Here is an 83,324-nt window from a genome sequence, read left to right on the forward strand (position 1 = left end):
CTGTTGAGCGAATGGCCTGCTGCTCACGCCGCCTCCTCGGAAGCGGACCGCAGGTCGGCGACGTACACGGCGAGGTCGACGAGCCGGCACCGCTGGCCGTCGCCGTACGCGATCGCCCAGACAGCGTCCGCCGGAGAGAGTCCCGACGCTGCGGCATGATCGCGGGCACCGGTGGCGACCGGCACCCGCGGGGGCGCCTCGGCGATCAGGCGCCGCAGGTTGCGTTCCCGGGCAGCGGAAGGCAGCCAGAGCAGCACCGGCCACATCCGCCCGATCGTGGCGAACAGCTCCTGGTACCCGGCCAGCTTGCCGAGCAGGACCGACAGCTGCTCGCCACCCGAGTCGTACTCCACGAACACCGGCACCACGACGCCGTCGTCGGCCCACACGCCGTAACCGTCCGGCCGTATCCGGGGTTGGTAGGCGCGTACCAGCGCCGGATCCTCGGGGCTCGTGAAGGCTCCCGCTCGGCCGCAGGCCGACTCCGACAGCCACCGGCGGAGCTCGGCGCCGGAATGGGTGCGGGCGTGGCCGGCAAGGTCGGTGAAAAAGCCGTTGATCCCGAGCCGGTGCGCCAGGCTGCGGCTGGAGGTCCACCGCCGCCGCTCGGTACGGGCATGGTCCCGGCGCGGTGGCCGCTCGTCCCGCCCGGCGGCGACGACCTCGGCGCCGAGCTGGTCGAGGACGTAGTGGTACGGGTATGAGCCGCCGTCGGCGCGCTGTGGCCGGAACCGGGCCACCAGGCCCAGCTGGTGCAGCGTGCGCAGGCGGCGCTGACAAAAATCCACTGACGGAAACAGGGCGTGGGCGATCTGGAACGAGGTCAGCACCCCGTGGTCGTACAACCAGCCCAGCAGCACCCGATCTCGGTGGGTGAGCTGGGACTGCACTCGAAGGACCGGGTCATCCATCGGATCTCACCTCCTCCTCGGTTCTCGTGATGCGAGCCCCTGGGGAGAGACCCGAGACCATGCAGGGTCTCTCGCAGGACACTCGACAGGTGCTGACAGACGTCGTGACCTGCGGTGTGAGCGACAGCCAGGGGTCAGTTCGGGGGTCAGCTTGAAGAGTGACCCCAACCCGGACGTCAACACGGACGCCCGAACGGAGGTCAAGTCGGGATCTGTCACGCCGCCCGCCAGGAGCCGAAGCGGCGAAGTGAAGCAGTCGGGGAACAACACAACTCCCTGGTTGAAGGTCTGGACGGCGCCGACCGTCACGACGCCGTGGTGAAGTCGCCGGCCATACCCGCCGCACCCGGACCTGGGGTACGGAGGGCAGGCGGCACCCTGCCGGGTCACGCCCGGCCGGGCGGACCGCGCGAGCGCGGCCGAGGGACGTGCCACTGTGGACGGATCAACAAACGCATCGGCCCGATACCGGCCGGTATGTAGCGGATCAGGGCAGCAGCAGTCGACACGACCGCGACCAGCACGGTCGTGCAGACGGAAACGGACAACAACGGACCGCCGGCTGGGTGTCCGCAGCGGCACCGCCCAGGTTGGTCACAACCCGTGACAGGGCACTCCCACGGCCGCTCGACATCGCGGTGGCCGGATAGGGCGTCGGCTCAACCCGCCGGAAGAAGATCCTTCATCTCGGCCCTCCTGTAGCTCGCACGGGCCCCGTCGACCGGCCCGCTCACACGGGCCCGGAACGAAGCAAGCGCCCCCACGGAGCGCCCACGCATCGACCTATATGGCCCGGCGAACAAGACCGCCGCACGGGGAACGTCATCCAGTACCTCTCGGCCGGGCTGCCTTGTCAAGGCCATTCAGCTGCTGCGACCCAGCTCACGAGGCCGACCCACAAGGTCGATCATGCTGGGATGGATCGATCCGTCCAGCCGGGTACGTGGTGGTCCGACGGCGGTACCCAACGTCCGGGAAACACAAATGTGCCAACCTTTTCTGCACAAGCTCCGCCCGCCTGACCCGGCGGTCAGGAGCCGGGAGTACCGGCCCCCGGCCACCCGTCCACGACCGACAGCTCCAAGCGCACAGGCCCCGTATAGATCACTCTGCGTGCAGGTGGGCACAATCAAGAGGTGATCGCGAGCGTGTTCTTCGACGTGAGTGAGACGATCGTCGACGAGTCCCGGGAGTACGGGACCTGGGCCGACTGGCTCGGCGTACCGCGGCACACGTTCTCGGCCGTCTTCGGCGCGGTGATCGCTCGCGGCCTCGACTACCGGGAGACGTTCCAGATGTTCCGGCCTGGGTTCGACCTGGCCGAGGAGCGGGAGCGCCGGGCCGCCGCCGGCCAGCCGGAGCACTTCTCCGAGGAGAACCTGTACCCGGACGCCCGACCGTGCCTAGCCGCACTGCGCGAGTCGGGGCTGCGGGTCGGTCTGGCCGGTAACCAGACGGCACGCGCCGAAACGATCCTGCGCGCCCTGGACCTGCCGGTGGACGTGATCGGCACATCGGACGGCTGGGGCGTGGAGAAGCCGTCCACGGCGTTCTTCGAGCGGGTCGTCGCCGAGGCGGACTGCCCGGCAGACCAGGTGCTCTACGTCGGCGACCGTTTGGACAACGACATCCGGCCGGCGCAGGAGGCCGGGCTCACGACCGCCCTCGTGAGGCGCGGCCCGTGGGGATACCTCCTCGCTGACAGCTCCGTCAGCGAACGCTGTTTGTTCCAGCTCGACTCGCTGGCGGAGCTACCCGAGTTGGTACGCAAGCACAACGAGTCGGCGGATTAGGCTCCGAAGAGGGCGGCTCGGCAGGCCACAAGGGCGGCGACCGGTGCCTATGCTGCGATGGATACCGCTGCCCTCCGTCGAGGCTGAGCGTGTGCAGTTTGCGCGGTCACCGATTCCCTACCAGTGATCGTCGAGCGCGATCGGCCGAACCAGCCCACAAAAGTGACCGGGTTGCCAGAGGGTGGCGCGGAATAGCGGTAGGAAGGGCCTGGAGAACTCCGTGCGGAAGCGAGCGGAGTGCGGGCAAGGGTCATCGCGCGGCGCGCCCTCCGGGCCGCAATGCAAATGCCGATCTGACCGGCGCACTGCAGGTTACGGCAGTTACCGTTCTCGTCAGGTTGATGCGCGGCAGCCACATCGAGTGCGAGTCGCCACAGCAATGGGTCGGTCACGTCGTCGGGGACGACAGCGAGCATGCTGAGGCGTTCACGGGAATTGCCAGACACGACAAGCACCTTTCATCGGCGTGATGAAACCACCGTCGGCTACCCAAGATAGGAGATTCCGGATATCCGTTCGGCGACGGGAACCATGAACGCTCACCTTTGCTCAAAGGTCAAGTCGTCGCCCGATTGCCGGTCGTGGAGGCCACAACTGCTGGCGTTGCCGCGGCAGTGCAATGACCTTTGGAAAAACGGTGCACGAACCGGGTGGGCGACAGCTGGTCGCGGCTTGGCTCCAGCCTTCTCCAGCGGGTCAGCCCTGCCACCGTATGACGATTGCCATTGCTTGCTGCACGGCGACCTTTCGGGGAAAATCAGCCACCGTGAAGTTCCTCGAACGCTACCTGCGTGGTGAACATGAGCAGGTTTGGGCCGACCTGCGCGGACTGGGACCAGATGTCCGCGACGAGACCTACCTCGCCGACGGCCGGAGCGTAGCCGAGGAGACGATGCGCCGAGTGCGCAACAACGTCGAGGTGCTCCGCACACGTCTTGACAATGCCGGCTACCGCTTCAAGGAGCCGGACCGAGCCCACCTGCCGCCCCCGCCGGACATCGCCGTCCAGCTCGACAAGTTCGAGAGACAACACGGGCCCCTACCGTTATCTCTGCGCGCCTTTTACCAGATAGTCGGCACCGTCACCTTCATCCAATCCTCGGAGCAGTTCGCCAACTGGTACGACCGAGACCAGCGGCCCGAGCCGGTAACGCCCGTGGCCTATCTGGGCGAGTACGATCCCTTGGTCGTCGAGCCGCTTGCCTGCGCCCAGGCGGAGTGGAACACCGAGCACGGCAAGCGGTCCTGGTTTCTGGCCCCGGATGAATGCCACAAGGCCAACTACAGCGGCGGCATGAACTACAACGTCCTGCTCCCCGAGGCTGGGGCCGACTTCCGTATCTACGGGATGATCATCAACGAAGAGAGCCACTTCGGCGACTGGTTTGTCGGCTACCTGCGAGAGACATTCCGAGGTGGAGGCTTCCGCGGGAAGGTCGACGTGCGCGACGACAGCGTGGTCGGCCGCCTAATTCCTGATCTGGAAATCACCCACCGTCTCGCCGAAGGGCTTCAACCCATCGGCGACCCCAACGAGCAAACGCGGCTCCTCGAACGCTGATCGCTGCACGGCGGTCATCGCGGCGCACGCATCTATCGCTGGCGGCAGCGCCACGAAGATAAGGTGCCGCTGCGGCCCCGGGGGTCCGTGTACTCGGTCGGATCCGTCTGGACCGGATCAGCGAACCCGTACCGGTTGATCTGCGCTTCATGGAAAGGCCGCCAACAGCCGCGCCGCGTCCGGATGGTCGTAGGCGCGCTCGATCACCTCGACAATGCTGACTTCGTGGATCGACGACGTGGGAGCTGGGGATGCATCGTCGTGTACGCATACGACCCCGGCCAGCAAACGCCGGTTGCCCTGTCTCTGCTCTGACACTCCGCCGGCCAGGACCGCGATCAGCTGGAAAGGATCTCGTCGTACTCGTCGTCGTACCACTCGGTCAGGTTGTGCTTGCGGAGCACACCGTCGAACCTGGTCAGCAGTAGCCAGTTGCCGTTCATCGCCAGGGCGGCGTCTTCGTGCGACCGGCCAGTACCCGGGCCACCGCGGCCAGCATGTTGGGGATGCCCTTCTCGGCCAGGGTGTCCTTGCGCATGCGGAAGTCGACGTCGACATAGGCGTCCGGCTCCCACACCCATTGCGAGCCGTCGTCCTCGGCGTCGTAGTAGCCGTTGCTGCCAGAGGTGATATCGACGACGTAGCCGCGCTCGTCGTCGAGGTCGGCGGTGAGCATCCGCTTGCCGGTGTGCGTCAGCCGCTCGGTGGCCTCCGGAGCGGCCAGCCGCGCCACGTCCTCCAGCGGGACGTCGCTCGCCAGGGTCAGTCGGTACTCGATAGCCACGCGTCGCCGTCCCGCAGGCTCGCTTGCGCTCCGGTCCGGGGTCAATCGGGAAGGATATCGTCGTAGGTCTGGTCGTACCAGTCGGTCGTATTGTGCTTGCGCATTTTTCCCTTGCTGCGCGTAAGTAGCAGCCAGTTGTCGTTGAGGATTAGGGCGGCGTCTTCGGTCGTGTTGGTGAGGATTTTTGCGACGGTTCTGAGCATGTGGGGTCTACCCTTGTCGCTAAGGGTGTCCTTATTCATGTGGAATGTGATGTCGACGTAGGTGGCCGGCTCCCACTGCCAGACGGCGCCGTCGGCTTCTGCTTCGTAATAGCCGTGCATGCCGGAAGTCAGGCTGATGACATAGCCGCTCTCGTTGTCGAGGTCGGCGCTGAGTACGCGATTGCCGCCGGGTGCGAGGGTTTCGGCGGCTCCGGGAGCGACCAGGTCGGCCAGCTCTTCCAGCAGGACGTCGCCGGAGAGCGTCAGGCGGTAATCGATGGACATATTGAACCTCTTCCTCAGTCCTGCCGGACGATCTGTACGATTTTGCCAGACGGTGTGACTGCTGCCAGCTCCTTGAGCCCTGGTACCGGCCAGGTGTCGAACTGCCGCTGAAGAGCAGCGAGGTCGCCGCGCCAGTCGTGGAGGTTGAGCACCACCCGCTGGGTTTGGGCGGTGGTGACCTTCTTCGAGACCGCACTCCAGACGGCACGGGTGGATACCTGTGGTGTGGGCGAATAGCAGTCGAAGACGTGGTCCTCGATCAGATAGTCGGGTGCTCGTAGTGGGTCACCGACATCGCCGGTGGCGCGACGGGCCTCGGCGATCTCATGTCGAGTTGGGTTCTGGTGAACCCGGTAGCCCCGATCAGCGACTGTGTCAGCGCACTGGTTCTCCAACTCCAGTGACCGGCGCTCGTTGGGTTGCTCGTTACGCGCGATCCGAGTACGCCTTCCGGTCGGGGTACCGCCCGGAACGCCCGTGGGACGCCGAGTCCACGGCGCACCCTCGCCCCGGGAAGCGGCCGGGTCCGGACCTTCGGGCGTCAACTGCTGGCCGGGGTTGAGATCTGGTGCGGGGCTGGTCGGTACCGGACCGCCAGCCCCGCTCAGTTTCCCAGCTGTCGCGCCTCGCCGATCGCCACGTCAACCAGCTGCCCGGCGTTGCCGGTCCGCTGGACCAGCAGGACGAGAACCTGCTTGATACTCGCCAACGTCGCCAGCAGCGGCCCAGGCTGCCCACCCTGCAGAAGCATGCCGACGAGCCGCTGCGCCTCATCAACCTGGCCCGCGACCCCGGACGCGGCCTCGCGAGCAGCGGTGACAGCGCTCTGCACGGGCGCCAGTCCCGCGATCGCCGCCTCGGGCGACGCCTCCCGCGGAACGGCCGCGGCCACCTTCGTCGCCTCACCGATCGCACCGGCAAGTCCACCCAGACCACCCTGGATCTCGCCGATCGCCTGCCGAACCCGCGCCATGCCCGCCGCCACGGCGGCGAAACCAGCGCCAGCAGCCCGCCGGCCGATCTCCTGCGCCTGCCCGTCAGCCGCAGCAGCGTGAGCCCGCGCCTGCTCGACACCAGCCATCAGCGCCTGCAACTCACCAGTGATTTCTTCGATGCGCGACACGCGGCTTCCCCATCGCAAGGTAGTGAAGGTCATGGGTGGTTAGAGCCTACTGGGACGACCATCGAGCGATCTGGGCCCGGCACGCGGCCCGTACGATGTCGTATTCACGAGACAGCCCAAGGGCTCACCGGCTACCGGGTCCGTCGCTGTACGGGTGCTCCGGCCCGGCTCCAGCCCGGTCCGCCAAGTCGGCGCTTGCCGGATTGTGGCGTGACGGTCGAGTGCGGTGTAAGGCTTGCTGGCCACCTACCGCTGGTAGCGCCACCGCGACGGAGACGGGTAGGTGGTCGGAGGTGTCGCGGGCGGTCGGAGTGTCGTGGACCCGGTAGTCGCGCAGCCGGTCGGTCACGCGACACCGCCCGGGGCCGCCGCCGCAGGTCGGTACAGAATGCGGTCGATCCGTCGGGGTCCGTTGCGGTCGTTGGGGCCGTGTCCCGTGGTAGGTGCCCAGGGGGCGCCGTACTCGACGGCAGCATCGCGGAATCCCGCGTCGGCCATGATCATGTCGGGGGTACGGTCGGTGCGATATCCGATCTCGGGCAGGTCATCGCCCCAGCGCTGCCGATCGGCGGAGGTAACCATCTCCGTTGGGTCGGGGTCGTAGTAGAGGCCGTCGGTCGTGCGGGAGCTGGGGCTGTTCCAGTCCGCGCCGAGCCAAATCTCACCCCCGTCGCCGGCATGGCTGCGCAGCGTGGTGGCGACCAGGCCCGCTTCGGCGGTACGGCGGTCGCGGCCGGCCTTGGGCGGCGCGTGGTACGACGCGGCGCTGATCCGGTGTCCGCCGACGTTGAGGTCGACCATGACCAGCGCGTGCCACAGCGGCCCACCGCTGATGTAGCGCAGCGTATCGGCGATCGGGTCGACCTCGGCAGACCAGAGGAGTCCGAGACCGAGGCAGTCGTGGCCTCCGGGCACGGCAGCGGCCGAGCGCGTCCCGTCGGTGAACGCCTGGCAGTGCAGACCGGTTGCGGACGCGAGGTGGCCGAGCCCGTGGGCCGCGCTCGTCCAGTCGTCGCCCGGCAACTCCTGAACCGCACCTACCGTCGGGGTGCCGGGTCGCACCAGTTCGCGAATCACCTCTTCGACGCGCGCGTAGCGCGCCTCATCGCTTCGGCCCGTGCGGCGGTAATCGCACAGGTTGTAGGTGAAGAAGGCGAAATCATCGGTGATCGATGTTAGGCCGCCAACCGCTAGGCGGAGCGGCCCCGATGGCTGAGGCAGCACATTTCCCTCCTGACGTGGAGCGCACGACTAGATGACCGTGATTGGGTTAGGGCGGCGTTTGACGATCCGGTCCGTCAGAACGAAGACAATGAGTCGGCCGAAACCCGGCCAATGTTGTCGGCATCGCTGCACGGTCTGCGCCGGTTGCCCGTGGTGGCGTATCTATCCAGCGCCCAGCGTTTGAATCTGAACGGGCGGGGATCGTCTCGGCCGGAGCGGTCTGGTTGTCACGTCGGCCAGCCGAGGAAAGCGACTGTCTCTCTGCTGGGCACGCGGCTTTCGACGGCCGCTGCCCACCGCACTCCGCTGCACGGATAAGGCGTCAGCAGGCCAAAGTGCTGAAGGCATCCGGCGCACATGCCCCGCGGATCGGGCTGGTGCACGGCCAGGATCTCGTGAGCCGTTGGGAGGAGCTGCGCCGCCGGCGTGGCAAGAGCGTAGAGGTGGGTGTCCTCGGAGGAGGCGCCCGCGGCAGGTGGACGGCTGGTTGCCCCGACAGCGGTCAGTGTGGTCATGAACGGCTACTCCTTTCCCCGGCGCGAATAGACAGCAGCGAAAAGTGAGGGTCAGATCAGCCCGTTGCGCAGCGCGTAGGCGACGGCATGCGCGCGGTTACGCAGGTGGAACCGGCTCCTGATGTCGTAGAAGACGTTCTTGATGGTTCGATCGGAGTAGTTCAGCTTGTGGGCGATCTCCACCGTGTCGTAGCCGTCGGCGGCCAACCGCAGCACTTCGAGCTCCCGCTCGGTAAAGCCGTTCAGCGACAGCCGCTGTGGACCGAGCAGGGTGCGATGCAGCGCCCCGAGCTGCTGCAGGAGAGGCCCGAGCAGGTCAGTGGGCAGGGATCCTTCACCGGCAGCCGCCGCTGAGATCGCGGGGATCAGCCGCTCGGCGGACGCGTCGCCCCTCCGTAGCAGAGCGATGATCCCGGCCTCCACGGCCGCCACCAGACCCGTCATCTCGACGACGGCGACAACGAGCACGACCGGCAGGCCCGAAACCTGGTGGGTACGCAAGCATCGGCGCACGGGCTCGTCCACAGCGTCGGCCACCACGACAGCAACCTGTGCCCGGTCCCGCTCCTCCTCCGGAAGGACGAGGACCTCCGGATGCGGCCGCAGCTGAGCGGCCACGCCGTCACGGCTGATTGGGTCCGGAGAGTCGATGTAGGTCGCCACCCGCACCAACCGCTGCTGAAAGTCCACGCTGTTCCCTGTCTGGGGTACAGCCGGGGCGGACGGAACGAGTACAGGGCTGAGCCCGCGGCCATCCATCCTGCTCATCGACCCGTTGCGCGGCGGGGAGACTCCGCCGGATGGGCCCGCATGCTCTTCGCGCGCTCCGTAAACGCAGATATCCCGCCGATCTCGTACCGTGCCATCCCAGTCCCAGCTCACTTCCGATCCGCCCGGAGAGCGACCCGGCCACCGACGAATCTGTGAGGCCGGCCGCTTCCCCAGCAACGCTGCATGACGGGCACGCGTTGACACGACCATTGCAGTTTCAAATGCCCCGGCGAGGCCACCAACGTATGCCTGGACCGACAATGGCGGTCACCGGCGGATTGCCGCTACCCCCACGATGATGGGCCATGCTGGGCCCCACCATGGCCCCGGTCCGCGCCAATTCTTCGCCACAAGGTGACGCGCGGTTCCCGTCGTTGTTGTCAGCGAGAAGTCAGAGTATCTGCCACGATTGTAGATCTTGACCCTCTTCGTGAAGGCCAGCGATCCGCCGGTGGACTTCAGCAGCGGCGCGGGTTCCCTGGCGAGATTTACGAGCGTTGGTCGCGATCATTTGAAGCTCGCGAAGCTTGCATAGATCTTCGAATTCGACCCACGTTGCCGGGTCCCAGCCGTATGCGCTGGTGAAGTCGGCGAAGCTCGTGGAGCCCGGGCGGGCGAACCGGCGGCAATGAACAGCAACCGTGGCGATGTCCCACTCTCTCGGGCCGAGCGCGGCGCCGTCCCAGTCCGAGAGGACAGGCGCACCGTCGAAGCGACGTAACGCGTTGCGCGTCTGGGGGTCCGACTGGATCAGACTCTGGCCGAGGGGAAAGGTCATCATCGACCAGGCCGCATGGAGCGACTCGAGCCGCTTCAGCAGGAAGTCTCGGTCAGCGTCGTCCAATATCGACGATCGCGCAACCGACCGTTGCACGCTCTCGAACGGCTGCAGCGCCGGCAGGTCGACGGGCGGAGCGGGGAGCGAGTGCATCTCACGGAGCAGTACGCCCAGCTCCGCGGTGGTAATCGGCTTGTCCAGCGCAGGGTCCAGGCGTTGCCACACCGTGACGGCGTGCTCGCCGATCGCGAGCGGCTGCTGAGGGAGGCGTGGACTGAGGTGCACGGTGGGGAATTGCCGGGCGGCCAACCACTGCGCGACGGTAACGACCGTCCGCGCGCGGTCCAGCCCGAACTCCGGCGGCGCGATCTTGACCACGACATCGCTGACTGCGTACACGGCGTTCGTGTGATGCCGCAGCAGCACGGCCTCGGCCTCAGGAAGATCCAGTTGCCGGCACACCTCGGCGAGCACCGGACGTGTTCGCGCCTCGACGAACATGCGGCTCCTAAGGATCAAGCGCGGCGGGTCCACGGGTAAGCGTACGGGCGTGCTCCCGGCAGGCCTGCACGTAGTCGGTCAACTCGGCCACCTCGGCACCACGGTGCTCGCCCGGTAGGGCCGACACCACGTCGGATGCCCTGGTCAAAATGATCTCGGTCCGCTGGGCCGCGGGCAGGATCGCGATCGCCTCGCGCGCCGTCGCGGCCGCTTCCGCAGCCCGCTTGTCATGGACCAAGCAGATTGACCGATCCAGGGCGATAAGCGCGGGATCGATGGCAACGGTGGAGCTCTGCCCGTACAGCGTGAGTGCCTCCTCCTGGATGCGATAAGCGTCCCTCGTGTCACGCAGCCACGTCGTCGCGCCAGACAGGTAGAACAAAAGCCGCTTCGCCGGGAAGTGGAACGCGGTGTCGCAGTCCTCGTCGCCGGCTTCGTCGAACAGCTGCCTCGCGTGGTCTATTGCCATTCGCGCCTGCTCGGCGGCCCCGAGCCGGGCCAGCGCGCGGGCTCGTCCAGCTGCCGCTAGCGCGGTCGACGACGACGCGGGCGCCTTCACCGCCAGGGCAGCCTCCGCGAGCGCAACCGTCTGCCGGAGGTCTCCGAAGTAGTAGGGCAACATGGCCGCTTGAGCACGGACAAGGACCCGTAGCCGGGCTTCTGAGCTGTCGTCCGCCGCCTGCATCGCGGTCCGGTACCACAACCGCGCCTCGCCCACATCACCAAGGCGCATCAAGGCGTCCGCGCACATGGTCGCCAGGAGGGCGGCCGTGCCGGAGAGCCTGGCCTGCACCGCCGCCGGCTGTCTACGGCGGGACAGGACCTTGACTTCCGCACACTCGGTAGCGAGGAGCGAGAGCATGGCCGCCGGTGAAGCTGCCGGATAGACCCGCATGTGCTCGCGGGCGGACTCTTCGAGCAGGTCAAGCTGTCGTGGTGTCACGCTCGACGACGCCAGCGCCTCGTCAAGCTCGGCACGGACATGGGCCAGGGTTCCGGCCTGCTCACCGACCCCATCTACACCCACCGCCGTGGTCGGGCCGGCGTTGGGTCCTTCGCCGCTCGACGTCGCCGCCAAGGTTCGCGCGGCAGAGGCCAGGTCCTTCGCACGGCCCAGGCCCATCGCGGCACGAGGGATGTTCAGTCCCTCGGCTATCCGCTCCAGCACCTCGTAGGCCGTGACCTGCCGTACGCCTTTTGCGATCTCCGCGGCTCGGTTGGCGGAGATGCCAACAAGAGCGGCCATCGCGCCATACGAGACGCCCCGAGCGTGCAGGAAGCGGAAGACCGCGGTGATGTCGCGACGCTCCAGGTATTCGTGGATGGGACGCCCCTCCCACGTGCCGGAGACCCACCAGCTGGCATTGATCTGGACGCCCACGATCAGCTCCTTCGGCCACCGCGATCCGCGCTCGATAGCCCAATGTATGCAGTGGATATCGGCGGGTCGAGGCATTGGTTGCATCGACAGCCACTGGTGCCGGGAATGCCCGCGCGCGGCCGCACCAGCCCTCGGGCGTAGCGGCGCCTGGCTTGCGGCCCGCGCCCCGGCGCCTCACATGATCCGGAGCCACAGTGATTCCCTTCAACCCCACCGTGCCCCCTCACCGTGGGTATCGCCTTACAACGCTCTGTGCATCAGGCTGACACGCTACACGGCCACGGCAGCGGCCAGATCGTCTCGATTCATGGACCGGGCGAGGACGGAGGGCAGCGATGACCAGCTCGAATGTCCGCTCCCTCCTCCGCCAGGTCGGGCATCCCAGGGTGTCTCCTTCGAACCCTCGGTTCTCTATGTCGATGTGGATCAGCAGGACCAGTCGACCGCAACGGGCCTTTGCGCTTCTACGCCGACGCCGGCGGAACCCCTCGGCTGCGGTCACATCACGAAGATCGCCAAAAGGAGGCGCAGGAACGCGCTCAGTTCCATGGGTTCATCCCGGGCAAGGCTATGCCGGTCAGCGATCGCGGAATCTCAAGAAGAACGCGGAAGCGAGCAGACGAGGCTTTCCAAGCACCGACATAAGCGGCCCCTGTAGGAGGGGACGATATCGCATGCGACTTGCTGACGACTTCTGGCTTCTCGCCCACCACGACGTGTCTGGAGCTCCTCGGCTAAACGGTCGCGCCGCCGGTCTCGGTCTGGCGGCGGCCCTGCTGGCCGAGCTGATGTGGATGGGGAAGATCAGCGCGGGCGACGGACGGCTCTGGGTGGTGGACAACAGCCCGCCCGCGGACGTCCTGGCGCACACCGTTCTGGAGCACCTCATCGCCCAGCCGCAGCACGCCACCCTTCGCATTTGGCTCGGCTTCCTGTCGCACAGCGCCACGGAGCAGGTGGCGCAGCGATTGTGGCGTGCGGGGCACGTCCGGCGGGAGGAGTCGCGGCGGCTGCTTCGTCCGAACGGCGTGCGGTGGGTGCCGGTCGACTGGAACTACGCGCACTGGCCCGCTGCTCGGCTGTCACTTCAACTGCGGGACCAGGCGCCGATGAGCCAGGTAGACGCGTTCCTCGCCGGCCTGGCCGCCGCGACAGGTCTGGAGGACGACTTGCTGCGGGATGCACCGGCCTCCAGCCGTCACTACCTGCGGCGCCTCACCGACGTCCTGCCCCCGCCGCTGCGTGAGCTGCTCACCCACGCACATGCCGCGGTAGGCGAGGCAGTCCTCTTCTACCGCACCTGACCATCCCCGCGCCGTCCCGCTCGCCCCTGAATCGGAGGCTTCGCGATGTCCTTGTCCGCCCCGCCGGGTCGTACCAGTCCGGTGACGGCCACCCTGGCCGCTGACCGCCTCGGTGTGCCCGCCGTGGTCTTCTTCGTCATGTCCGCGGCGACGCCGCTTACCGTGGTCGCCGGGGTCATCACCACCGGCTACGCCACCACCGGCCTGACCGGGATCCCCCTCGCCTTCCTCATCGTCGGGCTCGTTCTCGGCCTGTTCTCGGTCGGCTACGTCACGATGGCCCGACACGTGGCCAACGCGGGCGCCTTCTACTCCTACGTTGCCCAAGGGCTCGGCCGCCCGATTGGGGTCGGCGCCGCCTGGGTCGCGCTGCTGGCCTACAACGCGCTGCAGGTCGGCCTGTACGGGGCCATCGGCGCGGCCACCCAACCCCTGCTCGACCAATGGTTCGGCATCACGCCGCCCTGGTGGGTCATTGCCCTGGCCGCCTGGGCGATCACCGCCGCCCTCGGCGTACGGCGCATCGACCTCAACGGCCACGTCCTCGCCGTGCTCTTGCTCGCCGAGGTCGCCATCATCATGATCTACAACATCGGCAGCCTCGCCCACCCCGCCGACGGCCAGCTGAGCATGGAGACCCTCTCGTTGGGGAGCCTGTTCGCCCCTGGCGTCGGCGCGATCCTCGCCCTCGCCGTGCTTGGGTTCATCGGCTTCGAAGCCGCGGTCGTCTTCTCCGAGGAGTCCCGCGACCCGCACCGCACCGTACGGACCGCCACCTATCTGTCCGTCGCCGCGATCGCCGTCCTCTACGCCCTGTCCGCCTGGGCGATGACCGTCGCCACCGGCCCCGACCGCATAGTCGACGTGGCCCGCGCCGAAGGCACCGAACTCATATTCCACCAGGCCCGCGCCCACGTCGGCCCCACCCTGGTGGACATCGGACACGCCCTGTTCGCCACCAGCATCGCCGCCGCGATGATCTCGTTCCACAACACCACCGCCCGCTACATGTTCGCCCTCGGCCGCGAACGGGTCCTGCCCACCGCGCTCGGCCGCGTCTCCCGACGCAGCGGCGCGCCCCGCACCGCCTCCCTGTGGCAGAGCGCCATCGGCATCACCGTCATCGCCATCTACGCGATCACCGGCGCCGATCCGCTCATCCACCTCTTCTTCTGGGCCGGCACCTCCGGCGGACTCGGCGTGCTGCTGCTCATCACCGCCACCAGCATCGCCGTGGTCGCCTTCTTCGCCCGCCACCCGCACGACGAACCCGTCTGCCGGCGCCTCATCGCCCCCACCGCCGCCACCCTCACCCTGACCGCAGTCGTCGTACTGGCCATCGGCAACTTCCCGATCCTGCTCGGGGTACCCGACGGGCACATCCTCGCCTGGGCCGTCCCGACCGGCTACCTCACCGCCGCCGTCCTCGGCACCGCCTGGGGACTCGTCCTCCAGCGCACCCGCCCCTACGTGTACGCCACCATCGGCCTCGGCGCCCGCGCCGCCACCGCCCCGACCACGACCGGCCGGCACCTCGCCCTCTCCGGCCAGGAGGTCACCCGGTGACCACCCTCCCGCCGATCAGGCGCGCCACCTACCGCGAAGGCGACGCCGTCGCCACCCTCATCGCCCAGGCGTTCCACCACCTCGACCCCGTCGCCTGGCTCATCCCCGACCCCGAACAGCGACACACCATCCTCACCGCGAACTTCCGCATCCTCGTCGAACACGCCTTCTTCTACGGCGAGGTCCACGTCCTCGACGACCTCAGCGCCGCCGCCGTGTGGTTCGACCGCTCCGCCCCGATCCCCGCACCCGCCGAGTACGCCCGCCGCCTCGCCGCGGCCTGCGGCCCCTACACCGAACGATTCACCACCCTCGACAAGCTGCTCGACGCCCACCACCCCACCGAACCGCACCACCACCTGGCGTTCCTGGCCGTCACACCCGACAAGCAGTGCACCGGCCGTGGAACCGCACTCCTGCGCCACCACCACGTCCGGCTCGACCGCATCGGCATGCCCGCCTACCTCGAAGCCAGCAGCACCAGCAGCCGCGACCTCTACGCCCGAAACGGCTACCTCGAACGTGAGCGCTTCCTGCTCCCCAACTACAGCGCCTTCTACCCGATGTGGCGACCAGCCCACCACGAACCCAGCCGGCCCGAGCCCGAGGGCGTGGCCTCGTAATGCCACGTCGCCCCGACCTGCTTCGTCACTTTGGCTATCGGCTTTCCACCCATCCCACAAGCGAGGCTCTTGGAGGCTCCGACATGCCCCTCGACGCGGCGGTCGCGTTGACCGACGAGCGGGACCAGCACGGCAGGCAGCACATTTTCCCAGCCGCAATGTTGATCATCGGCTCGTTCGACAGCAGTGCTGCGTGCCTGGCGCCGGCGTGGCGCGTACCGCTGCGCGCGGCCCGCAAACTCGCCGGTCACCACGATGAGCAGTGGTCGGCCGAGATGATTTCTCGTGATCCGACCGCGGACGACCATGCGGTCGCAGCCGCGAAGCGGCGCATCGATCTGCTGAACCGCATCCGGGTGGATCTGGTCGCGGAGATCGACACGTGGGTCGACGGGGCGATCGGCGATACCGAGGCGGGGCCGCTGCACACGGAGACAATCGGCTCGGTTGTCGACCGGCTGGCCATCGCCTGGGTGCGCCGTCACCGACTGACCGGCGGGGACCGACAGCGGTGCAACGGTGGTCAGGCCGCTTTGGCGTCACGGCAGTTCCGGGAGCTGGCCCGCGCCTACGATGATCTTGTTTTGGACGTGGCCCAGGGCCGCCGACGGGTTCCTCGTTGGCGGGCCCTCAAGAGCTACGGCGACCGCCCATGAGTTTCGCGGTGACCCTGAACGGGTCAGACAACGTCGGGAAATCCACGAACGCACGGTGGCTGGCGGCTGGGATGCCAAACGCCGTGTTGACCGGGACTATCGATCGGTGGGACCGGCGGTGGGCGGATGTGTCCAAGGACGACTTCAGCCAGTGGTGGTTCGTTGACAGCTCTACGGCCGAGCACGTGGAACTCGTCTTCACCTCCCACGCCGCTCGGCGTCTGGCCGGCGGCGGCCTAGCGATTGAGGATCGGGGTTGGCCGATGCTCATCGCCACGTGTGCGGCGACAGCTGCGGTGAAGGACGGAACTCCGATCGACGAGGCCGTTGTCGAGGTGGAAGACCGGGCGCACCGTTACCTCACTGCCGGCCGGCGCGAACTCCACATCCTGCTGCGCCATGCCGTCGAGCCTTCGGCCGAGGCAAGTCGGGCATTGGCGCGTGACCGAATGCCCGTCTCGGGTCAGTACGCCGTATACCAACGGCAGCTGGCCGAGGCAATCGAGCTTCAGGTACGGCGTGGGGACTACCACAAGGTGGTCGTGCGCGGGGATAGGCCGCTACTCGACGTCCAGCGAGACGTCCGCGAGACCATCGCCGAACTCGGGGTGCCTGTCAACCTCTTGCCTCCGGACCACGTCGAACGGCTCTGGGTCCTCGGCGGCATGTCCGAGAGCGGGAAGAGCACCGTCGGCGAGTTGCTTCGCACCGAACACGGTGTGAGCCGATTGAAGATCGGATACCTGCTGCGTCTCGCGGCCGACCGGATGGGCGTGGCGGACCCGTACCAGGCGTGGGACGAGTCGACCGAGGCACAGATGTTGTCCGAGGAGATCCTCCGCTTCGCCGCGCTCAACCCCGGCTCGCGGCGGATCAGCATCGAAAGCGCGCACCGGTTCGAGGCGACGGCACATCTGCGGCAGATCTGGGGCGGTCGCTGCGACGTCGTCTATCTGGATGCACCAGCAGCTGTACGGACCGCCCGTGCCGCCGAATCGGCCGAGTCCATCGCAGCTCGGGACATCACTAAACAAAGCCGAGGCGCCGAACGTATCGCAGCAATCGCGGACACGGTCATCGACAACACCGGCAGCCTCCTCGCGTTGAAACGCGCCGTCGCCGAGCTGATTCATCGCACCGCCGGAGACTGGTACCCGCCGCACCACGACACCCGAATACCAGCGGCCCTGCAACCCGTCCTCGCCGACTACACCGCCAAGCTGGTCGACAAGGAGACGGCCCTGGTCGCGGTAACCGGGAGCCTGGCCTACGGGAACTGGCAAGCCGGGTGGAGCGACCTGGACCTCCTCGTCGTACGTGACTCGCTCCCCCTACGCTGGCTCACCGAGCTAGGCATCCCGACCAGCGGCCCGGGTGGGGAGAAGATCGCGCTATCCGCGTTCACCACCAACGAGGCGCGAACTGGCCGGCTGCCGCCGCGGCTGCTCTACGCGCTGCGGCAGATCGCCCACCACGGCCGAGGCCTGCTCTACCGCCGAGCCGGTCTCGTACTCCAGGTTCTTGACCAGGACGCCGTCGACCGAGCCTCCCGCGCCGAGCTGCCGCTCGTCCTCATGACACTGCGGCGTTTGGCCGCCGACCAGATTGCCGACGTCAGGGCGATCTACAAGCACGTCGTCCTGGTTATGAAAATCATGCTTCGGTCGGACGGAATCAACGTGGACGCCAGTGACGATGTCCACCAGATCTTCGGCAGTCGACATCCCGCCGCCGGCGTCGACCTGCCCATCCTCGCCGAGGTAAGCCACCACAGCTGGCGGTCGGACATCCAACTCGCACGGCGGATCCGCCTCGCCGCGGGAGTCCTGCTGGCCTACGACGAGGCGCTCAGCCACAGCGCCGTCCTCCCAACATCAACCCGATCATGAAAGGGCCACCAACGCCAATGCCGACCACGTCAACTGAGATGCTCAGCGCCGATCGAGTAGCCCGGCTCGGAGTCGGAGACACGATCCGACCGGTCAGGATCGTCCACGAACTCGACGGCGTCCGTGCCGATACGGCACCGAAACAGGTCCTGGCTGCCGGTCACCACCTCTGGCAACGCTGGCGCGCGCATCCGGCCTACCGGCCCCACGACCTCCTGCTGGGACTGGACGCGGGCGGCATCATCCCTACTCTCGCGGTGGCCTGGGCGAGCGAGAGCCGCTACCGCATTGCCTGGAAGGTCAACCTCGACCTGCCCGAAAAGCTGGTCTTCCATGAACCCCACGCCCGGCGATTGGAGGTATTCGCCTACGGCCGCTTCACCGGACAGCGCATCCTCATCGTCGACGACGAAATCACAACCGGGCTCACCCTCATCAACCTCGTCACCGCGCTCCGCGACGCCGGAGCCGAGATCACCGGCGTGCTCTGCCTCGTCGAGGACACCGTGGGAGGCGGGCGCGAGCTGCTCGAACAGTACGAGGTGCCACTGTGCGTACTGACCACGCTCTGATCCCCACCGACCGCCCGATCTGCAGGCACGGCGGGCAGACGTTCGTCCGGCGCGAGCAGGCACCGCTTGGTCGGCTCCTGCCCTACCGGCGATCAAACGGAGAGCGGCCGCCGCCGCAAAGGGCGCTCGGCACTGTGCGTGAGAACGGCTGGCAAATCGACCTCGGCACTCGCGGGCTCGGCGATGTGCTGCTGGGGCTCGCCATGGCCCAAGCGCTCCACGAGGCAAGCCGCGACCAGTTCTCTCACCTCGCCTACGTCGGCCCCCGCGCGGACCTGCTCGTCCGCTGCACCCTGCCGCTCGACGCCACGCCCGCAAACGGCCCACACTCGATCACCACCGACGGCCCGGCCCTCATCAGGTTCGACGCCATCCCGGAGAACCCCCCGGCGAGGCTCGACCTCGTCGACGCCGAAGTGGTCCAGGTCCACGCCTCACTGCCGATGCGCTACTACCTCGACGTCGAACAGTCCCTCGGAGTACGGCTACCCGCCGATACCGACCCCTGCCCGCGATTCCGCTCCACCGTGACCACACCGGCGCCGTACCACGTGTTGTTCGTGTCCACGACGAGCCGGCCGGACCGCAAGGACTACGGCATCGACAAGTTCGATGCCGTCGCGGCCCGCCTCGCCGTCCGCCAGCCCGACGCCCCGTGGCGCTTCAGCTTGATCACCGCACCAGACCAGCCGGCACCGGCATCGATCTCACAGATTGAGGTGATCCAGGGGCCACCGGCCGTGGACTGCCTCGACCTGTTCGCCCGCGCCGAACTGGTCGTCGGCAACGACACCGGGCTGACCCACCTCGCCGCCCTGACCACACGACCGGACAGCACCGGACCTACCGTGGTTGGCCTGTACGGACGGCACGGCCACGCCAAGTGGATCACTGGCTCCCCACGCCATCATGCGGTAGCGACGCCGTTCTCGCAGCTCATGTCGGTCGCGGACGCATGCCCGGTTCGCGACGGCTACGACGACACCGTCTGGTCCACCGCCAGCGACCTGCGCACGATACCGGCCGAGCTGGTCGCCGACTTCGCTGGCCGGTGCGCAGGCTGGTGGGACTCATGATCCGTGTCAGCCGCTATCGGCGGTTCACCGCCAACCACACCCTCCACCTCGACGTCCGCGCACGGCGCCTGTTCGTCAAGATCAACCCAGACCGCGAAGAGGCCGCTGCCGAGGTCGCCGGATACCGGCGAATACACGACCACTACCCCCTGCCGGCCCTGCACGCATACCGCCACGTCGGTCGTTGGGCAGTAACCGTGTACGAACGGCACGGCCCTGACCAGCCCGACAGCGGCCTGCTCCTCGATGCCATCACGACCGCCGAGGGCGGCGCGCTCGCCAGCCTCGACCACGGACTCGACCGCATCCTTGAGCGCTACCGGCACGTCATCGGCTCGACGGTGCGCCACCTGCCCGCCTCGCAAACGGTCGGAAAGCTCTATCGAGACCGGCTCCGACCGGGCGGTCGGCTCGACCAGTACTACGGCGGCAACCCCGTCCTGCTGAAAACACCCGACGGCGCCGAGATGCGGTGCAGCGACCTGCGCGAGACGACGCTCGTCGTCAACGGTCACCCTCGACGGCTCGACTTCCACGCGCTCACCGCCGGCCTCCGCACCGCCCTACACCCGGACCAACGGGTCTGGGCAGCAACGACACAGGGCGATCCCACCGACTTCAACATCGGGCTCGACCAGGATCAGCAGCCAATCTGGTTCGACTACGACACCGGCGGACTCAACGCCCTACCCGGCGAAATCGCCTGCTTCCTCTGGTACCAACGACTGCACGGCGCATGGCTCGTACCGCGCTACAACCCCAACGCCTTCACCGACCACCGAACGGCACTGGCCGAAGCCGTCAAACCGCGGGTCCGCCTGGCAACCCTGTCGGCCCGAACGATCGCGATCGACTACCAGCATCGGCCGTCGGCGGCCCGCCGGCACACAATCGCCCGGTACCTCGATCAACTCGCCCGACCACTCGCGGCCACCGCCGGCACCGACCTGCTCACGTGGCTGCGGCCGTACCTCGCCATGCGCCTGCTGGCCGTCTACCCACTGCACCAGATGGATCCCGCAGACGCCGCGCTGTCGCTCGGCCTGCTCGCCGAACTCTACTCACCCGAAGTCGAACTGGATCATCTTCTGGGCCTCACCAGCCCCGCACCATCGGAGCAGACCCATGAACCGTGACGTCGCGATCGTGACCGGCGCTGGCAGCGGCATCGGAGCCGACATCGCGGCCCGCCTCGCCCCCGACTTCGACCTCATCCTGACCCACCGGCAGAACGACGACGACCTTGCCACCGTCATCGAGTCGGCCCATCGCAGCGGCGCACGTACCAGCACGATCACAGGCGACCTGACACTGCCCGAGACGCAGAAAGCGTTCCAATCCACGGTCGACGCCAACGCCGGCCGAGTCGCGGCCCTGGTCAGCAATGCCGGTGCGTACCCGCGGATCCCGTGGCGCCAACTGGACCTCGACGCGCTGCGCGACCAGCTCGAACTCAACCTGGTCACCCACGCCGCGTGCATCCGGGCTGTCACGCCCGCCCTGGTCGCGAAGGGCCGTGGTCGGATCGTCGCGGTCTCCTCTATCCTGACCCAGCTCGGTCGCGTCGATCTCGCCGGTTACATCGCGGCCAAGAACGGCCTGGAGGGGCTCGTCCGCGCCCTCGCCCGCGAACTCGGGCCGCACAACATCACCGTCAACACCGTACGCCCAGGCTCCATCGAGGTTCCCGCCGAGCACGCGGTCGTGGAGCACCACGCCAGCATGGTGCAGCGGCAACTCGACCGGCAGTGCGTCAAGCGGCGTGGCCAACCGGCAGACGTGGCCGCTGCTGTCGCGTTCCTGCTCTCGTCTGCGGCCGGTTTCATCACCGGGCAAGCGCTCAACGTCGACGGCGGCTGGCACCTGACATGAACCGCGTCCTCTGGATCCGCCACGGCACCAGCCTCGACGGCCTCTGTCGGCCGCACGCCCACGCCCGGCCGGAGACGCCCTTGACGCTGCGCGGAGTCGCCGAGATCGCCACCGCAGCCCGCGACCTGCGCGACCGGAACATCAGGCCGGACCTGATCCTGACCAGCCCTCTCCCCCGCGCCACCACCAGCGCCGCGATCCTCGCCGAGATCCTCGGCGCAACGCTCGCGCCACCGGATCCGCTCTACGCCGAATGGCGTGCGCCCGACTGCGTACTCGGCATCGGCCAGGACGACTATCCGAGGGAGTACCAGGCATGGCGCGACGAGCGCTTCCGCCACCCAGAGTCAGCTCTACCGGGCGGAGAGAGCCTGGCCGCACTCCAACGGCGCGCAAGATCAGCAGCATCGCTCAGCCAGGACCAGACCGGCCCGCACAGCCTGACGCTCATCGTGTCTCATCGCGTCTTCATCGGTGCGGTGGCTGCGAGCGCCACCGACGCCCGCAGCCCTCAAGGAACATTTCGAACAGCAAGAAATTTCAGCCTTGGCCCAGCTGCGATCTGGCCCTTATAACTCACGCCGAAAGCAGAGCCTCTTCGTTGCGGGTGATGAACTCCTTAAGCACATCTGGCCTGAGATCCACAGCGGGCAGCTTGTCGATCGCTACCCGGTCGATCTCGTAGCCTCCACGAGACGGATCAGTAAACTCCTGCCCGGTACGCGCGTCTTCCCTCAGTCGAGTTAGCCGACACGCGAAGAAATGCTGTACGGAAACTCCCTCACCATCTGGCGCGGTGATCAGGAATACCTGAGCAAATCGGTCGGCTTCCGCGCCCAACTCCTCGTGCAACTCGCGGCGCAACCCTGCCTCCAATGAGGCATCCGTTGACTCCAGACCCCCACCCGGCGTGGTCCAATATGGCACCTGACCAGGCTTGGTTCGCTTGATCAATACTAGGCGATCATCATCGTCCAGAAGGATCGCCCGCACTGATCTACGTACGATTCGACGCACCATTTGCCCCTATCCGCGTACAGCAGGACTCGTACTGAACCTACCCGGTCGCAGCACCTGCACACAACGACAAACTACATTGGCCGCCACGATGCCCGCGTGTCGCGTTACCTGCCGTGTAGATGCCAACTTGTAGGGGCGAAGCACGACCCCGCAGAAAAGAACTCCTGACCACCGCTCGCTTATAGGCTTGCATTACAAGGTCCCGTCACTGTCCCGGTCTTCGTTTCTCACCCATTGCGTCGTCACCGAAGTAGCATCCATCTGTTGGTAAGTTGTGGTCCTATGCCTGCCCCGGTCACCAAGGTTCCCGTCGAGCTACTGGCCGCGCTCCGCCGCGCCCATAGCGGCCCTTCTGCCGGCCTCGACGGTGCGCTGCTCACACTATCCCTACGCCCGCTCTCCGGTGGACGACAGAACCACGTCTATCTATGGACACCGCATGGCGGCCCCGAAGTGGTCGTGAAGCTCTATCACAAAGCCGATGACCGCCGCCGCGTCGACCGGGAGTGGGCGGCCCTGTCTCTGCTCGCCACCCACCGGGTCCGCGACGTGCCCGTCCCGCTGTGGATTGATCCGGACCCGAACCTGCCAGCCCTCGGGATGACCCCGCTGCACGGCGAGCCCCTCTGCGATGCCGCTGACCGACGAACCGCGCTTCAGGGCCTGGCCTACACCACCGCCCGAATTCAAGCCGTCCCACTGGCTGGCCTGCTCGCCGACCTGCCGCGCATCGACTCCGCCGATCACTACATCCATCGTTTGAGGGGCCCCTGGCCCGAACTACTCGCCGCCCACGGCAACGACCGGCTGACCCCCATCATGCAGCACCTACTCACCGCCTGGCGGAGAAGCGGCGACGGCGATCTTCTGTCCGAGCCTGCCGCACCGGTCTTCTCCCGCGGCGACTCCAATCTCCTCAACTGGTTACGTACCGACGGCGGGGCCAGCGCATGCGTCGACTTCGAGTTTTCGGGATACAGCGACGTCGCCTTCGACGCCGCTGACCTCATCGAACACATCAGCAGCCGAAGCATCCCGGACACCATCTGGACGGGCCTGCTCCCCGAACTCGGTGTCGACCACACCAATCATCCCCGGTTCACCGCAGCGCAGCGCACGTGCGCCCTGCGATGGCTCGCCATCCTGTGGAAGCAGCGTGAACGCCGCGTCGAAGAGTTCACCGCCCAACACGAACGCGTCGAGCTCCTCTTCAGCACCGCCAACCCCTATATCCAGCTCCGATAGCAAGATCCGCTCTGGGACCATCCGCAGCCGGGCCGCAACCCTGGCCTTCGCCAACTCCACGAGGTACGGCATGGGAGGGGCATCCGGGTACCTACTGACCCGTGCCCTACGACGACAGCATGGTGGGCATCGCCGACGACCGGACCCTCGGCGAGCGCCTCCAGGATCAGAAACTCACCACACGCCGGCAACGGGAGCACACCGTTCGCCGCCGGGGCTGACCCGAGGCCGGGGCATCTGACAACGACGGAAGGACGTCATGCCCGAGAAAACCATCAAGGACAAAGCGCTCTGCTACATCGTGCGGGACGGGCGCCTGCTCGTCTTCCGGCACGTCGACTACAGCTACGAAGAAGTGGGCATCCAGGTGCCGGCGGGCAGCGTCCGCGTTGGCGAAACCCCGGAAGACGCGGCGCTGCGCGAGGCCCGCGAGGAAACCGGGCTCAAACACTTCAAGCTCGTCCGCAAGCTGGGCGAGGTCGAGTACGACATCAGCCCGCACCGGTTCGAGATCCAAAGACGTCACGTCTTCCACCTCGAACCCACCGAGCCGACCCCTGAACGGTGGCCGAGCCAGGAAGATCACGATGGCGAGCAGGAGCCTACCCGCTTCGAGTGCTTCTGGGTGCCGCTGGAAGCGGCACATATCCTGCAGTCCGGTCAGGGTGCACTGCTGGGCCGACTCTTCGACTAACCAGATCCGGCTCCGGTCCACGGGGACGGCTGCCTGTCCCCAGGGCGGGCAAGCGGTCCAACCGCTCCCGAGCACCCGGCGAGCACCCGGCCCGGCCGTGAACACGAGAATGGCTCCGACTCCGGGGTGCAGCCCCAGGCCAGAGCCGTGATCATCGGTGGGCCGCCTGGGACTCGAACCCAGAACCCGCGGATTAAAAGTCCGCTGCTCTGCCCATTGAGCTAACAGCCCCGCTAGTCGTACAGGCTACCGGACCGTGGGCGGTTCCAGCGCCGGGTTAAGTCCGGTAACTTAGCGAGTCGATCACTTTACGGACAGCGACGATGAGGCAAGCTGCAAGCGTCGCCCATCGACCAGCATGGTCACAAGCGGTGAGTCATACATTGGCCAACCCGATTACGGAGAGAGATCAATAAGTAACACTCTGAATACAGCTCGGGTATCGAGACCCTTGCATGTATTCCAGGAGGTCAACTTGACCCGGTCAACCCTGCCCACTGTTCGACGGAGGATCGCCCGTCGGGCGTTCGTCGCCGTGGCCGCCGTCGCCCTGCTCGTCGCCGGCACGACCGCGGCGTCCGCCAAGCCGATCTCACCGGCGACGGAACCGGCCGGAGCGGTGCCCGGTGACTATCGCACCTGGACCGACCTGTTCGCCGCCCAGGAGAGGCTGAACGCCGCAGCGGAGAAGATCTCGGCGAACGCCGGTGCCGGCCTGGCCGGCATCGTCGCCGCTCCGGAGAACCGCGAGCTTCGGGTCTACTGGAAGGGAGCCGTTCCCGCCGTGCTGACCGGTCTCGCCGCCACCACCGGCGTACCGGTCACGTTCAAGCCGGCGAAGTTCAGCATGCGCGAGATGGGCGCGGAGGCCGCCCGGCTCGCCGCGCTGCCCGGCGTCGCCTCGGCCGGCCCGAAGGCGGACGGTAGCGGCGTCAGCGTGACGCTCGTTCGCGGTTCGGAGTCGAGCGCCCGCGCCACGGTGGCCGGCGGCGCGAGACTGCCGGTCGACTACACGGTCGGTGACCGGGTCGAGCTGATGCTCGGCCGGCAGGCCGACACCACGCCCTTCTGGGGCGGGGCCCGCTACAACACCCCCGTCGGTGGCTGCAGCACCGGCTTCGCCGTCTCCTGGGCCGGCGCGAACAGGATCATCAGCGCGGGTCACTGCGGCTCCAACGGCCAGAACGCCACGGTACCGGGCTGGGGCACGGCGGGCCCGATCATCAACGACAACGACTCCCGCGACACCCTGATGATCAACGCCTCCACCTCGGGTCGGATCTACACCGGGGCGTACAACGCCTCGACCAGCGTCGGGGTCGGCGGAGCCGTCTCCGACTTCGTCGGCAACATCATCTGCACCGGTGGGGCCTCCAGCGGTGAGCACTGCAACATCCAGGTCCAGGCCGTCAACCAGTACGTCAACGTCGGCTACGTCATCGGCCCGATGACGTACGGCGTCCAGCTCAACGGCACCTGCGCCGTCGCGCCCGGCGACAGCGGCGGTCCGGTCTACTCGTACCGGGCCGACGGGCGGGTCGACGCGCGCGGCACCGTCTCCGCCGGTACCTCCAACGTCTCCTGCCCCGGCGTCTCGCCGGTCGGCTCCACCATCGTCTTCTACGCACCGCTGCTCGGCGGCTCCGGCTACGTCGGATCGCTGAACTTCTACGGCGCGGCCATCGTCACCGGCTGAGCCGGCTCCGGTACCGCACGGCGGGGGTGGGTCGGTGCGCCGGCCCACCCCCGCTCGGCGTGCGCACGGCCGTCACCGAGACCGGAGTACGACGTCCTTGCTGAGGTCGCCCCAGCCCGCCTCGCGGGCCTCGGCGATGATGTCGCGCAGTTGCGGGGTGTCGACCCGGTGCTCCCGTCCGGCACGCAGGACCGAGACCGCGAACCCGGCACCGAGGTACTTGAGCAGCTCGTCGTCGGCGTGCATCACCTCGCAGATGCCGGCCGTCCGGCGGCCGTGCAGCAGGCCGGCCATCCCCTCCAGGGCCGCCCGCTCGTGCCCCTCCACGTCGATTTTGAACAGCAGCGATTCGCCGTCGTGGAGTCGTATCCGCTCGTCGAGCCGGAAGCACTCCACGGCCACCCCGTGCTCGCCCGGTACCCGCAGCGAGGCGGTGCCGGAGTGTTCGTGGAAGTTGAGCCGGGCCGTACCCGGCGCGTCGCTGGCGGCACCGGCGTGCAGCACGATCCGCGGGTAGTCGGCCGCCGCCCGTTCGACCGTGGCCCGCAACCTGACCAGCACCGCCGGGTTCGGCTCGACCAGGTGCAGCTCGCGCAGCCCGTCGTACCGGGTGGAGAACGCCACCTCGCCGTAGTTGGCACCCACGTCGAGCGCGACCGTGGGCCGCAGCTCGCCGACCAGCCGGCGCCAGGTCGCCACCGCGCTGCGGTCGAGGTTGCCGCGGTAGACCGCGAGCAGCACCCCGCGCGAGTCGGCCGGGTCGGCGTGCATCAACACCCCGATCTCGTTGCGGAACGCCCCGGCCCGGGCCCGCAGCGCGGTACGCCGGGCCGCGATGCGGACGCGCTGTCCGCCGGACTTGTGGAACGCACGCCGCAGTACGGAGCGGAGCTTCGCCATGCCGGTCTTCCCTTCGCCTGCTTCGCCGCACCATCTCTCGGAACGAGTCAGGCGGGCGGAAGCGACGACCGTTTCGGCGATATCTCACTTTCCAGCATGGAAATAGGTAATTGCACCGAGGCGCGCTCCCCCGGGACGGCGACGGCAGGCGCGGGCCCGGGACGAAACGGCCGGGGCGGGTAACCGACGGCAGAGGCGGGATACGACGGCGGGGCGCCCCACCCGCAGGTGGAGCGCCCCGCCGTCGGTGCCGCGATCGGGCCGCCGCGATCAGGCCGCCGCGAGCGTGGTGCCGTGCTCCGCGCCCAGCCCGCCGAGGTCGTCGGCGGGGCGCAGCGCCAGCGCCAGCACGTCCGCCACGTCGGCGAGCGTGTGTACGGTCAGCTCCTCGCGTACCTCGGCCGGCAGGTCGTCCAGGTCCGGCTCGTTGCGCGCCGGGATGATGACCTCGGTGAGGCCGGCCCGGTGCGCGGCGAGCAGCTTCTGCTTCACCCCGCCGATCGGCAGGACCCGACCGGAGAGGGTCACCTCGCCGGTCATGCCGAACTCGGGGCGTACCGGTCGGCCGGAGGCGAGCGACGCCAGCGCGGTGACCATCGTGATGCCCGCGCTGGGGCCGTCCTTCGGCACCGCCCCGGCCGGCACGTGCAGGTGGATCCGGCGCCCGGCGAGGGCGTTCGGGTCCAGACCGAGGGCCCGGCCGTGCGAGCGCAGGTACGAGAGCGCGATCTGCGCGGACTCCTTCATCACGTCGCCGAGCTGTCCGGTGAGCGTCAGGCCGGGCTCACCCTCCATGCTCGTCGCCTCGATGAAGAGCACGTCACCGCCGGCACCCGTGACGGCCAGTCCGGTCGCCACCCCCGGTACGGCGGTACGCTCCGCCGACTCGGGCGTGAACCGGGGCCGACCCAGGTACGTCTTCAGGTTCTCGGCGTCGACGCGTACCGGTCCCTCGCTGGTGGCGAGCGCGACCGCGACCTTGCGCAGGATCCGCGCCAGGGCGCGCTCCAGCTGGCGTACCCCCGCCTCGCGGGTGTGCTCGGCGGCGATCTTGGCCAGCGCCTCGTCGGCGATCGAGACCTCCTCGGCGGTCAGGCCGGCCCGCTCCAGCTGCCGGGGCAGCAGGTGGTCGCGGGCGATGGCGACCTTCTCCTCCTCGGTGTAGCCGTCGAGCGTGACCAGCTCCATCCGGTCCAGCAGCGGCCCGGGGATGGTGTCGACCACGTTGGCGGTGGCGAGGAAGAGCACGTCGGAGAGGTCCAGGTCGACCTCCAGGTAGTGGTCCCGGAACGTGTGGTTCTGCGCCGGGTCGAGGACCTCCAGCAGGGCGGCGGCCGGGTCACCGGCGTAGCCCGCCGAGATCTTGTCGACCTCGTCGAGGAGCACCACGGGGTTCATCGAGCCGGCCTCGCGCAGGGCGCGCACGATCCGGCCGGGCAGCGCGCCGACGTAGGTACGCCGGTGGCCGCGGATCTCGGCCTCGTCGCGTACGCCGCCGAGCGAGACCCGGACGAACTTGCGGCCGAGCGCCCGCGCCACGGACTCGCCGAGGCTGGTCTTGCCGACTCCGGGCGGGCCGGCCAGCGCCAGTACGGCACCGGAGCCGCGACCGCCCACGACCTGGAGGTTGCGCGCCGCGCGCCGGTTGCGCACGGCGAGGTACTCCAGGATGCGCTCCTTCACGTCGTCCAGGCCGGCGTGGTCGGCGTCGAGCACCGCACGCGCCGCGGCCAGGTCGGTGTTGTCCTCGGTACGCGTGGTCCACGGCATCTCCAGCACCGTGTCCAGCCAGGTACGGATCCAGCCCGCCTCCGGGGAGGCGTCGCTGGCCCGTTCGAGCCGGCCCACCTCGCGCATGGCCGCCTCGCGGACCTTCTCGGGAAGGTCGGCGGCCTCGACCCGGGAACGGTAGTCGGCCGAGCCGTCGGGCTCGTCCTCGCCCAGCTCCTTGCGGATCGCGGCGAGCTGCTGGCGGAGCAGGAACTCGCGCTGGGACTTCTCCAGCCCCTCGCGTACGTCGGTGTTGATCCGCTCGGTGACCTCCTGCTCGGCCAGGTAGTCCTTGACCCAGCCGACCAGCAGTTCGAGCCGGGCGGTCACGTCCGGCGCGGCGAGCAGTTCGATCTTCTGTTCCAGGGTGAGCCAGGGCGCGTAGCCGGCCGAGTCGGCCAGCTCGGAGAGGTCGGTCATCCGCTCGACGGCGTCGATGACCTGCCAGGCGCCGCGCTGCTGGAGCAGGGAGGTGACCAGGGCCCGGTACTCGCGGGCCAGTTCCTTGGCCTTGCCGGCGGGCGCCGGCTCGGTGATCTCGTTGGCCTCGACCCAGAGGGCGGCGCCGGGGCCGGGTACGCCCGAGCCGATCCGGGCGCGGGCGAGGCCACGCACCACGGCGGCGGGTTCCCCGTCGGGCAGCCGGCCGACCTTCTCGATCGTGGCGATGGTGCCCACGGAGCCGTACTCCCCGTCTACGCGGGGCACGGCGAGGAGCTTCTTGTCGCCGCTCGCGCGGGCGGCGTCGACGGCCGCCTGGGTCGTCGGGTCCAGGGTCACCGGAATGACCATGCCCGGCAGCAGGACGGCGTCGGTAAGCGGAAGAACCGGAAGAGTTGCCATCGAACACCTGCTATCGGATTGAGGTTGAGCCTGTACGACTCAAGTCCGTACCGGTGCCCGGTGTTCCGCCCTGTGATCCAGACCACCTCAAGATCCGGACCCGCCCCCGCGATCTAGGGCAAATCCTCGTGATTAGAGATCAACTCACGGAGATTTGCCCTAGATCGACGGGTCTTGGCGGCTAGCGCAGGTCCGGCACCTGGCGCGGGTCGCGCGGGGCGGTACGGGCCTCGGCCCGCTCGCTCGGCGCGGTCGTGACGTGCGGCGCCACCGTCGGGGCGGGCAGCCCGACCGGCCCGGCGACCGGCAGGGTCAGCCGGCTACGCCCGAGGTCGACCTGGACCGTGGCGTCCTGGTCGTCGACGTTGGTGTACTCCGGGTCGCTCTGGCTGAGCACCAGCCCGAGCGTGTGCCCGGCCGGCACGACCGCCTCGTACGCGTCGAGCGGGACGTCGACCGTGTACCACCGGTCCGGCCGCAGCGGGGTGGTGAAGCGCAGCGAGGTGTGGTGCGCGGCGTCCAGCCAGCCCCGGGTCAGTACGGCGTGGTCGGCGGTGACCGTGTTCTCCGCGGTGTCCCGGTAGCAGCCGTCGTCGGTGGCGCTCGACTGCCCCCAGCACGACTCGGTGGTCAGCGTCCGTACGCCCTCGGAGGCGAAGTAGTTGATCCGGGTGGCCGTACCGTAGTCGACCAGGCGGGCGGTCAGCTCGGTGGTCGGCCGGTCGACCCGGATCCGCAGCCGCACCGACGGGCTGCCGGAGATCCGCAGCGGGGCGGTCAGCGGCCCGGAGAGGAAGGCGAGTCGCCCGGCGCGGGCGGTGTTCGGGTCGGTGACCTGCTCGTCCTCGCTCAGCGACTCGTCGGTGTAGGCGCGTACGGTGCCGGGGCTGGCGCCCCGTCCGCCGAGCGTGCCGGTGGTGCCGTCGCCGCCACCGAGCGCCACCTGCACCGGCCGGGCGCCCTTCGCCGGCCAGTCGGCCTCGTCGGTCCAGACGCCGGGGCTGGTCTCGATGCTGGCCTTCGGCTCCCGGTCCACGCCGTTGCGCAGGCCCTGCAACCAGTAGTCGAACCAGCGGTGCAGGGTCCGCACCCACTCGGCGCGCCGTACGTCGAAGGGGTCCTCGTGCCCGGTCTGGTGGATCCAAATCTTGCGCGGTACGCCCCGCTCGGCGAGCGCGTCCCACCAGGGGGCGAACTGCGAGGTCGGCACGTTCAGGTCGTTGATACCGTGCACCACGAAGACGCTCGCCCGCACCTTGCCGGCGTCCTTGCGGTAGTCCCGCTCGGCCCAGTAGGCGTTGTAGTCCCCGGTGGACTCGCCGCTGTCGGCGCGCAGCCGGGCCAGGGTCGCCGCGCACGCCTCGTCCGGGCGCCCGTTGACGTACGAGTGCAGGTAGGCGGGGTAGTCGCTGGCCCGGAGCACGCCGTTGAAGCGCTGGTAGCCGTACCAGCTGGAGATCGCCGAGATCGGGACGATGGTGGCCAGCCCCGGTACGCCCGTGGCGGCGACGCCGTTGGCGATCGAGCCGTCCCAGGACTTGCCGATCATCCCGACCTTGCCCGTCGTCCAAGCGCTCGCGCTGACCGGGCGGCCGTCGGCGGTGAAGCCCTTGGCCCGGCCGTTCAGCCAGTCGATGACCGCCTTGGCGCCGGTCACCTCGGCCCGGCCGCCCACGTCCTCGCAGCCGGTGGAGCGGCTGGTGCCGCTGAGGTCGACGGCGGCGAAGGCGTAGCCACGCGGTACGAAGTAGTTGTCGTAGAAGAGCGGGAACTTGGTGATCAGCCCGTCGGCGTCGTACTGCTTCAGCTCGCTCTCGTTGCCCCTACCGCAGCACTGGTAGTACGGCGAGGCGTCCATGACGACCGGCACCTTCACCCCGGCCGCGGCGGCCTCGCGGGGCCGCACCAGGTCCACGGCGATCCGGTCGCGGACCCCGTCACCGTCGGAGTCCATCGGCGCCTCGACCCAGACGCTCTCCCGGATCGCCTGCTCGTACGAGTAGACCGGAACGGTCTCGTCGCCGACGACGTGCGGCGGGCGCTTACCGTGCGCGGCGGCGGGTGCGGGCGCGGCGACGCCGGCGACGAGCGCCGCGGCGGCGACCATCGCGGCGCCGGCCGCGCCGACCCGTTTCGATCTGGACGATGGCACGAGCTTCATGGACAGTCCTCCTCGTCCCTGCGGCGGGACCGCCACCCGTCCGGCGGGGACTTTCGGATCGGACCGGCCGGCAACGCCTCGCGCGTCCGGCGGCCCCGGCGTACGTGCGGCGGCCGATCGCCCTATTTCACCGCACCGATGTTCCGGCGTACAGCAATACCGTCGGCTAGATGATGTTGACGAGATGATCACCAGCGGGCTACGGCGCTGGTGTCGACCGACAGATCGGCGCGGATCGGCGGCGGGGTGGCGGCGGGCTACGGCGCTGGTGACGGCCGACAGATCGGCGCGGATCGGCGGCGGGGTGGCGGCGGGCTACGGCGCTGGTGACGGCCGACACCGGAGCGGGCCGACACATGGTCCGCGCATGGATACCCGTCGCTCGGCCCCGCCGCTAGCGTCGACCCACGCCGCGCCACCACCCCCGACCCGCGCCGCCGCGTATCCCCCGCCGGCGCGCGCCGCGCCACCACCCCCAGCCCGGCCGGCGTGAAGGAGTTCCGTGATGAGGTTCCCGACCCGTACCGCCACCGCCCTGGCGGCGGCGCTGCTGATCGCCGCGCCGGCCACCGCCGCCCCCGCCGGCGCCGCCCCGTCGTCCCCCGGCGCCCCGTCGACCGCCGGCACCCCGTCGACCGCCGGCGCCGTGGGCGGCACGGGCACCGACGCCGGCGTCCTGGCCACCAACCCGTACACGAAGGCCCCGGTCGCCGGGTCGCTGGGCAGCTACAACATCTCCGGCGTCTACGTGGCCGGCGTCTCGGCCGGGGCGTACCTGGCCACCCAGTTGCAGGTGGCGTACTCCGGGCAGATCCGGGGCGCCGCGCTCTTCTCGGCCGGGCCGTACTACTGCGCCCAGAACAACGTGGCCCAGTCGCTCTACGGCTGCATGGACAACGCCTGGCCGACGTACCTGGCGAACCTTGAGGCGTACACCCGGACCTGGGCCGGGTACGGCTGGGTCGACCCGGTACGCAACCTGAGCGGCCGGCCGGTCTACGTCTTCCACGGCAACAGCGACACCACGATCAAGAGGTCGGTCAACGACGACCTGGTCCGCTACTTCCAGGACTTCGGCGCCAGCGTGCAGTACGACAGCGGCTCCTCGGCCGGGCACGCCTGGGTCACCCCGTACGGCACCGGCGGCTGCTCGGTCACCGCCTCGCCGTACCTCAACAACTGCGGGACCGATCCGCAGAACGCCTTCCTGCGCAAGCTCCTCGGCTCGGTCAACCCGGCCAACACCGGCCCGCTCGGCGGCACCCTGGTCAGCTTCGGCCAGAGCACCTTCGCCACCACCGGCAACGCCGCCACCGTGAGCATGGGCGGGACGGGCTTCGCCTACGTACCGTCGGCCTGCGCGGCCGGCCAGTCGTGCCGCCTGCTGGTCGCCCTGCACGGCTGCCAGCAGGGCTACTCGGCCGTCGGCACCGCCTTCGTCGACCGGGCCAACCTCAACCAGTACGCGGACACCAACAACATCGTGGTGCTCTACCCGCAGGCCACCGCCTCGGCCACCAACCCGAACGGCTGCTGGGACTGGTGGGGCTACCTGGGCGCCACCAGCTACCCGATCAAGGGCGGCCCGCAGTTGGAGACCGTGATGAACATGATCCGCCGCGCCGACGGCTGAGCCGGCCGACGAGGGGCCGCCGTCAGCCGCGCTTCATCAGGCGGCCGATGGCGGCCATCATCTCGGTGGCCATCTCGTCGGCCCGCCCCTCGGCGGCGCCCTCGTGCATGCAGTGCCGGGCGTGCCCGTCCAGCAACCCGAGGGCGACCTTGTCCAGGGCGGCCTGGATCGCCGAGATCTGGGTGAGCACGTCGATGCAGTAACGGTCGTCCTCGACCATCCGCTCGATGCCGCGTACCTGGCCCTCGACCCGGCGCAGCCGGGCCAGCAACTGGTCCTTGGTCGCGGTGTATCCGCGGGTCGGCGGGTCGGTCGGCGGCGTCATGCGGCAATCATAGCTAACCCCCCTGGGGTATCCGGCCGGCCCGTCCGCCGTCCGTCCGCCGTCCGTCCGCCGTCCGTCCGCCGCCCGTCCGCCCGCCGTCGGCCCGCCGGGCGGCTCGCCAGCGTACCGGTCGGGGCGGCGGCGTACCGGCTCTGGCGGGCTGCGCCATGATGCTCGGGTGAGCCGTACCGGATCTCCAGCGACCGGGGCCGACCGGGCACCCGGGCCCACCCCCGCCCCGCTGCGCGACGGCGGCCCGACCGCGACCGGCCGGCCACCGGGGGCCGTGCTGGAGGCGGTGCTGGAGCGGATCACGTACGCCAACGAGGAGACCGGCTACACGATCGCCCGGGTGGCGACCGAGCGGAGCGGAAGCGACCTGCTCACGGTGGTCGGCTCGCTGCTCGGGGTGCAGCCCGGCGAGAGCGTACGGCTGGTCGGGCGCTGGGGTTCGCATCCGAAGTACGGGCGGCAGTTCGAGGTGCACTCGTACACCACCGTGCTGCCGGCCACGATCCAGGGGATCGAGCGCTACCTCGGATCCGGGCTGATCAAGGGCATCGGCCCGAAGATGGCGGCCCGGATCGTCGGGCACTTCGGCGCCGACACGCTGACCGTGATCGAGCGGGAGCCGGGCCGGCTGGTCGAGGTGCCGGGCCTGGGGCCCAAGCGGACCAAGATGATCGGTACCGCCTGGGAGGAGCAGAAGGCGATCAAGGAGGTGATGGTCTTCCTCCAGGGCGTCGGGGTCTCCACCTCGCTGGCGGTACGGATCTACAAGAAGTACGGGGACGGCTCGATCTCGGTGGTCCGCAACGAGCCGTACCGGCTGGCGGCGGACGTCTGGGGCATCGGGTTCCGTACCGCCGACACCATCGCCCAGGCGGTCGGCATCCCGCACGACAGCCCGCAGCGGGTCCGGGCCGGCCTGCAGTACACCCTCTCCGAGGCCGCCGACAACGGGCACTGCTACCTGCCCGAGCCGAACCTCGTCGCCGACGCCGCCGAGATCCTCCAGGTGCCGGCGGAGCTGGTCCGCGAGTGCCTGACCGGGCTGGTCGCCGACGAGGGGGTGGTCCGGGAGGAGGTCCCCAACCCGCGCCACGAGGGCGGCACCATCCCGGCGGTCTACCTCGTACCGTTCCACCGGGCCGAGTCGGCGCTCGCCGGCAGCCTGCTGCGGCTGCTGGAGAGTCGCGGCGACCGGATGCCGGCCTTCGCGGACGTGGACTGGACGAAGGCGCTGGCCTGGCTGCGCGGCCGTACCGGCGCGGACCTGGCCGAGGAGCAGGAGCAGGCGGTACGCCTCGCGCTGACCTCGAAGGTGGCGGTGCTGACCGGCGGGCCGGGCTGCGGGAAGTCCTTCACCGTCAAGTCGATCATCACGCTCGCGGCGGCGAAGAAGGCGAAGATCACCCTGGCCGCGCCGACCGGCCGGGCCGCCAAGCGGATGACCGAGCTGACCGGGCACCCGGCCGCGACCGTGCACCGGCTGCTGCAACTGCGGCCCGGCGGCGAGCCCACCCACGACCGGGACAACCCGATCGACGCCGACCTGGTGGTGGTGGACGAGGCGTCGATGCTCGACCTGATCCTCGCGAACAAGCTCGTCAAGGCGGTCGCGCCCGGCGCGCACCTGCTCCTGGTCGGCGACGTCGACCAGCTTCCGTCGGTCGGCGCCGGCGAGGTGCTGCGCGACGTGCTCGCCGCCGAGTCGATCCCCCGGGTACGGCTGACCAAGATCTTCCGGCAGGCCCAGGAGTCGGGCGTGGTGGTCAACGCCCACCGCATCAACGCCGGCCAGGCCCCGGTGCTCGGCCAGTTCCCCGACTTCTTCCTCTTCCCGGTGGACGAGCCGGAGGCGACCGCCGAACTGGTGGTGGACATCGTCGCCCGCCGGGTGCCGCGCAAGTTCGGGCTGCGCCCCCGGGACATCCAGGTGCTCACGCCGATGCACCGCGGACCGGCCGGCGCCGGCAACCTCAACGTCAGCCTCCAGCAGGCGCTCGCCCCGGCCCGCGAGGGCCAGCCGGAACGGCGGCACGGCGCCCGGGTCTTCCGGATCGGCGACAAGGTCATCCAGATCCGCAACAACTACGACAAGGGCGTGGCCGGGGTCTTCAACGGCACCGTCGGCGTCGTCACCGCCCTGTCGGCCGAGGACCGGCAGCTCACCGTCCGCACCGACGAGGACGAGGACATCACGTACGACTTCGACGAGCTCGACGAGCTGCAACACGCGTACGCGATCACGGTGCACCGGTCGCAGGGCAGCGAGTACCCGGCCGTTGTCATCCCGGTGACCATGAGTTCGTACACGCTGCTGCAACGCAACCTGCTCTACACCGCCGTCACCCGGGCGAAGAAGCTCGTCGTCCTCGCCGGCTCGCGCAAGGCGATCGCGATCGCGGTACGCACGGCCGGCACGGGCCGGCGGCACACCGCCCTGACCCACCGCCTCGCGCGGCCCCGGACCGCCCCCGCCTGACGCCGGGCACCATCGGGCGCGTCAGCCGGACGGCTGATCCCCGGTCGAGTCGACCCGCCGCCGACCGGATCGCCGGAGAATAGGCGGTACGCCGAGCGGGCCGCGGCGGTCGGCGCCGGGCGCGTCGGGGGCCGGCGCGCGGCGTCCGGGCGCGGCCGGAGATCGGGGACGGGCATGACCAGGCGCAGCGTCAGCAGCCAGATGGCGGGCAAGCGCCAGGAGATCGAGCGGACCCGCGCCGAGCTCGGCGATACCGTACGGGTCCTGGCGGCCCGGTTCGACCTCAAGGCGCGCGCCCGCGCGCGGGTGGCCCGACTCCGGGCGGACTGCCGGGCCCGGGTGGCCCGGCTCGGGACGCGCGGGCGGGCGACGGTCCGGCGTACCGGCGAGGCCGCCCGCGCGGGGGCGCGGTCCGCCGGGACCGGATTGCGGTCGGTATCGGCCGGGGCGCGCCGGCACCCGGCGGTGACGGTGGGATCGGCCGCGGCCGCCGCCGTGCTCACCGGCCTGACGCTGGAGCTGGCCCGCCGGCGCAGCGGCTCCCCGGCGCGAGCCCGCCCCGGGCGTGTTCGCTCTTCTCGCCCCACAACGTGGGTGTTGTGGAGACGCGGCTGACGATGTGGAGCGGAAGCGAAGAACCGCGTCCGGCGCGTACCCGTTGACTTGAAGTCGCCTTCAACTTGCACGCTGGCCGGCATGAGCGACGGTGTACTGGACGAGGCGTACGAGCGACTGGACGGAACCGGGCCGGAGCGGAACGGCTGGCTCTCCAACCACGCGCCGATGGCGGCCGAGGCACTGGTCCGCGGTGGACACGCGGACCGGGTGCACCGGTGGATCGACGACTACCGGGACCGGCTGGAGGAGCGCCCGCGCGGCATCTCGCCGATCTCGCCCGAGGACTGGCGCGAGCCGCTCGGCGACCCGGTACGGACCGGGGACTGGCTGGACTTCTTCGAGCGGGAGCTGGCCGAGCGGCCCTGGCGGGAGGTGCTCGCCCGGTGGTGGCCGCGCCTGCTGCCCGGGGTCGCGGCCGGCGCGACGCACGGCGTCATCCGGGTCGGTCACGCGGTGCGGGCGTTGCTCGCCGAGGAGACCGGGCCCCGGGTGCGGGAACTCGGCGCCGGGCTCGGCTACTGGGCCGCCCGGTGGCAGCCGCTGGCCCCCGCCGGGCGGGGCCCGTACCCGGCCGGCGACGCCCGGTCGGCGCTGGACGCCGTACCGCGGGTGCCGGACCAGCGCTTCGGCATCCGTACCCGGTTGGCGCAGCTCGCCGAGCTGCCCGACTGGCCCCGCGCGGCCGGCGCGATCCCCGGCGCCCGGGGGACGGACGTCCGGGCGCGGATCGAGGAGATCGTGTCGGCGGCGGTGCTGCGCTTCGGTACGCACGGGCACGGCAACCCCGTGATGCTGGTGCACGCGGCCACGGCGCCGACCGCGATCCTGCGTACCCTCGACGTTCTGCCGGCCGGTCTGCGGCAGCCGAGCCTCGCCGCGGCCTGGGCCGCCACGGCCGCCGTGACCAGCGCCTACTCGCCGGCGCAGGCGCGGCCGATGCCCCCGCGTACCGTCGGCGACGCCGCCGACCTGCTCGCCCGGGCGGCGCACGACCGCGACGCGCACGGGATCAAGTTCGCGGACGCGGCCGTGGACGTCTTCCGGCGTACCGGCGACCAAGCCGCGCTCGACGTGGGCGCCTACGCGGTCGGCTTGATCGCCGGGGACGGCTAGGCGTCCTCTCCCGGGTCGGCCGGCCGGCTGCGCAGCACCGCCTCGAAGACCTTGGCCAGCTCGGCCGCGTCCTCGCCCGCGTGGTGCGTGTGCGGCAGGCCGGTGAGGCCGAGCTCGTGCTTGATGCCGCCCTTGCCGGTGCTGGCCCACTCGCGGCCGGTCAGCCCCATCCAGTAGCTGCGCAGGTCGATCCCGGAGCCGGTGGTACCGAACGGGCTGTTGCCGTGGAACCGGACGAAGTACCAGTGCACGAACATCCCGTCCCAGACGGCGGGTCCGGCCAGGAAGACCGGCCGGCCGATCCGGCGCAGCCCGTTGACCCAGCGCGCCGCGGCGCCCATCGCCGCCGCGGGGTGCGGCGCTTCCCGCAGCAGCCGGTCCCGGTCGAGGCCGGAGACGGCCAGCGCCTTCGGGACGTACTCGTCGGAGATCGGCTTGAGTTCGGTGTAGAAGGTCAGGTCGGGGCGGCCGACCACGGCCATGCCCAGCGAGATCATGCTGTACGGGCCCGGGATCGGCCCGTCCGCCTCCACGTCGACCGCGACGTAGAGCTCCGGCAACCGCGACATGACTGGGGAAGCTATCCGGCACCGCCGGCCCGGACAACCGGTTTCGCCGGCCGGGCCTACCGCAGCAGGGCGTCGACCTCGGCGGCCGTGGGGGCGGTGGCCGGTCCGCGCCGGGTGACGGCGAGCGCCGCGGCGGCGTTCGCGCGGCGTACCGCGGCCACCGGTTCGAGGCCGCGCGCCAGGGCGGCGACGAAGGCCCCGACGTGCGCGTCCCCGGCCCCGTTGGTGTCCACCACGGTCACCGGGAACGCCGGCACGACGACCGGCGGCGCGCCCGCCTCGACCAGCACCGCCCCGCCCGGGCCGGTGCGGACCAGCACCCCCGCCCGGCCGGTCCGCTCCGCCAGCGCCGTGCCGGCGGCCACCGGGTCGGCGAGGCCGGTGAGGATCCCGGCCTCCCGCTCGTTGCAACTCCACCAGTCGGCCCGGGCGAGCGCGGCGGCGAGCACCGGCGGCGGGATCTCGCCGGCCAGCGGCCCGGGATCGACCACGACCGTGACCCCCGGGTCGAGCGTGGGCAGCCAGCCCGCCAGCGCCGGCCCGTTCTGGGCGTACGCGAGGCTGTAGCCGGAGACGTAGACGAAGTCGCCGGGGGCCGATTCGACCCGGGCCAGGTCGGCGGCGGTGAGCCGGGCCTCGGCCCCGGTGCTGGTGGCGAAGGTACGTTCCCCGCTCGGCTCGACCATCGCCACGCTCACCCCGGTGTCGGCGTCGGGGTAGGGCGGTTGCAGCACCGTGACGCCCGCCTCGGCGAGCTGGGTACGGGCCAGCTCGCCGAAGGGGCCGGTGCCGTGCTGCCCGGCGTACGCGACCGGCAGCCCCTGGCGCGCGGCGGCGACCATCACGTTCAGCCCGCCCCCGGCGGTGATCCGGCTGCCGGAGGCGAGCACGTCGCCGCCGCTCTCGGGCAGCCGCGGCAGGTACATCACCAGGTCGACGACGACGTTCCCGGTGTGCACGAGCCGGGCGGCGGGCGCCGACGAAGAGCCGGCCACGGGGCGGCCGGTCACGGCCGCACCGGTACGGTCTGGCCGTCGGCGACCGGCCGACCGGCGTCGCGCGGCTCCCGGTCGGCGTCGACCGGCTGCCGCACCGCGGCCCGGCGGGCGGGCGCGGCGAGCGTCAGCAGGTAGAGCCCGCCGGCGACCACGAAGGCGGCGATCCAGCCGAGCCCGTTGACGCCGAGCCAGGAGTCCGCGAACGGGCCCTTGAACCAGACGTCGTCGGCCGAGGTGGAGGCGGTGGTGAAGAGCAGACCGACGACGACGCCGGCCAGCCACGGCAGGACCGCGCTCCACCGGAATCCGCCCCGGTACCAGTACCGGCCGCCCGCGCCGGTCTCCATCAGGCCGCGCGGGTCGTACTCCCGGCGGAAGAGCAGGTCGGCCAGGAAGACCGCGACCCAGGCGGTGATCGGTACGGCGAGCAGCGAGATGAACGTGATGAACGGCCCGTAGAAGTCGTCGGCGATCAGCATGAAGTAGATGCCGCCGGCGAGGGTGAGCACGATGTCCAGCCCCACGGCCACGACCCGGCGGGCCCGCACGCCAAGGGTGATCATGGTCAGCCCGGCCGAGTAGACCGAGAGGTTGTTGGAGAGCAGCAGCCCGCCGAAGGCGGCGAGCAGGTACGGCACCGCCATCCACGACGGGAGCATCACCTGGATCGCCGATACCGGGTCGCTGGCCGAGGCGAGCGAGTCGTCGCCGGCCGAGAGCAGGCCGCCGAGCCCGATCAGCAGGAAGAGCGGGATGCCGGCGCCGGCCGAGGCCGCCGCGACGATGCGCCCGCCCGGTACGTGCCGGTGCTGGTAGCGGGCCATGTCGGCGCCCGCGTTCGCCCAGCCGATACCGGTACCGGCGGCGATCACGCCGATGCCGGCGATGACGACGCTGAGCGGCGCCGCCGGGGCGTGCAGCACGGCGTCCCAGTCGACCTTGGCGATCAGGAACGCGGCGACCAGGACGTTCAGCGCGCCGAAGACATACGTGGCCCACTGCTGGATCCAGACCAGCGTGGCGTGGCCGAGGCCGGAGACGACCAGGGTCAGCGCCACGAAGATCAGCAGCGAGATCACCGTCAGGACGGGGTTCTGCCTGATCCCGAAGATGATGTTCAGCAGGGCCAGGAAGGCGTACGCGGCCGTGGTGGTGTTGACCGTCTCCCAACCGACGCGGGAGAGCCAGGAGACCACGGTCGGGCCGTGGTTGCCGCGCGGCCCGAAGACCGCCCGGGACAGGGTCATGCTCGGCGCGCCGCCCCACTTGCCGGCGACGCTGATCAGCCCGACCAGGGCGAACGAGCCGAAGGAGCCGATCGCGGCGACCAGCAGCGCCTGCCAGATGTTCATGCCGCGCAGCGCGACCAGGGTGGCGCCCAGGGGCAGCCCCAGGATCGAGATGTTGGCGGCGAACCACACCCAGAAGAGCTGGCCCGGTCCGCCGGTGCGCTCGGCGGGTGGTACCGGCTCGATGCCCCTGGTCTCGATGGCACCGATCCGGTTGGTGTCGGCCGGAGCGGTTCCGGCCAGTTCGGTCGCGGACATCCTTGTCCTTGCCTTTCCCCTGCGGGTTCCGGCGTCAGCCGCGCTGACGGAGGGCGAGCAGGTTTGTCGCCATTTCTGGCAATGGAAGGTGATTCACCGCGCGGATTGTTCCCAGCGCGGCCGTCGGGAAGGCGCCGGCACCGTGGGCGGCGCCGGCGATCGCCCCGACCATCGCGGCGATCGTGTCGCAGTCGCCGCCCAGGGAGGCGGCGAAGAGGCACGCCTGCCACGGATCGTCCGGATAGACGGCGAGCACGGCGAAGGCGGCCGGGACCGACTCCTGGGTCGCCACGCTCGTCCCGACGAGGCGGTAGATGAGGTCGGCGGCCGCCTCCGGCGACCGACCGGCCACCAGCCCGGTGGCCCAGGCGATCCGGTCGGCGATGTCGGCCGCGGCGACCCAGTGCCCGCGTACGCCGGCGAGCCGGGCGGCCCGTACCGCCAGCGCCGTGGCGTCGGCCACGTCCGCGCCGGCCACCGCGGCGCTGACCGCGGCGGCGACCGCCGCGGCACCGGCGAGCGCGACCCCGGTGTTGTGGGTCACCCAGCTCGCCTCGACCACCCGCTCCACGAGCCGGTCCAGGTCGTCCGGGGGTACGGCGATGCCGACCGGCGTGATCCGCATGGCGGCGCCGTTGGTGGTCCCGTACCGGCCGGCCTCCTCGATCGGGCGCCCCGCCGCGACGGCGGCGACGGCGGCCCGGGTCGACGGGCCGAGCAGGTCCAGCGACCCGCGCCGGCGCATCTCGTCCTCCCAGGCAAGCAGCTCCCGGGCCAGGCGGTGCCCGTCGATCCGGCCGCCGCCGGCCAGCAGCAGCCGGCCCAGGAGCACGGCCTGCTCGGTGTCGTCGGTGACCGAGCCGGCCGGCATTCCCGGCGCGATCGGCTGGTCCGGCGGGCCCGGCTCGAAGCGGGTCAGCCGGCCGTACCGGGCGATGATCTGCTCGCGCGGCAGCGACTGGGTCGGCATGCCGAGGGCGTCGCCGACGGCGAGGCCGGTCAGCGCGGCGACCGCCCGCTCCCGCTCGGCCGCGCTGCCGGTCACCGCGCCCGTCGGTTCCGGGGCGGTCATGCCGCACCCCCGCCGAAGCGCAGGTGCAGCCGGAACCGCTCGGGGTCCAGCCGGCTCTCGACGTACTCGACGAACTCGCCCCGGGCGTCCCGACTCAGCCGCCGGGTGTGCAGGTAGAGCTTGCCCTCCGCGCAGCCGAGCAGTTCGGCGTCGGCCCCGGTCACCCCGGCCACCTCGACCCACTCCTCGCCCTGCGTCGGCACCAGACCGGCCTGGCGCAGCTCGGCGTAGAGGGAACCGACCAGGCCCCGCTCGGGCAGCTGCCGCAGCGCGCCGACGACCGGGAGGCGGCTCCGCTCGATCGAGATCGCACCGCCGTCCGCCAGCGACCGCAGCCGGTCGACCGCGACGAACTCGGGCGACGGCAGCGCGAAGCGCTCCGCCAGCTCCGGTTCGCGTACCAGTTCGAGCCGGAGCACCCGTACGGTCGTCGGTACGCCCTGTTCGGCCAGGGCGCGCGCCCAACCGAGCCGGTCGTCGAGCGGCCGGCCGTCGAAAGTGACGAAGGAGCCCTTGCCCGAGTGGGTGGCGATCAGCCCACGCCGGCCCAGCTCGGTCAGCGCCTGCCGTACCGTGTTCCGGCTCACCTCGAACCGCGCCGCGAGCGCGTGCTCGCCGGGCAGCTGGTCGCCGTTGGCCAGCGCCCCGCCCCGGATCTCCCGGGCCAGCTCGTCCGCGATCCGCTGGTGCTTCAGCCGGATGACCTGTCCAGACATGTCCAGGACCATAGCGCCGACCCGCCCCCGCGACAACACCCCGAACACCACGGCCGGAGAAGCGGACGCGAACCCCCAAAGAGGGCCCTCTGCCCGAACAACCACAGGTCCTACCGAACGGCGATCGCCGGCCGGCCTGATCCGGCCGTGGGTACCGGCGGCTCTGGCCGGCCAGGGGACGGCCCGAGGTCGTACCGCTGTGCAAGACTCCGGCGTTGCGCCCGCCCGACATGGGTGACGGGCGATCCATTCGACGAAGGAACCCCCACAAGATGCAGCTTGATGTGCTCCAGGCCCAGCGCCAGTTCTATGTCCGGCAGCGGATCCGCCTGATGGTGAACCAGTACGAGGTCCGCGCGGTCGCGCCGGACGGCTCCGAGGGCGAACTGCTCGCCTTCGCCCAGCAGAAGCGGCTCGCCTTCAAGGAGCAGGTGACCCTATACACGGACGACACCAAGCAGGTTCCCGTACTCGGCTTCAAGGCCCGCCAGGTGATCGACCTCGGCGCCACGTACGACGTCACCGACGCCACCGGCACCCCGATCGGCCTGTTCCGCAAGGACTTCAAGGCCTCGCTGCTCCGCTCGACCTGGCACGTGGAGCAGCCGGGGGTCGGGATCGCCACCGGTCAGGAGCGCAACTTCACCGTCGCGCTGCTGCGCCGCTTCGTCGACTCGCTCTCCTGGCTGCCGTACCACTTCGACTTCGTCATCGACGGCCAGCCGGCCTTCTCGGTGGTCAAGAAGTGGGGCCTGCGCGACAAGTACGTTGTCGAGGTCCACCAGCCGCAGCTCGACCGTCGGCTGGTCATCGCGATGGCCGTCGGCCTGGACGCCCTCCAGTCCCGCTGATCCGCGCCACGGCGACACCGAGGCCCGTCCCGGACCGGTTCCGGGTGGCTCCAAACTCGCCCGGACGAGTACGACGCGGTGGGGGCCCACCGTGCCCGGCGAAGACATCAAGCCTGACGGGCTGAGCCGGGCATGGTGGGCCCCCACCCCCACCCGGCAGCCCCGCGCGAACCCGGCACCCCGCGCACCTCGGACCCCCGCGCGAACCCGCCGCCCGCACGAACCTAGGCCCCCGCGAACCTCGGACCCCCCGCGCGAAGCCCGAACCCCGCGCGAACCCGGCGCCCGCACGAACCTAGGCCCCCGCGAACCCGAACCCCCGTCAGCGCCCGCCCTCGGCGATCTCGGCGAGCACGCCCTCGCAGCTGCGCACCACCACCCGCGCCGCACGCCGCTGGTCCAGCCGCAGCAACGGGTCCTCGGCGCGCTCCTGCCAACGCCAGAGCGCGTCGCCGGCGACCTCCCACAGCCGGGCCGCCGTCGCCTCGTGCTCGACGCCCAGCCGGGCCGCCAGCCCGATGCCGTTGCCGCCGATCAGCCGGTGCGCCTCCGCCGCCACGTCCGCGTCGAAGCCGAGCTGCCCGTCGGCCAGCGTGGGCAGCAGCCGCAGTTCCCGGAAGTCGTGCGCCCCGACCAGGATCTGCTCGACCCGGGCGAGCAGCTCGGCGCTGCCGGGGCGGCGCTCGGTACGCAGCAGCGACTCGATCCCGGCCAGCACCGAGCGGGCTTTGAGCACCTCGCGTCGGTCGAGGAAGCTGCGGGCGATGGCTTCGCGCAGCTCGGTCAGGCCGCTGCGCCGCATCAGCTCGGCCGAGAGCTTGGCCCGGCTGTCGCAGCCGGTGCGGACCAGGGTGGTCGCCAGGCGTACCCCGAAGAGGCCGAGCCGGTCCAGCAGCGCGCCACGGGTCTCGCCGTCGATCCGTACGGGCAGCTCGCCGGCGCGGAAGCGGTCCGCCGAGAGCAGGAAGACCTCCAGCTCCGGTCGCGGTACGGCGGCGAGCGCGGCCAGCGCGGCGTACTCGGACTCGCTCAGCAGCCGGCCGCCCAGGGCGACGAGGCCGCCGACGGCGACGACGTTGACGCAGAGCGCGTCCACCCGGGGGTCGCGGCGGTGCCGCCGGGCCAGTTGCCGGGCGGTCAGCAGCGCGTCGATGCGGCCGCCGCCGATCTCGTCGGCCCGCGACAGCACCATGACCACGTTGACCGGCGCGGCCCGGCCGACCGCGCTGTCCCGGACGGACTCCAGGAACCGCAGGTCGCTGCCGCGTCCGTCGCGGGTCAGGTAGAGCACCGCGTCCGCGTCCTCCAGCACGCGCGCCATCACCGGCGACCGGCCGCCCGCGTCGGCGACCAGCGCGGGGGTGTCGATGAGCGTGGCCTGCCGCAGCGCCCGGGTCGGCCACTGCACGACGATGTCGTTGACCTCGCCCGAGCGCCAACCCACCAGGTCGACCCGCATGCCGGTCACCGACTTGGTGACGGTCAGCTCCTGCGGCGGGCTCACCGAGGAGTACGCGGTGGCCCGCGGCTCGGGCCCGTCCTCGAACCAGGTGAAGACCTGGCTGCCGTCCTCCACCTCGACCGGGGCGACCTCCTCGCCCATGATCGCGTTGAGCACGGTCGACTTGCCCGACTGCCACGGCCCGGCCACCGCTATCCGCAGCGGCGCCTCCAGGCGGCCCAGGTGGTGCCGCAGGTGGCCGGTGGCCCGCCGGTTGTCCCGGTACAGCTCCAGCGTCTCGTGCAACAGTCCCCATACGGCCTCGTCGAGCCGCAGGCCCAACGTCATACGCCGGGCTCCAGCCGCGCCGGGGTGGTGGTTCCGGCGCGTACCGAGACCAGTTGCTGCGCCTGTTCGTACAGCGTGGCCAGTCGCTTCATCTTCAGCTGGATCTCGCGCTGCCGCTGCTCGCGTACGGCGGCGTCGGCGTCCGCCTCCTGCTTGGCGTTGCGGAACGACTGCACGATCGCCTCCTGCAACTCCTCGGTCAGCACGGTGAAGTGGTCCCGCAGCATGCGCTGCACCTGCCGGGCGGTGTCCCGGCAGTCCTTGCTCATCCGGATGAAGAAGTCGTCGATGTGCCGCTGCACCGCGCTCTTCACGGCCGCCTGGCGGCGCCGCAGCATCTGTTTGCTCTCGTCACGCACCGTCTTGGCGCCGAAGAGCGCACCCGCGCCGATCGAGACCGGGTTGATCATCGGCATGCTCGCCAGCGTGCTCACGAGGCCGAACATCAGCAGACCACCGTACGAGCCGCGCATGCCGCTGACCAGCTTCTGGGTGACCGTGAACTTGTCGATGTAGGGCAGCTCCAGCGACGGCAGCCGGTCGCCGAGGTCGTCGGGAACCGTGACGGACCACTCGGGCAGCACGTCGTAGCCGTACCGGGCGAAGTTGGCGGCCACCCGCCGGGCGGTCCAGTCGCACCGCTGGGCCAGCCACTCGTGGTTCGCCTCCGCCGCCTCGGTGAGGTTGTTCGCGAGCCACTCCTCGAACTCGTCCCAGCCGACCAGCGGGTCGGCCGTGTCGAAGGTCTCGTCGACCTGGCGCAGGATCTTCCGGGTCCGGTCCCGCAGGTCGTACTCGATGTCGGAGAGCAGGTCCGCCATCTCGTCGTTGAGCGTGTTCTGCCAGCGCGTGTTGCAGCGGCGCAGCTCGTCCACCTCGCGCTGGGCGGCGTGCAGCTTCGAGATCGGCCCGGACTGGTCCTGTTCCTCCTGAGTGGAGAGTTCGGCCCGCAGCGGCGCGGCCAGCTGTTCGATGACGGTACGGGCGGTCACGGTCACGCTGGTCCGGGCCAGGGTCTCGGCCTTGCCGCCCAGGTCCCGCCGCAGCCGGGCGATCAGCTCCGGGAAGCCCGACTCGGTGTTGAGCGCCTTGTCGTCCCCGCCGGCGGCGCGCAGCCGCAGGGTCGACGAGACGGGGATCAGCGCCGCCGGGATGCCGGCGCCGGCCAACTGCTGCCGGTTGCGGTCGGCGACCGCGCGCCAGTTCGGGGCGAGGTCCGTCTTGGTCTGTACGACGATGACGTTCGGGTTCGACTGCACCACGTGCAGCAGGATGTTCAGCTCCGCCACGGAGAGTTCCCGGGTCGCGTCCGAGACCATCAGCACGGTGTCGGCCCGGTTCACCGAGACGGCGGGGTGTACCGAGCTGAGCGCCTCGACCTCGTCGGTGCCGGGGGTGTCGATCAGCACCATGCCCGCGCCGAGCAGCCCGCGCGGCAGCCCGATCTCCATGTGCAGCGGGCCGCCGCCGGAGCGGCGCCCGGTCTTGCCGCTGATTCCGGCGGCCACCTCGGAGATCGGTACGGGTGTCCGGTCGACCGGTACGGCCACCGGCCCGGCGGGTCGGCCGGCGGTGGGGGGTGGGGTGTGCACGAGGGCGGCCGACGGAGCCTCCGCGTGGTGGATGATGGTCGGCACCACCGTGGTACGCCCGTCGCCGACCGGGCAGACCGGCGCGTTTATCAGGGCGTTGATGAGCTGGCTCTTGCCCTGCTTGGGCTCGCCGATGACCAGCACGTGCAGTCGGGGATCCAGCAACTGGGCACGTTTCTGCCGCAGCGACTGGAGAAGGTCGCCTCTGCCGTGCGCCGCGCACACCCGGGTGAGCTCGTCGAGCACGTCCAACCAGATCGGCGCTATCACCGCACCAAGTGTGCTGATTACGCCGCAATTATCAAGTGCAACCTAGATCAAAAATGGCACGGAGGCCGGATCGCGTGGGACGATCCGGCCTCCGTGTTACTGGCGGTACGGCGCTTAGAGCAGGCCGTCCGTGATTCCGAGCAGCCCACCGTCCGTCGAGGCGTGAGCCTCGCCGTGGACCCCGATGTCGCTGCCGGTCACACCGCCGAGCGCGCCACCGGTCACACCGCCGACGGTGCCGGTGACGCTGTGCAGTACTCCGTCCGTCCCGCCGGTGACACCGTCGACCGCACCGAGCTGCGGCAGGTGCACCGACGGCGACGAGCCGTCCAGGATGCCGGTGACGCTACCGACGGTGTCGGTGACGCCCAGCGTGTCGGTGACGCCCAGGCCGTCGACCAGGCCGGTCGCGTGGCCCAGCGTGCCCGAGAGGGTGTTGACGGTCGTGTCGACGGTGCCGAGCAGACCGTCGGTGGTGGTGCCGGCGACCAGGCTGTCGGCGGTGCCGACCACGCCGCTCACGTCGCCCAGGGCCGGGTCGGCGATGCCGCCCACGTTGCCCACCACGTCGGAGTCGAGGGTGTTCGCCACGTCGTGCACGCCCGAGAGGTCGGTGCTCACGCCCGCGGTGCTGATGCCGAGGCCGATGCCCGGCAGCACCGAGGCGGCCACGCCGAGGCCGGCCGGGTCGACCGTGACGGCGGCCAGGGTCGCGGCGTTGACGTCCACGGTCCCGGACTGGGTGCTGACCGTGATGCCCGAGGCGACGCTCTGCAGCTGGCCGATGACGTCGGTCGGGTCCGCGAGGATGCCGTCGACGCCGAGGTCGTCACCGACCGGGACGATCGAGGTGATGCCCTGCACCGGCACGTAGTCGACCACCAGCGGGACCACGTCCTGCACGTCCGTCGCCGTGATGTCGCTGAGGCCGGCGGCCTTCAGGCAGCCCTCGGGGTCGAGGTCGAAGGCCGACTTGGCGTCGGGGTTCGTCAGCAGGTTCAGCACGAAGTCGTGCAGGGTCTGGGTCGAGTCGATCGGGGCCGAAACCGGCGCGGAAACCGGAGCCGCAGCCGGCGCGGCGGTCGCGGTCGTGTCGGTCAGGGTCGAGTCATCCATCATGGGGCCGGTTCTCCTCGAACTACTGGGGCCGTGGGCGATCTGGATCTGTCGTGCGTTCCAGCGACGTGAACGAAGTTAGTCGTGGGGGGTCGTATCGGTCATCGGGGACAAGGCCCGTATCTGACCCGCCCGCACTAGGGCCACGGGGGGCGCTTACGTTAGGGGCTTAGGGGGACCGATCCGCCAGATTTAGGGTCCCGATGATGGAGGGATCTCTGGTACGAACAGAGGAGCCCACACGGGTCTCACCGGGAGGGTGGGTCCCGCCCGGTTTCGAGGGACGGCGGTTCCAGGAACCGACGCCGGCAGGCCAACTCGCGGTGAAGGAAGGATCGGATGCCGTACGTCCTCGGGATCGACATCGGTGGCACCAGCACGAGCGCCGCTGTCTCCCGGCTCCGGGGCACCGCCTGGACCAGGCCCGAGGTCGTCCAACTCGATGCCCGCTCCGCCGCCGTACCGTCCGTGCTGCACCTGGGGGCCAACGGCTCGCTCCTCGTCGGTGAGCCCGAACGGCACTCCGGCGGCCCCGACGGCGGTCAGATCGCCCGGGGATTCTGGCGCCGCATCGGCGACGACGTGCCCCTGATGGTCGGCGGCGAGGCGTGCAGCGCGCAGACGCTCACCGCGGTGCTCGCCATGTGGATCGTCGAGCAGGTGGTGGTCCGCGAGGGCGGGCACCCCGAGTCGATCGTGCTGAGCCACCCGGCCGGCTGGGGCCCGTACCGGCGGGAGCTGCTGCTCGAAGCGCTCTGGGACATCGGCCTGACCAACGTGACGCTGCTACCCGAACCGGTGACGGTCGCCGAGAGCCACGCCGCGCGCGGCTTCACCGGCGCCACCGCGGCCGTCTACTCCCTCGGCGGCGACAGCTTCGAGGCGTCCCTGGTCCGGCAGGCCCAGCACGCCGGCTTCGAGCCGTTCGGGTTCCCGCAGGGTCTCGAACCCGCGGGCGGCGTCGACTTCGACGAGGCGCTCGCCGACCACGTCCGCACCGTGCTGGCCCGGGAGCTCGACCGCAAGGTCGACCCGACCGCCCCGTTCGCGCTGCTCGGCCTGGCCCGCGAGTGCGCCCGCGCCAAACAGGACCTGACCATGATGACCGAGACGGACATCGTCGTCCGGCTGCCCCGGGGTCCCGCCCGGGTTCCGGTGACCCGGGTGGAGTTCGAAGACATGATCCGGCCAGCCGTACAGGTGACCGTCGACCTGCTGGCGCGTACCGTCCGCTCCGCCGGGCTGGCCCCGAACGAGCTGGACGCCGTGCTGCTCGCGGGCGGATCGGCCCGGATCCCGCTCGTCACCGAGCTGCTCGCCGCGCAGTTCCCCGTACCGATCGAGGTGCAGCCCGACGCGCAGGCCACCGCGGCCACCGGGGCCGCGCTCGCGGCGTGCCAGATCGTCTCCCCGCCGCAGCCGCGCCGGCGCCCCGAGCCGGGCCGCCCCGGACGCCCCGGCCAGACCCCCGAGCTGGGCGCCGGCGGGCGCGAGCCGGCGGTACGGTCGGACCGCCCCGGTGACCAGCTCCGCACCGGCCGAGGCGAGCCGCCACCGCGTCCCCCGGTACGGGTGAGCCCGCTCGAACTGCCCGCCGGCAACCGATTGATCCCGGGTCGCGGACGGGGGCGCGGACGCGGATGATGGCTCCGATGATGCTCCGAACCGCCGTCGAGACCCCGCTGGTTCTGGACGAGCCGACCCGGGCCCTGCTCGACTCGGTGGCCGCGGATCCGCTGGCCCCGCGCGGCGTCGGCATCCAGGCTCCGGGCGGCCACGGCAAGAGCGCGCTGCTCCAGGAGCTGGCCCGGGTCTACCGACGCGCCGGCGCCACCGTGCTGGAGGGCTCGCCGGAGCCGGGGGACGAGGTCGACCCGGACGCGGTACTGCTGGTCGACGACGCGCACCTGCTCGACGACGCCCGCCTGCGGGAGCTGCGCCGGCTGGCCGAGACGCGCCGCTGCCGGCTGTTCGTCGCGTACCGTCCCTGGCCTCGCCCGGCCGGGCTGGTGGAGCTGGCCGAACTGTTCAAACGGGACGGCCGGCCGCTGCTGCTCTGCCCGTTCACCCGGGAGCAGACCGCCACCCTCCTCGCCGGCGTGACCGACCTCGGCGACCCGGCCCGGCTGGCGGAGTTCGTCCAGCAGCAGACCAACGGCGTACCGCGCGACGTGGACCGGCTGGTCCGCGCGCTGCGCGCCGGCCCGAACGGCGCGCCGGGACGGCAGCCGCTGGAGGTACCCCAGTCGGTGGTGCTCCAGTTCGGCAGCGACCTGGAGGACCTCGACCCGGACGTACGGCGGCTGCTGCTGGCCGCCGCCACCGGGGTGGAGCTGCCGGTCGACCTGCTCGGCGCGCTGCTCGGGCAGAGCCCCGAGGCGGTCGACGAACTCCTCTCCGCGGCCAAGGCGACCGGGCTGCTCGGGCCGGACGACCGGCTCGCCCCGATCGCCCGCCGCGCCGTGGCCGCGCTCAGCCCGGCGACCCAGCGCAGCGGCGTGTGGCAGCGGGTCGCCGAACTCCAGCGCCAGCGCGGCGGTCCGGTACTGCCGCTGGTCCGCTCGCTGCTCGCGGCCGGCATCGCCGGCGGCGCGCCGGCCGAGACGTTCGAGCTGGCCGCCGAGGAGGCGCTCCCCGACGACCCGGCCCTGGCGGCCGAACTCTTCGCCGCCTCGGCCGCCGCCGGCCGCCCCGCCGCCGCCCGCCAGGCGCTGGCCGCGGCGCTCGCCGGCGACCTCGACTCGGCCCTGCGGCTGGCCGACCGGCTGGTCGCCGCGCCCGCGCCGGCCGACCGGGCCGACGGCGCGACGGTGGCCGCGACCGCGCTGGCGCACCGGGGGCACCTCGGCCGCAGCGCCGAGCTGTACCGCTGGTCCGGCACCGCCTCCTCGCTGGCGTTCGCCGTCATCGCGGCGATCGGCGTGGGACAGCCCGACGCGCTGGAGCTGCCCGACGGTTCGGCCGGGGGCGGGCCGGGCGCCGGCGCCCCGCCCACGATGCTCGCGAGCACCGCCCTGCTGATGGCGCGCGGGGTGCGCGAGACCCTCACCGGCGTACCGACCGCGGCCCTCTCGGCGCTGGTGCAGGCCTCCGCCCTGCTGGAGCCCGCGGGACGGGCCGTGCTGCTGCCGGACAGCCCGGCCGCGCTCGCCGCGCTGACCGCGCTGCACTGCGGCGAGTTGGAGATCGGCGAGCGGGTGCTCGAACGGGCCATCGCGGCCCGGCTGGGCGCGCCGCTGATGTCCCGCCGGCACCTGCTGTTGCAGGCGTGGATCCTCATGGTCCGGGGCCGGACCGGGGCCGCCGCCGAGTCGCTGGCGAAGGCGACCGCCGGCTCACGCCCGCTCGAATCCCGTGACCTGCTCTTCGCCACCGCGCTGGAGATGGGCATCGCCCGACGCAACAGCGACCTGCCGGCCCTGCAACGGGGCTGGGGGCACGCCCTCGAAGCGATCGTGCGCCACCCGGTCGACCTCTTCACGCTGCTGCCGCTCGGCGAGTTCGCCATCGCCGCGGCCCGGCTCGGCGACCTGAATCGGCTCGGCCCGTACCTGCGCGAGGCACAGCTGCTGCTCGACCGGCTGGGCCAGCCCGCGCTCTGGGCCACCCCGCTGCACTGGAGCGGGCTGCACGCGGCGATCCTCGCCGAGGAGCCCACCGTCGCCGACCAGCACGTGGCTGCCCTGACCGCGGCGGCCGGGCACAGCCGGTACGCCGCCGTGGTGGCCGCCGCCGCGGAGAGCTGGGTGGAGGTGCTGCGCGGCGTCGTCGACCCGGTACGGGTGGAGGCGGCGGCCCGCGGGCTGCACGCCGCCGGCCTCTACTGGGACGGTGCCCGCCTCGCCGGGCAGGCCGCCATCCGCACCTCCGACCGGCGGGCGATGACCACCCTGCTGGACTGCGCCCGGGTGCTCCAGGGGCGGCCGGCCGGGCACAAGGGCGCTCCCCCGACCGGCGAGACCGGTACCGGGCAGGTCGCCGACGCGATCGCCGCGCCGAGCGAGAGCCGGCTCAGCGAGCGCGAGCAGGAGGTGGCGGAGCTGGTCCTCGCCGGCCTGACCTACAAGCAGATCGGCGACCGGCTCTTCATCTCGGCGAAGACGGTCGAGCACCACGTGGCGCGGATGCGGTCGCGACTCAACTGCGCGAACCGCAGCGAACTGCTGGCCCGGCTCCGGGTCATCGTCGCCGACCGGTCCAGCGGCGAGCCGGTCCGGCCGCCCTGGCCCAAGCGCCCGGCGCCGTGAGCGCCGGGTCGAACTGGTAGGGGCCAACCGGGTGGAGCGGAGCATGATGGATTTCGGTGGTCGGCGGGTCCGCACCAGGCTCGTCGCGCTCTTCGTCGTGCTGGTCACGCTCTGGTCGTACGCCGCGTACCTGACCGGCCGGGAGGCGCTGGACCTGCTCCAGACGCGCGCCCTCGGTGAGGCGTTCGGCGAGCCGGCCGGCCTGCTGATCCTCGGCCTGCAGTCGGAGCGCCGGCTCACCGCCGCCGCGCTCGGCGACTCCGGGCAGGCCCGTACCGCGCTGGGCGATTCCGGGCAGGCCGCTACCGCGCTGGCCACGCAGCGCGCCCACACCGACTCCGCGGTGTCGGCGCTGCGGGACTTCGCGCACCGGACCGACCCGCGCCTGCTGGCCGCGGGGGCGGTCCGGGACCGCGCCCGCGAGCTGGTGGGGCGGATGGACGCGCTCGCCGGCCTGCGCTCCGATGTGGACGCCGGGCGGCTGGACCGGGAGCGTGCCGCCGCCGCGTACGACGGGCTCGTGGACGCCGTCTTCGCCGGCTACGGCGCGTGGTGGTCGAGCCGGGGCGCCGACGCGGTCGCCGAGGCGCGGGCGGTGCTGGCGATGGCCCGGGCCCGGGAGATCCTGGCCCGCGAGGACACGCTGGTCGCGGGCGCACTCGCCGCCCGCCGGCTGACCGCCGCCGAACAGCAGCGGCTCGCGCAACTGGTGGCGAACCAGCGGTTCGCCCGCGCGGAGGCGCTGGCCGCGCTCCCCGCCGCCGAACGCGCCGGCTACGAGCGGCTCGCGGGCGCCGGCTTCCCGGGCCTGACCACCCTGGAGGGGCGGCTGCTGCAACGGGACTCCGCCGGCGGCACCCCGCAGGTGACGTACCAGGAGTGGCAGGCGGCCGCCGGACCCGTCCTCGCCGGGCTGGGTGACCTCGTCACGCGCGGCCTCCACGACAGCGTCGCGCACGGCAGCCGCCGACTCACCACGGCCACGGTCCAGGCCGGCGTGGTGATCGGGCTCGGGCTCGTCGCGGTCGTCGCCGCCATCGCGGCCGTGGCCGGCAGCGCGCGTCGGCAGAGCCGGCGCCTCGCCGAGCTGCGGGTGGCGGCCGGGCAGGTGGCCGAGCAGGAGCTGCCCGGCGTCGTCAAGCGGCTCCGCCGGGGCGAGCCCGTGGACACCCCGCAGGACCCGCCGCCGCTGCCGCCCGGGGCCGACGAGATCGACCAGCTCGGGCGGGCGATCGAGTCGGCCCGTACGACGGCGGTCCGGGCCGTGCTCGCCGAGGCGGAGGCCCACAAGGGTACGTGGGACCTGTTCCTGCAGCTCACCCGCCGCAACCAGCCGTTGCTGCGGGATCAGCTGAGCCTGCTCGACGCGATGGAGCGGCGCGAGCGCGACACCGACGAGCTGGCCGACCTGTTCCGCATCGACCATCTCGCCACGCGGATCCGGCGCAACACCGAGAAGCTGATCACCATGGCCGGTGCCACGCCGGCCCGCCGGTGGCGGCGTCCGGTACCGCTGCTGGACGTGGTGCGGGGCGCGGTGGCCGAGGTGGTGGACTATCCCCGGGTGCTGGTCGCGCCGAACTGGCCCGGGGCGCTGGCCGGGCCGGTGGTCCCGGACGTGATCCACCTGCTGGCGGAGCTGATCGAGAACGCGCTGGCCTTCTCGCCGGCGAACAGCACGGTGCGGGTGGGTGGCGAGCCGAGGGAGGGCGGCAGCGCCATCGTCATCACCGACGACGGCCCAGGGATGAGTGCACCCGCACTGGCCGCCGCCAACGAGCTGCTCCGCAACCCGCCCCGGCACCGGCCGCCGGGGGCCGGTCACGGGCTGTACGCGGTGGGCCTGATCGCCCGCCGGCGCGGCGTCGAGGTGGAACTTCGGGCCTCGGCCCGGGGCGGCGTCTCGGCCGTGGTGCTGCTGCCGGCCGGCCGGCTGGTGGCGACGGACGGTACCGTCCCGGCGGGCGTCCCCGCCGAGCGGCCCGCCTCGGCCGGCGCGAACGGGTGGGCCGGCGCGGCCGGCACCCCGGGGGGCCTGCCGGTGCGGTCCCGCGAACCGGGACCGTGGGAGCCCGCCCCGGCGCCGGGCGGCGCGTGGGGCCCACCGATCCCGGCACCCGGCCCGGCCCCGATGCCCGGCCAGGTCCCGCCGCCCGGTCCGGTTCCCGCACCGGCTCCCGTCGCCGCACCGAGCCCGGCCGCCGCGCCCGTACCACCGGGCCCGCCCCCGCCCGGGGCGGCCGCCCCGCTGCCGACGCGCAAGCCCGCCCCGGTGGCACGCCCCGACGCGGCCGAGACAATGGAGATACCGATCGCACGACCCGCTGGCGACGCGCCGGATCCGAACCGACCCACCGCCCGGCCGCAGCCCGTGGGGCCCGGCCCAAGGACTCAACCAACCCGCACCGCCGGCGGGTTGAACGGCAGCGAGAGGACGACAAGTGGCTCACCCAACGGTCACGACCGATAATCTGCCCGACCTGTTGGACGACCTGGTGGACCGGGTCCCCGGTGCGGAACTGGCGATGGTGCTCTCGCCCGACGGGCTGCTGCTCGGCGCCTCCCGCAACGTCGGGCACGAGCTCGCCGACCAGATCTCCAGCGTCGCGGCCGGTCTGCAGGCGCTGGCCCTGGCCACCTGTCGCGAGTACGGCAGCGGCAACGTCCGGCAGATCATCGTGCAGATGTGGCGCGCGTTCATGTTCATCGCCACCACCCGCGGCGGGGCGATCCTGACCATACGGTTCTCCGGGGAGGCGGACGCCGGCGACATCGCGTACGAGGTCGCGCTCTTCGCCGGCCAGGCGGAGAACAACCTGCCGGTGTACCTGGAACCGGCCGCACTGCATTCGACCAGCGGGTGAGCGCGATGAATGTTCCTGGCCTGGATGCTCCCGAGGACGCCTGGTACGACGACGACGCCGGACCGGTCGTCCGCCCGTACACGATGACCCGCGGCCGGACCCAGCCGATCCGCGGGCAGTTCGACCTGATCTCGCTGGTGGTGGCGCGGCCGGCGACCCAGCCGCTGCCCGCGCAGCTCTCCCCCGAGCAGTTGGAGATCCTCAAGCGGTGCCGGCGGCCGCTCTCGGTGGCGGAGATCGCCGCCGAGCTGGACCTGCCCCTGGGCACGGTCCGCGTCCTCCTCGGCGACCTGCTGGACGCGGGCCTGATCGAGACGCACGAGCCGCTGGTGCTGGCCGAGTCCCCCTCGGAGGAGTTGCTGGAAGCCGTACTCGCGGGGTTGCGGGCGCTATGAGCAGGCAGGTTGACCGGCGCGACGGGCAGACGCGAACAGGCAGACCGCCGGGGTCCAGGGTAAAGTCTCAGCCCGGCGGGCGGATCCGTCCTGGTTCGACCGTACCGTCCGGTCCGGTCAGCGAGCCGGACGACGACCCGTGGCTCGATGCCGAGCCGGACCCGGGTACGGTCGGTCGGCACCGGTCCGAACCACCGGAGCGTCCCGGGGGGCCGTCGCCGGCCACGCCGGACGCCGCGTTCGCCGACGCGGAGACGGTGCTGCAGCGCGCCGTCGAGCCGGACGCGACGCAGCGGATCGGACCGCCGCTGGTGGATCCGGCGAGCGGCGGGACGGGACCGAGCGACGATGGGAGGGGGCACGGGGGGATGGTCGAACCGCGGCAGCGTCCCCGGCGCACCCTCGCGGTCGTCCTGCTCGATTCGGTGCTCGACGGGTTCGCGGCGGTCCGGCGGCTGGCGGGACGCGTACGCGCCGCCACCCTGCGCGACCGGCGGCTGCTCCGCGGCCTCGCCGTCGCCTCCGCCGTGCTCGTGGCGGGCACGGCGATACTGCTCGTCGCGCTGCTGACCGGTCCGGGCGAGACCGGCCGGCCCCAGGTGGCGCCGGCGACCGAGCCCGGAATGGTCGCGAGCGTGGAGCCGGTCACGCCCGGGGTCGGGGTCAGCGCCGAGGCTTCGGCTCCCCCGCCCGCACCGCGCGAGTCGCCGGCCGGCCCGCCCGCTCCGCCGTCGCCCGGATCGCCGCAGTCGGCGGCCTCGGCCGCGCTGCTCGCGGCCCGGTTCGCCGTCGACGACAAGGCTCTGATCAGCTACGGAGCCTCGGTCCTGATCAGCAACTCCGGCTCGGCACCCGCGAACGGCTGGACCCTCGTCATCACCCTGCCCCGGCAGACCCTGTCGATCACGGACGTGGTCGGCGCACAGGCCACCCGCAACGGTGCCACCTGGACCTTCGTACCGGACCCGTCGACCGCCCAGGTGCGCGCCGGCGCCGCGGCCCAGGTGCGGTTCCGCGTCGACGGGGCGCCGATCGGCGCCACCCCGACGAGCTGCACCGTGAACGGCCGCCCCTGCGACGGACTGGCCGGCTGACCGCCGCTTCCGCACTGACCGGCCGGCGGCACCGGGGCCCTGAGGCACGAGGCGGCTGAGGCACGAGGCGGCTGAGGCACGAGGCGGCTGAGGCACGAGGCGGCTGAGGCACGAGGCGGCCGGCGGCACCAGGGGTGGCGCGGGGGCGGCCGGGGCGCGGGGTACGGCGGACGGCCCGCCTAGGCCGGCGGCAGGGCCAGGACGGCGAGCACGCCGAAGATCAGGAACGGTCCGAACGGCAGGTGCCCGGACCAGCGGATCCGTCCGGTCGCCAGCAGGACCAGGCTGACCACCGCCGAGCCGGCGAAGGCGAGCAGGAGCCCGAGCAGCACGGCGCCCCACCCGTACCAGCCGAGCAGGGCCGCGCCGCTGAGCGCCAGCTTGGCGTCGCCGAGGCCGAACCCGCGCCGGCCCAGCAACAGGGTCGAGGCCGCGAAGAGCAGCGCCACTCCGGCGCCGGCCAGCACGGCCCGTACCCAGGCCCGGCCGTCCCCGCCGGCGGTCCAGGCGGCGAGCCCGAGCAGTCCCCAGGTGCCGGCCGCCGCGCCGTAGGTGAGCCGGTCCGGCAGCCGGTGCACGGCGACGTCGACGAAGAGCAGCGGCACGGCACAGAGCACCCACCAGGCGAGCGCGATCGACTCCAGGACCGGCCGCCCGGCGAGCACGAGCACCGCGCCGGCGGCGAGCAGCACCAGTTCGAGCAGGAGCGGGGCGGCCCCGATCCGGGCTCCGCAGGCCGCGCAGCGAGCCGCCGGCGAGAGCGGCCGCAGGCCCGTACGGGGCCCGAGGGGCGTCCGGCACCGGTCGCACGCCGTCCGGCGTGACCGGCCGGACGGTACGGCCTCGGTCGCCACGACCCAGCGGAGCAGCGGCGCCACGAGCAGCAGCGGCGCCACGGCGGGCAGCGCGGCCCACCGTACGGGGCGCCGTCGCGGCACGGCTGCGGAAGCTCGCGGCGGGGAACCGTCCACCCCGGACCGCTGCCGCGCGCCGGCCTCCGGGGACGCACTCCGCCGCGTCGTCACCCCCACACCCCCGGGGAAAGCAAGCACGCCGCGTAGTTGAGTGGTCGCCGACGGGCGCCCGGCGGCGTACCCGTCCGGCGCCGCCCGGCCGGCGGCGCCACCGGGGCGGGCGGGCGCCGGCGCGGGCCACCGGGTCGACGGAAACGAGCCACCCGGCGCCGCGGCGCGGCGGTGACCCACCGGACAGAACCGCGCAGACCGGCGCCATTCGCCGTGAGGGAATCGCCGATGGACCGCGCGTCGCCGCGCTGGCGCATTCGCACCGTCAGCCCTCCGTACAGATCAATTTCCGATGTAGATCCGCGGGCGTCATATGACCTTTAACGGATAGCGCAAAGTTGATCGTAACCCTGCGTATTCCCGTTAATTGCCCCTGTTGCATCGCCGGTCGTCAGCCTATGCTCGCCCCTTGGATGGCACACAACCGGCGTACACAAGATCTATTTCGGCGGAATGGTCGTCCGATCACACCGAAACAACATCATCATCAGTGAATACCGGTACGGCGGAGCCGGCGGGCGCGGACGGGGCGCGCCGCCCCGACCCCGTCATGCCAACCGGCCGGGACGAGCCGCCCTCCACCAGGGCGGACGCACGTGTCCCCGGCCTAGTGGACGGCACGTGTCGCCCGTGGAGGAGAAGGGGGAAACAGCGGTGCGGATGAGGCATCCGGGCCGGTTCCCGACCATCCTCATTGTGATCGGGATTGCCGCCGTGATGTCCGCCTGCGCCCGCCCCGGCCCCGCCGGTGATCTCCTTTCCGCCGGCGGATCGAGCCGGTCGACCCCGAGCCCCGACGCCGGTACGGAGTCCGCGACGAAATCGGCGCTCGCGGCGTACGCGGGCTATCTCGCCGCGCTCCGGGAGGCCGAACTCGCGGCGGATCCGCACCATCCGTCGCTGCGGAAATACCTCGCCGATCCGCTGTTGACCCGGGTCGGTCTCGCCATTCGTGACGCGAAGGAGCACGGCGCCATGCGCACCGGCACCCTGGTCTCGGACCCGACGGTGACCGCCGTCAACCTCGACACCGTACCGGCGACGGTCTCCATCCAGGACTGCCTGGACGCCACCGGCTACCGGCTGGTCTACGTCGGGAACCGGAAGGTGGTGCCCGGTTCCGCCAGCGGGCGCCACCTCGCGACCGCCACCGCGACCCGTTATCCCGGCGACCGGTGGCTGATCAGTGCCGGCAGCACGCACGAGGACCAGCCGTGCTGAGCCGGCGGGACGGCCGCCCGACGTACCGGCGGCGGCCCCGCTCCGCGGCGACGGTGCGCGCTCCCGAGCGGCGCCCACCGACCCTCCCCATCGCCGCGGCGGCGGCCCGGCGTGCGGTCGCCACGGCCGCCCGCCGGGCCAACGCGCCCACCGGGCACGACGCGGCGGACGCGGCCCCGGCGGTGCGCCGGGGCGCGGTCCTGGTGGCCGTCCTGTCGCTGGTACTGGCCGTCGCCGCGCCGGTGACCGCGGCCCGGCGCGCCGCCCCCGGCGCCGACTGCCCGCCCGGCCAGAGCAACTGCGACGTCTGGGACAGCCGGCCGGGCAACCCGAGCCGGCCGGGCCGTCCCGGCGACGGCGACGACGGGGGCGGAGGCGGCGAGCGGGTCTGCCGCCGCGACGGCGCGCCGGTCCCCTGCTACGACGACCTGCTCGGCTGGTTCAACAGCGCCGACGGCTGCTACTACAAGCTGCAGGAGCCGCAGCCGGAGGGGACACCCGAGGGCAAGCAGTGGTACCTGCGCAGCTGTTCCGGCACGCAGGACAGCCGGCTGCTGGACGCGGCGCCGGGCGGGTTCGTCCCGCCCGACCCGGAGGAGCTGGCGATGCGCGCGCTGGCCAGCATCGAGCTGGCCCGCCCCGCCGTGCACCTGGCCCCGAACAAGGGGCCCGGCCTGGTCGGCCTGCCGATCTGGATGTGGACGGATCCGCTGCCCGCACCGACCGCCTCGGCGAGCGCGCCCGGCCTCACCGTCACCATCCAGGCCCGGGCCCGCAAGGTGGTCTGGGACATGGGCGACGGTACGGAGATCGAGTGCGCCGGCGCCGGCACCCGGTACGACCCGGCCCGGCACGGCGGTACCGCCTCGCCGGACTGCGGCTACGCCGGCGGGTACCCGCGGTCGAGCCGCAGCCAGCCCGGCGGGGTGTACCGGGTGACCGCGACCACCACCTGGGAGGTGACCTGGACCGGGGGCGGCCGCAGCGGCACCCTGCCGCCGCAGACCAGGACCAGCGCCGCACCGGGGACCATCCGCGTCGACGAGCTCCAGGTGGTGACCGAGTGACCGCGCCGACCGCGAACAGTCCCGTGGCGCTCGGCGCACCGATCACCCCGCCCCGGGTGGTCCGGCAGCGCCGGATGCGACCCGGGCTGCTCGGGCTCGCGGTCCTGCTGATCGCCCTCGGCGGGCTCGGGTCGGCGTTCGCGGTCACCTCGGTACGCGCCACCGGCAGCTACCTCGCCGTCGGCCGGGAGGTACCGGTCGGGACCGTACTGAGCCGGGACGACCTGGTCAGCGTCCAGGTCGCCGGCGGGCAGGGGCTGCGGCCCATCCCCACCGACCAGCTCGACCGGGTGGTCGGCAAGCGGGCCGCCGTGGCGCTGGCCCCGGGCAGCCTGCTGACCGCCGCCCAGCTCACCGACGAGCCGCTGCTCGGCCCGGGCCAGCAGCAGCTCTCGCTCGGCCTCAAGACCAGCGAGGTGCCGGCCCGGCAGCTGCACGCCGGCGACCGGGTGCTGCTGCTCAGCAAGCCGGTCAAGAACGCGGCCACCCCGGCGGCGAGCACCCGCTTCGAGGCAACCGTCATCGACATGGTCCGGGCCGAGGCCGGCGAGATCGTGCTCTACCTGGCGCTCGCCGCTCGGGACGTGGCGCCGGTGGTGGCGCTGGCCGCGGAGAGCCGGATCGCCGTGGTCCTCGACACGGCGGCCTGACCATGGCCGTCATCGCCTTCGTCGCCGGCAAGGGCGCCCCGGGGGTGACCACGGCCGCCCTGGCCTGCACGCTCTCCTGGCACCGCCGGACCGTGCTGGCCGAGTGCGACCCGGCCGGCGGCTCGATCCTCGCCGGCTACCTGGGCGGCGCGCTCGACGGGCCGCGCGGCATCGGCGAGCTGGCGGTGGCGGAGCTGCGCGACGGCAACCTGGACCGCGCCTTCTGGACCCAGCTGGTCGACCTGGACGCGCCGAAGCGGGAACGGCTGCTCCTGCCCGGCGTGGTCGACCCGGCGCAGGCGGGCAGCGTCACCCCGCTCTGGCAGCGGTTCGCCGACTTCTTCGCCGGGCTGGAGCGGGGCGAGCCCGGCTACGACGTGCTCGTCGACTGTGGACGGTTGCAGGTGGCCGCGCCGCCGTGGCCGCTGCTCCGTACCGCCGCGGTGGTGCTGGTCGTCACGGCCGCGCACCTGCCCGGCCTCTCCAGCGCGCGGGCCACCGTACGGGCCATCCAGCGGGACTTCGCCGAGCACCGGGTACCGGCCGGCTCGCTGCGGCTGCTGCTCGTGGGCGAGGGCCACCAGCGGGGCGAGGTGAGCAAGGCGCTCCAGCTGCCGGTGATCGCGCAGCTGCCCCGCGACCCGCGTACCGCCGAGGTGCTCGGCCACGGCGGCACGGTACGGGCGGGGCGGCCGTTGATGCGCGCGGCCGGCGCCCTCGAGGTGCCGATCGGTGCCCTGCTGGACCGGCGGCGGGCGCGGCTGAGCTGGCCGGGGGCACCGGAGGTGGCGGATGCGGTTTGAGCCGGTCCGGTACGACCCGCGCACCCGCGACGGCGGGATCGCCTCGATCGCCCCGCCGCTGGCCCCCGGCACGCCCCCGGCGCCGCCGAACGGGCACCACGCCGAGCCCGCGGCCCCGCCGGTCGTGCCGCCACCGCCGGTGGGCGCGCCGGTGACCGCGCCGCCGCCCCGGCCCCGGGTCGACTACGCCCTGGTCCGGGAGCTGCGCCGGCGGCTCAGCGAGCGGCTCACCGCCTGGCAGCGCGGGCGGGACTTCACCGCCGCCGAGGAGGAGTACGAGCGGGGCCGGCTCGCCGTGCTGGTGGTCGCCGAGTACGCCGACTCGGTCCGCCGGGCCGGTACGCCGATGCCGGCGGCCGAGGAACGGGCCCTGCTCGACCAGGTCACCGCCGAGCTGGTCGGGCTGGGCCGGCTGCAGAGCCTGCTCGGCGACGACTCGATCGAGGAGGTGCACATCCTCGGCTGCGACCTGGTCCGCATCGCCCGGCACGGCGGCGGCGTCGAGTGGGGCGAACCGATCGCCGACAGCGACGAGGAGCTGGTGGAGATCCTCCAGGCCGCGGCGCGGCGGGCCGGGGCGACGGAACGTTCGCTCTCCACCTCGAAGCCCACCCTGGACCTGCAACTGCCCGACGGCAGCCGGCTGGCCGCGGTCTTCCTGGTCAGCCACCGGCCGTACGCGGTGCTGCGCCGGCACAACACGCTCGACGTGACCCTCGACGACATCTGCGGCGGCCGGGCCGACCTGGACGAGATGGTGGACGTGCTGCTCCGGGACTTCCTGCGCGGGGCGATGGCGGCCGGGCTCAACGTCATGGTGGCCGGGCTGGCCGGGGCCGGCAAGACGACGGTGATCCGCGCGCTGATGCACGAGATCCCGGAGGACGAGCCGTTCGTGCTGCTGGAGGAGAGCCGCGAGCTGCTGCCGGCGCGCGGCCGGCGCCGGCACCGGGCGGTGATGAGCTTCGAGTCGCGGGAGGGGCACGGCGAGCGCGGCCCGGACGGCCGCCCGGCCGGGGAGGTGACCATCGCCGATCTCATCCCGGTGGCGCTTCGGATGGGCGTACTGCGGATCATCGTGGGCGAGGTCCGGTCCCGCGAGATCGTGCCGATGCTCCAGGCCATGACGACCAGCCGCGGCTCGATGTGCACGATCCACGCCCGTACCCCGGCCGGGGTGGGCGAGCGGATCGTCGAGCTGGCGCTCTCGCACGGCCGGGAGATGACCGTGGACCAGGCACGCCGGATGGCCGGGAACGCGCTGGACCTGATCGTCTACGTGACGGTCGAGGACGAGACCGCGATCGGCGGGCGCAAGGAACGGTTCGTCTCGCACGTCGAGGAGGTCATCGGGGTCGGTGACGGCAACCGGATCACCACCACGACCATCTTCGGTCCGGGCCCCGACGGCCGGGCCGTACCCCGGCACCTGCCCGAGCGAGTCCGCGACCAGCTGATGCGGGTCGGCTACGACCCGCGGCTGCTCTCCCGCTACATCGAGGCGGGCGTCGGCGCGTGGCGTCGACCCCGGCACAGCCGGCTGGGACCGCGGGCCGTGGGGGGCGGGTGACGATGCCGGCCAACCTGGAGCTGATCGCGGTGTGCTCCGGCGCCGCCTGCGTGGGCGGGCTGGTGCTGCTGGTCGTGGCGCTGGTCGGCACCCGCCGCCCGGCCGGGCCGGCGTCGGTGCCGGGCCGGTGGCTGGGCCGGTTCTGGCTGGGTGCGGGCGCGAACCGGCGGGAGCAGCGCCGGCACCAGGCGCTGCTCGTCGTCGCGGTGGTCGCCGGGGCGCTGGCGTTCCTGCTGACCGGCCTGCCGGTGGTAGGGCTGCTGGTCGTCGTCGCGGTGCCGGGTACGCCCTGGCTCTTCACCGTCGGCCGGGCCGAGCAGCGGGCCATCGCGCGGATCGAGGCGGTCGGCGAGTGGACCCGCCGGCTGCGGGACGTGTCCGGCGTCGGCCAGGGACTCCAGCAGGCCATCATCGGTACGGCCGTCACCGCCCCAGAGGAGATCGACGAGGAGGTACGGCTGCTCGCCGAGCGGCTGCGCGCCGGCTGGGTGGCCCGGACCGCCCTGCTCGCGTTCGCTGAGGACATCGGCGACCCGGTCTGCGACCAGGTGGTGGCGGCGCTGATCCTGCACCTGGCCGACCGGGGGGAACGGCTCGGCGACGTGCTCGGCTCGATCGCGACGGCCGCCGCCGCCGAGGTCGCCACCCGGCGGGAGGTCGAGGCGAAGCGGACCCAGCCCCGGTTCGCGGTGCGCTTCCTCACCGGGATGACGCTGCTGACCCTCGGCTACGGCCTGCTCAACCCGACCTACATGCGCCCGTACGCGACCGGGACCGGGCAGCTGGTGATGGTGGTACTGGGCGGCTCCTTCGTCGCCCTGCTGGCCTGGGTACGGGCGATGAGCCTGCCGCCCCGGCCGGTCCGCTTCCTCGCCCCGCCCGCCGCCCGGGAGCCGGCCAACGGTCAGCCGGCCGCCGTACGGTCGGTCGCCGGCGCCGGGTTCCTGCGGACCGGGGAGGCGGCCAGATGATCGTCAACTGGCCGCTGGCCGCCGCGGTGACCGGGGGTGCCGCGATCGGCCTCGGGATCTTCTTGGTGATCCGGGAGGCGCTGCCGCCCGCACCGGCCCTCGGCCCGGCGCTGCGCCGGCTGCACCAGCCGCCCCGTCCGGCCGGTACCGCCGGGGTCGGGCGGAACCTGGACTGGCTGCACGGACCGGCCCGCTGGCTGCGCCCGCCCACCCGCGACCTGGCCCTGCTGGGCCGCACCCCCGAGCAGTACGCCCTCTCGCTCCTGCTCTCGGCGCTGGTCGGCCTGGTAGCGCCGGCCCTGGCCGCAGCGGTGGTCGCGGCGGCCGGCGTCGGCCTGCCGGTCGCGGTACCGGCCGGCGTCGGGGTCGGGCTCGCCGCGCTGAGCGCGCTGCTGGCGCATCACGACGTGCTGAGCCGGGCCGAGCGGGCGCGCCGCGAGTTCCGCCGGGCCATCTGCACGTACCTGGACCTGGTGGCGCTGCAACTCTCCGCCGCGCACGGGCCGGTGCAGGCGCTGGAGCAGGCCGCCGGGGTCTGCGACGGCTGGGTCTTCGAGCGGATCCGGGAGGCGCTGCGGATGGCCCAGCTACAGATGCACTCGCCCTGGGACGAGCTGCGCCAGCTCGCCGACGAGATCGGCGTACCGGAGCTCGGCGACGTCGGCGCGATCATGCAGTCCTCCGGCTCGGAGGGCGCCCAGGTGCACGAGACGCTGCGCAGCCGGGCCGACTCGCTGCGCGAGCAGATCCGCACCGACAACCTCGCCCGGGCGGAGGCGGTCACCGGGCGGCTCGACGTGCCCGGCGCGCTGTTGGTCTTCATCCTCGTCGGCTTCGTCCTCTACCCGTTCATGACCCGGATCTGACCGTCGCCTGCGAAGGGAGCCCCCGTGGCCGTCATCGCGTACCTCTACAGCCGCCTCGCCGACCGCCTGCGCCAACTGGGCCGGGAGCCCGACCGGGGCGACAACCCCGTACCGACGGCGGTCATCATCGTCGGGCTCGCCATCCTCGCCGCGGCGGTGGTCACCTGGGCCTACAACACCGCCGACGGGTTCATGGACCGCGTCGTACCGGGCACCCCCACCCTCCAGTGAGCGGCGGCGACGCGCGGGGCCTTCCGCCGGCACGGCGCGGCGGCGGGGCGGACGGGGAGCGGGACCGGGGCGCCTCCCCGGTCGAGCTGGCGATCCTGCTGCCGGGCATCCTGGTGCTGCTCTTCGCCGCGGTACAGGTGGCGGCGATCTTCCTGGCCCGCACGGTCGCCCTCGCCGCCGCCCAGGAGGCCGTCGGCACGGTACGGGTGCACGACGGCCCGCCGGACGCGGCGGGGGTCGCCGCCGCCGAGCGCTTCATCGCCGGCTCCGGGGACTGGCTCACCGGGGCGCGGGTCTACCGCTCCTCGCCCGTCTCGGACGGCACCCGGGTCAGCTTCACCGTCGAGGGGCGCGCGCTGTCGATCCTGCCGTGGGTCGACTTTCCCGTGCGGCAGACGGCCCACGGCACGGTCGAACGCTTCACGGTCGAGTGATGGCCGGGCGCGAGCGGGGCTCGGTCTCGATCGAGGTGACCATCCTCGTACCGGTCTTCCTGCTGCTGGTGGCGCTGGCCGCGGTGGCCGGGCGCGGCGTGGTCGCGCAGAACGCCATCGAGGTGGCGGCGCACGACGCCGCCCGGGCCGCCTCCATCTCCCGTACCGCCGCCGCGGCCGACGCCAACGCCCGCGCCGCCGTGGACGAGTCGCTGCGGAACCAGGGGCTGGACTGCGCGGCGCTGTCGGTGCGAACGGACGTGACCGACTTCGCCCGACCGGTCGGACCGGCGGACCCCGCCGACCCGCCCGTGGTCTCGGTCAGCGTCACCTGCGAACTCTCGTTCGCCGACCTGCCGCTGCCCGGCCCGCTGGACTCGACCGTGCTGACCGCCGCCTTCACCTCGCCGCTCGACTGGTACCGGAGCCGGTCGTGAGCCGCGGCCGCGCGCCTCGCCGCCCCGCCGGCCGGTACGCGGGCCCGCCGAGGCACCGGTACGCGTTCCGCGCGGCCCGGCCGGCCGGGCCTTCGACGGGTCGGCGGCCGGCGGACCAGGGCCGGGTGAGTGTCTTCCTGGCGATCGCGCTGGTGGCGGTCCTCGTGATCATCGGGCTGGTGGTGGACGGGGCCGGCCGGGTGCGGGCGATGCAGCGGGCCGACAACCTCGCCGCCGAGGCGGCCCGCGCCGGGGGCCAGGCGATCGACGTGGCGGCGGCCGTCGACGGGGACGCGAAGGTGGTCGACCCCGAGGACGCCCGGAACGCGGCCAACCTCTACCTGGCGCGGCTCGACGAGCCCGGGGTGACCGGCACGGCCGAGCCCTCCGCCGACGGCGAACACCTGACCGTCACGGTCTGGATCACGTACGACACCGCGATGCTCGACCTCTTCGGCTTCCCCGACACCTACGTGACCCGGGGTACGGCGACCGTCGAACTCGTGACCACTTCGGACTGAACAGGGAGGCGGGACCATGCCAACACCGGGTCGCTCCGCGACGAGCCGGGCCGGCCGGATCGGTACCGGCATCGGCGCGCTCGTCGTGCTGCTCGCGCTGCTTCTCGGCGCGCCGGCCGCGCTCGTGGCCCTGGCCGGCAATCCGCTGCCGGACCACGTACCCGGGCTCAACGAGATCACCACTGTGCTGACCAGCCGGGACGACGGGCAGCTCTTCCTGCGCGCGCTGGCCGTCGTGGGCTGGCTCGGCTGGGCGACGTTCGCGCTGTCGGTACTGGTGGAGATTCCGGCCCGGGTGCTGCGCCGGCCGGCGGTACGGCTGCCCGGGTTGGGCCGCCAGCAGCGGGCCGCGGCGGCGCTGGTCGGGTCGGTGGCGCTGATCATCGCCGCGAGCCCGGCGGCGGCAACCGCGAGCGCGGCCCTACCGGCCGTCGCGACGGCGGCCCAACCGGCGCCGTCGGCGGAGGGACCGGTGATCGTCTCCGTGCCGCCCCCCGGCCCGCAGGCCGCGCCGGCGACCGGTCCGGCGCTGCCCGAGCCGGTCTACCGGGTCGAGCGCGACGACTACCTCGGCGAGATCGCGGACCGCTATCTCGGGGACTTCGACCGGTACCCGGAGCTGGCCCGACTCAACAAGATCCACAACCCGGACCGGATCCGGGAGGGACAGCTCCTGCACCTTCCGGACCACGCGGTCGACCGGGGCGTACGCGACCACGCCACCGGCCTGGTCGCGGCGCCGCCCCCGCCGGGCGGCTGGCCCGAGGTTCCCTCGCCGCACCAGCAGCCGGGCGATGCCGAGCCGGCCGGAGCGGGCGCCCCGCCCCGGGTCGGCGCCGGCCCGGGCGGCCCGGAGCGGGGCGGTCCGGCGCAGCCCGGGGGTGGGACGCAGGCCGGCGGTCCGGCGGGCGGCGCGGAGTGGGGCGTGCCCGCGCAGGTGGGGACCGGCGGGTCGGAGGAGCAGTCGCGCGACGGGGTCAGCACCTTCACCTTCGGCGCCTCCCGCGCGGCCGAGCCGGAAGAGCTGAACCGCCCGCTCGCGGTCACCGCGGTGCTCGCCGCGGCCAGCATGGTCGGCGCGCAGGTCGGGGCGCTGCTCGGGCTCCGGCGCCGCCCCGCGCCGGGGCGTATCGCCTCCGGCCGGCACCGACTGCGCGACCGGGTCCGGTGAGCGGTCACCGCCACACCGAACGAGCGCGCTACTGCCCGGATCCAGTGCCCTCACCAGCTCGGGAGGGGCCTGGATCCGGGCAGTAGCGCGATCTCGCTGGTCGAGGCGTGCTCAGGGCAGGCGGGCCTCCAGCACGCCGCCGATCACCCGGGTCGGGAGCACCTGCTGGTCGGTACCGGCCGGACCGTGCACGACCTCGCCGCCGCCGAGCTGGAACGTGCTGCCGTGCCACGGACAGACCACGCACGTCTTGCCGTCGACCCGGACCACCTCGCCCTGGCCGAGCGGGCCGCTCTGGTGGGCGCAGCGCTCCAGCATCACGGTGATCTCGTCGCCGTCCCGGTAGACCACCACCGACACGTCGTTCAACTGCCGGGTGAGCAGCGTCGCCTCGGGCAGGGTCGCCAGGTCGGCGATGGGGTGCCAGCCGTCCTCGATCAGGTTCAGCTCCGGTACGCCGTGGTTGACCCCGGCCGCCTGCTTGTACGCCAGGTGCCCGCCGAGGTACGCCCCGCCGCCCGCCGCCGCCAGCCCGAGCATGCTCAGCAGCCGGCCGACACCGTGCCGCCCGGTCAGCCGCGCGGCGAGCGAGCCGCTGAAGAGCAGCAGGCCGGTCGAGTTCGCCAGCGCGTGCACGAGCCCGACCCGGCGCTGCTCCCGCGACTGCGACGCCCAGTCGTTCGCGCCGGCGACCGCCGCCGGCAGCGCGCTGACCGTGCCGACCCCGAGCAGTACGGTCGCCGCCCGCCGCTGGTTGGGCAGCAGGTCGAGCACCGCGGCGGAGAACCACGCCCCGATCGGCAGCTGGACCAACGCCGGGTGCAGCGGGTGGCCGAGCCAGACGCCGTGCAGGATGTCCCTGATTCGCTGACCGCGCAGCAGCGACATGACCGACCGCTGCATCCGGTCGCTGAGCGGATCGAGCCGGGTCGTCGTTTCCAGCCTGGTCAAGAGTTCGCGCACGATTGGCTACTTCCCGCTCCGTCGCGCCCCAAACGGCCCGAACGGGCGACCCGGTGCGAGAGCGAACGGCAGGACACGGTCGCGCCCCCGGCGCGCCGCACCTTGCCGGTTCCGGTTCCCGGCGCACCGCGCCCCGCCGGTCCTCGTTCCCGGCCCGCCGCGCAGCCGCCGATCCGGTCGCGGGGCGCCGAGGCATGGCGCTCCGGCTCCCGGGTAAAGGCTGAGATGCGAATCGCGATCACCGGAGCCACCGGCAACGTCGGTACCGCGCTGCTGCGCCGGCTCGTCAGCGAGCCCGACATCGAGGTGGTGGGCTTCGCCCGCCGGGTGCCGGGACGGGACGCCGGGCCACCGTACGAGGGGGTGGAGTGGCACGCGATCGACCTCGGCGACCCCGGCCGTACGGACGATCTCGCGGGCTGGTTCCGGGGCGCCGACGCGGTGGTGCATCTGGCCTGGCAGGTCCAGCCGAGCCGGAACCGGGGCCGGCTGCGGCGTACGAACGTCACCGGCACCCGTACCGTCGTCCGCGCCCTGCAACGGGCCGGTGTGCCGAAGCTCGTCTACGCCTCCTCGTTCGGGGCCTACTCCCCCGGGCCGAAGGACCAGCGGGTGGACGAGAACTGGCCGGTCAACGGCGTGGCCGCCTCCGCCTACAGCGTCGACAAGGCCGCGGTCGAGGCGTTGCTCGACGGCGTGGAACGGGAGGCGCCCGAGCTGCGGGTGGTGCGGATCCGGACCGGGGTGGTGTTCCAGCGGGAGGCGGGCGCCGAGATCAGCCGCTACTTCCTCGGGCGGCTGCTCACCCCCGTCTCGATCTTCCGCTCCGGCCGGCTGCCGATCCTGCCCCGCAACCGGCGGCTGCGCAGCCAGGTGGTGCACGCCGACGACGCGGCCGAGGCGTACCTGCTGGCGCTCCGCAACGACCGCGTCGGCGCCTTCAACATCGCCGCCGAACCGGTGCTGGACGCCACGATGCTGGCGCGGGAGCTGAAGGGGCACACGGTGCCGGCGCCGCTGCCCCTGCTGCGGTTGGTCGCCAAGGCCGCCTGGCACTTCCGGCTGGTACCGGGCGATCCGGGCTGGTTGGACCTGACCGCCGAGGTGCCGCTGATGGACTGCGGCCGGGCCAACCGCGAGCTGGGATGGCAGGCCCGCCGGGACGCCCGCGACGCGGTCCGGGAGGGCGTGGCCGGCATCGCCGCCGGTGCCGGCAGCGGCAGCCCTCCGATGCGGCCGCGCCGGGGCGCGGCCCGGCACGGGCGGGGCGACCGGCCCCGGGAGCGCGCCGCCTGACCGGTTGTCGCGGGGGCACGGGGTGGACGACCCACGCCCCGGGCGGAAGTCGGTTGCGTGCGGACCGGTGGATCTGAGTACTGTTGCGCCATGTCGAGCCCTGAGGCATCCAAGGTGGGGGCTTTCGGTCACGCCGTCAGCTCCCTGAACCGCTGAGTTCATCGTCCGCTACCCGGCAGTCTTCGCTGCCTGGGATATTCGCGCGCGACCCTGGGGCGCTGGCCGCGGTGACGAGACGTCTCCTCGTTCTCTCTCACCTCGGAGTTCCCGATGCCTCTGCCGCTCTACCTGCTCGCCGTGGCCGTCTTCGCCACGGGCACCTCGGAGTTCATGCTCGCCGGCCTGCTGCCGGACATCGCCACAGACCTCGACGTGTCGGTCGGGGCCGCCGGGCTTCTCACCTCGGCGTTCGCCGTCGGGATGATCATCGGCGCGCCGCTGATGGCGGCGCTCGCCCGCCGGTGGCCCGCCCGGGCCAGCCTGCTGGGCTTCGTGCTGGTCTTCGCCGCGACCCACGTCGTGGGCGCCCTCACGACCAGTTTCCCCGTCCTGCTCGTCACCCGGGTGGTCGCCGCCCTCGCCAACGCGGGCTTCCTGGCCGTGGCGCTGAGCACGGCAGGCACGCTCGTCGCGTCCGATCGGAAAGGGCGCGCGTTGGCGGTACTGCTCTCGGGTACGACGGTGGCCACCATCGCCGGAGTCCCCGGCGGCGCACTGCTCGGCACGGTGCTCGGCTGGCGGGCGACCTTCTGGGCGATCGCGCTGCTCTGCCTTCCCGCTGCCTTCGGCGTCGTGAAGGGCATCCCGGCCCGGGTCGGAGCGGCACCCCGGGCCACCGCGGCCGGCTCGTCTCTTCGGGACGAGATCGCCCAGCTGGCGATGCCCGCACTGGTCCTGGTCATGCTGCTCGGCGCCCTGGTCAACGCCGCCACCTTCGCGACGTTCACCTTCCTGGCACCGATCGTGACCGAGACCGCCGGCCTGGGCGAGCTGTGGGTTCCGGTGGTGCTGGTGCTCTTCGGTGTCGGGTCCTTCGTCGGTGTCACCGTCGCGGGACGGCTCTCGGATCAGCGTCCCGGCATCGTGATCGCCGTCGGTGGCCCGTTGCTGTTGCTCGGCTGGGTCGCGTTGGCTGCGCTGGCCGCCCAGCCGGTGGCGCTCCTGCTCCTCGTGTTCGTACAGGGCGCGCTCTCCTTCGCGTTGGGTAGCACCCTGATCGCCAGGGTGCTCTACGCCGCAGCGGGCGCTCCCACCATGGGAGGCTCGTATGCGACCGCGGCGCTCAACCTCGGTGCCGCTGGCGGCCCCGTCGCCGCTGCCGCCGCCCTCGCGTCCGGCGCTGGCCATCTCGGCCCCGTGTTGGTCAGCGGCCTCCTGGTCGCGGTCGCGCTGCTCGTCGCCCTACCACTCCGGCGATTCGTCGCACCCCACGTTGCCCAGGCGGTTCGATGACGCACGTGAACGCTCCGTCGAGGGCCGAAGGCCGAGAGCCGAGAGCCGAGAGCCGAGAGCCGAGAGTCGAGAGTCGAGGGCGGCGGTAACTCATCGAGCGCGGCTGACCGCTGGGAGCGAACTCCGCACCGCGACACGCCCACATCATCTGGTGTGTTGACGGGAAACACCCCACTAGATCTAGGATCAGTGCATTGCTGGTTCGGCCGTACCCGAGGTGGACGGCCGGCCAGGCGGTGCTGTCAGCCAGGCGCCACCGCCGAAGAGGGAACCCGGTGCGAGTCCGGGACTGCCCCGCAGCGGTGAGCGGGAACGACCTCCGTCATGAGCACTGGAGCACGGTTTTCCGGCGCGAGCGCGTACGCCGGAACGGCCAGCCGTGCCCCGGGAAGCGACGGTCAGTAGGCAAGCACGGCGACGTGCCCTGCCCGCGAGTCCGAAGACCTGCCAGCAATGCGTACCGGGCGCCCGTCCGGTACGCCGAGGACCGGATCCCGCCGTGGCCGCCACGCGTACCAGCGCGGCGCACACCACCGTGGGCCGGTCCGAGCTCGGGGCCTCGCGGGGGGCCGTCGGGTCGTACGGGTTGCCGCCGGAACACCGACCGGCGGTGGTTCGGCGTGCCGTCGTGCCCTCCGCGGGGTCTCCGGATCCCCAGACCGAGGAGTAGCACGTGTCGGCATCCGCCACCATCGCACCACCCGAGCAAGACCACATTGGACGGCTACGCGCCGCCGTCGCCGCGCACTGTCGCGACCTGCCCGACACCGACCCGGAGCGGCTGATCGAGCTGGTCCGCTCCGGACGGACGGCCACGGCCGACGCCGCCGAGCTGCACCAGCTCGCCATCTCGGCCGCGGCCGGGCTGATCGGCGAGGACCCGCAGTACGCCCGCCTCGCCGCCCGGCTGCTCGCCGACCAGATCCGGCGGGAGACCGCCGCGCAGGGCATCGACTCGTTCAGCGCGTCCGTCGCCGCCGCGCAGGCCCAGGGGCTGCTCGATCCCGCGTTCGCCGACTTCGTGGCCGCGCACGCCGCCGCGCTGGACGCCCTGCTCGACCCGGCCGCCGACGACGCGTTCGAGTTCTTCGGGCTGCGTACCGTCTACGACCGGTACCTGCTGCGGCATCCCGAGACCCGCGCGGTGCTGGAGGCGCCGCAGCACTTCTTCCTCCGGGTGGCGACGGCCCTGGCCGTACCGATCGGCGGCACGCCGGCGGACGGCGACGCCGCCGTCCCGACCGGCGGGGCGGACGGGGCGGATGGGACGGCCGCCGCCGAGGCGGAGGTGGCCGAGGCGACCGAGGCCGCCGCCGGTCTCTACCGGCTGATGGCCCGGCTGGCGTACCTGCCCAGCTCTCCCACGCTCTTCAACGCCGGCACCCGACACCAGCAGCTCTCCTCCTGCTTCCTGGTGGACTCGCCCCGGGACGAACTCGACTCGATCTACGAGCGGTACACGCAGGTGGCGCGCCTGTCCAAGTACGCGGGTGGGATCGGCATCTCCTGGTCCCGGGTCCGCTCCCGTGGTTCGCTGATCCGCGGCACCAACGGGTACTCGCACGGGATCGTGCCGTGGCTGCGCACCCTGGACGCCAGCGTCGCGGCGGTCAACCAGGGCGGCCGGCGCAAGGGTGCGGCCTGCGTCTACCTCGACACCTGGCACGCCGACATTGAGGAGTTCCTGGAGCTGCGGGACAGCACCGGCGACGAGGCCCGCCGCACCCACAACCTGAACCTGGCGAACTGGGTGCCCGACGAGTTCATGCGCCGGGTCGAGGCCGACACGGAGTGGTCCCTCTTCGACCCGAAGGACGTGCCGGAGTTGGTCGACCTCTGGGGCGACGAGTTCGACGCGGCGTACCGGGCGGCGGAGGCGGCGGGCCGGGCCGTCCGTACGCTGCCGGCCCGGACGCTGTACGCCCGGATGATGCGTACCCTCGCGCAGACCGGCAACGGCTGGATGACCTTCAAGGACGTGGCGAACCGCACCTGCAACCAGGTCGGCGCCGGCGGTGGCGTGGTGCACCACTCCAACCTCTGCACCGAGATCCTGGAGGTGACCAGCGACGGCGAGACCGCGGTCTGCACCATCGGCTCGATCAACCTCGCCGCACACCTGCGCCCGGCCGGCGCGTCTGCGTCGGGCGCGTCGTCCGGCGCCGTGGCCTCGAACCCGTCGGCTCCAAGCCTGCCTTCGTCGGAGCCCGCCACGGACCTCGCGGCCGAGCGGCTGGACCTGGCCGCGCTCGCCGAGACGGTACGCATCGCGGTCACCGCGCTGGACAGCGCCATCGACCGCAACTACTTCCCCACCGAGCAGGCGGCCACGGCGCACCGGCGCTGGCGGCCGATCGGGCTCGGCGTGATGGGGCTGGCGGACGTCTTCGCCGCGCTGCGGCTGCCGTTCGACTCACCGGCCGCGACGGCGCTCTCCACCCGGATCGCCGAGGAGATCGCCCTGGCCGCGTACGGGACGTCGGCCGCGCTCGCGGCCCGCCACGGCGCCCATCCGGCGTACCCGCTGACCCGGGCGGCCGGCGGGGTGCTCCACCTCGACCACTGGCCGGCCGCCACCCCGGCGCGTACCGAGGCCTGGGCGGCGGTACGGGAGCAGGTGGCCCGGCACGGCCTGCGCAACTCGCTGCTGGTCGCCATCGCGCCGACCGCCACGATCGCCTCGATCGCCGGCTGCTCCGAGTGCGTCGAGCCGTACGTCTCCAACGTCTTCAAGCGCGAGACGCTCTCCGGCGAGTTCCTCCAGCTCAACCGCCATCTGGTCGCCGATCTCAAGCGGCTGGGCCGGTGGACGCCGGCGACCCGGGACGCGATCAAGCGGGCGGACGGCTCGGTCGCCGGACTGGACCTGCCGGCCGAGCTGCGCGAGCTGTACCGGACCGCGTGGGAACTGCCGCAGAAGGCGCTGATCGACCTGGCGGCGGCGCGGGCGCCGTACGTCGACCAGTCGCAGTCGCTGAACCTCTTCCAGGCCGACCCGACCATCGGCAAGCTCTCCTCGATGTACGCCTACGCGTGGCGGGCCGGCCTGAAGACCACCTACTATCTGCGCTCCCGCCCGGCGACCCGGATCGCGCAGACCACGGTTGTCAGGAAGAGCCCCGTGTTGTCGCATCCGGTGGTAGCAGGGCCTCTTCCCAACAGCCTGATCGGCGCGGGCGACGACGCCGTCGCCTGTTCCCTGGAGAACCCCGAGAACTGCGAGGCGTGCCAGTGACCGACCCGTCGACCGCCGCCGTCCGGCCGGGAAGCCGGCAGATGCTGCTCGACCCCGGGATGGACCTGACCCTGCGGCCGATGCGGTACCCGGCCTTCTACGAGCGGTTCCGCGCGGCGATCCGCAACGCCTGGACGGTGGAGGAGGTGGACCTCGCCTCCGACGTACCGGACCTGGCCCGGCTCACCGCCCAGGAGCGGCACCTGGTGAACCGGCTGGTCGCCTTCTTCGCCACCGGCGACTCGATCGTGGCCAACAACCTGGTGCTCAACCTGTACCAGCACGTCAACGCGCCGGAGGCCCGGCTCTACCTCTCCCGCCAGCTCTTCGAGGAGGCGGTGCACGTCCAGTTCTACCTGACCCTGCTGGACACGTACCTGCCCGATCCGGACGAGCGGGCGCGGGCGTTCGCGGCGGTGGAGCACATCCCGTCGATCCGGGACAAGGCGCGGTTCTGCTTCCGCTGGATCGACTCGATCGGCTCGCTGGCCCAGCTGCGGGACCGGGCGGACCGGCGGGCGTTCCTGCTCAACCTGATCTGCTTCGCCGCCTGCGTCGAGGGGCTCTTCTTCTACGGCGCCTTCGCGTACGTCTACTGGCTGCGCTCGCGCGGCCTGCTGCCCGGGCTCGCCACCGGCACCAACTGGGTCTTCCGGGACGAGTCGATGCACATGGAGTTCGCGTTCGCGGTGGTGGACACGGTACGGCGCGAGGAGCCGGACCTCTTCGACGCGGAGATGGCCGCCGACGTGACCCGGATGCTGACCGAGGCGGTCGAGGCCGAGCTGGCCTTCGCCCGCGACCTCTGCGGCGACGGCCTGCCCGGCATGAACACGACCGACATGCGCCGGTACCTGGAGTACGTGGCGGACCAGCGGCTGGCCCGGCTGGACCTGCCGGCGCACTACGGCTCGACCAACCCGTTCCCGTTCATGGAGTTGCAGGACGTGCAGGAGCTGACCAACTTCTTCGAGCGGCGGGTCTCGGCCTACCAGGTGGCCGTACCCGGCTCGGTCGCGCTCGACGAGGCCTTCTGACCGGGGTGACGCACGTGGTTTCGGGGACGGCGTGCCCGCGACGGATTCACGCGTGACCGCCCAGAGCGGGCATGCCGCCCCCGGAACCAGGACCGCTGCGAACCCCGGCCTGGTGGACCGGTGGTCCGTGCGCCGTCACGCGCCGGCGAGCTGGTCCCGGTGGTCGCGGACGAACTCGGCGAGGCTGCGCGGCGCACGGCTGGTCACCTCGGCGACGTCGCCGGTGGTGAAGTCGCCCCAGCCGGCGCCGTACGCCGCGCGGTACTCGGCGAGGACCCCCGCCGACCACGCGTCGAGGCCGGCCGCGAGCAGGGCGTCGCGCGTCTCCTCGGGGGACTGCGGTACGTACCGCACCTCCCGGTCGAGCACCCGGCTGATCTCGTCGGCCGCCTGGTACAGGGTGACGCTCTCCGGGCCGGTGGGCGTGTAGATCCGACCCTCGTGCCGCTCGGGTGCGGCGAGGACGGCCGCCGCCACCGCGGCGATGTCGCGTACGTCGACCGCGCCGACCCGCCCCTCGCCGTAGACCCCGTACAGCCGGTCCCCGACCAGGCCGCCGAGCAGGATGTTCTGCATGAAGTTGCTCGGCCGCAGGATCGTCCAGCCGAGCCCGGACTCCCGCAGCTCGGCGTCGGAGAGGGCGTGCAGTCGCCCGTTGCGCGTGGGCGCGTCGTGCGCGGCGCCGATCGCCGAGAGCCGTACGACGTGCCGCACGCCGGCCTGCCGCGCGGCCCAGAGCGCGTTCATGCTCTGGCTCGGCGCCTGCGGCCCCATCGGGGTCAGCAGCCACAGCGCCGTCACGCCGTCGAAGGCCGGCGTCAGCGTGGCCGGCTCGTCCAGGTCGCCGACGGCGTACTCGACTCCGGCGAGGTCGGGCGCGCGCGACTTGTCCCGGACCAGCGCGCGTACCGGGGTCGTGCCGGCGAGCTGCCGCAACACCTCGCGCGAGACGGTGCCGGTCGTACCGGTGATCAGGATGGTCATGGTTCTCCTCCGCGGTTGCCTGGGCGAATCGACTGCCTCGACGGCTCGATCGCCTGGAACGGGTCGGCCGGCCCGGTCCGCACCGGTGGCCTCTACTGTCGGCGGGGCCGGCGCCCGCGCCGCGAACCACGATATAGTCCAAACATGTGACAGTCCAATGATTGGACGATTAGATGAGTCGTAGCACACAGCAGGACCGGAGCACGCGCAAGGAACTGGACCCGGATCTGGGGATCCTGGCCGTCCAGTTCGCCGCCGGACTACAGCGGGAACTCTTCCGACGGGCGGCGGAGGACGGATTCGACGACGCCCGACCCCGGCACGGCGCGGTGCTCGCGTACCTCGACGCCGACGGCACCCGCCCCGGTGAACTCGCCCGGCTCGCCGGTCGCAACAAGCAGACGATGGGCGCGATCATCGACGAGCTGGAGCGGCTGGGCTACGTCCGGCGGACGCCCGATCCGGCCGACCGCCGGGCCAAGCTCGTCGTACCGACCGAGCGGGGGCTGCGCTTCATGGCGGTCACCGACGGCATCGTCGAGGCGATCGAGCGGGAACTCGGCGACGCGCTCGGCCAGGACCGGTACCGGGAGTTCCGGGGTGCGCTGCGGGCCGCCGTGACGGCCCTGCCGGAGGCCGGCGGCGACGCCGAGGGCTGACGAGGGGGCCAGCCGACGATCACCCGATGTCGAGTACGGCCTTGCCGCGCACCCGGCGGCCGAGCAGCGCCTCGGCCGCCTCGCCCGCCCGCTCCCACGGGCCGCGCCAGCCGACCTGCGGGTCGAGTCGACCCCGCGCCAGCAGGCCGACCAGGTAGCCGAGGTCGGCGCCGAAGCGCTCGCCGTGGATCGGGTGCCCGACCACGAACGGCTCGATCGACCGGTCGCCGCCGCGCAGGCGCTCCCGCTCGAAGTCGATGGTGGTCGGCTCGCGGGAGGCCATCCCGACGCTCAGTACCCGACCGCCCGGCTCGACCAGGCCGAAGGCTTCGGCGAGCGACCTTCCACCCACGTTCTCCAGCACGCCGGAGACCGGCGCGGTGACGTCCGCCAGACCGACGACGACCTCGCTCGCGCCGATCTCCCGCAGCCCCTCGCCCCGCTCCGGACCGCCGACCGAGGCGACGACGTGCGCCCCGGCCAGGGCGGCGAGCTGCACCGCGAACCGTCCCACCCCGCCGGACGCTCCGGTCACGAGCACGCGCCGGCCGAGGACGGGGCCGAGCCGGCGCAGCGCCCGCAACGCGGTGACCCCCGCCGCCGGCAGCGCGCTCGCGGCGCCGAGTTCGACGCAGTCGGGTACGACCGCCAACTCCCCGGTGTGCACGGCCCGGCGCTCGGCCCAGGCACCCCCGCCCCAGCCGAAGCCGACGACCCGGGTGCCCTCGGCCGGGCCGGATCCGTCGTCCGCCGCCGCCACGACGGTCCCGGCCGCGTCCAGCCCGGGTACGCCGCCGGGCCGGGCCCGGTCGGCGAAGGCGAGTTCCGCGAAGTTGAGCGAGGCGGCGCGCACCTCGATCAGCGCCTCGGCCGCGCGCGGTCGCGGTTCGGCCACCTCGGCGAAGGCGAGGCGCCCCGGCACGTCCGGGTCGTGGACCAGTGCTCGCATGCTGTTCCTCCGGGAGAAGCGGTGCGCCGACGGCCGGCCCGGCGGCGAAGATCACGACGGCGGGCTCGCGGCCCCGGCGTGCTCGATCCTGCGGTCGGCGCCCGTGGTCGGTCCAAGACCTTCCGCTATAACCTCCGGTTATGGACGTGCACCTCCGGGACCTGCGCTACTTCGTGGCCGTCGCGGAGGAGCTGAGCTTCACCCGCGCCGCCAGCGAGCGGCTCTTCATCTCCCAGCCGGCGCTGAGCAAGCAGATCCGCCAGTTGGAGATCTCGCTGCGCACGATGCTCTTCGAGCGCGGTCCCCGTACCGTCGCGCTCACCCCGGCGGGCGCGGCGCTGCTGCCGTACGCCCGGCAGTTGGTCGAATCGTGGGAGGAGACGCGGCGGGCGGTGGCCGGTGCGGCGGCGACCCAGGACGCCACCCTCACCGTCGGCTTCCAGACCCGGATCGGTCGCGGTCTCATCCCGGCCGTCACCGCCCGGATGGAGCGGACGCTCCCCGGCTGGCGGCTCCGGTTCCGGCAGATCCCGTGGACCGACCCGACGGCGGGGCTCGCCGGTGGCGAGGTCGACGTCGCGATCGCCTGGCTGCCCGTGCCGGCCAACGGCCTCTCCTGGAAGGTGGTGACCGAGGAGGAGCGCTGGGTCGCCCTGCCCGTCGGTCACCGCCTCGCCGGGTGGTCCGTCGTACCGTTCGCCGAGCTCGCCGACGAGCCGTTCATCGCGCTGCCGGCGGCCGCGGGGGCGCTGCGCGAGCACTGGCTCGGCACCGCGCACCGGCGGACGCCGGCCCGGGTGGCCGCGACGGCGGAGACCGCCGAGGAGACCTTCGAGGAGGTCGCGTCGGGGCTCGGCGTCGTCCTGTTGTCGGCGGGCAACGCCGACATCTACCGGCGGGACGACGTCGTCGCCCGGCCCGTGAGCGGGCTTCCGCCCAGCGAACTCGCCGTGGTCTGGCGGACGGCGGACACCCGCGCGGCCGTACGGGTCTTCGTGGACGCCTGCTGCCGCTGCGGCGCGGCGGCGCGGACGGACGGGCCGGCGGGCGGCCCGTCGACCGCGTGACGAGTCTGTACGGCCGGCCGCCGGCCCGGCATTCTGGGTCGGTGAGTGTGCGGGTGGAGCGCGACGGGCCGGTGACAACCGTGATCCTCTCTCGGCCGGAGCGCCGCAACGCGGTGGACGGACCAACGGCCCGGTCGCTCGCCGACGCGTTCCGGGCCTTCGACGCCGACCGGAACGCTTCGGTCGCCGTGCTCTGGGGCGAGGGCGGCACGTTCTGCTCCGGCGCCGACCTGACGGCCATCGGTACGCCGAGCGGCAACCGGGTCGAGACGGAGGGGGACGGCCCGATGGGGCCGACCCGGATGATCCTGACCAAGCCCGTGATCGCCGCCGTCGCCGGGCACGCCGTCGCCGGTGGGCTGGAACTCGCGATCTGGTGCGATCTGCGGGTCGCCGAGTCCGACGCGGTCTTCGGGGTCTTCTCCCGGCGCTGGGGCGTACCCCTGATCGACGGCGGCACGGTACGGCTGCCCCGGCTCATCGGCGAGGGGCGGGCGATGGACCTGATCCTCACCGGCCGGGCCGTACCGGCGCCCGAGGCGTACGAGATGGGGCTGGTCAACCGCCTGGTCCCGCCGGGCGAGGCGCGGGCGGCGGCCGAGCGGCTGGCCGCGGAGATCGCGGCGTCCCCGCAGTCCTGCCTGCGCAACGACCGGCTGGCGGTGCTGACCGGGGCCGGCCGGCCGGAGGCCGACGCGATGCGGACCGAGTTGGCGTACGGGGTGCACTCCCTGGCCGAGGCCCGCGACGGCATCGCCCGCTTCGTCGCCGGAGCCGGCCGGCACGGCGCACCCGCACCCGCACCCGCACCCGCACCCGAATAAATTTTGCGCCGCACGCATCTTTGCGTAGCGCGCAAGTTTAGCTAGAGTGGGTGCATGAGCGACGGGGACGGCGGGCGCGTCGGACTGCGGGAACAGAAGAAGCGCGAGACCCGCGCCCGGCTCAGCTGGGCCGCCGTCCGCCTCGTCGTCGAACGGGGCTTCCACAACGTACGGGTGGAGGAGATCGCCGAGGCCGCCGGCGTCTCCCCACGCACCTTCAACAACTACTTCTCCAGCAAGGGCGAGGCGATCGTCGCCCGACACCTCGACCGGACGCTGCGGGTAGCCGAGGAACTGCGCCACCGGCCGCCGGCCGAACCGCTCTGGGAGGCGATCAGCCACTCGGTCCTCGCGCAGTTCCGGCCGACGCCGGAGACCGCCGACACCCCGGTCCGGGACTTCGAACAGTGGCGGGCCGGCGTCCGGTTGATGTTCGCCGAGCCCGGGATCCAGGGCGAGTTCCTGCGCGCCGCCGCGCTCGCGGAGGCCGAGATCGCCGCGGCCGTCGCCGGGCGCACCGGTACCGACGTCGACCGTGATCTCTATCCACGGCTGGTCGCGGCCACGGTGATGGCGGCCGTCAACGTGGCCATGCAGCAGTGGATGCGACGGACCGATCACCCCGGCGGGGTCGCGTCGCTGCTGACCGAGGCGTTCGCCCAGCTCGCCGCGGGCCTGCCCACGCCGTAACGCCCACCCGCGCCGTAACGCGGTCCCACACCGGGTAACGCCTACCCACGCCGTACCGGCTGCCTACGCCGTAGCTCCGGGCCTTCCGGTCCGCGCTCCACCCTCACCCATCCGCCCGACGCACCGCCGCCGGGTCGGTCCGCCGTGCGCGCCGCCGCGCGTACCCGCACCCCGAAGGGGACTCCACCATGCCCGAGAACGGCTCCACCCTGCCCGGAAACGGTTCCATCCTGCGCGGAAACGACGCCGGTACCCCGGCGAACGGCACGACGACGCGCCCCGGCGAGACGGTGCCCGAAGAGGTCGTCGCGCCACCCGAGGAGGTCGTCGTCGCCGGCGCCGGCCCGAACGGGCTGATGCTCGCCTGCGAGCTGGCGCTGGCCGGCGTGCGCCCGGTCGTACTGGAGCGGCTCACCGGCCCCACGGACGAGCAGCGGGCCAACGGGATGGTCGGCCAGGTCGTCCGGATGCTCGACCGGCGCGGCCTGTACGAGCGGCTCACCGGCGGTTCGGAGCCGCCGCGCCCGGCGCCGGCGTACATGTTCGGCGCGCTGCCGTTGGACCTGAGCGGGTTGGACGAGAACCCGCTCTACCTGCTACCGGTACCGCAGCGCCGGATCGAGCAGTTGCTGGCGGAGCGGGCCGTGGAACTCGGCGTCGAGATCCGCCGGGGGCACGAGGTGACCGGCCTGGACCAGACGCCCGAGACGGTGACCGTGGCGGTGGCGGGACCCGACGGCCCGTACCGCGTCTCCACCCGGTACCTGGTCGGCGCCGACGGTGGGCGCAGCCGGGTACGCGGGCTCGCCGGGATCGGCTTCCCCGGCGTCACCACCGACCGGATGGTCTCGCGGAGCGCGCACGTCTCGGTGCCGCCCGAGCTGATCGACCCGGCCACCGGCGGGCTCGCCGTGCCCGGGTACGGCGTGGTCCCGCCCTTCACCCACCACCGCACCGAGCGCGGCGTGATCGCGTTCGCGCCGTTCCCGGGCCGCCCGACCATGGTGAGCGTCATCGAGCCGCGCACCCCGGCCGACGAGGCCCTCGACGGCGGCGAGCCGCTCACCCTCGGCGAGCTGCGCGACAGCGTACGGCGCGTGCTCGGCGTCGACGTGCCGCTCGGCGCGCCGGACGGCCCCGGCCCGCACCTGCGGCGCCGGCTCACCGGCGGGAACACCCGCCTGGCCGACCGGTTCCGGGACGGCCGGGTCCTGTTGGTCGGCGACGCGGCCCACGTGCACTCGGCGCTGGGCGGGCCCGGGCTGAACCTCGGCCTGCAGGACGTGGTCAACCTCGGCTGGAAGCTCGCCGCCGAGCTGCGCGGCTGGGCGCCGCCGGGGCTGCTGGACAGCTACGACCGCGAGCGCCGGCCCGTCGGACGGCGGGTGACCATGCACACCCAGGCGCAGAGCGTGCTGATCGGGCCCGGCAGCGACGTCACCGCGCTGCGCGAACTCTTCACGGAGCTGCTGGGCGACCGGCGCAACGTACAGCGGATCGCGGACCTGCTCGCGGGCGCCGACGTCCGGTACGACCTGGGCCAGGCGCCCGGCGAGGAGCCGGCGGTGACCGGGGCCTGGGCGCCGGACCTGCTGCTGACCAGGGGCAGCGGCGGCGATGCCGCAGGCGGCCCGGTACGCCTGGCCGAGCTCACCCGCGGCGCCCGGCCGCTGCTGCTCGACCTCACCCCGAACGGCGGCCTCGCCGTGGAGGCGGCTGCGTGGCGCGACCGGGTCGACGTGGTGCCGGCCCGCGCGGAGAACTCCGGGCTGACCGGCCTGCTGCTGCGCCCGGACTGCTACGTGGCCTGGTCCTGCGCGGCACCCCGGCCGGACGACCGGCAGCGGGCGGCACTCCGGGCGGCACTCGCCCGCTGGTTCGGCCGGCCCGCCACCGCCTGATCGGTCCTCCACCGGCCCGGGCCGCCGCGCGCCGGGACCGACTCGCGGCCGGCCGGTACCCGTGCGGGCCGATGCAGCACGGCCGGTACAGCACGGCCGGTGCCCGTGCGGGCCGGTACACGCCAGGTGCCGCCGGGAGGACGGACCTCCCCGGCGGCACCTGTCGTCCCGGCCGGGTACCGCCGGCCGCGCGGCCGGCGGTACCCGCCGCCGGCCGTTTCGGACGATCGTGAACGGGGTGGGGGTGGTCTTGATGTGCGGGGAGTTGTTGCTCAACCGCAGGGTG

The 83,324-nt window shown here is 72.3% G+C and carries 71 protein-coding genes, 1 tRNA gene, 3 pseudogenes and 1 riboswitch; of the genes and pseudogenes, 47 read left to right on the top strand and 28 right to left on the bottom strand.

Annotated features, from left to right (window positions below; all coding sequences use genetic code 11):
• Positions 1 to 23: 23 nt before the first annotated feature.
• Positions 24 to 911 carry a replication-relaxation family protein gene (locus AB0J86_RS00750; RefSeq protein ID WP_363850374.1) on the bottom strand — a complete coding sequence of 296 codons (888 nt, stop codon included), beginning with the start codon at positions 909 to 911 and terminating at the stop codon, positions 24 to 26.
• A gap of 1,136 nt (positions 912 to 2,047) precedes the next feature.
• On the opposite strand from AB0J86_RS00750, the gene AB0J86_RS00755 reads away from it, so the two are divergent.
• A complete protein-coding gene (locus tag AB0J86_RS00755) occupies positions 2,048 to 2,704 on the top strand; it encodes an HAD family hydrolase (RefSeq protein ID WP_363850377.1) in 657 nt (218 codons plus the stop codon).
• Positions 2,705 to 2,925: 221 nt separating this feature from the next.
• On the opposite strand, the pseudogene AB0J86_RS00760 reads toward AB0J86_RS00755, so the two are convergent.
• Positions 2,926 to 3,120 (bottom strand): annotated as a pseudogene (locus AB0J86_RS00760) (hypothetical protein); the annotation flags it as partial.
• 350 nt (positions 3,121 to 3,470) lie between these two features.
• Between AB0J86_RS00760 and AB0J86_RS00765 the strand changes: the two are divergent.
• A complete protein-coding gene (locus AB0J86_RS00765) occupies positions 3,471 to 4,265 on the top strand; it encodes a hypothetical protein (protein WP_363850380.1) in 795 nt (264 codons plus the stop codon).
• A 338-nt stretch (positions 4,266 to 4,603) separates the two neighbouring features.
• Here AB0J86_RS00765 and AB0J86_RS00770 read toward each other — a convergent pair.
• The 8 genes and pseudogenes from AB0J86_RS00770 to AB0J86_RS00805 form a co-directional block, all read right to left on the bottom strand.
• A pseudogene (locus AB0J86_RS00770) lies at positions 4,604 to 5,049 on the bottom strand (SitI3 family protein).
• 41 nt (positions 5,050 to 5,090) lie between these two features.
• The gene (locus AB0J86_RS00775; protein WP_363850383.1) at positions 5,091 to 5,537 is read right to left on the bottom strand and encodes a SitI3 family protein; all 447 of its coding nucleotides are present in this window, start codon (positions 5,535 to 5,537) and stop codon (positions 5,091 to 5,093) included.
• A 14-nt stretch (positions 5,538 to 5,551) separates the two neighbouring features.
• On the bottom strand, positions 5,552 to 5,938 hold the full coding sequence (locus tag AB0J86_RS00780) for a hypothetical protein (protein WP_363851560.1): 387 nt from the start codon (positions 5,936 to 5,938) through the stop codon (positions 5,552 to 5,554).
• A gap of 203 nt (positions 5,939 to 6,141) precedes the next feature.
• Positions 6,142 to 6,660, bottom strand: coding sequence for a DUF6244 family protein (locus AB0J86_RS00785; RefSeq protein ID WP_363851562.1), 519 nt, complete (start codon positions 6,658 to 6,660; stop codon positions 6,142 to 6,144).
• Between the two features lie 345 nt (positions 6,661 to 7,005).
• Positions 7,006 to 7,884, bottom strand: a complete 879-nt coding sequence (locus AB0J86_RS00790; protein ID WP_363850385.1) for a hypothetical protein — start codon at positions 7,882 to 7,884, stop codon at positions 7,006 to 7,008.
• Positions 7,885 to 8,450: 566 nt separating this feature from the next.
• Entirely contained in the window at positions 8,451 to 9,089 is a 639-nt protein-coding gene (locus AB0J86_RS00795; RefSeq protein ID WP_363850387.1) for a LuxR C-terminal-related transcriptional regulator, read from the bottom strand.
• 472 nt (positions 9,090 to 9,561) lie between these two features.
• Positions 9,562 to 10,449, bottom strand: coding sequence for a phosphotransferase (locus tag AB0J86_RS00800; protein ID WP_363850389.1), 888 nt, complete (start codon positions 10,447 to 10,449; stop codon positions 9,562 to 9,564).
• Positions 10,450 to 10,456: 7 nt separating this feature from the next.
• Positions 10,457 to 11,836 (bottom strand): hypothetical protein, encoded by a 1,380-nt coding sequence (locus AB0J86_RS00805; RefSeq protein WP_363851565.1) that lies wholly within the window; start codon positions 11,834 to 11,836, stop codon positions 10,457 to 10,459.
• 668 nt (positions 11,837 to 12,504) lie between these two features.
• On the opposite strand from AB0J86_RS00805, the gene AB0J86_RS00810 reads away from it, so the two are divergent.
• From AB0J86_RS00810 to AB0J86_RS00855, 10 genes are all read left to right on the top strand, one after another.
• On the top strand, positions 12,505 to 13,134 hold the full coding sequence (locus AB0J86_RS00810) for a GPP34 family phosphoprotein (protein ID WP_363850392.1): 630 nt from the start codon (positions 12,505 to 12,507) through the stop codon (positions 13,132 to 13,134).
• Positions 13,135 to 13,179: 45 nt separating this feature from the next.
• Positions 13,180 to 14,700 (top strand): APC family permease, encoded by a 1,521-nt coding sequence (locus AB0J86_RS00815; RefSeq protein WP_363850394.1) that lies wholly within the window; start codon positions 13,180 to 13,182, stop codon positions 14,698 to 14,700.
• Positions 14,697 to 15,323, top strand: coding sequence for a GNAT family N-acetyltransferase (locus AB0J86_RS00820; RefSeq protein WP_363850397.1), 627 nt, complete (start codon positions 14,697 to 14,699; stop codon positions 15,321 to 15,323). The genes AB0J86_RS00815 and AB0J86_RS00820 overlap by 4 nt, the downstream gene beginning before the upstream one ends.
• 83 nt (positions 15,324 to 15,406) lie before the next feature.
• Positions 15,407 to 15,979, top strand: coding sequence for a DUF4254 domain-containing protein (locus tag AB0J86_RS00825; protein ID WP_363850400.1), 573 nt, complete (start codon positions 15,407 to 15,409; stop codon positions 15,977 to 15,979).
• 128 nt (positions 15,980 to 16,107) lie between these two features.
• Positions 16,108 to 17,868: a hypothetical protein gene (locus tag AB0J86_RS00830; protein WP_363850402.1), complete on the top strand. Its 1,761-nt coding sequence runs from the start codon at positions 16,108 to 16,110 to the stop codon at positions 17,866 to 17,868.
• 38 nt (positions 17,869 to 17,906) lie between these two features.
• Positions 17,907 to 18,440 carry a phosphoribosyltransferase gene (locus tag AB0J86_RS00835; RefSeq protein ID WP_363850405.1) on the top strand — a complete coding sequence of 178 codons (534 nt, stop codon included), beginning with the start codon at positions 17,907 to 17,909 and terminating at the stop codon, positions 18,438 to 18,440.
• A complete protein-coding gene (locus tag AB0J86_RS00840; RefSeq protein WP_363850408.1) occupies positions 18,419 to 19,516 on the top strand; it encodes a glycosyltransferase family 9 protein in 1,098 nt (365 codons plus the stop codon). Before AB0J86_RS00835 ends, AB0J86_RS00840 begins: the two co-directional genes overlap by 22 nt.
• Positions 19,513 to 20,652, top strand: a complete 1,140-nt coding sequence (locus AB0J86_RS00845; RefSeq protein WP_363850411.1) for a hypothetical protein — start codon at positions 19,513 to 19,515, stop codon at positions 20,650 to 20,652. Before AB0J86_RS00840 ends, AB0J86_RS00845 begins: the two co-directional genes overlap by 4 nt.
• The gene (locus AB0J86_RS00850; protein WP_363850414.1) at positions 20,642 to 21,388 is read left to right on the top strand and encodes an SDR family oxidoreductase; all 747 of its coding nucleotides are present in this window, start codon (positions 20,642 to 20,644) and stop codon (positions 21,386 to 21,388) included. The genes AB0J86_RS00845 and AB0J86_RS00850 overlap by 11 nt, the downstream gene beginning before the upstream one ends.
• Positions 21,385 to 21,963, top strand: coding sequence for a histidine phosphatase family protein (locus AB0J86_RS00855; RefSeq protein WP_363850417.1), 579 nt, complete (start codon positions 21,385 to 21,387; stop codon positions 21,961 to 21,963). The genes AB0J86_RS00850 and AB0J86_RS00855 overlap by 4 nt, the downstream gene beginning before the upstream one ends.
• Before the next feature lies 1 nt (position 21,964).
• Here AB0J86_RS00855 and AB0J86_RS00860 read toward each other — a convergent pair whose 3' ends face one another.
• Positions 21,965 to 22,405: an NUDIX domain-containing protein gene (locus tag AB0J86_RS00860; protein ID WP_363851567.1), complete on the bottom strand. Its 441-nt coding sequence runs from the start codon at positions 22,403 to 22,405 to the stop codon at positions 21,965 to 21,967.
• Positions 22,406 to 22,690: 285 nt separating this feature from the next.
• Between AB0J86_RS00860 and AB0J86_RS00865 the strand changes: the two genes are divergently transcribed.
• Both AB0J86_RS00865 and AB0J86_RS00870 read left to right on the top strand, forming a co-directional pair.
• The gene (locus AB0J86_RS00865) at positions 22,691 to 23,653 is read left to right on the top strand and encodes an aminoglycoside phosphotransferase family protein (RefSeq protein WP_363850419.1); all 963 of its coding nucleotides are present in this window, start codon (positions 22,691 to 22,693) and stop codon (positions 23,651 to 23,653) included.
• A 259-nt stretch (positions 23,654 to 23,912) separates the two neighbouring features.
• Positions 23,913 to 24,347, top strand: coding sequence for an NUDIX domain-containing protein (locus tag AB0J86_RS00870; protein ID WP_363850422.1), 435 nt, complete (start codon positions 23,913 to 23,915; stop codon positions 24,345 to 24,347).
• Between the two features lie 158 nt (positions 24,348 to 24,505).
• On the opposite strand, the gene AB0J86_RS00875 is transcribed toward AB0J86_RS00870, so the two are convergent.
• Positions 24,506 to 24,578 (bottom strand) — tRNA-Lys (locus AB0J86_RS00875).
• 244 nt (positions 24,579 to 24,822) lie between these two features.
• Here AB0J86_RS00875 and AB0J86_RS00880 point away from each other — a divergent pair.
• Positions 24,823 to 26,043 carry a hypothetical protein gene (locus tag AB0J86_RS00880; protein ID WP_363850424.1) on the top strand — a complete coding sequence of 407 codons (1,221 nt, stop codon included), beginning with the start codon at positions 24,823 to 24,825 and terminating at the stop codon, positions 26,041 to 26,043.
• A gap of 72 nt (positions 26,044 to 26,115) precedes the next feature.
• Here AB0J86_RS00880 and AB0J86_RS00885 read toward each other — a convergent pair whose 3' ends face one another.
• The 3 genes from AB0J86_RS00885 to AB0J86_RS00895 form a co-directional block, all read right to left on the bottom strand.
• The gene (locus AB0J86_RS00885) at positions 26,116 to 26,943 is read right to left on the bottom strand and encodes an FkbM family methyltransferase (protein WP_363850427.1); all 828 of its coding nucleotides are present in this window, start codon (positions 26,941 to 26,943) and stop codon (positions 26,116 to 26,118) included.
• A gap of 270 nt (positions 26,944 to 27,213) precedes the next feature.
• Positions 27,214 to 29,556, bottom strand: coding sequence for an endopeptidase La (gene lon, locus AB0J86_RS00890; RefSeq protein ID WP_363850430.1), 2,343 nt, complete (start codon positions 29,554 to 29,556; stop codon positions 27,214 to 27,216).
• Between the two features lie 181 nt (positions 29,557 to 29,737).
• Positions 29,738 to 31,717: a Xaa-Pro dipeptidyl-peptidase gene (locus AB0J86_RS00895; protein ID WP_363850433.1), complete on the bottom strand. Its 1,980-nt coding sequence runs from the start codon at positions 31,715 to 31,717 to the stop codon at positions 29,738 to 29,740.
• A 505-nt stretch (positions 31,718 to 32,222) separates the two neighbouring features.
• Here AB0J86_RS00895 and AB0J86_RS00900 point away from each other — a divergent pair.
• Entirely contained in the window at positions 32,223 to 33,350 is a 1,128-nt protein-coding gene (locus AB0J86_RS00900) for a PHB depolymerase family esterase (RefSeq protein WP_363850436.1), read from the top strand.
• A 22-nt stretch (positions 33,351 to 33,372) separates the two neighbouring features.
• Here the strand turns inward: AB0J86_RS00900 and AB0J86_RS00905 are convergent, their stop codons facing one another.
• A complete protein-coding gene (locus AB0J86_RS00905; protein WP_363850438.1) occupies positions 33,373 to 33,675 on the bottom strand; it encodes a metal-sensitive transcriptional regulator in 303 nt (100 codons plus the stop codon).
• Positions 33,676 to 33,916: 241 nt separating this feature from the next.
• On the opposite strand from AB0J86_RS00905, the gene AB0J86_RS00910 reads away from it, so the two are divergent.
• From AB0J86_RS00910 to AB0J86_RS00920, 3 genes are all read left to right on the top strand, one after another.
• Entirely contained in the window at positions 33,917 to 36,163 is a 2,247-nt protein-coding gene (locus AB0J86_RS00910; RefSeq protein ID WP_363851570.1) for an ATP-dependent RecD-like DNA helicase, read from the top strand.
• Between the two features lie 174 nt (positions 36,164 to 36,337).
• On the top strand, positions 36,338 to 36,778 hold the full coding sequence (locus tag AB0J86_RS00915) for a DUF3618 domain-containing protein (protein WP_363850441.1): 441 nt from the start codon (positions 36,338 to 36,340) through the stop codon (positions 36,776 to 36,778).
• Positions 36,779 to 36,859: 81 nt separating this feature from the next.
• Positions 36,860 to 37,894 carry a questin oxidase family protein gene (locus AB0J86_RS00920; protein ID WP_363850444.1) on the top strand — a complete coding sequence of 345 codons (1,035 nt, stop codon included), beginning with the start codon at positions 36,860 to 36,862 and terminating at the stop codon, positions 37,892 to 37,894.
• On the opposite strand, the gene AB0J86_RS00925 is transcribed toward AB0J86_RS00920, so the two are convergent.
• The 5 genes from AB0J86_RS00925 to AB0J86_RS00945 are packed head-to-tail and all read right to left on the bottom strand — an operon-like array spanning position 37,891 to position 42,796.
• Positions 37,891 to 38,463, bottom strand: coding sequence for an exonuclease (locus AB0J86_RS00925; protein WP_363850447.1), 573 nt, complete (start codon positions 38,461 to 38,463; stop codon positions 37,891 to 37,893). The two genes, AB0J86_RS00920 and AB0J86_RS00925, sit on opposite strands and share 4 nt — an antisense overlap.
• 56 nt (positions 38,464 to 38,519) lie before the next feature.
• Positions 38,520 to 39,473, bottom strand: coding sequence for a PfkB family carbohydrate kinase (locus AB0J86_RS00930; RefSeq protein WP_363850449.1), 954 nt, complete (start codon positions 39,471 to 39,473; stop codon positions 38,520 to 38,522).
• On the bottom strand, positions 39,470 to 41,008 hold the full coding sequence (locus AB0J86_RS00935) for a cytosine permease (RefSeq protein ID WP_363850452.1): 1,539 nt from the start codon (positions 41,006 to 41,008) through the stop codon (positions 39,470 to 39,472). Before AB0J86_RS00935 ends, AB0J86_RS00930 begins: the two co-directional genes overlap by 4 nt.
• Before the next feature lie 34 nt (positions 41,009 to 41,042).
• A complete protein-coding gene (locus AB0J86_RS00940) occupies positions 41,043 to 42,080 on the bottom strand; it encodes an ADP-ribosylglycohydrolase family protein (protein WP_363850455.1) in 1,038 nt (345 codons plus the stop codon).
• The gene (locus tag AB0J86_RS00945) at positions 42,077 to 42,796 is read right to left on the bottom strand and encodes a GntR family transcriptional regulator (protein ID WP_363850458.1); all 720 of its coding nucleotides are present in this window, start codon (positions 42,794 to 42,796) and stop codon (positions 42,077 to 42,079) included. The genes AB0J86_RS00940 and AB0J86_RS00945 overlap by 4 nt, the downstream gene beginning before the upstream one ends.
• Before the next feature lie 272 nt (positions 42,797 to 43,068).
• On the opposite strand from AB0J86_RS00945, the gene AB0J86_RS00950 reads away from it, so the two are divergent.
• Entirely contained in the window at positions 43,069 to 43,647 is a 579-nt protein-coding gene (locus tag AB0J86_RS00950) for a hypothetical protein (protein WP_363850461.1), read from the top strand.
• A gap of 322 nt (positions 43,648 to 43,969) precedes the next feature.
• Here the strand turns inward: AB0J86_RS00950 and AB0J86_RS00955 are convergent, their stop codons facing one another.
• From AB0J86_RS00955 to AB0J86_RS00965, 3 genes are all read right to left on the bottom strand, one after another.
• Positions 43,970 to 45,436 carry a dynamin family protein gene (locus AB0J86_RS00955; RefSeq protein WP_363850464.1) on the bottom strand — a complete coding sequence of 489 codons (1,467 nt, stop codon included), beginning with the start codon at positions 45,434 to 45,436 and terminating at the stop codon, positions 43,970 to 43,972.
• Positions 45,433 to 47,298 carry a dynamin family protein gene (locus tag AB0J86_RS00960; RefSeq protein WP_363850466.1) on the bottom strand — a complete coding sequence of 622 codons (1,866 nt, stop codon included), beginning with the start codon at positions 47,296 to 47,298 and terminating at the stop codon, positions 45,433 to 45,435. The genes AB0J86_RS00955 and AB0J86_RS00960 overlap by 4 nt, the downstream gene beginning before the upstream one ends.
• 114 nt (positions 47,299 to 47,412) lie before the next feature.
• Positions 47,413 to 48,417 carry an IniB N-terminal domain-containing protein gene (locus AB0J86_RS00965; protein WP_363850469.1) on the bottom strand — a complete coding sequence of 335 codons (1,005 nt, stop codon included), beginning with the start codon at positions 48,415 to 48,417 and terminating at the stop codon, positions 47,413 to 47,415.
• Between the two features lie 336 nt (positions 48,418 to 48,753).
• Here AB0J86_RS00965 and AB0J86_RS00970 point away from each other — a divergent pair, with 336 nt between their 5' ends.
• The 6 genes from AB0J86_RS00970 (at position 48,754) to AB0J86_RS00995 (ending at position 57,014) form a co-directional block, all read left to right on the top strand.
• On the top strand, positions 48,754 to 50,058 hold the full coding sequence (locus AB0J86_RS00970; RefSeq protein WP_363850472.1) for an Hsp70 family protein: 1,305 nt from the start codon (positions 48,754 to 48,756) through the stop codon (positions 50,056 to 50,058).
• Positions 50,059 to 50,066: 8 nt separating this feature from the next.
• Complete coding sequence (locus AB0J86_RS00975) at positions 50,067 to 52,661, top strand: LuxR C-terminal-related transcriptional regulator (protein WP_363850475.1); 2,595 nt, start codon at positions 50,067 to 50,069, stop codon at positions 52,659 to 52,661.
• Positions 52,662 to 52,704: 43 nt separating this feature from the next.
• Positions 52,705 to 55,131 (top strand): nitrate- and nitrite sensing domain-containing protein, encoded by a 2,427-nt coding sequence (locus AB0J86_RS00980; RefSeq protein WP_363850477.1) that lies wholly within the window; start codon positions 52,705 to 52,707, stop codon positions 55,129 to 55,131.
• Positions 55,103 to 55,525 carry a roadblock/LC7 domain-containing protein gene (locus AB0J86_RS00985; RefSeq protein WP_363850480.1) on the top strand — a complete coding sequence of 141 codons (423 nt, stop codon included), beginning with the start codon at positions 55,103 to 55,105 and terminating at the stop codon, positions 55,523 to 55,525. The genes AB0J86_RS00980 and AB0J86_RS00985 overlap by 29 nt, the downstream gene beginning before the upstream one ends.
• A gap of 5 nt (positions 55,526 to 55,530) precedes the next feature.
• A complete protein-coding gene (locus AB0J86_RS00990) occupies positions 55,531 to 55,920 on the top strand; it encodes a DUF742 domain-containing protein (protein WP_363850483.1) in 390 nt (129 codons plus the stop codon).
• Positions 55,921 to 56,288: 368 nt separating this feature from the next.
• Positions 56,289 to 57,014, top strand: a complete 726-nt coding sequence (locus tag AB0J86_RS00995) for a cellulose binding domain-containing protein (protein WP_363850486.1) — start codon at positions 56,289 to 56,291, stop codon at positions 57,012 to 57,014.
• A gap of 179 nt (positions 57,015 to 57,193) precedes the next feature.
• On the opposite strand, the gene AB0J86_RS01000 is transcribed toward AB0J86_RS00995, so the two are convergent.
• Entirely contained in the window at positions 57,194 to 57,952 is a 759-nt protein-coding gene (locus tag AB0J86_RS01000) for an A24 family peptidase (protein WP_363850489.1), read from the bottom strand.
• 783 nt (positions 57,953 to 58,735) lie between these two features.
• Between AB0J86_RS01000 and AB0J86_RS01005 the strand changes: the two genes are divergently transcribed.
• The 12 genes and pseudogenes from AB0J86_RS01005 to AB0J86_RS01060 all read left to right on the top strand — a co-directional run bounded on the left by AB0J86_RS01005 (position 58,736) and on the right by AB0J86_RS01060 (position 67,981).
• A complete protein-coding gene (locus AB0J86_RS01005) occupies positions 58,736 to 59,260 on the top strand; it encodes a hypothetical protein (RefSeq protein ID WP_363850492.1) in 525 nt (174 codons plus the stop codon).
• Entirely contained in the window at positions 59,254 to 60,327 is a 1,074-nt protein-coding gene (locus tag AB0J86_RS01010) for a hypothetical protein (protein WP_363850495.1), read from the top strand. The genes AB0J86_RS01005 and AB0J86_RS01010 overlap by 7 nt, the downstream gene beginning before the upstream one ends.
• Before the next feature lie 74 nt (positions 60,328 to 60,401).
• Entirely contained in the window at positions 60,402 to 60,977 is a 576-nt protein-coding gene (locus tag AB0J86_RS01015; RefSeq protein WP_363851573.1) for an SAF domain-containing protein, read from the top strand.
• Between the two features lie 2 nt (positions 60,978 to 60,979).
• Positions 60,980 to 61,780 carry a ParA family protein gene (locus tag AB0J86_RS01020; RefSeq protein WP_363850497.1) on the top strand — a complete coding sequence of 267 codons (801 nt, stop codon included), beginning with the start codon at positions 60,980 to 60,982 and terminating at the stop codon, positions 61,778 to 61,780.
• Positions 61,770 to 63,350 carry an ATPase, T2SS/T4P/T4SS family gene (locus AB0J86_RS01025; RefSeq protein ID WP_363850500.1) on the top strand — a complete coding sequence of 527 codons (1,581 nt, stop codon included), beginning with the start codon at positions 61,770 to 61,772 and terminating at the stop codon, positions 63,348 to 63,350. The genes AB0J86_RS01020 and AB0J86_RS01025 overlap by 11 nt, the downstream gene beginning before the upstream one ends.
• Before the next feature lie 2 nt (positions 63,351 to 63,352).
• Positions 63,353 to 64,222, top strand: a pseudogene (locus AB0J86_RS01030) (type II secretion system F family protein); the annotation flags it as partial.
• A 98-nt stretch (positions 64,223 to 64,320) separates the two neighbouring features.
• Complete coding sequence (locus AB0J86_RS01035) at positions 64,321 to 65,187, top strand: type II secretion system F family protein (RefSeq protein WP_363851576.1); 867 nt, start codon at positions 64,321 to 64,323, stop codon at positions 65,185 to 65,187.
• Between the two features lie 24 nt (positions 65,188 to 65,211).
• Positions 65,212 to 65,418 (top strand): hypothetical protein, encoded by a 207-nt coding sequence (locus tag AB0J86_RS01040; RefSeq protein ID WP_363850503.1) that lies wholly within the window; start codon positions 65,212 to 65,214, stop codon positions 65,416 to 65,418.
• Positions 65,415 to 65,852 (top strand): TadE family protein, encoded by a 438-nt coding sequence (locus AB0J86_RS01045; RefSeq protein ID WP_363850505.1) that lies wholly within the window; start codon positions 65,415 to 65,417, stop codon positions 65,850 to 65,852. Before AB0J86_RS01040 ends, AB0J86_RS01045 begins: the two co-directional genes overlap by 4 nt.
• Positions 65,852 to 66,289, top strand: a complete 438-nt coding sequence (locus tag AB0J86_RS01050) for a TadE/TadG family type IV pilus assembly protein (RefSeq protein ID WP_363850508.1) — start codon at positions 65,852 to 65,854, stop codon at positions 66,287 to 66,289. Before AB0J86_RS01045 ends, AB0J86_RS01050 begins: the two co-directional genes overlap by 1 nt.
• 125 nt (positions 66,290 to 66,414) lie before the next feature.
• Positions 66,415 to 66,810, top strand: a complete 396-nt coding sequence (locus AB0J86_RS01055) for a hypothetical protein (protein WP_363850511.1) — start codon at positions 66,415 to 66,417, stop codon at positions 66,808 to 66,810.
• 16 nt (positions 66,811 to 66,826) lie between these two features.
• On the top strand, positions 66,827 to 67,981 hold the full coding sequence (locus AB0J86_RS01060) for a LysM peptidoglycan-binding domain-containing protein (RefSeq protein ID WP_363850514.1): 1,155 nt from the start codon (positions 66,827 to 66,829) through the stop codon (positions 67,979 to 67,981).
• 111 nt (positions 67,982 to 68,092) lie between these two features.
• On the opposite strand, the gene AB0J86_RS01065 is transcribed toward AB0J86_RS01060, so the two are convergent.
• Complete coding sequence (locus AB0J86_RS01065; protein WP_363850517.1) at positions 68,093 to 68,944, bottom strand: Rieske (2Fe-2S) protein; 852 nt, start codon at positions 68,942 to 68,944, stop codon at positions 68,093 to 68,095.
• Between the two features lie 225 nt (positions 68,945 to 69,169).
• Here AB0J86_RS01065 and AB0J86_RS01070 point away from each other — a divergent pair, with 225 nt between their 5' ends.
• The 4 genes from AB0J86_RS01070 (at position 69,170) to AB0J86_RS01085 (ending at position 75,964) form a co-directional block, all read left to right on the top strand.
• Positions 69,170 to 70,240, top strand: coding sequence for an NAD-dependent epimerase/dehydratase family protein (locus AB0J86_RS01070; protein ID WP_363850520.1), 1,071 nt, complete (start codon positions 69,170 to 69,172; stop codon positions 70,238 to 70,240).
• 270 nt (positions 70,241 to 70,510) lie between these two features.
• Complete coding sequence (locus tag AB0J86_RS01075) at positions 70,511 to 71,692, top strand: Cmx/CmrA family chloramphenicol efflux MFS transporter (RefSeq protein WP_363850522.1); 1,182 nt, start codon at positions 70,511 to 70,513, stop codon at positions 71,690 to 71,692.
• Between the two features lie 262 nt (positions 71,693 to 71,954).
• A riboswitch (cobalamin riboswitch) is annotated at positions 71,955 to 72,138 on the top strand.
• A 335-nt stretch (positions 72,139 to 72,473) separates the two neighbouring features.
• Complete coding sequence (locus AB0J86_RS01080; RefSeq protein ID WP_363851579.1) at positions 72,474 to 74,927, top strand: ribonucleoside-diphosphate reductase subunit alpha; 2,454 nt, start codon at positions 72,474 to 72,476, stop codon at positions 74,925 to 74,927.
• A 41-nt stretch (positions 74,928 to 74,968) separates the two neighbouring features.
• Complete coding sequence (locus AB0J86_RS01085) at positions 74,969 to 75,964, top strand: ribonucleotide-diphosphate reductase subunit beta (RefSeq protein WP_363851582.1); 996 nt, start codon at positions 74,969 to 74,971, stop codon at positions 75,962 to 75,964.
• Between the two features lie 135 nt (positions 75,965 to 76,099).
• Here the strand turns inward: AB0J86_RS01085 and AB0J86_RS01090 are convergent, their stop codons facing one another.
• A complete protein-coding gene (locus AB0J86_RS01090) occupies positions 76,100 to 76,948 on the bottom strand; it encodes an NAD(P)H-binding protein (RefSeq protein ID WP_363850525.1) in 849 nt (282 codons plus the stop codon).
• Positions 76,949 to 77,121: 173 nt separating this feature from the next.
• On the opposite strand from AB0J86_RS01090, the gene AB0J86_RS01095 reads away from it, so the two are divergent.
• Entirely contained in the window at positions 77,122 to 77,607 is a 486-nt protein-coding gene (locus tag AB0J86_RS01095) for a MarR family transcriptional regulator (protein ID WP_363850528.1), read from the top strand.
• Between the two features lie 19 nt (positions 77,608 to 77,626).
• Here the strand turns inward: AB0J86_RS01095 and AB0J86_RS01100 are convergent, their stop codons facing one another.
• Complete coding sequence (locus AB0J86_RS01100) at positions 77,627 to 78,556, bottom strand: zinc-binding dehydrogenase (RefSeq protein WP_363850531.1); 930 nt, start codon at positions 78,554 to 78,556, stop codon at positions 77,627 to 77,629.
• A gap of 140 nt (positions 78,557 to 78,696) precedes the next feature.
• Here AB0J86_RS01100 and AB0J86_RS01105 point away from each other — a divergent pair, with 140 nt between their 5' ends.
• The 4 genes from AB0J86_RS01105 to AB0J86_RS01120 all read left to right on the top strand — a co-directional run bounded on the left by AB0J86_RS01105 (position 78,697) and on the right by AB0J86_RS01120 (position 83,038).
• Complete coding sequence (locus tag AB0J86_RS01105; protein ID WP_363850534.1) at positions 78,697 to 79,623, top strand: LysR substrate-binding domain-containing protein; 927 nt, start codon at positions 78,697 to 78,699, stop codon at positions 79,621 to 79,623.
• 41 nt (positions 79,624 to 79,664) lie between these two features.
• The gene (locus AB0J86_RS01110) at positions 79,665 to 80,447 is read left to right on the top strand and encodes a crotonase/enoyl-CoA hydratase family protein (protein WP_363850537.1); all 783 of its coding nucleotides are present in this window, start codon (positions 79,665 to 79,667) and stop codon (positions 80,445 to 80,447) included.
• A 54-nt stretch (positions 80,448 to 80,501) separates the two neighbouring features.
• Entirely contained in the window at positions 80,502 to 81,137 is a 636-nt protein-coding gene (locus AB0J86_RS01115) for a TetR family transcriptional regulator (RefSeq protein ID WP_363850540.1), read from the top strand.
• A gap of 188 nt (positions 81,138 to 81,325) precedes the next feature.
• Positions 81,326 to 83,038 carry an FAD-dependent monooxygenase gene (locus tag AB0J86_RS01120; RefSeq protein ID WP_363850543.1) on the top strand — a complete coding sequence of 571 codons (1,713 nt, stop codon included), beginning with the start codon at positions 81,326 to 81,328 and terminating at the stop codon, positions 83,036 to 83,038.
• The last annotated feature ends 286 nt before the right edge of the window (positions 83,039 to 83,324 follow it).

This window comes from Micromonospora sp. NPDC049559, from assembly GCF_040676675.1.
Classification (GTDB): Bacteria; Actinomycetota; Actinomycetes; order Mycobacteriales; family Micromonosporaceae; genus JBFAPK01.

Excerpts from the sequence above, each read along its gene's own strand:
- AB0J86_RS00750 (WP_363850374.1), bottom strand. The coding sequence starts at position 911 with ATGGATGACCCGGTCCTTCGAGTGCAGTCCCAGCTCACCCACCGAGAT.
- AB0J86_RS00775 (WP_363850383.1), bottom strand. The coding sequence starts at position 5,537 with ATGTCCATCGATTACCGCCTGACGCTCTCCGGCGACGTCCTGCTGGAA.
- AB0J86_RS00800 (WP_363850389.1), bottom strand. The coding sequence starts at position 10,449 with ATGTTCGTCGAGGCGCGAACACGTCCGGTGCTCGCCGAGGTGTGCCGG.
- AB0J86_RS00810 (WP_363850392.1), top strand. The coding sequence starts at position 12,505 with ATGCGACTTGCTGACGACTTCTGGCTTCTCGCCCACCACGACGTGTCT.
- AB0J86_RS00815 (WP_363850394.1), top strand. The coding sequence starts at position 13,180 with ATGTCCTTGTCCGCCCCGCCGGGTCGTACCAGTCCGGTGACGGCCACC.
- AB0J86_RS00825 (WP_363850400.1), top strand. The coding sequence starts at position 15,407 with ATGCCCCTCGACGCGGCGGTCGCGTTGACCGACGAGCGGGACCAGCAC.
- AB0J86_RS00835 (WP_363850405.1), top strand. The coding sequence starts at position 17,907 with ATGCTCAGCGCCGATCGAGTAGCCCGGCTCGGAGTCGGAGACACGATC.
- AB0J86_RS00845 (WP_363850411.1), top strand. The coding sequence starts at position 19,513 with ATGATCCGTGTCAGCCGCTATCGGCGGTTCACCGCCAACCACACCCTC.
- AB0J86_RS00850 (WP_363850414.1), top strand. The coding sequence starts at position 20,642 with ATGAACCGTGACGTCGCGATCGTGACCGGCGCTGGCAGCGGCATCGGA.
- AB0J86_RS00855 (WP_363850417.1), top strand. The coding sequence starts at position 21,385 with ATGAACCGCGTCCTCTGGATCCGCCACGGCACCAGCCTCGACGGCCTC.
- AB0J86_RS00865 (WP_363850419.1), top strand. The coding sequence starts at position 22,691 with ATGCCTGCCCCGGTCACCAAGGTTCCCGTCGAGCTACTGGCCGCGCTC.
- AB0J86_RS00870 (WP_363850422.1), top strand. The coding sequence starts at position 23,913 with ATGCCCGAGAAAACCATCAAGGACAAAGCGCTCTGCTACATCGTGCGG.
- AB0J86_RS00885 (WP_363850427.1), bottom strand. The coding sequence starts at position 26,943 with ATGGCGAAGCTCCGCTCCGTACTGCGGCGTGCGTTCCACAAGTCCGGC.
- lon (WP_363850430.1), bottom strand. The coding sequence starts at position 29,556 with ATGGCAACTCTTCCGGTTCTTCCGCTTACCGACGCCGTCCTGCTGCCG.
- AB0J86_RS00895 (WP_363850433.1), bottom strand. The coding sequence starts at position 31,717 with ATGAAGCTCGTGCCATCGTCCAGATCGAAACGGGTCGGCGCGGCCGGC.
- AB0J86_RS00900 (WP_363850436.1), top strand. The coding sequence starts at position 32,223 with ATGAGGTTCCCGACCCGTACCGCCACCGCCCTGGCGGCGGCGCTGCTG.
- AB0J86_RS00905 (WP_363850438.1), bottom strand. The coding sequence starts at position 33,675 with ATGACGCCGCCGACCGACCCGCCGACCCGCGGATACACCGCGACCAAG.
- AB0J86_RS00915 (WP_363850441.1), top strand. The coding sequence starts at position 36,338 with ATGACCAGGCGCAGCGTCAGCAGCCAGATGGCGGGCAAGCGCCAGGAG.
- AB0J86_RS00920 (WP_363850444.1), top strand. The coding sequence starts at position 36,860 with ATGAGCGACGGTGTACTGGACGAGGCGTACGAGCGACTGGACGGAACC.
- AB0J86_RS00925 (WP_363850447.1), bottom strand. The coding sequence starts at position 38,463 with ATGTCGCGGTTGCCGGAGCTCTACGTCGCGGTCGACGTGGAGGCGGAC.
- AB0J86_RS00935 (WP_363850452.1), bottom strand. The coding sequence starts at position 41,008 with ATGTCCGCGACCGAACTGGCCGGAACCGCTCCGGCCGACACCAACCGG.
- AB0J86_RS00940 (WP_363850455.1), bottom strand. The coding sequence starts at position 42,080 with ATGACCGCCCCGGAACCGACGGGCGCGGTGACCGGCAGCGCGGCCGAG.
- AB0J86_RS00945 (WP_363850458.1), bottom strand. The coding sequence starts at position 42,796 with ATGTCTGGACAGGTCATCCGGCTGAAGCACCAGCGGATCGCGGACGAG.
- AB0J86_RS00950 (WP_363850461.1), top strand. The coding sequence starts at position 43,069 with ATGCAGCTTGATGTGCTCCAGGCCCAGCGCCAGTTCTATGTCCGGCAG.
- AB0J86_RS00955 (WP_363850464.1), bottom strand. The coding sequence starts at position 45,436 with ATGACGTTGGGCCTGCGGCTCGACGAGGCCGTATGGGGACTGTTGCAC.
- AB0J86_RS00965 (WP_363850469.1), bottom strand. The coding sequence starts at position 48,417 with ATGATGGATGACTCGACCCTGACCGACACGACCGCGACCGCCGCGCCG.
- AB0J86_RS00970 (WP_363850472.1), top strand. The coding sequence starts at position 48,754 with ATGCCGTACGTCCTCGGGATCGACATCGGTGGCACCAGCACGAGCGCC.
- AB0J86_RS00975 (WP_363850475.1), top strand. The coding sequence starts at position 50,067 with ATGATGCTCCGAACCGCCGTCGAGACCCCGCTGGTTCTGGACGAGCCG.
- AB0J86_RS00980 (WP_363850477.1), top strand. The coding sequence starts at position 52,705 with ATGATGGATTTCGGTGGTCGGCGGGTCCGCACCAGGCTCGTCGCGCTC.
- AB0J86_RS00990 (WP_363850483.1), top strand. The coding sequence starts at position 55,531 with ATGAATGTTCCTGGCCTGGATGCTCCCGAGGACGCCTGGTACGACGAC.
- AB0J86_RS00995 (WP_363850486.1), top strand. The coding sequence starts at position 56,289 with ATGGTCGAACCGCGGCAGCGTCCCCGGCGCACCCTCGCGGTCGTCCTG.
- AB0J86_RS01015 (WP_363851573.1), top strand. The coding sequence starts at position 60,402 with ATGCGACCCGGGCTGCTCGGGCTCGCGGTCCTGCTGATCGCCCTCGGC.
- AB0J86_RS01020 (WP_363850497.1), top strand. The coding sequence starts at position 60,980 with ATGGCCGTCATCGCCTTCGTCGCCGGCAAGGGCGCCCCGGGGGTGACC.
- AB0J86_RS01025 (WP_363850500.1), top strand. The coding sequence starts at position 61,770 with ATGCGGTTTGAGCCGGTCCGGTACGACCCGCGCACCCGCGACGGCGGG.
- AB0J86_RS01050 (WP_363850508.1), top strand. The coding sequence starts at position 65,852 with ATGGCCGGGCGCGAGCGGGGCTCGGTCTCGATCGAGGTGACCATCCTC.
- AB0J86_RS01060 (WP_363850514.1), top strand. The coding sequence starts at position 66,827 with ATGCCAACACCGGGTCGCTCCGCGACGAGCCGGGCCGGCCGGATCGGT.
- AB0J86_RS01070 (WP_363850520.1), top strand. The coding sequence starts at position 69,170 with ATGCGAATCGCGATCACCGGAGCCACCGGCAACGTCGGTACCGCGCTG.
- AB0J86_RS01075 (WP_363850522.1), top strand. The coding sequence starts at position 70,511 with ATGCCTCTGCCGCTCTACCTGCTCGCCGTGGCCGTCTTCGCCACGGGC.
- AB0J86_RS01085 (WP_363851582.1), top strand. The coding sequence starts at position 74,969 with ATGCTGCTCGACCCCGGGATGGACCTGACCCTGCGGCCGATGCGGTAC.
- AB0J86_RS01090 (WP_363850525.1), bottom strand. The coding sequence starts at position 76,948 with ATGACCATCCTGATCACCGGTACGACCGGCACCGTCTCGCGCGAGGTG.
- AB0J86_RS01095 (WP_363850528.1), top strand. The coding sequence starts at position 77,122 with ATGAGTCGTAGCACACAGCAGGACCGGAGCACGCGCAAGGAACTGGAC.
- AB0J86_RS01100 (WP_363850531.1), bottom strand. The coding sequence starts at position 78,556 with ATGCGAGCACTGGTCCACGACCCGGACGTGCCGGGGCGCCTCGCCTTC.
- AB0J86_RS01105 (WP_363850534.1), top strand. The coding sequence starts at position 78,697 with ATGGACGTGCACCTCCGGGACCTGCGCTACTTCGTGGCCGTCGCGGAG.
- AB0J86_RS01115 (WP_363850540.1), top strand. The coding sequence starts at position 80,502 with ATGAGCGACGGGGACGGCGGGCGCGTCGGACTGCGGGAACAGAAGAAG.
- AB0J86_RS01120 (WP_363850543.1), top strand. The coding sequence starts at position 81,326 with ATGCCCGAGAACGGCTCCACCCTGCCCGGAAACGGTTCCATCCTGCGC.